At 71.6% G+C, this 115343-nt stretch carries 103 protein-coding genes (2 of these 103 running past the window's edge); 57 read left to right on the forward strand and 46 right to left on the reverse strand.

All coding sequences use genetic code 11. The annotated features are described in order from the left end of the window. The 3 genes from ACGFT2_RS12755 to ACGFT2_RS12765 form a co-directional block, all read right to left on the reverse strand. Positions 1-211, reverse strand: the 5' portion of a protein-coding gene (locus ACGFT2_RS12755) for a PadR family transcriptional regulator (protein ID WP_393276853.1). 314 nt of this gene lie to the left of the window's left edge; only the first 211 of its 525 coding nucleotides appear in the window; its start codon is at positions 209-211; its stop codon lies beyond the left edge, outside the window. A gap of 94 nt (positions 212-305) precedes the next feature. Next, positions 306-539, reverse strand: a complete 234-nt coding sequence (locus tag ACGFT2_RS12760) for a hypothetical protein (protein ID WP_393276856.1) — start codon at positions 537-539, stop codon at positions 306-308. After that, positions 536-1471, reverse strand: coding sequence for an SPFH domain-containing protein (locus ACGFT2_RS12765; protein WP_393276858.1), 936 nt, complete (start codon positions 1469-1471; stop codon positions 536-538). The genes ACGFT2_RS12760 and ACGFT2_RS12765 overlap by 4 nt, the downstream gene beginning before the upstream one ends. 230 nt (positions 1472-1701) lie before the next feature. Between ACGFT2_RS12765 and ACGFT2_RS12770 the strand changes: the two genes are divergently transcribed. After that, positions 1702-4092: a transglycosylase domain-containing protein gene (locus ACGFT2_RS12770; protein ID WP_393276861.1), complete on the forward strand. Its 2391-nt coding sequence runs from the start codon at positions 1702-1704 to the stop codon at positions 4090-4092. A 137-nt stretch (positions 4093-4229) separates the two neighbouring features. On the opposite strand, the gene ACGFT2_RS12775 is transcribed toward ACGFT2_RS12770, so the two are convergent. The 4 genes from ACGFT2_RS12775 to ACGFT2_RS12790 all read right to left on the reverse strand — a co-directional run bounded on the left by ACGFT2_RS12775 (position 4230) and on the right by ACGFT2_RS12790 (position 10750). Then, the gene (locus ACGFT2_RS12775) at positions 4230-6326 is read right to left on the reverse strand and encodes a SpoIIE family protein phosphatase (RefSeq protein ID WP_393276864.1); all 2097 of its coding nucleotides are present in this window, start codon (positions 6324-6326) and stop codon (positions 4230-4232) included. Between the two features lie 295 nt (positions 6327-6621). Further along, positions 6622-7311, reverse strand: a complete 690-nt coding sequence (locus ACGFT2_RS12780; RefSeq protein ID WP_393276866.1) for a DUF402 domain-containing protein — start codon at positions 7309-7311, stop codon at positions 6622-6624. 85 nt (positions 7312-7396) lie between these two features. After that, positions 7397-8794, reverse strand: coding sequence for a class II fumarate hydratase (locus ACGFT2_RS12785; protein WP_393276869.1), 1398 nt, complete (start codon positions 8792-8794; stop codon positions 7397-7399). Positions 8795-9079: 285 nt separating this feature from the next. Continuing rightward, positions 9080-10750, reverse strand: coding sequence for a fumarate hydratase (locus ACGFT2_RS12790; RefSeq protein WP_393276872.1), 1671 nt, complete (start codon positions 10748-10750; stop codon positions 9080-9082). Positions 10751-10917: 167 nt separating this feature from the next. Between ACGFT2_RS12790 and ACGFT2_RS12795 the strand changes: the two genes are divergently transcribed. Both ACGFT2_RS12795 and ACGFT2_RS12800 read left to right on the forward strand, forming a co-directional pair. Continuing rightward, the gene (locus ACGFT2_RS12795; RefSeq protein ID WP_393276875.1) at positions 10918-11619 is read left to right on the forward strand and encodes a DUF1707 domain-containing protein; all 702 of its coding nucleotides are present in this window, start codon (positions 10918-10920) and stop codon (positions 11617-11619) included. 174 nt (positions 11620-11793) lie between these two features. Further along, a complete protein-coding gene (locus tag ACGFT2_RS12800) occupies positions 11794-12171 on the forward strand; it encodes a WhiB family transcriptional regulator (RefSeq protein ID WP_393276878.1) in 378 nt (125 codons plus the stop codon). Between the two features lie 276 nt (positions 12172-12447). Here the strand turns inward: ACGFT2_RS12800 and glpX are convergent, their stop codons facing one another. Beyond that, the gene (gene glpX, locus ACGFT2_RS12805) at positions 12448-13482 is read right to left on the reverse strand and encodes a class II fructose-bisphosphatase (protein ID WP_393276881.1); all 1035 of its coding nucleotides are present in this window, start codon (positions 13480-13482) and stop codon (positions 12448-12450) included. A gap of 127 nt (positions 13483-13609) precedes the next feature. Here glpX and ACGFT2_RS12810 point away from each other — a divergent pair, with 127 nt between their 5' ends. Continuing rightward, positions 13610-14137, forward strand: coding sequence for a DUF4245 domain-containing protein (locus tag ACGFT2_RS12810; RefSeq protein WP_393276884.1), 528 nt, complete (start codon positions 13610-13612; stop codon positions 14135-14137). A gap of 80 nt (positions 14138-14217) precedes the next feature. Here the strand turns inward: ACGFT2_RS12810 and ACGFT2_RS12815 are convergent, their stop codons facing one another. From ACGFT2_RS12815 to ACGFT2_RS12830, 4 genes are all read right to left on the reverse strand, one after another. Next, positions 14218-14808: a malonic semialdehyde reductase gene (locus ACGFT2_RS12815; protein WP_393276887.1), complete on the reverse strand. Its 591-nt coding sequence runs from the start codon at positions 14806-14808 to the stop codon at positions 14218-14220. 135 nt (positions 14809-14943) lie between these two features. Further along, complete coding sequence (locus ACGFT2_RS12820; RefSeq protein WP_393276890.1) at positions 14944-15168, reverse strand: exodeoxyribonuclease VII small subunit; 225 nt, start codon at positions 15166-15168, stop codon at positions 14944-14946. A 119-nt stretch (positions 15169-15287) separates the two neighbouring features. Then, a complete protein-coding gene (xseA, locus tag ACGFT2_RS12825; RefSeq protein WP_393276893.1) occupies positions 15288-16496 on the reverse strand; it encodes an exodeoxyribonuclease VII large subunit in 1209 nt (402 codons plus the stop codon). Between the two features lie 492 nt (positions 16497-16988). Further along, positions 16989-18359, reverse strand: a complete 1371-nt coding sequence (locus ACGFT2_RS12830; protein WP_393276896.1) for an APC family permease — start codon at positions 18357-18359, stop codon at positions 16989-16991. 65 nt (positions 18360-18424) lie between these two features. Between ACGFT2_RS12830 and ACGFT2_RS12835 the strand changes: the two genes are divergently transcribed. Together ACGFT2_RS12835 and ppgK are read left to right on the forward strand one after the other, a co-directional pair. Next, entirely contained in the window at positions 18425-19450 is a 1026-nt protein-coding gene (locus tag ACGFT2_RS12835) for a 4-hydroxy-3-methylbut-2-enyl diphosphate reductase (RefSeq protein ID WP_393276898.1), read from the forward strand. 64 nt (positions 19451-19514) lie between these two features. Beyond that, the gene (gene ppgK / locus ACGFT2_RS12840) at positions 19515-20261 is read left to right on the forward strand and encodes a polyphosphate--glucose phosphotransferase (protein ID WP_393276901.1); all 747 of its coding nucleotides are present in this window, start codon (positions 19515-19517) and stop codon (positions 20259-20261) included. Between the two features lie 322 nt (positions 20262-20583). Here the strand turns inward: ppgK and ACGFT2_RS12845 are convergent, their stop codons facing one another. Beyond that, positions 20584-21138 (reverse strand): DUF6542 domain-containing protein, encoded by a 555-nt coding sequence (locus ACGFT2_RS12845; protein WP_393276904.1) that lies wholly within the window; start codon positions 21136-21138, stop codon positions 20584-20586. Between the two features lie 184 nt (positions 21139-21322). Between ACGFT2_RS12845 and ychF the strand changes: the two genes are divergently transcribed. Beyond that, positions 21323-22411, forward strand: a complete 1089-nt coding sequence (gene ychF, locus ACGFT2_RS12850; protein ID WP_393276907.1) for a redox-regulated ATPase YchF — start codon at positions 21323-21325, stop codon at positions 22409-22411. 69 nt (positions 22412-22480) lie between these two features. Here ychF and ACGFT2_RS12855 read toward each other — a convergent pair whose 3' ends face one another. Then, positions 22481-23719, reverse strand: coding sequence for a serpin family protein (locus ACGFT2_RS12855; protein WP_393276910.1), 1239 nt, complete (start codon positions 23717-23719; stop codon positions 22481-22483). A gap of 111 nt (positions 23720-23830) precedes the next feature. Here ACGFT2_RS12855 and ACGFT2_RS12860 point away from each other — a divergent pair, with 111 nt between their 5' ends. The 6 genes from ACGFT2_RS12860 to ACGFT2_RS12885 all read left to right on the forward strand — a co-directional run bounded on the left by ACGFT2_RS12860 (position 23831) and on the right by ACGFT2_RS12885 (position 31067). Further along, the gene (locus ACGFT2_RS12860; RefSeq protein ID WP_393276913.1) at positions 23831-25162 is read left to right on the forward strand and encodes a DUF4190 domain-containing protein; all 1332 of its coding nucleotides are present in this window, start codon (positions 23831-23833) and stop codon (positions 25160-25162) included. Positions 25163-25309: 147 nt separating this feature from the next. Beyond that, on the forward strand, positions 25310-26062 hold the full coding sequence (locus tag ACGFT2_RS12865; RefSeq protein WP_393276916.1) for a GntR family transcriptional regulator: 753 nt from the start codon (positions 25310-25312) through the stop codon (positions 26060-26062). Between the two features lie 573 nt (positions 26063-26635). Continuing rightward, a complete protein-coding gene (locus ACGFT2_RS12870) occupies positions 26636-26827 on the forward strand; it encodes an SPOR domain-containing protein (RefSeq protein ID WP_393276918.1) in 192 nt (63 codons plus the stop codon). A 199-nt stretch (positions 26828-27026) separates the two neighbouring features. Next, positions 27027-27437 (forward strand): (deoxy)nucleoside triphosphate pyrophosphohydrolase, encoded by a 411-nt coding sequence (locus ACGFT2_RS12875; protein ID WP_393276921.1) that lies wholly within the window; start codon positions 27027-27029, stop codon positions 27435-27437. 359 nt (positions 27438-27796) lie between these two features. Further along, positions 27797-28204, forward strand: coding sequence for an ATP-binding protein (locus tag ACGFT2_RS12880; RefSeq protein WP_393276924.1), 408 nt, complete (start codon positions 27797-27799; stop codon positions 28202-28204). Positions 28205-28481: 277 nt separating this feature from the next. Then, the gene (locus ACGFT2_RS12885; RefSeq protein WP_393276927.1) at positions 28482-31067 is read left to right on the forward strand and encodes a SpoIIE family protein phosphatase; all 2586 of its coding nucleotides are present in this window, start codon (positions 28482-28484) and stop codon (positions 31065-31067) included. Between the two features lie 371 nt (positions 31068-31438). Here ACGFT2_RS12885 and ACGFT2_RS12890 read toward each other — a convergent pair whose 3' ends face one another. Beyond that, on the reverse strand, positions 31439-33082 hold the full coding sequence (locus tag ACGFT2_RS12890; protein ID WP_393276930.1) for a hypothetical protein: 1644 nt from the start codon (positions 33080-33082) through the stop codon (positions 31439-31441). A gap of 413 nt (positions 33083-33495) precedes the next feature. Here ACGFT2_RS12890 and ACGFT2_RS12895 point away from each other — a divergent pair, with 413 nt between their 5' ends. Continuing rightward, on the forward strand, positions 33496-34593 hold the full coding sequence (locus tag ACGFT2_RS12895; RefSeq protein WP_393277678.1) for a hypothetical protein: 1098 nt from the start codon (positions 33496-33498) through the stop codon (positions 34591-34593). 76 nt (positions 34594-34669) lie between these two features. Here ACGFT2_RS12895 and ACGFT2_RS12900 read toward each other — a convergent pair whose 3' ends face one another. Genes ACGFT2_RS12900 through ACGFT2_RS12915 form a run of 4 tightly spaced genes read right to left on the reverse strand, consistent with a single transcriptional unit; the run spans position 34670 to position 38531 of the window. After that, complete coding sequence (locus tag ACGFT2_RS12900) at positions 34670-35440, reverse strand: succinate dehydrogenase/fumarate reductase iron-sulfur subunit (RefSeq protein ID WP_393276933.1); 771 nt, start codon at positions 35438-35440, stop codon at positions 34670-34672. After that, positions 35437-37368, reverse strand: coding sequence for a fumarate reductase/succinate dehydrogenase flavoprotein subunit (locus ACGFT2_RS12905; protein WP_393276936.1), 1932 nt, complete (start codon positions 37366-37368; stop codon positions 35437-35439). Before ACGFT2_RS12905 ends, ACGFT2_RS12900 begins: the two co-directional genes overlap by 4 nt. A gap of 22 nt (positions 37369-37390) precedes the next feature. Continuing rightward, a complete protein-coding gene (locus tag ACGFT2_RS12910) occupies positions 37391-38212 on the reverse strand; it encodes a hypothetical protein (protein WP_393276939.1) in 822 nt (273 codons plus the stop codon). Positions 38213-38240: 28 nt separating this feature from the next. Beyond that, positions 38241-38531 carry a hypothetical protein gene (locus tag ACGFT2_RS12915; protein WP_393276941.1) on the reverse strand — a complete coding sequence of 97 codons (291 nt, stop codon included), beginning with the start codon at positions 38529-38531 and terminating at the stop codon, positions 38241-38243. 315 nt (positions 38532-38846) lie between these two features. Here ACGFT2_RS12915 and ACGFT2_RS12920 point away from each other — a divergent pair, with 315 nt between their 5' ends. From ACGFT2_RS12920 to ACGFT2_RS12950, 7 genes are all read left to right on the forward strand, one after another. Next, the gene (locus ACGFT2_RS12920) at positions 38847-41042 is read left to right on the forward strand and encodes an ABC transporter family substrate-binding protein (RefSeq protein ID WP_393276944.1); all 2196 of its coding nucleotides are present in this window, start codon (positions 38847-38849) and stop codon (positions 41040-41042) included. Positions 41043-41182: 140 nt separating this feature from the next. Then, positions 41183-43099 carry a translational GTPase TypA gene (gene typA / locus ACGFT2_RS12925; RefSeq protein WP_393276947.1) on the forward strand — a complete coding sequence of 639 codons (1917 nt, stop codon included), beginning with the start codon at positions 41183-41185 and terminating at the stop codon, positions 43097-43099. Between the two features lie 579 nt (positions 43100-43678). Next, positions 43679-44713: an ABC transporter permease gene (locus tag ACGFT2_RS12930; protein ID WP_393276950.1), complete on the forward strand. Its 1035-nt coding sequence runs from the start codon at positions 43679-43681 to the stop codon at positions 44711-44713. Positions 44714-44837: 124 nt separating this feature from the next. Then, complete coding sequence (locus ACGFT2_RS12935; RefSeq protein ID WP_393276953.1) at positions 44838-46646, forward strand: ABC transporter substrate-binding protein; 1809 nt, start codon at positions 44838-44840, stop codon at positions 46644-46646. Positions 46647-46733: 87 nt separating this feature from the next. Continuing rightward, positions 46734-47714, forward strand: a complete 981-nt coding sequence (locus ACGFT2_RS12940; RefSeq protein ID WP_393276956.1) for an ABC transporter permease — start codon at positions 46734-46736, stop codon at positions 47712-47714. A gap of 10 nt (positions 47715-47724) precedes the next feature. Then, complete coding sequence (locus tag ACGFT2_RS12945) at positions 47725-48789, forward strand: ABC transporter ATP-binding protein (protein WP_393276959.1); 1065 nt, start codon at positions 47725-47727, stop codon at positions 48787-48789. A gap of 22 nt (positions 48790-48811) precedes the next feature. Then, positions 48812-49939, forward strand: coding sequence for an ABC transporter ATP-binding protein (locus ACGFT2_RS12950; protein WP_393276962.1), 1128 nt, complete (start codon positions 48812-48814; stop codon positions 49937-49939). 198 nt (positions 49940-50137) lie between these two features. Here ACGFT2_RS12950 and ACGFT2_RS12955 read toward each other — a convergent pair whose 3' ends face one another. The 6 genes from ACGFT2_RS12955 to ACGFT2_RS12980 form a co-directional block, all read right to left on the reverse strand. Further along, entirely contained in the window at positions 50138-50878 is a 741-nt protein-coding gene (locus ACGFT2_RS12955; RefSeq protein ID WP_393276964.1) for a class I SAM-dependent methyltransferase, read from the reverse strand. A 267-nt stretch (positions 50879-51145) separates the two neighbouring features. Beyond that, entirely contained in the window at positions 51146-52189 is a 1044-nt protein-coding gene (locus tag ACGFT2_RS12960) for an ABC transporter ATP-binding protein (protein ID WP_393276967.1), read from the reverse strand. 26 nt (positions 52190-52215) lie between these two features. Then, positions 52216-53253, reverse strand: coding sequence for an ABC transporter ATP-binding protein (locus ACGFT2_RS12965; RefSeq protein ID WP_393276970.1), 1038 nt, complete (start codon positions 53251-53253; stop codon positions 52216-52218). A 70-nt stretch (positions 53254-53323) separates the two neighbouring features. Further along, entirely contained in the window at positions 53324-54304 is a 981-nt protein-coding gene (locus ACGFT2_RS12970; protein WP_393276973.1) for an ABC transporter permease, read from the reverse strand. A 90-nt stretch (positions 54305-54394) separates the two neighbouring features. Then, positions 54395-56152 carry an ABC transporter substrate-binding protein gene (locus ACGFT2_RS12975; RefSeq protein ID WP_393276976.1) on the reverse strand — a complete coding sequence of 586 codons (1758 nt, stop codon included), beginning with the start codon at positions 56150-56152 and terminating at the stop codon, positions 54395-54397. Between the two features lie 78 nt (positions 56153-56230). Further along, positions 56231-57220, reverse strand: a complete 990-nt coding sequence (locus ACGFT2_RS12980; protein ID WP_393276979.1) for an ABC transporter permease — start codon at positions 57218-57220, stop codon at positions 56231-56233. Positions 57221-57860: 640 nt separating this feature from the next. Between ACGFT2_RS12980 and ACGFT2_RS12985 the strand changes: the two genes are divergently transcribed. From ACGFT2_RS12985 to ACGFT2_RS13005, 5 genes are read left to right on the forward strand one after another with little or no spacing between them, the layout of a single operon-like run. Beyond that, positions 57861-59480 (forward strand): ABC transporter substrate-binding protein, encoded by a 1620-nt coding sequence (locus ACGFT2_RS12985; RefSeq protein ID WP_393276982.1) that lies wholly within the window; start codon positions 57861-57863, stop codon positions 59478-59480. A 6-nt stretch (positions 59481-59486) separates the two neighbouring features. After that, entirely contained in the window at positions 59487-60407 is a 921-nt protein-coding gene (locus ACGFT2_RS12990; protein ID WP_393276985.1) for an ABC transporter permease, read from the forward strand. Next, positions 60400-61407: an ABC transporter permease gene (locus tag ACGFT2_RS12995; protein WP_393276987.1), complete on the forward strand. Its 1008-nt coding sequence runs from the start codon at positions 60400-60402 to the stop codon at positions 61405-61407. The genes ACGFT2_RS12990 and ACGFT2_RS12995 overlap by 8 nt, the downstream gene beginning before the upstream one ends. Positions 61408-61414: 7 nt before the next feature. Continuing rightward, entirely contained in the window at positions 61415-62398 is a 984-nt protein-coding gene (locus ACGFT2_RS13000; protein ID WP_393276990.1) for an ABC transporter ATP-binding protein, read from the forward strand. Continuing rightward, positions 62382-63473: an ABC transporter ATP-binding protein gene (locus tag ACGFT2_RS13005; RefSeq protein ID WP_393276993.1), complete on the forward strand. Its 1092-nt coding sequence runs from the start codon at positions 62382-62384 to the stop codon at positions 63471-63473. Before ACGFT2_RS13000 ends, ACGFT2_RS13005 begins: the two co-directional genes overlap by 17 nt. Positions 63474-63582: 109 nt before the next feature. Here the strand turns inward: ACGFT2_RS13005 and ACGFT2_RS13010 are convergent, their stop codons facing one another. Continuing rightward, positions 63583-65715, reverse strand: coding sequence for an alpha/beta fold hydrolase (locus tag ACGFT2_RS13010; protein WP_393276996.1), 2133 nt, complete (start codon positions 65713-65715; stop codon positions 63583-63585). 164 nt (positions 65716-65879) lie between these two features. On the opposite strand from ACGFT2_RS13010, the gene ACGFT2_RS13015 reads away from it, so the two are divergent. From ACGFT2_RS13015 to ACGFT2_RS13050, 8 genes are all read left to right on the forward strand, one after another. Further along, positions 65880-66074: a hypothetical protein gene (locus ACGFT2_RS13015; RefSeq protein WP_393276999.1), complete on the forward strand. Its 195-nt coding sequence runs from the start codon at positions 65880-65882 to the stop codon at positions 66072-66074. A gap of 86 nt (positions 66075-66160) precedes the next feature. Next, positions 66161-67021 (forward strand): N-acetyl-1-D-myo-inositol-2-amino-2-deoxy-alpha-D-glucopyranoside deacetylase, encoded by an 861-nt coding sequence (mshB, locus tag ACGFT2_RS13020; RefSeq protein ID WP_393277002.1) that lies wholly within the window; start codon positions 66161-66163, stop codon positions 67019-67021. Next, complete coding sequence (locus ACGFT2_RS13025) at positions 67018-67434, forward strand: DUF6113 family protein (RefSeq protein WP_393277005.1); 417 nt, start codon at positions 67018-67020, stop codon at positions 67432-67434. Before mshB ends, ACGFT2_RS13025 begins: the two co-directional genes overlap by 4 nt. Before the next feature lie 196 nt (positions 67435-67630). Further along, complete coding sequence (locus tag ACGFT2_RS13030; RefSeq protein WP_393277007.1) at positions 67631-70006, forward strand: hypothetical protein; 2376 nt, start codon at positions 67631-67633, stop codon at positions 70004-70006. A 178-nt stretch (positions 70007-70184) separates the two neighbouring features. Continuing rightward, positions 70185-71114, forward strand: coding sequence for an ABC transporter ATP-binding protein (locus ACGFT2_RS13035; protein ID WP_393277010.1), 930 nt, complete (start codon positions 70185-70187; stop codon positions 71112-71114). Next, a complete protein-coding gene (locus ACGFT2_RS13040; protein ID WP_393277012.1) occupies positions 71111-71851 on the forward strand; it encodes an ABC transporter permease in 741 nt (246 codons plus the stop codon). The genes ACGFT2_RS13035 and ACGFT2_RS13040 overlap by 4 nt, the downstream gene beginning before the upstream one ends. A gap of 5 nt (positions 71852-71856) precedes the next feature. After that, a complete protein-coding gene (locus ACGFT2_RS13045) occupies positions 71857-73038 on the forward strand; it encodes a sensor histidine kinase (protein WP_393277680.1) in 1182 nt (393 codons plus the stop codon). Next, entirely contained in the window at positions 73035-73649 is a 615-nt protein-coding gene (locus ACGFT2_RS13050) for a response regulator (protein WP_393277015.1), read from the forward strand. The genes ACGFT2_RS13045 and ACGFT2_RS13050 overlap by 4 nt, the downstream gene beginning before the upstream one ends. 4 nt (positions 73650-73653) lie before the next feature. Here the strand turns inward: ACGFT2_RS13050 and ACGFT2_RS13055 are convergent, their stop codons facing one another. Together ACGFT2_RS13055 and ACGFT2_RS13060 are read right to left on the reverse strand one after the other, a co-directional pair. Further along, positions 73654-74520 carry a tetratricopeptide repeat protein gene (locus tag ACGFT2_RS13055; RefSeq protein ID WP_393277017.1) on the reverse strand — a complete coding sequence of 289 codons (867 nt, stop codon included), beginning with the start codon at positions 74518-74520 and terminating at the stop codon, positions 73654-73656. Between the two features lie 29 nt (positions 74521-74549). After that, positions 74550-75701, reverse strand: coding sequence for a GNAT family N-acetyltransferase (locus tag ACGFT2_RS13060; RefSeq protein WP_393277020.1), 1152 nt, complete (start codon positions 75699-75701; stop codon positions 74550-74552). A 140-nt stretch (positions 75702-75841) separates the two neighbouring features. Between ACGFT2_RS13060 and fdxA the strand changes: the two genes are divergently transcribed. Both fdxA and ACGFT2_RS13070 read left to right on the forward strand, forming a co-directional pair. Beyond that, positions 75842-76162: a ferredoxin gene (gene fdxA, locus ACGFT2_RS13065; protein WP_121787075.1), complete on the forward strand. Its 321-nt coding sequence runs from the start codon at positions 75842-75844 to the stop codon at positions 76160-76162. Between the two features lie 149 nt (positions 76163-76311). Further along, entirely contained in the window at positions 76312-77409 is a 1098-nt protein-coding gene (locus ACGFT2_RS13070) for a bifunctional succinyldiaminopimelate transaminase/glutamate-prephenate aminotransferase (RefSeq protein ID WP_393277024.1), read from the forward strand. A 92-nt stretch (positions 77410-77501) separates the two neighbouring features. Here the strand turns inward: ACGFT2_RS13070 and ACGFT2_RS13075 are convergent, their stop codons facing one another. Continuing rightward, positions 77502-78029 (reverse strand): ATP-binding protein, encoded by a 528-nt coding sequence (locus tag ACGFT2_RS13075; RefSeq protein ID WP_393277027.1) that lies wholly within the window; start codon positions 78027-78029, stop codon positions 77502-77504. Positions 78030-78314: 285 nt separating this feature from the next. Then, positions 78315-79307, reverse strand: coding sequence for a heavy metal transporter (locus ACGFT2_RS13080; RefSeq protein ID WP_393277030.1), 993 nt, complete (start codon positions 79305-79307; stop codon positions 78315-78317). Positions 79308-79402: 95 nt separating this feature from the next. Here ACGFT2_RS13080 and dapE point away from each other — a divergent pair, with 95 nt between their 5' ends. Together dapE and ACGFT2_RS13090 are read left to right on the forward strand one after the other, a co-directional pair. Next, on the forward strand, positions 79403-80482 hold the full coding sequence (gene dapE, locus ACGFT2_RS13085) for a succinyl-diaminopimelate desuccinylase (RefSeq protein ID WP_393277033.1): 1080 nt from the start codon (positions 79403-79405) through the stop codon (positions 80480-80482). Positions 80483-80587: 105 nt separating this feature from the next. Next, complete coding sequence (locus ACGFT2_RS13090) at positions 80588-81346, forward strand: TIGR00730 family Rossman fold protein (protein WP_393277036.1); 759 nt, start codon at positions 80588-80590, stop codon at positions 81344-81346. Positions 81347-81734: 388 nt separating this feature from the next. On the opposite strand, the gene folP is transcribed toward ACGFT2_RS13090, so the two are convergent. After that, positions 81735-82595 (reverse strand): dihydropteroate synthase, encoded by an 861-nt coding sequence (gene folP, locus ACGFT2_RS13095; protein WP_393277039.1) that lies wholly within the window; start codon positions 82593-82595, stop codon positions 81735-81737. 138 nt (positions 82596-82733) lie between these two features. On the opposite strand from folP, the gene ACGFT2_RS13100 reads away from it, so the two are divergent. Together ACGFT2_RS13100 and ACGFT2_RS13105 are read left to right on the forward strand one after the other, a co-directional pair. After that, positions 82734-83096: a DivIVA domain-containing protein gene (locus ACGFT2_RS13100; RefSeq protein WP_393277042.1), complete on the forward strand. Its 363-nt coding sequence runs from the start codon at positions 82734-82736 to the stop codon at positions 83094-83096. Continuing rightward, positions 83093-83680, forward strand: coding sequence for a DNA-3-methyladenine glycosylase I (locus ACGFT2_RS13105; protein WP_393277045.1), 588 nt, complete (start codon positions 83093-83095; stop codon positions 83678-83680). Before ACGFT2_RS13100 ends, ACGFT2_RS13105 begins: the two co-directional genes overlap by 4 nt. 164 nt (positions 83681-83844) lie before the next feature. On the opposite strand, the gene ACGFT2_RS13110 is transcribed toward ACGFT2_RS13105, so the two are convergent. Next, entirely contained in the window at positions 83845-84648 is an 804-nt protein-coding gene (locus ACGFT2_RS13110; protein ID WP_393277048.1) for an enoyl-CoA hydratase/isomerase family protein, read from the reverse strand. A 372-nt stretch (positions 84649-85020) separates the two neighbouring features. On the opposite strand from ACGFT2_RS13110, the gene ACGFT2_RS13115 reads away from it, so the two are divergent. Next, a complete protein-coding gene (locus tag ACGFT2_RS13115; RefSeq protein ID WP_018544333.1) occupies positions 85021-85188 on the forward strand; it encodes a DUF3117 domain-containing protein in 168 nt (55 codons plus the stop codon). Positions 85189-85319: 131 nt separating this feature from the next. On the opposite strand, the gene ACGFT2_RS13120 is transcribed toward ACGFT2_RS13115, so the two are convergent. Continuing rightward, complete coding sequence (locus ACGFT2_RS13120) at positions 85320-86114, reverse strand: O-methyltransferase (RefSeq protein WP_393277051.1); 795 nt, start codon at positions 86112-86114, stop codon at positions 85320-85322. A 138-nt stretch (positions 86115-86252) separates the two neighbouring features. On the opposite strand from ACGFT2_RS13120, the gene sigE reads away from it, so the two are divergent. From sigE to ACGFT2_RS13145, 5 genes are all read left to right on the forward strand, one after another. Continuing rightward, a complete protein-coding gene (gene sigE, locus ACGFT2_RS13125) occupies positions 86253-86963 on the forward strand; it encodes an RNA polymerase sigma factor SigE (protein WP_393277682.1) in 711 nt (236 codons plus the stop codon). After that, positions 86960-87985 (forward strand): anti-sigma factor family protein, encoded by a 1026-nt coding sequence (locus tag ACGFT2_RS13130; RefSeq protein ID WP_393277054.1) that lies wholly within the window; start codon positions 86960-86962, stop codon positions 87983-87985. The genes sigE and ACGFT2_RS13130 overlap by 4 nt, the downstream gene beginning before the upstream one ends. Positions 87986-88118: 133 nt before the next feature. Then, complete coding sequence (locus ACGFT2_RS13135; protein WP_393277057.1) at positions 88119-90050, forward strand: trypsin-like peptidase domain-containing protein; 1932 nt, start codon at positions 88119-88121, stop codon at positions 90048-90050. An 83-nt stretch (positions 90051-90133) separates the two neighbouring features. Further along, on the forward strand, positions 90134-90586 hold the full coding sequence (locus tag ACGFT2_RS13140) for a sec-independent translocase (RefSeq protein WP_393277060.1): 453 nt from the start codon (positions 90134-90136) through the stop codon (positions 90584-90586). Positions 90587-90826: 240 nt separating this feature from the next. Continuing rightward, positions 90827-91489, forward strand: a complete 663-nt coding sequence (locus ACGFT2_RS13145) for a hypothetical protein (RefSeq protein WP_393277063.1) — start codon at positions 90827-90829, stop codon at positions 91487-91489. A gap of 139 nt (positions 91490-91628) precedes the next feature. On the opposite strand, the gene ACGFT2_RS13150 is transcribed toward ACGFT2_RS13145, so the two are convergent. Genes ACGFT2_RS13150 through ACGFT2_RS13160 form a run of 3 tightly spaced genes read right to left on the reverse strand, consistent with a single transcriptional unit; the run spans position 91629 to position 94690 of the window. After that, positions 91629-92762 (reverse strand): Mrp/NBP35 family ATP-binding protein, encoded by a 1134-nt coding sequence (locus tag ACGFT2_RS13150; RefSeq protein ID WP_393277066.1) that lies wholly within the window; start codon positions 92760-92762, stop codon positions 91629-91631. A 43-nt stretch (positions 92763-92805) separates the two neighbouring features. Further along, complete coding sequence (locus ACGFT2_RS13155; protein WP_393277069.1) at positions 92806-93405, reverse strand: DUF1003 domain-containing protein; 600 nt, start codon at positions 93403-93405, stop codon at positions 92806-92808. Continuing rightward, positions 93395-94690 carry a magnesium transporter MgtE N-terminal domain-containing protein gene (locus ACGFT2_RS13160; protein ID WP_393277072.1) on the reverse strand — a complete coding sequence of 432 codons (1296 nt, stop codon included), beginning with the start codon at positions 94688-94690 and terminating at the stop codon, positions 93395-93397. Before ACGFT2_RS13160 ends, ACGFT2_RS13155 begins: the two co-directional genes overlap by 11 nt. Positions 94691-94903: 213 nt before the next feature. Between ACGFT2_RS13160 and ACGFT2_RS13165 the strand changes: the two genes are divergently transcribed. After that, a complete protein-coding gene (locus tag ACGFT2_RS13165) occupies positions 94904-95647 on the forward strand; it encodes a hypothetical protein (protein ID WP_393277075.1) in 744 nt (247 codons plus the stop codon). Between the two features lie 177 nt (positions 95648-95824). Here the strand turns inward: ACGFT2_RS13165 and ACGFT2_RS13170 are convergent, their stop codons facing one another. Together ACGFT2_RS13170 and ACGFT2_RS13175 are read right to left on the reverse strand one after the other, a co-directional pair. Beyond that, entirely contained in the window at positions 95825-96337 is a 513-nt protein-coding gene (locus ACGFT2_RS13170; RefSeq protein WP_393277078.1) for a hypothetical protein, read from the reverse strand. A gap of 23 nt (positions 96338-96360) precedes the next feature. Continuing rightward, positions 96361-97485, reverse strand: a complete 1125-nt coding sequence (locus ACGFT2_RS13175) for a magnesium and cobalt transport protein CorA (protein ID WP_393277081.1) — start codon at positions 97483-97485, stop codon at positions 96361-96363. A 457-nt stretch (positions 97486-97942) separates the two neighbouring features. On the opposite strand from ACGFT2_RS13175, the gene ACGFT2_RS13180 reads away from it, so the two are divergent. Continuing rightward, the gene (locus tag ACGFT2_RS13180) at positions 97943-98527 is read left to right on the forward strand and encodes a suppressor of fused domain protein (RefSeq protein ID WP_393277084.1); all 585 of its coding nucleotides are present in this window, start codon (positions 97943-97945) and stop codon (positions 98525-98527) included. A gap of 41 nt (positions 98528-98568) precedes the next feature. Here the strand turns inward: ACGFT2_RS13180 and ACGFT2_RS13185 are convergent, their stop codons facing one another. Then, complete coding sequence (locus ACGFT2_RS13185) at positions 98569-99792, reverse strand: MFS transporter (RefSeq protein WP_393277087.1); 1224 nt, start codon at positions 99790-99792, stop codon at positions 98569-98571. A 159-nt stretch (positions 99793-99951) separates the two neighbouring features. Between ACGFT2_RS13185 and ACGFT2_RS13190 the strand changes: the two genes are divergently transcribed. The 3 genes from ACGFT2_RS13190 to ACGFT2_RS13200 all read left to right on the forward strand — a co-directional run bounded on the left by ACGFT2_RS13190 (position 99952) and on the right by ACGFT2_RS13200 (position 102308). Beyond that, on the forward strand, positions 99952-100593 hold the full coding sequence (locus ACGFT2_RS13190) for a DUF6758 family protein (RefSeq protein ID WP_393277090.1): 642 nt from the start codon (positions 99952-99954) through the stop codon (positions 100591-100593). 110 nt (positions 100594-100703) lie between these two features. Beyond that, positions 100704-101561, forward strand: a complete 858-nt coding sequence (locus ACGFT2_RS13195; RefSeq protein WP_393277093.1) for a PHP domain-containing protein — start codon at positions 100704-100706, stop codon at positions 101559-101561. A 141-nt stretch (positions 101562-101702) separates the two neighbouring features. After that, positions 101703-102308 (forward strand): MarC family protein, encoded by a 606-nt coding sequence (locus tag ACGFT2_RS13200; protein ID WP_356825843.1) that lies wholly within the window; start codon positions 101703-101705, stop codon positions 102306-102308. Positions 102309-102354: 46 nt separating this feature from the next. Here ACGFT2_RS13200 and ACGFT2_RS13205 read toward each other — a convergent pair whose 3' ends face one another. Next, positions 102355-102507, reverse strand: coding sequence for a hypothetical protein (locus ACGFT2_RS13205; protein ID WP_165955544.1), 153 nt, complete (start codon positions 102505-102507; stop codon positions 102355-102357). A 218-nt stretch (positions 102508-102725) separates the two neighbouring features. Here ACGFT2_RS13205 and ACGFT2_RS13210 point away from each other — a divergent pair, with 218 nt between their 5' ends. Beyond that, on the forward strand, positions 102726-103622 hold the full coding sequence (locus ACGFT2_RS13210; RefSeq protein WP_393277096.1) for an NYN domain-containing protein: 897 nt from the start codon (positions 102726-102728) through the stop codon (positions 103620-103622). Positions 103623-103737: 115 nt separating this feature from the next. Here ACGFT2_RS13210 and ACGFT2_RS13215 read toward each other — a convergent pair whose 3' ends face one another. Continuing rightward, positions 103738-104619, reverse strand: a complete 882-nt coding sequence (locus ACGFT2_RS13215; protein ID WP_393277099.1) for an alpha/beta fold hydrolase — start codon at positions 104617-104619, stop codon at positions 103738-103740. A 267-nt stretch (positions 104620-104886) separates the two neighbouring features. Then, positions 104887-107448, reverse strand: coding sequence for a DEAD/DEAH box helicase (locus tag ACGFT2_RS13220; RefSeq protein WP_393277102.1), 2562 nt, complete (start codon positions 107446-107448; stop codon positions 104887-104889). A 504-nt stretch (positions 107449-107952) separates the two neighbouring features. Between ACGFT2_RS13220 and ACGFT2_RS13225 the strand changes: the two genes are divergently transcribed. Further along, complete coding sequence (locus ACGFT2_RS13225) at positions 107953-108699, forward strand: ferritin-like fold-containing protein (protein ID WP_393277104.1); 747 nt, start codon at positions 107953-107955, stop codon at positions 108697-108699. A 200-nt stretch (positions 108700-108899) separates the two neighbouring features. On the opposite strand, the gene ACGFT2_RS13230 is transcribed toward ACGFT2_RS13225, so the two are convergent. From ACGFT2_RS13230 to ACGFT2_RS13245, 4 genes are all read right to left on the reverse strand, one after another. Then, on the reverse strand, positions 108900-109169 hold the full coding sequence (locus tag ACGFT2_RS13230; RefSeq protein WP_393277107.1) for a hypothetical protein: 270 nt from the start codon (positions 109167-109169) through the stop codon (positions 108900-108902). Positions 109170-109340: 171 nt separating this feature from the next. Next, positions 109341-109568 (reverse strand): DUF3107 domain-containing protein, encoded by a 228-nt coding sequence (locus tag ACGFT2_RS13235; protein WP_393277110.1) that lies wholly within the window; start codon positions 109566-109568, stop codon positions 109341-109343. 134 nt (positions 109569-109702) lie between these two features. Next, positions 109703-110344 (reverse strand): TetR/AcrR family transcriptional regulator, encoded by a 642-nt coding sequence (locus ACGFT2_RS13240; protein WP_393277113.1) that lies wholly within the window; start codon positions 110342-110344, stop codon positions 109703-109705. Positions 110345-110510: 166 nt separating this feature from the next. After that, positions 110511-110735 carry a hypothetical protein gene (locus ACGFT2_RS13245; RefSeq protein ID WP_393277116.1) on the reverse strand — a complete coding sequence of 75 codons (225 nt, stop codon included), beginning with the start codon at positions 110733-110735 and terminating at the stop codon, positions 110511-110513. 268 nt (positions 110736-111003) lie between these two features. On the opposite strand from ACGFT2_RS13245, the gene ACGFT2_RS13250 reads away from it, so the two are divergent. The 4 genes from ACGFT2_RS13250 to ACGFT2_RS13265 all read left to right on the forward strand — a co-directional run. Continuing rightward, entirely contained in the window at positions 111004-112059 is a 1056-nt protein-coding gene (locus ACGFT2_RS13250) for an alpha/beta fold hydrolase (RefSeq protein WP_393277119.1), read from the forward strand. Positions 112060-112067: 8 nt separating this feature from the next. After that, a complete protein-coding gene (locus ACGFT2_RS13255; protein WP_393277122.1) occupies positions 112068-113612 on the forward strand; it encodes a DUF3152 domain-containing protein in 1545 nt (514 codons plus the stop codon). A gap of 56 nt (positions 113613-113668) precedes the next feature. Next, a complete protein-coding gene (locus tag ACGFT2_RS13260; RefSeq protein ID WP_393277125.1) occupies positions 113669-113764 on the forward strand; it encodes an Ms4533A family Cys-rich leader peptide in 96 nt (31 codons plus the stop codon). A 176-nt stretch (positions 113765-113940) separates the two neighbouring features. Beyond that, positions 113941-115343, forward strand: the 5' portion of a protein-coding gene (locus ACGFT2_RS13265; RefSeq protein ID WP_393277128.1) for an ABC transporter substrate-binding protein. 316 nt of this gene lie beyond the right edge of the window; the window shows 1403 of its 1719 coding nt (coding positions 1-1403); the start codon lies at positions 113941-113943; its stop codon lies off the right edge, out of view.

Below are 115343 nucleotides of genomic sequence, written 5' to 3' on the forward strand. Positions count from 1 at the left end.
TGGCGTACCGCTTGCGCTCGGGCCCGCCGCCCGCCTCGATCCCGTCGACCTCCACCAGGCCGTGCTTCAGCAGCCGGGACATCGTGGAGTAGACCTGGCCGTAGTGCAGCGGCCGGTCGTGACCGAACTTCTCGTCGAAGGCCCGCTTCAGGTCGTAACCGTGGCGCGGGCCGGACTCAAGGAGCCCTAGGAGGGTGTGACCGATGGACATGAGAAGCACTCTACACACGGTGTATACGCGGGATGTATACGCGGAGTGTGCAGATCATGGCGGGGGGTGCGGCCCCGCAGGTGGGGGCCGATTGTCACGGTTCTGACACAGGGGGGCGCCCTCTGCGCGGCAGCGGGCCCGTCTCCTTCGGCAGGCGACCGGCGTCCGCCAGCGCCTTGCGCAGCAGGAACTCGATCTGCGCGTTGGCCGACCGCAGCTCGTCCCCGGCCCACCGGGCGAGCGCCTCGTACACCGACGGGTCCAGCCGCAGCAGCACCTGCTTGCGCTGCTGCGGCCGCCGCTTCGGGGTGTCCGAAGGGTCCGTCACTGGTAGAGCGTCCCGGTGTTGAGGACCGGCTGCGGGGCCCGGTCGCCGCACAGCACCACCATCAGGTTCGACACCATCGCCGCCTTGCGCTCCTCGTCCAGCTCCACGATGTCCCGCTCCGCGATCCGGGCGAGCGCCGCCTCGACCATCCCCACGGCGCCGTCCACGATCTGCCGCCGGGCCGCGACGACCGCGCCCGCCTGCTGCCGCTGCAGCATCGCCGAGGCGATCTCGGGGGCGTACGCGAGGTGCGTGAAGCGTGACTCGATGACCCGCACGCCTGCCGCCTCCACCCGTGCCTGCAGTTCGACGGCGAGCTTCTCGGTGATCTCCTCGGCATTGCCGCGCAGCGACAGGCCGTCCTCCTCGTGTGCGTCGTAGGGGTACTCGATCGCGATGTGGCGCACGGCCGTCTCGGTCTGCGTGGCGACGAACTCGGCGAAGTCGTCCACCTCGAAGGTGGCCTGGGCGGTGTCCTGGACCTTCCACACCACCACCGCCGCCAGTTCGATCGGGTTGCCGTAGGCGTCGTTGACCTTCAGCACGGCCGTCTCGTGATTGCGCACCCGGGTGGAGACACGGGTCCGCGAGGTGAAGGGGTTCACCCAGCGCAGGCCGTCCTGCCGGATGGTGCCCCGGTAGCGCCCGAAGAGCTGGACGACCCGCGCCTCGCCGGGCGCGACCGTGTTCAGGCCGCGCATCGCGATGACCGAGGCGAGGAAGACGAGGATGCCGGCGACGACGAGACCGGCCTTGGCGCCGGAGGCGGAGACCGCGGCGGCGCCGGCGAACAGCGCGGCGGCGCCCCCGAGCCCGAGCAGTCCGAGCAGCAGGGCGAGCCCGCCGCCGATGCTGTGGGCCGTGAACTCCCGCACCCGCGGGGCGGGCATCTCGGGTACGTCGGCGGTGGCGGCCGGATCGGATGTGGACATGGGAACCCCCCGTTCTCGGTGACGCTCGGACGTGACGCGTCTAGCCTTGTGCTAACTAAGTGATAGCACTTTATCGTGTCGAGCAACCTTTTGACGCTGTTACCCGTCGGTTTCTTCGGGGCGGGTGCTGATTGTCACGTCCGTAAAAGAGCGGATCGGACGCTCTTTGTCATATAGACGGGTGTTAGTTTTCGGAGCTGACCCCGAGACGGAAGCGAGCGTAGGGACTCATGGGACGAGCGGATGAGAGACGAGCGCGACAGCGCGGTGGCCACCGCGCGGCGCCCAAGCGCCGCCGTTCCACCCCCGCGGCGGGCCCCGCGGACACCGGTTCCGCAGGCAACCGGTCCGCGGGCACCGGCTCCCCGGCCGGCGGCAAGCCCGCCAAGAGCCTCATACGCAGGATGTTCACCTGGAAGAAGATCCTCGGCGCGTTCTTCGGGACGTGCCTGCTGATCATCGCGGCCTTCATCGGCCTCTACCTGTACGTGGACGTCCCCGAGGGCAACCCCGCCGCGCAGCAGCAGAGCAACGTCTACAAGTTCAGCGACGGCACGGTCCTGGCCCGCGACGGCAAGGTCAACCGCGAGATCGTCGACCTGTCCAAGGTGCCCCGCAAGGTCCAGCTGACCTTCGTCGCGGCGGAGAACAAGAGCTTCTACCACGACTCCGGCGTCGACTTCAAAGGCACGGCCCGCGGCATCCTCAACACCCTGGCCGGCAAGGGCAAGCAGGGTGGCTCGACGATCACCCAGCAGTACGTCAAGAACTTCTACCTCAACCAGGACCAGACCGTCTCGCGCAAGCTGAAGGAACTGGTCATCTCGCTGAAGGTGGACCGCGAGACGTCCAAGGACGACATCCTCGCCGGTTACATCAACACCAGCTACTACGGCCGCAACGCCTACGGCATCCAGGCCGCCGCCCAGGCCTACTACCACAGAGACGCCAAGGACCTCACGGTCGAGCAGGGCGCCTACCTCGCCTCCCTGCTGCAGGCACCCAGCCAGTACGACTGGTCCGCTGCCACGGAGACCGGCAAGCGGCTGGTCAAGGCCCGCTGGAACTACGTCCTGGACAACATGGTCGAGGAGGGCTGGCTGCCCAAGGCGGACCGCGACGGCATGACGTTCCCGGTCCCCAAGGAGCCCAAGGGCGCCCCGGGCCTCGACGGGCAGAAGGGCTACCTGGTCGAACTGGCCAACCAGCAGCTGGAGCGGCAGCTGATGACCCAGGACGGACTGAGCCCGGGCCAGGCGGAGAACGCGGTCATGTACAAGGGCTGGACCATCACCCTCAACGTCGACCGCAAGAAGCAGGCCGCGCTGGAGAAGGCCGTCAAGACCGAGCTGACGAGCAAGCTCGACACGAAGAAGCGCAAGGTCGACGCCGACGTCCAGGCCGGTGCCGTCTCGGTCGACCCCAGGACGGGCAAGATCGTCGCACTGTACGGCGGGCAGGACTACTACAAGCACTACTTCAGCAACGCCACCCGCACCGACTACCAGCCGGCCTCGACGTTCAAGCCGGTCATCCTCGCCGCCGCGCTGGAGGACAACGCCACCACGCAGGACGGCAAGCCGATCACCGCCAACACGGTCTACGACGGCACCAGCCGCCGGCAGGTCCTGGACCAGGGCGCCAAGGTCGGCTTCGCCCCGCCGAACGAGGACGACCACAACTACGGGAAGATCACCGTCCAGAACGCCATGAACGCGTCCGTCAACTCCGTCTTCGCGCAGATGGGCGTCGACGTGGGCATGGACAACGTCATGGGCACGGCGAAGAAGCTCGGCATGGACACCAAGGGCATGCAGGCCGTGCCCGCGCAGACGCTGGGCTCGATGGGCGCCAGCCCGCTGCAGATGGCCGGGATCTACGCCACTCTCGCCAACCACGGCGACAAGGTGACCCCGACCCTCGTCAAGTCCGCGGAGAAGACCGGCCGTTCGGTGCACATGCCGGACCCGGTCGGCGGGTCGGTGCTCAGCCGGACCGCCGCCGACTCGGTGACCTCCGTGCTCACCGGCGTGGTCGACGACGGCACGGCCAAGACCTCGGTGGCCAGCAACCCGCTGCGCAACGGCCGCCAGGTGGCCGGCAAGACGGGTACGTCCGACTGCAACCGCTCGGCCTGGTTCAACGGCTACACGCCCGGCCTGGTCACCTCGGTCGGCCTGTTCGGCGAAGCGGCCAAGACGGGTGGCACGGGGTGCGACGACCAGCCCGTCAAGAAGGGGGACCACGTCACCCTGAAGGGCGCCATGGGCGGCGGCCGCGTGAACGGCGGCGGGCCGCCGGCGAGGATCTGGGCCGCTTACACCTTCGGGGTCACGGACAAGACCAGGTTCGACCTGAACACCACCCAGGGCGCGGCCGTCGCGCCGACCCCCACCCTGTCGTGGAGCCAGACCCCGTCGCAGACGCCGTCCCAGACCCCGTCGCAGACGCCGTCCGGGACGCCGTCCCGCTCGCCGTCCCAGACCCCGTCGCAGACGCCGTCCCAGACCCCCTCGCAGACGCCGTCCCAGACCCCGAGCCAGACGCCGAGCACCGGGCCCCCGACGGAGCCCGGCACGGAGGACCCGCTCGACCCGAACGACGGCTTCGACCTGCACTAGCCGCGCACGACAAGGGGCGCCCGGAGTACTCCGGGCGCCCCTTCTCGCGCAGCCGTCACGCCGGGCGGATTCAGCTCCGGCCGTCGTGCGGCCGTCACGCCGGGCGGATTCAGCCCCGGCCGTCGCGCCGGGCGGATTCAGCCCCGGTTCAGCTCGAACCACACCACCTTGCCGGTGCTCAGCCGGGTCGCGCCCCAGCGCCGGGCCAGCTTGTTGACCAGGTACAGGCCGCGGCCGCCCTCGTCCGTGGCCCGGGCCTGCCGCAGGCGCGGCAGCTGGGGCACGTCGTCACCGACCTCGCAGCGCAGCACATGGGTGCGCAGCAGCCGCAGGGTCACCGGCCGGGACGCGTACCGCACGGCATTGGTGACCACCTCGCTGACCAGCAGCTCCACCGAGTCCGTCAGCTCCTCCAGACCCCAGCGCGCGAGCGCGCGCCGGGCCAGCCGGCGGGCCTGGCCGGGCGCGGAGTCCTCCGGCTCCAGCGTCCAGTACGCGACATCGCTCGGCGCGATCCCGTCGAAGCGGGCCGCGAGCAGGGCGATGTCGTCGTCCCGGTCGCCCGGGCCGAGCATGTCCAGCACCTCGTCGCAGAGCGCCTCCAGCGGCGGCGGGTGGTCGGGGCCGGTCAGCTGGGCGGTCGCGGCGAGCTTCTCCCGCAGCTGCTCTATGCCCGTCCACACGTCCCGCAGCCGGGACTCCACCAGGCCGTCGGTGTAGAGCAGCAGCGTGGCCCCCGCGGGCGCGTCCAGCTCGACCGCCTCGAAGTCGACCCCGCCGACGCCGATCGGCGCGCCCGGCGGCACCCGCAGCACCTCGGCCCGGCCGCCCAGATGCAGCAGCACCGGCGGCGGATGACCGGCGTTGGCGATGGTGATGCGGTGCGTGACCGGGTCGTAGACGGCGTACAGGCAGGTCGCCATGCGGTCGGTGCCCAGGCGCTGCGCCTGCTCGTCCAGATGGTGCAGCACCTCCTGCGGCGGCAGGTCGAGGCCGGCCAGGGTCTGCGCGGTGGTGCGCAGCTGGCCCATGATCGCCGCCGAGGTCATCGAGTGGCCCATCACGTCGCCGACCACCAGCGCGACCCGGCTGCCGGGCAGCGGGATCGCGTCGTACCAGTCGCCGCCCACCCGGGCGGTCTCCGCCGCCGGCAGATACCGGGAGGCCAGCCGCACACCGGTCGGCCGGGGCAGGGTCTCGGGCAGCATGGTGCGCTGCAGCTCGTCGGCGATGTAGGCCTCCCGGCCGTACAGCACCGCCTTGTCGATGCCGAGCGCGCTGTGCGTGGCCAGCTGTGCGGCCACCAGCAGGTCGTCGGCCTCGAACGCGAGCCGCTCCGGGCGGCGCAGGAACAGGGCCGCGCCGATCACCCGGCGCCGGCCGCGCAGCGGGGCGAGGATCGCGTGCTGCCCGCCCGGTACGACGGCCTCGCCGCCCTCGCCGAGCAGTTCGGGCAGCGCGGCCCGGGCGGCTGGCGTGTCGGCGAACACCGGCCGCACCCCGCGCAGCACCTCGTTCAGCGCGCCGCCCGGCCGCACCTCGCACAGCTCGGTGGTGAGCGACGACAGATCCGCCAGCGCGGACGGCTCCGGCTCCGGCTCGAAGGCCGGCGGCAGCAGGACCCCCTCGGTGTCCCGTTCCTCCGGTATGCGGTCGGTACGGCGCAGCCGCAGCACCACCGGTCCGGTGGGCCGCTCGTCGCCGACCGGCAGCGGGTCGCGCAGATAGACCAGGATGGCGTCCGAGAAGGTCGGCACGGTGGCCCGGCACAGCCCCATCACGATCTCGTCGAGGTCGAGCCCGCGGGCGATCCGCCGGGTGGCCGCGCCCACGAAGCGCAACCGGTCGCCGTCGCGCCGCATCGGCATGGGCCGGCCCGGCGGCAGACTCCGCCCGGTACGGCGTTCCTGGCCGCCCGGCGTCCGCTCCTGCTGGGCGCCGGGCTGCGGCGGAATGCCGTCGGGCGCCGGACGCGGGCGATGTGCGCCGGGGTCGGCGGCGGCGGGCTGGGAGTGCTCGGGGCCGTTGACTGGGGGCTCCTTCCCCTTGCCGTCCTTTCCCTTGCCGCGGGGCGCGGCCGTCCCGGGACCGGAGGACGGTGTCCCGTCGGCCCGGGCCTGCACCGGTAAGCCCTGGCTGCCGGGCGGCTTCGGGGTACGCAGGAGCGCCCCGCGGGCCTCCGCGGGGTCCACGCCCGACTGGGGGCGTTCGAAGGAGGTGGGCTGCTCCGTCACGCGTGTCGCATCCATCCGTCCGGGGCTGCGCGCCGGGCACGCAGTTGGTCCCGCAGAAATCCCGATACCCGCAATACGTGCCCCGGGAACGGGATTCCCGCGTGCTCAGAGTTTCTCGCCGTGCCACCGACGGGTCCGTGGCGGCCGGCGGTGCTGTTGCCCTGGTGCCCCTCGCTCACGTCCTGCCGCCCCTCGGTGACGATCGGTCAAGCCCGGCACATGCGCCGGGAGTTGCTTTTGCACGCCCTTGCGGAGGACGATCCTACGTTTATTGCCGGGGGGCGCATCAAGGGTCTCATGAGGACACGTGCGCGGGCGTACGGTCCCAGTCATCGGGAAGTGACGGTACCGCCCAGGCCGGATCCGGGCGCCAGCGCGGCCAGCCGTCCGAGAACGGCGGCCCCCACGCCTCGATCGCCGCCACCGCGTCCCGGCCGGCCGCCCGCACCCGCTCGGCGGTCTCGTCGTCCATCAGCCCGTCCCGCCGGGCCTGCGCGAACTCGTCCTCGTCCCGCCAGTGCCAGGTGCGGTCCGGCTGCACGGAGATGTCCAGAAAATAGTCCTCGGAGTCCACTCCGCCCGACCAACGGGTCAGCGGCCGCTCGAGGTTGACGTACCAGTTCTTGAACCGCCAGCCCGGCTCCCAGAACAGCCAGACCGACCAGGGCACGCCGGGCTGCGCGAGCTTGAGGACGCCCGTGCCGAACCACCGGTCCCGCTGGACCGTGCGCGGCTTGGTGTAGCGGGATTCCAGCGGCTCCAGGTGCACGGGCGTGCCGTCGGCCAGGACCGGCCGCACGCACTCCGTGCCGGGTGCCAGCCAGACCGCGAGCAGCTCCGCGTCGTCGCGCACGACGGTGACGGGCCGGGCGATGTGGAAGGCCTCGCCGGCGTTCTCCCGGTAGCGCCACAGGATCGGCGTGCCGGGCTTCCAGTACGTGGCAGGGCCCGCTTCCACTCGTGTCACCGCTCCGTCGTCCGTCATGCACAGATATTAGGTGCCGTAGGCATACGACGCTGCGGTGCGCGTCACGGTTGTACGGCGGTGGCCGGAAAAGGCTCGCCCGGCGTCACGGGCGGGTCATCCGCAGGACGTCCAGGGCCTCGTCGAGCTGTTCCCGGGTCAGGTCGCCGCGCTCGACGTAGCCGTTCTCCAGGACGACCTCACGGATCGTCCGGCGCTCGGCGAGAGCCTGCTTGGCGACCTTCGCGGCCTCCTCGTAGCCGATGTACTTGTTGAGCGGGGTGACCACCGAGGGGGAGGACTCGGCGTACTCGCGGGTGCGTTCGCGGTCGGCGGTGATGCCGTCGACGGTCCGGTCGGCCAGCAGCCGCGAGACGTTGGCCAGCAGCCGGACGGATTCGAGCACGTTCTTGGCGATCACCGGGAGCATCACGTTCAGCTCGAAGTTCCCCGCGGCACCGGCGGTGGCGATGGTGGCGTCGTTGCCGACGACCTGGGCCGCGACCATCAGGACGGCCTCGGGCACCACCGGGTTGACCTTCCCCGGCATGATCGAGGAGCCGGGCTGGAGATCGGGCAGCCGGATCTCGGCGAGGCCCGTGCGCGGCCCGGACGACATCCAGCGCAGATCGTTGGCGATCTTCGTCAGGCCGACCGCGATGGTGCGCAGCTGCCCGCTGGTCTCCACGATGCCGTCGCGGGCGCCCTGCGCCTCGAAGTGGTCGCGGGCCTCGGTGAGCGGCAGCCCGGTCACCCGGGCGACCTCCTCGATGACGGCGGCGGAGAACCCGGGCGGGGTGTTGATGCCGGTGCCGACCGCCGTGCCGCCGAGGGGCAGCTCCGCCAGCCGGGGCAGCGAGGCGCGCAGCCGCTCGACGCCGTAGCGCACCTGGGCCGCGTACCCGCCGAACTCCTGGCCCAGCGTCACCGGCGTCGCGTCCATCAGATGCGTCCGCCCGGACTTCACCACGTCCGCGAACTCCCCGGACTTGCGCTCCAGGGAGGCGGCGAGGTGTTCGAGGGCCGGGATCAGGTCATGGGTGACGGCGGCGGTGGCCGCGATGTGGATGGAGGACGGGAAGACGTCGTTCGACGACTGCGAGGCGTTGACGTGGTCGTTGGGATGCACGTCCCGGCCGAGCCGTTCGGTGGCGAGGGTCGCGATGACCTCGTTGGTGTTCATGTTGGACGAGGTCCCCGACCCCGTCTGGAACACGTCCACCGGGAAGTGCTCGTCCCACGTGCCCGCGGCGACCTCGCCGGCCGCCTCCTGGATCGCCTGCGCGACCTTCGCGTCCAGCACGCCCAGTTGGGCGTTCACCTTCGCCGCGGCCGCTTTGATGTGGGCCAGCGCCTCGATGTGGGCCCGCTCGATCCGCTGCCCGGAGACGGGGAAGTTCTCCACGGCCCGCTGGGTCTGCGCCCGCCACTTGGCGTGGGCCGGGACCCGGATCTCGCCCATGGAGTCGTGCTCGATCCGGTACTGCGGCTCTTCGGTCGTCATCGTCGTACCTCCGAGAGCGTGAGCGCTTGTCGCGGCATGCGTATTCCCCGTCTGACTGCCCACCAGTACACACCCCGGAGAACACGTGCTGCGGGAAGGCGTCGTGAAACGCGTCAGAGCCAGGATCGGCCGGACGGCCGTCGCCGTCGCGTCGGCCGCCACCGTGTTCGCGGCCTCCCGGCGCCCGCCGGCCACGCGGCCCCGTCCGCCGACCAGGCGGCCCCGCCCTGCCGTCCCGCTCCCGGACGGCAGGGCGCCCGGCGGCAGGGCGCCGGGCACCAGGCGCTAGGCCAGGCCCGGCCCCCGCACCGGAATCGACGTGAACGTCGGCGCGGGCGCCGGGTCCTGGAAGAAGTCGTTGCCCTTGTCGTCCACCACGATGAACGCCGGGAAGTCCTCGACCTCGATCTTCCAGACCGCCTCCATGCCCAGCTCCTCGTACTCCAGGACCTCGACCTTCTTGATGCAGTCCTGGGCGAGGCGGGCGGCGGGGCCGCCGATGGAGCCGAGGTAGAAGCCGCCGTGGGCGTCGCACGCGTCGGTGACCTGCTTGCTGCGGTTGCCCTTGGCGAGCATCACCTTCGAGCCGCCCGCCGCCTGGAACTGCTCCACGTAGGAGTCCATGCGGCCGGCCGTCGTCGGCCCGAAGGAGCCGGAGGCGTAGCCCTCGGGGGTCTTCGCCGGACCCGCGTAGTAGACCGGGTGGTCCTTCAGGTACTGCGGCATCTCCTCGCCCGCGTCCAGCCGCTCCTTGATCTTGGCGTGCGCGATGTCGCGGGCCACGACCAGCGGACCGGTCAGGGACAGCCGGGACTTGACCGGGTACTTGGTCAGCTCGGCGAGGATCGAGTCCATCGGCTGGTTCAGGTCGATCTTCACGACGTCGCCCGCCTCGTCGAGGTGGTCGTCCGTGGTCTCCGGCAGGAAGCGCGCCGGGTCGGTCTCCAGCTGCTCCAGGAAGACGCCCTCGGCGGTGATCTTGGCGACGGCCTGGCGGTCGGCCGAGCAGGAGACGGCGATGGCGACCGGGCAGGAGGCGCCGTGCCGCGGGAGGCGGATCACCCGGACGTCGTGGCAGAAGTACTTGCCGCCGAACTGCGCGCCGATGCCGATCTTCTGCGTCAGCTCGAAGACCTTCTCCTCCAGCTCCTTGTCACGGAAGCCGTGGCCGAGCGGCGAACCCTCGGCGGGCGCGTTGTCCAGGTAGTGCGCGGAGGCGTACTTGGCGGTCTTCAGCGCGTACTCGGCCGAGGTGCCGCCGACCACGATCGCCAGGTGGTACGGCGGGCAGGCGGCCGTACCCAGCGAACGGATCTTCTGCTCCAGGAACTTCATCATGGAGGCCTCGTTCAGGACGGCCTTCGTCTCCTGGTACAGGAACGACTTGTTGGCCGATCCGCCGCCCTTGGCCATGAAGAGGAACTTGTAGGCGCCGCCGTCGGTCGCGTACAGCTCGATCTGGGCCGGCAGGTTGGAGCCGGTGTTCTTCTCCTCCCACATGGTGAGCGGAGCCATCTGCGAGTAGCGCAGGTTCAGCTTGGTGTAGGCGTCGTAGATGCCGTGCGAGAGGTGCTTCTCGTCCGCGCCCTCGGTGAGCACGTTCTGTCCGCGCTTGCCCATCACGATCGCCGTGCCGGTGTCCTGGCACATCGGCAGCACGCCGGCCGCCGCGATGTTCGCGTTCTTCAGCAGGTCGAGCGCGACGAACTTGTCGTTGCCCGACGCCTCGGGGTCGTCGATGATGCGGCGCAGCTGGGCGAGGTGGGCCGGGCGCAGGTAGTGCTGGATGTCGTGGACGGCCTCCTCGGCCAGCTTGCGCAGCGCCTCCGGCTCCACCTTGAGGAACGTCCGCCCGTCCGGTCCCTCGACGGTGGAGACGCCCTCGGACGTCACCAGCCGGTAGGGGGTGGTGTCCTCTCCCTGGGGGAGCAGATCGGTGTACGCGAACTCAGGCATCGCAGCCCATTCCTCACTCTACGGACGGCTGCCCGCCGACGCTGGCGGGCCCGTCCAGCGTAGAACCTGCCGTCGGCACGGATCCTGTGAGGTAGGGCTCAGTTCGACACGCCCGGGGTTGTCCACACCCCTAGTCGCGATCTATCGCGTTTCGGTACGCTGCCGCCGTGGACCTTCAGAAGCCCGCCCCGATCCAGGACGCCGGACCGCGCGTCTCCGAACTGCGCGCCTCGGACGCCGACCGCGACCGAATCGCCGACATCCTCCGCGAGGCCCTCGCCGAGGGCCGGCTGACCGCCGACGAGCACGCCGAGCGCGTCGACGGGGTGCTCCAGGCCAAGACGGTGGGCGAGCTGGAGGTCTTCATCCGGGACCTGCCCGCCGCCCACCAGGAGCCGGTCGGCCCCGCCGGTGCGCCCGCGCCGCCCCGCCCGGCACCCGGCGCGATCCCGGCCGAGGCCGACGCCAGCGTCGTGGCCGTGTTCAGCAGCGCCATGCGCCGGGGCCGCTGGCGAGCGGGGCGCCGGCTGCACGCGTACGCGGTCTTCGGCTCGGTGGAGATCGACCTGAGCGAGGCGATCTTCGAGTACCAACAGGTCGTGATCAAGGCCGTCTCGGTGTTCGGCGACGTCCAGATCCGGGTCCCGGAGAACGTCTCGCTGCGCGGCACCGGCGGCGGAGTGCTGGGCAACTTCGAGGTGAGCCCGCTGGACTCGGCCGCGCCGGACGCCCCCGTCGTCTACGTCGACGGATGGGCCGTCCTGGGCAACGTGGAGGCGCGTCCCAGGCGCGGCAAGCTCGTGGCGGACATCCTGGAGCGCGTCCAGGACAAGGTGGACCGGAAGCTGCGCAAACACCTGGACCGTTGACGGCCGCGAAGCCTGCGGCCGCCGGAGGGGTCCGGTCCGCGCGCGGTACCGGCGCGGGGGCGCGAACGCGCCGCCGTGCGCCCGCCCCCGGGAACGCTGTGCATAGGCGCGCGCACAGCGGGTAGGCCTTGCTGCATCGTCTCTCGCTCGCGAAGCCGTCGTCAGGAGTAGACCGTGCTGCAACCGCCGCATTCGTCCCTGCAGGTCGCCGCCGTTCCGGCCCAGCGGGTGTCAGCGCGCGACAGGGACCAAGACGCTCCCTGGCACACCGAGGCGGTGTGCCGGCGCGACGAGGCAGGCCTGTTCTTCGCACCCTCGAAGGAACCGACCGCCGCGCGGCTGTCCCGCGAGGAGGCGGCCAAGCGTGTGTGCGCCCGCTGCCCCGTCATGGTCGAGTGCCGCGAACACGCCCTCCTCCAGCCCGAGCCCTACGGGGTCTGGGGCGGCCTCACGGCGGCCGAACGCCGGGTCGTCCTGGCGAGGCGCCGCCGCCGGGAGATGGAGCTGAAGAAGGCGGCGAGGGTGACGGCCGCCAACCGCATAGCCGGCTGACCGGACGACACGTGCCGGTCGAGCGTGGGCCCCTGCCCGTCGACCGTGGGGCCCTGCCGGTCGAGCGTGGGCCCCTGACCGTCGACCGTGGGCCCCTGACCGTCGACCGTGGGGCCCTGCCGGTCGAGCGTGGGCCCCTGACCGTCGAGCGTGGGCCCCTGACCGTCGACCGTGGGCCCCTGACCGTCGACCGTGGGGCCCTGCCGGTCGAGCGTGGGCCCCTGCCGGCCGGGGCGTGGGCTCTGTCCGCCGGCCGCGGGGCCCCGCGGCCGGGCGTTACTTGGCCCGGTCGAAGTCGACCGCGCTGTAGGCCCGCAGCTTGCGCAGCCGGTGCTCGGAGTCGATCCGGCGTACCGTCCCCGACTTCGACCGCATCACGATGGACTCGGTCAGCGCGGTGTCCGAGCGGTAGCGCACACCGCGCAGCAGCTCGCCGTCGGTGATGCCGGTCGCCACGAAGAAGACGTTCTCCCCGGACACCAGGTCGTCCGTGGTGAGGACCCGGTCCAGGTCGTGCCCGGCGTCGATCGCCCGCTGCCGCTCCTCGTCGTCCTTGGGCCACAGCTTGCCCTGGATCGTGCCGCCGAGGCACTTCACGGCGCAGGCCGAGATGATGCCCTCCGGGGTGCCTCCGACGCCGAGCAGCAGGTCGACGCCGGTGCCCTCGCGCAGCGCGTACACCGAGCCGGCGACGTCGCCGTCGGAGATCAGCTTGATGCGCGCGCCCGCCTCCCGGACCTGACGGATCAGGTTCTCGTGCCGCGGGCGGTCCAGGATGACGACGGTGACGTCCTCCGGGGTGGCCCGCTTGGCCTTGGCGATCCGGCGGATGTTCACCTCCACCGGCGCGTTGATGTCGACGAAGTCCGCCGCCTCGGGGCCGGTGACCAGCTTGTCCATGTAGAACACGGCGGACGGGTCGAACATGCCGCCGCGCTCGGCGGCGGCGAGGACGGCGATCGCGTTCGGCATGCCCTTGGCCGTCAGCGTGGTGCCGTCGATCGGGTCGACGGCGATGTCGACCTCGGGGCCGGTGCCGTCACCCACGTGCTCCCCGTTGAAGAGCATCGGGGCCTCGTCCTTCTCGCCCTCTCCGATGACGACGACGCCGTTCATCGAAACGGTGGAGACGAGGGTCCGCATGGCGCGCACCGCGGCGCCGTCGGCGCCGTTCTTGTCGCCGCGCCCCACCCAGCGGCCCGCTGCCATCGCGGCGGCTTCGGTAACCCGGACGAGTTCCAGGGCGAGGTTGCGATCGGGAGCCTCGGAGGGAACATCGAGTTCGGACGGCAGGTGATGATTTTCGGTCATCGGAGCGCACCTTTCTGATACGACGACGGCCGGATGAGGGTCTTGCTCACTGACTCTATCGTTAGGCAGACAAAATGAGCAGGGGACCCCACGGATGAGCGCCCGGGGTACCTGCGACGATAGGCACGTGGCAGCTTCGAACGGCAGACAGAAGACGGCCCGGGACATGATCCTCTCCCTGGCCCTCATCGGGATCGCGGCATTGGTCGTCTACTTCCTCGCCATCCCGCACGACGATGACGCTCCCGACCTCAAGCGGGTCGACTACCGGGTCGAGCTGCTCACGGCCCGGCGTGCGGTGAGCTACCCGGTGGCCGCCCCCGAGGGCCTGCCGAGCACCTGGAAGGCGACCTCCGTTCGCTTCCAGGGTGAGAACTCCGACCGCTGGCACCTGGGCTTCCAGACCCCGGACGGTCAGTACGTGCAGGTCGAGCAGTCCACGCAGAAGCCCGCCGACTTCATAGACGAGGCCGGCCAGGGCGCGTCGGCGACGAAGCGCACCGACCGGATCGGCGACCGGACCTGGACCCGCTACACCGGCGGCCGCTACGACGCCCTCGTCCTGCAGGACACGCCCGGCTCCACGACGGTGGTGGCCGGCACGGCGTCCTTCACCGAGCTGAAGAAGATGGCGGCGGCGCTGAAGATGCGGTGAGCGCCGCGCGGCACTGCGTGCCCGTGCATGACGAAGGCCCCCGGTGTACCGGGGGCCTTCGTCATGCAGGGTGCGGTGGCTCAGACGGTGGTGACGACGTCCTCGAACGTCAGCCGCGGCGAGCGCGGGAACCACGCGTCCGGGCCCGGCTTGCCGATGTTGACGATCATCAGCGGGGTGTGGTCGTCGTCCAGGAACTCCTTGCGGACGCCCTCGAAGTCGAAGCCGGTCATAGGGCCGGCGGCCAGGCCCGCGGCGCGGACGCCGATGATGAAGTACGCGGCCTGAAGGGCGGTGTTCAGCGCGGCGGCGTTCTCGCGGACCGGGCGCTCACCGAAGAACACGTCCTTGGCCTGCGGGAAGTGCGGGAACAGGGCCGGCAGTTCCTCGTGGAACTCGTTGTCCGCGGAGAGGATCGCGACCAGCGGCGCGGCGGCGGTCTTGGCCTGGTTGCCCTCGGCCAGGTGCTGCACCAGGCGCTCGCGGGCCTCGGCCGAGCGGACCAGGGTGATGCGCAGCGGGGACTGGTTGAAGGCGGTCGGGCCGTACTTGACCAGGTCGTAGATCGCCTGGACCTGCTCATCGGTCACCGGCTCGTCGGTGAAGGTGTTCGCGGTGCGGGCCTCGCGGAACAGCAGGTCCTGGGCGGCGGGGTCAAGAACGAGAGACATGCGTGACTTCCTAGCGGTGCGCGTCCGGTCCGGGGTGCGGGTCCGGCTTACGGGTACGAGCCTACGCGAAGGGAAGTTCAACCTTCAACAAAAAGCGGGGTGTGGTGATCCGCTTCACAGCCCCGGCCGGCGGCGCTACTCGGTGTCCTCGTCCCCGGTCTCCTCGGCCAGCGCCGCGTCCAGCCGGGCCCGCGCCCCCTCCAGCCAGCGCCGGCACAGCTTGGCCAGCTCCTCGCCGCGCTCCCACAGGGCGAGGGACTCCTCCAGCGTCGTACCGCCCGCCTCCAGGCGCCGTACGACCTCGATCAACTCGTCCCGCGCCTGCTCGTACGAGAGCGCCTCGTCCACCGTGCCGGTCATTCGCCCACCTTGATCGTTTCGCACACGTCGGTCATTCGCCCGCCCTTGGTCATTCGCTCGCCCGGCCGTTCGGCCGCCTTGGTGATTCGCCTGCCACGGTCATTCGTCCACCGTCACGGTCATTCGTCCACCGTCACCGAGAACTCGCCGTCGGCCACCCGGGCCCGCAGCGCCTCGCCCCGCCCGACCTCGTCCGGGTCGCGCACCACATGCCCGTCGCTGCGCTGCAGCACCGCGTAGCCACGCTTGAGGGTGGCCGCGGGGGAGAGGGCCACCACGCGTGCGTGGGTGTGCGTCAGCTCCGAGTCGGCACGGTCCAGCAGATGCCCGAGGGTCCGCCGGCTCCGCTCGACCAGGGACGCCGTGTGATCGGCCCGTTCGTCGAGCATCCGGTGCGGGTCCTCCATCGAGGGCCGGGCCAGCGCGTGCGCGAGGCCGCGCTCCTCGCGCTCCAGGAACGCGTTCATACAGCGCCGGGCGCGGTCCCGCAGCATCCGCACCCGCTCGAACTCCTCGCCCACGTCCGGTACGACCTTCTTCGCCGCGTCGGTCGGGGTGGACGCGCGCAGGTCGGCGACCAGGTCCAGGAGCGGGTTGTCCGGCTCGTGCCCGATGGCGGACACGACGGGCGTACGGCACCGCGCCACCGCCCGTACGAGCTGCTCGTCGGAGAAGGGCAGCAGGTCCTCCACGCTGCCGCCGCCGCGCGCGACGACGATGACGTCCACGTCGTCGATCTCGTCCAGCTCCTTCACCGCCTGCACGACCTGCGGGACGGCGTGCACGCCCTGTACGGGGACGTTGCGTACCTCGAAGCGGACGGCGGGCCAGCGGTGCCGGGCGTTCTCCAGCACGTCCCGCTCCGCGGCGGAGGCCCGCCCGCACACCAGACCGATCAGCTGCGGCAGGAACGGCAGCGGCTTCTTTCGCTCCGGCGCGAACAGCCCCTCGGCCGCCAGCGCCTTCTTCAGCCGCTCCAGCCGGGCCAGCAGTTCGCCGACGCCGACCGGCCTGATCTCGGCGGCTCTGAGCGACAGCTGGCCACGCGGGGCGTACCACTCGGGCTTCGCCAGGACGACCACGCGGGCGCCCTCGCCGACGACGTCCGCGACGGCGTCGAAGACCTGCCGGTAGCAGGTCACGCCGACGGAGATGTCGTGCGACGGATCTCGCAGGGTCAGGAACACGACCCCCGCGCCGGGGCGCCGCGACAGCTGCGTGATCTGTCCCTCGACCCAGACCGTCCCGAGCCGGTCGATCCAGCCTCCGATCAGCCGGGACACCTCGCCGACGGGGAGCGGCGAATCCGGGGACGTGTTGGCAGCCATGCGCCCGAGCGTAACGGCCGGTACCGACAGTGGGTGCGCGCCCGGTCTTCGCGGTCGGCGCCGTCCACCGGCCGCCGCTCCGTCTCGGCCGGCCGCGCCGGTCCCCGCGCCCCTCGGGGCGACCGGACGCATTCCGGCTGCGGGTTTCGTGGGTGGCCGGTCGCGCGGTTCCCAGTGCCCCGGGTGTGGCGCCGTCGGTGGACGCCGGTACGGACCCGCTTGCCCGCGCCCGCGCCCGCGCCCGCGGACTGCCACGCCACCGGCCCGGCCTCCCGCGGCTCCGGCGCCTCGACGGCCGACGGCTCTGCACCCCCGACGGCTCTGCACCTCCGGCGGCTCCGCACCCCCGACGGCTCCGCACCCCCGGCGGCTCCGCACCTCCGGCGGCTCTGCACACTCGGCGGCACGGGGCACCGCGCGGCCGGCCACGACACACCCGCGGCCGGCGAGCGGCCCGCGGCCACGGGCGGCCCGCGGCCACGGGCGGTGCGGTCACCCGGGTGTCTCGCCCCGGCCTCGCTGGGCCACGAGGATCAGCGCGCCGATCGCCAGCCACGCCGCTCCCACCACCTGTGCGGCCCCGGACGCCTCCACGATCACGGCGATCATGGTCGCCGCGCCCGTCGCAGGCACCAGCAGATGCCGCCACCAGCTCACCGGCCCCCCGGCGCGGCGCACCGCGAAATACCCCACCACGCTCGCGTGCAGCAGTGTGAACGCCGTCAGCGCGCCGATGTCGACCACCGAGACGAGCTTGTCGAGGCCGTCGTCGCGCCGCGCCGCCCAGCCCGCCGCGAACAGGGTGATCACCGCCGCGCACAGCAGGGCGACCCGCGGCACCCCGGCGTCCGTCCGGGACAGGGCACGGGGCAGCCGCCGGTCCCGGCCCATCGCGAACAGCAGCCGCCCGGCCGCCGCCTGCCCCGCCAGCGCCGCGAACGCCGCCCCGACCGCCTTGCTCGCGGCCACCAGATCGTGCAGCCAGGTGCCGACGGACACGTCCACGGCGTCGTAGAAGGCCGAACCCTGCCTGCCGGGATCGCGGGCCAGCCGCGCGGACGTCGTCGGTTCCAGCAGCGCCACCAGATACGTCTGCGCCACGAACAGCACCCCGGCCAGCGTCAGGCAGAACAGCAGCGCCCGGGCCACCTTCGCCGAGCCCCCGGTGACCTCCTCGGCGAACGTCGCGATCGCGTCGAAGCCCAGGTACGACAGCACCGCCACCGACACCGCGCCGATCACCGCGGACAGCGCGAAGGTGCCCTGCGTGCCGTCACCCGACAGCGGCGACAGCCACCCCCGCTCCGCCCCGTCCCGCACCAGCACCACGACCGCGGACACCACGAACACCAGCAGGACGACGATCTCCAGCGCCAGCACCAGGAACCCCACGCGCGCGGCGGCCCGTACGCCCCACAGGTTCAGCAGGGTCGTCAGGACGACGGCCAGTGCCGTCCACACCCAGCGGGACACCTCAGGGACCAGCGCGTTCATCGCGATCCCGGAGAAGAGGTACGCCACCGCCGGAATCAGCACGTAGTCGAGCATCGCCATCCAGCCCGCGACGAACCCGGCCGCCGGACCGAGCCCCGCGCGCGCGTAGGCGAACACCGACCCCGCCCGCGGTACGACCCGCACCATCTGCGCGTAACTGAACGCGGTGAATCCCATCGCGACCGTCGCCACCAGGTACACCAGAGCCACCGCGCCGTGCGACGTGGCGTCCAGCGTGCCGAAGACCCCGACCGGCGCCATCGGGGCGATGAAGAGCAGCCCGTAGACCACGAGGTCGCGGAAGCCGAGACTGCGCCGCAGCCGGTGCCGCGCGTCGACCGCGGAGGCTGTGGTTCCGGTGTCGGCCATGGGAACCAGTCTTCCCCGGGGGGCAGCGGGCACGCGATCTCTGCGCCGCCGAACGCGGCCTTACGATGGGACGCATGACCGCTTCGCCTGGCCGCCGTGTCCTGCTCGCCGCACCCCGAGGCTACTGCGCGGGTGTGGACCGCGCCGTGATCGCCGTCGAGAAGGCCCTCGAACAGTACGGGGCGCCGATCTACGTCCGCCACGAGATCGTCCACAACAAGTACGTCGTACAGACCCTGGAGAAGAAGGGCGCCGTCTTCGTGGAGCGGACGGAGGAGGTGCCGCCGGGCAACATCGTCATGTTCTCGGCCCACGGCGTCGCCCCCGTCGTGCACGAGGAGGCCGAGCGGGGCCGGCTCGCCACCATCGACGCCACCTGCCCCCTGGTGACCAAGGTCCACAAGGAAGCCGTCCGCTACGCCAAGGACGACTACGACATCCTCCTGATCGGTCACGAGGGCCACGAGGAGGTCATCGGCACCTCCGGCGAGGCCCCCGAGCACATCCAGCTCGTCGACGGCCCCGAGGACGTCGCCAAGGTCGAGGTCCGCGACCCCTCGAAGGTCGTGTGGCTGTCCCAGACCACCCTCTCGGTCGACGAGACGATGGAGACCGTCGACGCCCTGAAGACGAAGTTCCCGGGGCTCGTCTCCCCGCCCAGCGACGACATCTGCTACGCCACGCAGAACCGCCAGCTGGCCGTGAAGCAGATGGGCGCCGAGGCCGAGCTGGTCATCGTGGTCGGCTCGCGCAACTCCTCCAACTCCAAGCGGCTGGTCGAGGTCGCCAAGCTCGCCGGTTCCCGCGAGGCGTACCTGGTGGACTTCGCCGACGAGATCGACGAGGCCTGGCTGGCGGGCGTCACCACGGTCGGCGTCACCTCCGGCGCCTCCGTGCCCGAGGTGCTGGTCGAGCAGGTCCTGGAGTGGCTCGCCGAGCGCGGCTACGGGGACGTGGAGCTGGTCAGGGCGGCCGAGGAGTCCATCGTCTTCTCGCTGCCCAAGGAACTCCGCCGTGACCTGCGCGAAGAGGCGGCCACCCTGGCCGTCGAGCGCGGTGGTTCGGGGGCCTCGGACGCCGCGGCACGCTGACGGGCGGCCAGGCGTACGGCCACTCGCCGTAGTGACTGTCAGTGCGCCGTCGTAACGTGGTGGCATGCAGATCTTCGGCGTGGACATCGGCGGATCCGGGATCAAGGGCGCCCCTGTGGACCTGGACAGGGGCGACCTGGCCCAGGAGCGCTGCAAGGTGCTCACCCCGCATCCGGCGACGCCCGACGGCGTGGCCGAGGGGGTCAAGCAGGTGATCGACCACTTCGGATGGACCGGCCCGGTCGGGCTGACCTTCCCCGGAGTCGTCACCGGTGGCGCCATGGTCCGTACGGCGGCGAACGTCGACAAGAGCTGGATCGACACGGACGCCCGCGCGCTGTTCGGCGGGACGCTCGGCGGGCTCCCGGTGACCGTGGTCAACGACGCGGACGCGGCGGGCCTCGCGGAGATGCGGTTCGGCGCCGGACAGGGCAGACGCGGCACGGTCGTCCTGCTCACCTTCGGTACCGGCATCGGCAGCGCCGTCTTCGTGGACGGCGTCCTCGTGCCGAACACCGAGCTGGGCCACCTGGAGCTGCACGGCCACGACGCGGAGAAGCGTGCCTCCAGCAAGGCCAAGGACGACCACGAGCTGAGCTGGGAGCAGTGGGCCCACCGGGTCCAGAAGTACCTGGCCCATGTCGAGATGCTCTTCTCGCCCGAGCTGTTCGTGATCGGCGGCGGGGTCAGTCGCAAGTCCGGGAAGTTCCTGCGCTTCATCGACGGCATCAGGGCCGAGATCGTGCCCGCCCAGCTGCAGAACAACGCGGGGATCGTGGGAGCGGCGATGAGAGCCGCGCAGGAGGACTAGCGACCCGCCGCCGGCACCCCGGCCCACAGGCTCGGCCCCGCCGTCGCCGTCGCCGCCCCGGCCCATAGGCTCGGCCCCACCGTCACCGCCGGCGCCCCGGCCCACGGGCTCGGCTCTGCCGTCGCCGCCGGCACCCCACAGGCTCGGCCCCGCCGTCGCCGCCGGCACCCCATAGGCTCGGCCCCACCGTCACCGCCGGCACCCCACAGGCTCGGCCCCGCCGTCCATCCCGGCCCCGCGGCTGGGACCACCGGCTCGGTCGGCCCGCCGTCCCCCCTCCCGCGTACCGGGTGAGCCCCGCCGTCCCCGGGGACGTGCGGGTTCAGCCCCGCGACCGGCGCCGCCGCACCCACCGGACCCGGCGGACGAGGGCGATCGCGCCGGCGGCCAGCGTCCCGCCGTACAGCCAGCCGGCCTGAGTCGCGAGGCCGGTGACCAGCCCCATGAGCCGGCCGAGCAGCCCCCCGCTGCCGTCGGCGACGGGCAGCAGCCCCACGACGAAGCCGATCGGCACGACGACGGGCGCGGTCAGCAGGTCCCCCTCGCGCACCCACAGAGCGGTCAGGACGCACACCGGCAGGAAGAGCATCCCGTACACCGGCAGGGATCCGCCGAACAGGAACCGGTCCACAGCGCCGAGCAAGAACATCACCACCGTGCAGAACAGGCCGCCGCCGAGCCCGGTCAGCCGCGGATTCCGCAGCCCTTGGCCGGGCGGCACCGTCCTCGGGCCCCGGTCCTGCCGTAAGGCCCGCGGTGAGGCGGGTCCGGGCCTTCGGTCGCCGACGGGCCGGCGCCTGCCCTGTGAGGGCAAGGAGCCCTGCGGCGCGCCGCGTCGCCTTCCGCCGTTCGGGGGTCGTGTCCTGTGCTGCTCCACTGGACCAACTTAGGTCTGTTTATGTGGTGAATCGCTCCTCGGACACGCCGGTGAGAACAGCTTGGCCGGACGTCCTACGCTCCCGGGAGCCGCTCACGCGGGACGCCGTAGACTGGTGGATCGGCCAGTGTCTCTGGCCCGCCCCTGGCAGCCCCTGGCCCTCTCATCTACGGGAAGTCGCAAAGTGTCGCTCACGATCGGAATCGTCGGCCTGCCGAATGTCGGCAAGTCGACCCTGTTCAACGCCCTGACCAAGAACGACGTGCTGGCGGCCAACTACCCGTTCGCCACGATCGAGCCGAACGTCGGCGTGGTCGGCGTGCCCGACGCCCGGCTCGCCAAGCTGGCCTCGATCTTCACCTCGGAGCGCATCATTCCGGCCACTGTCGACTTCGTCGACATCGCCGGCATCGTCCGCGGCGCCTCGGAGGGCGAGGGCCTGGGCAACAAGTTCCTCGCGAACATCCGCGAGTCCGACGCGATCTGCCAGGTCATCCGCGCCTTCAAGGACGAGAACGTCGTGCACGTCGACGGCAAGGTCTCGCCGAAGGACGACATCGAGACGATCAACACCGAGCTGATCCTCGCCGACCTCCAGACCGTCGAGAAGGTCCTGCCGCGACTCCAGAAGGAGTCCCGGATCAAGAAGGACATCGCGCCCAAGGTCAAGGCGGTCGAGGAGGCCAAGGAGATCCTGGAGAAGGGCGACACGCTCTTCTCGCACGGCATCGTCCAGGGCACCGAGCGCAACGAGCTGCTGCACGACCTGCACCTGCTCACCACCAAGCCGTTCCTCTACGTCTTCAACGTCGACGAGGACGAGCTGACCGACGAGGACTTCAAGAACGAGCAGCGTGCCCTGGTCGCCCCGGCCGAGGCGATCTTCCTCAACGCCAAGCTCGAGGCCGACCTCGCCGAGCTGGACGAGGAGGAGGCCCTGGAGCTGCTGGAGTCCGTCGGCCAGCACGAGCCCGGCCTCGCCACGCTGGCCCGCGTCGGCTTCAACACCCTCGGCCTGCAGACCTACCTGACGGCCGGCCCCAAGGAGTCCCGCGCCTGGACCATCAAGAAGGGCGCCACGGCTCCCGAGGCGGCCGGTGTGATCCACACCGACTTCCAGAAGGGCTTCATCAAGGCCGAGGTCATCTCCTTCGCCGACCTGGTCGAGACCGGCTCGGTCACCGAGGCCCGCGCCAAGGGCAAGGCCCGCATGGAGGGCAAGGACTACGTCATGCAGGACGGCGACGTGGTGGAGTTCCGCTTCAACGTGTGATCGGATGCGCCGCCGTCGTCCTCGACGCACCAGTGGTGCGGGATGACGGCCTGCGCGCCGTCGTCGCGTTCACAGTGCGGGCAGTGCGCTGCCCGGGAACGGTGTGGCCGGGTGCGGGGCGGGGTCCGTCACCCAGCCCGCCACCAGGATCAGCCGGGACTCGCGGTCGACGGCGAGGAAACCGAAGGGGCGGTCGAAGGAGATGCGTACGGCCGTGGTCTCGTAGCGGAACTCGGGCGGCCCGCCGCCCGGTGCCGACATGACCGCGGTGACCGCCGCCGCGCGGAAGCCGAGCGCGCCGAACCGGGCCAGCGCCGACTGGCGTGCCGTCCCGATGGCCAGGGGGAAGGCGCTGACCCCGGGAAGGTGGCCGTACCGTGGGTCCGAGGCCGCCGACAGCCCGAACAGGCCCGCCGCAGCGAGCAGGTCGTGGTCGGCCCGCACCTCGTAGGCGACGGTCCGCGCGTCCAGCGTCCTCGGCTGCGGCTCGACCGCCGGCTGCTGCTCCACATGCAGACCCGGGCCGACGTGCCCGTGCGGCAGGGCGTCCCCGCCGGTGACCGTGCACGCGCGCTCCACGACGTCCACCCCGGCGGCCAGCACCTGCCCCGGTGTCATCCGCTCCTCGCCGAGCACCAGGTGGACGTCGATGCCGTTGTCGCCGGGCACGGTCAGGGCGGAGACGAATCCGGCCAAAGTGCCCGCCACGCCCACCCGGTCCGGCCGTACGCTCCGGCGGAACAGACCGCGCAGCGTACGGCCCTGCCAGGGCCCGGACTCCGGTCGCAGCGGCGCCTCCGTGAAGGGCTGACGCCAGGTGGTGTGCAGCCCGAGGGCGCAGGCCAGCACCAGGTGCGAGTCCCGGGTCAGCGTCACCGGCATCCGCTCGACCAGTCCGTCCGTCCGCTCCACCGCCCAGGCGTCGAGCCGTTCCTGCGCGGTGACGAGGTCGTCGCCGAACTCCCCGTGGGTCCCGGCCGGCAGCCCGGCCCGCCACTCCTCCCGCAGCGCGAGAGCGTGGTGCGTCCACAGACCGAGCGCCGCGTCCAGCCCCGGCACCGACCGCAGAGCCGACAGCAACTCGCGTGCGGCGGCCGCCGCCTGATCGGCCGGCAGCCCGAGGGCCCCGGCCAGTTCCGCCCGTGCCGGTCCCGCCGCACCGTCGGCCAGGAAGGCCAGCAGGGGCCAGACCCCGGCCGCCGAGAAGACCGTGCCGTCCCGCGCGGTCGCCGCCCATCGGGCGGTGAGTCCGTTCACCGCCCGGACGCCGTCGCCGCCCACCCGGCCCCTAGCCGGTGCCCCCGTCATACCGTCCCCCCGCTCGTGCCGCTTACGATGCGCCGAGTCGTACGTCAGTCCGGCCGGCGGGCAGGCCGCCGGTGCTGCGCTGCCGCCGCCCGATCCAGGAGCACGGTACCGGTGTCCATACCCCCGCCCCCGGGCCCCCACCAGCCGCAAGACCCTTGTCGGCCACCCGCGCCGGCCGGGCGGGGATCGCACGTGCCGCCGTACCCGGAGCAGGGGTCGCACGTGCCGCCGTACCCGGAGCAGGGGTCGCACGTGCCGCCGTCCCCCGAGCCGGGGTCGCACGTGCCGCCGTACCCGGAGCCGGGTGGAGCCTCGCCTCGGCCGGCCGGGCGGGGGCCGTACACGCAGCCTGGCGGCGCCCACGGACTGCCGCTGCCCTACCGGCCCTGGACCCAGGGCTACCGCCCCCACAACCTCCCGGCGCCGGTCAGCGGCCTCGCCATCGCCTCCCTCGTGCTCGGCGTGCTGTGCTTCCTGCCCGGCGTGGGGCTGGTGCTGGGGCTGGTCGCGCTGCACCGGATCCGCCGCCGCGGTGAGCGCGGTGAGGGCCTGGCCGTCGGCGGCGCGGTCCTCTCCGGCATCGGACTGCTGCTGTGGGCGCTGCTGTTCGCCACCGGAGGCGCCGCCGGGTTCTGGCAGGGCGTCAGGGACGGTGCGCGCGACCGCGCGAGCGTCTCGCCGGCCCGGGGCGAGTGCTTCGACGATCCCGGCGGTTCGCTGTCCGGCGAGACCTACGACCTCGACACGGTCCCCTGTGCCGGCGAGCACGACGGCGAGGTGTTCGCCTCCTTCGAGCTGACCGGCGGCCGCTACCCCGGAGAGGGCACGGTCACCCGCGTCGCCGACGAACGCTGCCGGGGCCTCCGGGACGGCTACGCGATGGACGCCTGGGCGGTCCCGGCCGATGTCGACGTCTACTACCTCACGCCGACCGCGCACAGCTGGGCGGCCGGGGACCACGAGGTCACCTGCGTGTTCGGCAGCACCACCGAGGGCGGCGACCTCACCGGTTCACTGCGCAACGACGAGACCGTCCTCGACGCCGATCAGGTCGCCTATCTGAAGGCCGCTCATCTCCTCAACGCCGCCCTGGACACCGTTCCCGACGCGGAGTACGAGGAGGACGACCTGCCGGGGCACAAGGCGTGGGCGGGTCGCGTGTCGGCCGCGCTGGCCGGGCAGGCCCGGACGCTGCGCGCGCACGAGTGGCCCGCCCGCGCCCGAGGTCCGGTCACCGCGCTGACCGCCCGCCTGGACAAGGCGCGGGCGCAGTGGGCGAGGGCCGCGGCGGCCGGGAACGCCGACGCCTTCTACGAGCGCTACGGCACCGCCGTGAAGCTCGTCGAGCCGCGCCAGGCGGTCACGGCGCGGAAGGCCCTGCGGCTCGTCACCGCTCCGCCCACGAGGGGTGACGACGGCGCCGATACGAGCATGCGGGTGTGAGCGCTCTTATACGGGGGAGAAAGCGCCTGGGTAAAGCCCTGCCCGCCTCCGTGTAATCACTTCGAGTGATTCTCTGGCCTTTGCTTGCATGGCACAACCCACGGTTGCCAGGCTGTTGCTGTCTGTACAATCTGATGGGAGCGGCCAGTGACTTTCGGTGAGCAGCCGGCGTACCTGCGTGTCGCAGGAGATCTCCGCAAGAAGATCGTCGACGGTGCGCTGCCGCCCCACACCCGACTCCCTTCCCAGGCCCGCATCCGCGAGGAGTACGGCGTCTCGGACACGGTCGCGCTCGAGGCCCGCAAGGTGCTGATGGCCGAGGGTCTGGTCGAGGGCCGCTCCGGCTCGGGCACGTACGTGCGCGAACGGCCCGTGCCCCGGCGGGTCGCCCGGTCCGGGTACCGCCCGGCGGGCGGCGCGACGCCCTTCCGGCAGGAGCAGGCCGACGCCTCGGTGCGCGGCACCTGGGAGTCCCGTACCGAACAGGCCGAGGCCGGAACCGCCATCGCCGAGCGGCTCGCGATCCAGGTCGGTGAGCGGGTCATGCGCACCAGATACCTGTTCCGGGAGAACGGCGAGCCGATGATGCTCTCCACCTCCTGGGAGCCCCTCGCCGTCACCGGCCGCACCCCGGTGATGCTGCCCGAGGAGGGACCGCTCGGCGGCATGGGCGTGGTCGAGCGGATGCGGGCCATCGACGTCATCGTGGACAACGTCACCGAGGAGGTCGGTGCCCGCCCCGGCCTCGCCGAGGAGCTGCACGTCCTCGGCGGTGTCCCCGGCCATGTCGTGCTGGTCGTCCAGCGCACGTACTTCGCCTCCGGGCGCCCGGTGGAGACCGCCGACGTGGTGATCCCGGCGGACCGCTACCGGGTCGCGTACCACCTGCCCGTGAAGTGACGCGCCCCTGAACTCCCGGCCGGGCGGCGTCCGCGGGGCAGCCTGCCGGGCGCGGTCGGGCGGCCCTCGGGTGAGGTCGCGCGGCCCTCGGGCGGGGACCGTACCGGGCCTCGGGCGATGCTCCGCGCACCCCTTCGGGCGGGGACCGTACCGGGCCTCGGGTGGTGCTCCGTGCGCCCCCCCGGGTGAGGTAGCGCACACCCTTGCCCACCGAAGGGGCGGACGCCCCGGCCGCCCGGCCGCGGCCGGGGGTCGCCAGGCCGCTGCAATCCGGCCTTTCCCCAGGTGACCCCCCTTCCCGCGGGCAGACGCCCGACCCGAGGTGGCGCCCTGTGCGGCGGCGCATTCGATCCCGCGCGCCCCCGGCGTTCTGGCTGGTTGCGTACCTCTTTGTGAAAAGGCGTATTCGCTGCGTAAAGGTTGGGCGTACGCTCGGGCATATGCGGATTGGGGTTTCCTTAGGCGGGGCGCGGCGGGGGCCCGGGACGGGACAGGGGTCCACCCGCGCCGGCGCGGCCGAATGTGGGGGAGGGTGGGGCGGTGCGAGAAGGCGCGACGCGGGCGGTGGGGGCCATGACTGAGGGCACGGTCTCGCTGCCCTGGATCGTCATACGGCAGGACGACAACGGCAATCGCTACCGCGTCGGCCGGTACGCGACCCGGGCCGAGGCCCAGAAGATCGCCGACAGCCTCGACGACCGGGGGCACAAGCAGCTCTACTGGGTCGAACGCGTCGGCCACAACGGGGACGGCGGACACAACTGACAGAGGCGGCAGACGCAGCTGACAGGGGCGGCAGACGCAGCTGGCAGGGGCGAGGGTCGCAGCCGACCGGGACGACGGTCGCCCGGGGCGGCGGCCACAGTCGACGCGGACGGCGGACGCGGCCGACCGGGGCGACGGCCGCAACTGACCAGGGCGGCGGCCCCAACTGACGGTCCCGTCCTCCCGTAGGCTCCGCCCCATGAAGTCCGACACGGAACGGATCGTGGTGGTGGGAGCCGCCCTGCTCGACGGCGGCCGGCTGCTCGCCGCGCGCCGCAGCGCGCCCGCCGAACTGGCCGGACGCTGGGAGTTGCCCGGCGGCAAGGTCGAGCCGGGTGAGCGGCCCGAGGACGCCCTGGTGCGCGAACTGCGCGAGGAACTCGGCATCGACGCCGAGCCGGTCGAGCGCGTGCCGGGCGAGTGGCCGCTGCGGGCGCCGTACGTCCTGCAGGTGTGGACCGCGCGACTGCTTCCCGGCTCTCCTGCCCCCGAACCCCTTCAGGACCATGACGAACTGCGCTGGCTGGCGTTGGCCGAGGTCTGGGACGTGGCATGGCTGGACCAGGACGTGGCGGCGGTGCGAGAGGTGGAATCCCTGACTCTCTTGTGACCGCCTCCGGTAGCCGCCTCCGGTAGCCCCTTTCCGCACCCCTTTCCTGTGGCCGCCTTCCCGTCGTCGGCCCGGTCCGCCCGGGGGCACCCGCCCGGGCCGCCCGTAGTCGCCGGCCCGCCCGCCTGCGGTGACCGGCTCGCTCCGCCCGCGCTCACCGGCCCGGTCCGCTGGTCGTCGACGGCCGGGTCGCGGGGCGCCCGAGGTGTCCCGGCGCTCGCGTCGGCCGGAGGCGGCGCCTGGTACGCCGTTCGCGCCACAGTGCGCCCTTCGGCACGGTACTGCCGGCTTGATATCGGGTATGTGCCCATTAACCCCACGAAACCGGACATGGGTGGGCTCGCTGGCTGGCCTGGGAAGTGATCGGCGTGATCGACACCGATGGCGACTGCGCCGAGTGGTCCTTTCCCGCGGAACCGGGTGCCGTGCGCACCGCCCGGGCCGCGGTACGCGGCAAGTTGCACGGCTGGAACCTCGACTGCCTCTCCGACTTGGCCGCGTTGCTGGTCAGCGAGCTGGTCACCAATTCGATGCGGCATGCCACCGGCCCCATCGGCGTACGGCTGGTGCGCCCCGCCGGGCTGGACGGCGCACTGCTGGTGGAGGTCTCCGACCCGCTCCCGGACCCGCCGCGCGAGCGCGTCGCCCGGCCCGAGGACGAGGGCGGCCGCGGCCTGCAGCTGGTGGCCGGCTCCTCGCGACGCTGGGGCACCCGGCCCGGCGGGGGAGGGAAGACCGTCTGGTTCGAACTGACGGTTCCCGGATGAGGGGGAAGTCCCTCCATCGAGTGATGGAGTGGTGTACATCCACCGGTGAGCCGTCCACGTCCCGTGTCCGTTCCCGCGACCGGTCCGGCCGTGCGGGATTCGCGGGCGTGTTCCCTGGTTAGAAGAGTGGAAGTGTTGTCACGGACCGGTCCGAAAAACGCCTGGACCGGGCTGTGATCGTGAACACCGTGTCGTGCGGCGCCGTAGTGCTGGATACTGCGGGCAGCCGCCTCCGGTGACCGGTACCGGACGCGGTGAGCTGGAGGGGACGGTTCGCGTGAGCGAGATACCAGCGAAGGCCACGGAGTCCGAGGACCCGTCGGACGGCGCGAGGAAACAGGCCGCGGGTGCCGCGGCCGCACCCGGCGACGCCATGTGGCAGAGCAGTCCGCCCGGTTCGATCTACGACTACATCAAGGTCGCCTCCTTCTCCATCGGCCCCGGTGGGCTGGTCGACCAGTGGAGCCTGCGCGCCGAGCAGCTCTTCGGCATTCCCGCCGAACGGGCCGTCGGGATGGACCCCATAGAGGCCTTCATCGACCCCGCGCTGCGCGAACGCGGCCAGCGCAAGATGGCCGAGATCCTCGACGGACGCGAATGGACCGGGGTGGTCCCCTTCCGCATGCCGGACACACCGGACGGCATACGCGGCGAGGAGGGCCTGGCCGAGGTGTACGTCATGCCCACCCGGACCGCCGAGAGCGACAGGGCCGCCGTGTGCATCGTCGTGGACGTCCGAATCCTGCGCAGCATGGAGACCGACCTCGCCGCCTCACAGGCGATTTTCGGCCAATCACCCTTCGGTTTCCTGCTGATCGACCCGGATCTGAGGGTCCGGCGGGCCAACAGGCGGTTCGCCTCCATCTTCGGTGGAGTCCCGGACGACCACCGGGGCAAGGGAGTTCACGACTATCTGCCGCGGGCCGAGGCCGATCGGGTTTCGGCCACCCTCCGACGGGTGCTGGAGTCGGGCGAGTCCATCACCGACATGCACGTCACCGGGTTCGTCCCCGGCTCCGAGGAACGCCGGCACTGGTCCGTCAACCTCTACCGCGTGCACGGCGGAAGCGGCCGGCCCATCGGCGTCGCCTGGCTCGGCACCGACATCACCGCCCGCCGCGCCGCCGCCCGCGAGGCCGCCGCGGCCCGCCGCAACCTCGCCCTGCTCAACGAGGCCGGCGCCCGCATAGGCAACTCGCTCGACCTGGAGACGACGGCCCGCGAACTCCTCGACGTGGTCGTCCCCGGCTTCTGCGACCTCGCCACCGTCGACCTGTACCAAGGCCTGCTGGCCGGCGACGAGGCCCCACCCGGGCTCGCCGACGGCAGCGCCGAACTGCGCCGTGTCGCCTTCGCCAGTGCCGTGTCCGACGAGCCCTTCACCGGCTCCGGCGAACCGGTCGCGGTCGGCGCGGTCCACCACTTCCCCTTCAACTCGCCCTGCGCCGACGCCCTGCGCACCGCACGCCCGCAGGCCGTGCCCGCGGAGGGCGGCCTGGTGCAGTCCACGCTGGCCGTGCCGATGGTCGCCCACGACACGGTCGTGGGCCTGGCCCAGTTCGCGCGGACCAAGGGCAGCGAGCCGTTCGGCGACCGGGACCGGGACCTCGCGGTGGAACTGGCCGCACGGGCCGCGGTCTGCATCGACAACGCGCGCCTGTACCGCCGCGAGCACGAGCGGGCGCTGATACTGCAGCGGTCCCTGCTGCCGCCCGGCGACCCGGAGGCCTCCGGGCTGGACATCGCCTGCCGCTATCTGCCCGGCAACGCGGCGACGGAGGTCGGAGGCGACTGGTTCGACGTCATCGAGCTTCCCGGGCACCGCACCGCGCTGGTCGTCGGTGACGTGATGGGGCGGGGCCTGCGGGCGGCCGTGGCCATGGGTGAACTCCGCACCGCGGTACGTACGCTGGCCCTGCTGGATCTCGAACCGGCCGAGGTCCTCTCGGCGCTGGACGAGATCGCGCGCGGTCTCGGCACCCCCGGCGGAGTCCAGCAGGCCACCCGGACGGCCCGGCAGCCCCGGGACGCCGACCTCTCCGAGGTGTACCTCGCGACCTGTGTGTACGCCGTCTACGACTCGGTGACCAGACGCTGCACCTTCGCCAACGCGGGCCATCTGCCGCCCGTCCTGGTCGAGCCGGGCGAGCCGGCCCTGATGCTCGACGTGCCGCCCGGCATGCCGCTCGGCGTGGGCGGCGAGCCGTTCGAGGAGGTGGAGGTCGAACTTCCCGAGGGCGCGCTGCTGGCGCTCTACACGGACGGACTGGTCGAGTCCCGCGACCATCCCCTGGACGAGGGGCTCCAGGCCTTCGTGGGCGCGCTCACGGATCCGGCCCGTCCGCTGGAGGACGTCTGCGACCACGTGCTCAGCACCCTCGACACGCACCACGGCGAGGACGACATCGCGTTGCTGATGGCCCGGGTGCAGGGGCTGCCCGCGGACTCCGTCGGCGACTGGACGCTGCCGCGCGAGCCGCGCAGCGTGGGCCGGGCCCGGGAGTACGCCCGCGCGCAATTGCAGAGCTGGGATCTGGAGCCGCTGGTCGACACCACGGAACTCCTGGTGAGCGAGCTGGTGACGAACGCGCTGCGGTACGGCGAGGGGGAGATCCGGCTCCGGCTGCTGCTGGACCGGACGCTGGTGTGCGAGGTGTGGGACTCCGGACTGGTCCAGCCCCGACGGCGCCGGGCCCGCGACACGGACGAGGGGGGCCGCGGGCTGCAGCTGGTCGGACTGCTGAGCGCGGCGTGGGGGTCGCGGCGGACGCCTCGCGGCAAGACGGTGTGGTTCGAGCTGCCGTTGCCCGGCGGCGAGAACGGCCTCACAGACCCGGCGGAAGCCCTGCTCAGCCTCTTCTGACCGGCCGGGCCCACCCGCCCGGCCGCGACGGGCCCGCGTGCCCGCCTGCCCGGCGGCCCCGTCTGCCCGCCTGCCCCGGCGGGCCCGTCTGCCCAGGTGCTTCGGCGGCCCCGTGTGCCCAGGTGCCCCGGCGGCCGTGGCCCTGTGTGCCCAGGTGCCCCGGCGGCCGTGGCCCCGTGTGCCCAGGTGCCCCGGCGGCCGTGTGCCCGAGTGCCCCGGGGGCCAGCGTGCAAGTCGCCCGGGCCGGTTCGTGTGCCCGCCTGTCCCGGCCGGTTCGTGTGCCCGCCTGCCCCGGCCGGTTCGCGTGGCCGCCCTCCCGGGCCGGTTCGCGTGCCCGTCGGGTCCCGGGCCGGCCCGGTCGGGGTGGACCGTCAAGTGGCCGGGCGGAAGCGGTGTCTGGCCCGGGTTCCGGGGCCGCCGAAGCTCGTCGGGGGTCCGCCGTCGGGGTCCTCGGCCAGCAGGATGCCGCCGAGGACCGCACCGGCCAGGTCCGCGGAGTCGCCGTCGGTGCCGGCGTACGGGTTGCCGTGCGTCCGCACATCCCGTTCGGCGAGTTCGCGGGCCTGCCGGGAGACGGTGTCGGCGTCCTCGGCGTCCTCCGCGGCGAGCGACCGCACCGCCTGCGCCAGCCGGGCCCGCGCCTCCGCGCCCACCGCACCCCGGTGCACCGACACGAACTCCTCTGCCGCGGTGACCGAACCCCCGGCCACGAGCAGCGCGGCGGTGTTCAGCACACCCGACCGCCCCGCCCCCAGCCGCGCCAGGGCCCGAGTGATCCGGCGCAGCGCGTCCAGCGGGTCGTACGGCCCTCCGGTCGTCTCCGCGCGCACGGCGGCCAGCACCACGTCCGCGTGAGCGAGCCGCGCGTGCAACTCGCCGGCGGCCGGTGAGGCCCACACCTGGCCTGCCGAGACGGCCACCTCCTCTTCACCCGGCTTGCTCTCCGGTGCCGTCTCCTCCGCCGGCCCCACCTCCGCGTGCCGTACCTTCCGGAGTCTCGCCTCGGCCTCCTTCAGCGCGGGCGGCACCAGGACGGCCGCCTGACGCAGCCGGTCCGCGAGCCGCTCCACCGCGTCCACCAGGGTGCCCGCCTGTGCGACGGCGCCCTCGGCCGCGCGCAGGTGACCCGCCGCCCGCTCCTCCTTGCCCGAGCCGTCCGCCTGGCGGGCCCGGTTGAGGTGGGCGGTGGCGAACACGAGCCGGTCCTTCGCCTGTTCGACGTACCCGGTGACGGACCCGCCGGCCAGGGGCGGATACCGCTCGTGCAGTGCCGAGAGCGTGCCCTGGGCGGCCGTCGCCCGAGCCGTCAGCTCCCGGAACCGTCCCTCGGCGACCTCCAGCGCGCCGCCCAGCCCTCGCTCCAGCCCGCGCAGTCCGTCCAGGGCCGGTGTCTCGGCGTCCAGGCGCCGTCCCGCCTCCGCGCACCGGCCGATCACCCCCACCAGCGCCTGCCGGCGGGCGTCCGGTTCCGCCGGTGTCCCCTCCTCGTACCGCCGCCAGATCGCGAACGCCGCCGACAGCTCGGTCTCGGCGGCCCGCACCGCATGCGTGAACGGTTCGGCCTCCTCCTCGCCGAACCGCTCGCGCACGAAGGACAGTTCCTCCCGGCTGGTGCGCACGCAGTCGTCGGCGAGCACCAGCGCGGCGCGGGCCTGGCGTTCGGAGTCGGCCGGTGCGGGCGTAGGCGGGCGTACGGAGACGATCCCCGGAGTCGTGCGGGAGCGGGCACGCCGGGTGCGCCGCAGGTAGCCGTATCCGGCGAGTGCGACGGCCGCGCCGCCGGCGACCAGCGGCAGCACCAGATCGGCGGTGGACGTCTCGTCCTGCTGCGCCGCGGCGGCGCTCGCGACCGGACCCGGCGCCGCCAGGGGAACCGCATCCCGGGCGCCGACCGTCATCACCGGCAACACCAGCCACCCGGACCCGACCACGGCCCCCAGCACGGCCTGCGCAACGCGCACCCGTATCCGGGCCTTGGCGTGCCGCGGCCGGCACCGGATCGGGGAGGTCGTCACATTTCGGAGCGTATGGGCAGGTGGGCGGCTCCGCGAGCGGGATGGATACGGGTGGGGGAAGAGGCGGACAGGGGGGCGGAATGGACGACGGAGAGTTGATCAGGCGGCCGGGCGCGGGGGAGCCCGTCGACACAACCGGCCGACCGGACCCACAGCACACCGGCAGCGAGGCAGGGGCGGCTTCGCAGCACACCGGCAGCGAGACGGAGGCGGCTTCGCGGGATTCCGGTGGGGTGGCGGAGGCGGCTTCGCGGGATTCCGGTGGGGTGGCGGAGGCGGGTGTGCGGGACTCCGGTGGTGAGGCGGAGGCGGGTGTGCGGGACTCCGGTGGTGAGGCGGAGGCGGGCGTGCGGGACTCCGGCAGCGAGGCGGAGGCGGGCGTGCGGGACTCCGGCAGCGAGGCGGAGGCGGGTGTGCGGGATTCCGGTGAGGCGGCGGAGGCGGCTTCGCGGGACTCCGCTGGTGAGGCGGAGGCGGAGGCGGAGGCGGGGCGGCCGGGCGGAGGGCGCAGGCGGCGGCGCGTTCTGCGCTGGGCTCTCGGCGGCCTCGTACTGCTTCTCCTGCCCCTGCTCACCGCCGAGACCGCCCTGCGGCTCAACTACACCGGTGATCCGGCCCCCGGTACCCGCACGCGCCACCAGGACGCCCTCTGGCTGGGCCATGCCTGGGTGGACGGACGCAAGGGGGACAAGGACGTCGAAGCGCTCGCCCGGCGGCTGCGCGGCACCGGCATACGTGATCTGTACGTCCACTCGGGGCCGCTGGAACACGACGGCACCCTGCCGGGCTCCGCGTATCCGAAGGCCCGCCGGCTGATCGCGGCCGTCCACCGTGAGCTGCCCGGCGTCCGCGTCCAGGCCTGGCTCGGCGACAAGCTGGCCAGCGAGGGCCCCGACGGCCTGCGGCTGGAGCGGCCCGCGACCCGCGCCGCGATCCTCGCCTCCACCCGCCGTATCCTCGCCACCGGCTTCGCGGGCGCCCACTTCGACCTGGAGCCGCTGCACTCCGGCGACCGTGACTACCTCAGCCTGCTCGACGACCTGCGCACCCTCACCCGCGCCCGGCACGCGCTGCTCTCCGTCGCCGCCCACCAGATCGACCCGCTGCCCGCGTTCCACTCCTTCTGGGGCGCGACCACCGGGCACCCCAAGTGGTGGTCGCAGGCCTACTTCGGGCAGGTGGCCCGCCGGGTCGACCAGATCGCCGTGATGTCCTACGACACCACGCAGCCGCTGCAGAGCCTGTACGGCGGCTACGTGGCCCAGCAGACCAGCCTCGCCCTGGAGGTCACCCCGGACACCACCGACCTCCTCATGGGCCTGCCCTTCTACCACGAGAACCGCTTCGGCCACTGGGCGCACGCCGAGACCGTCCCGGCCGCCGTACGGGGAGTGCGCCTCGGGCTGTCCCGCACCGATGCCGACCGCGCCCGTTTCGGTGTCGCCCTGTACGTCGATTTCGCGGCGACGGAGGCGGACTGGCGGGCGTACCGCGAGGACTGGGCCGGGTGAGTTCCGGGCGGCGCCGGCCCGGCGTCGCTAGGACCGCCCGGCGTCGCTAGGACCGCCCGGCCACAGGACCACCCCGCTACGAGGACCGCCTCCTGATCTTCGAGCCCAGCCACACCAGCGGGTCGTACCGGCGGTCGACGGCCCGTTCCTTCAGGGGGATCAGCGCATTGTCCGTGATCTTGATGCCCTCGGGGCAGACCTCCGTGCAGCACTTGGTGATGTTGCAGTAGCCGAGGCCGTGTTCGTCCTGGGCCGCGCGCCCCCGGTCCAGGCCCTTCTCGGCGGCCGCGTCCAGCGGGTGCATGTCCAGCTCGGCGACGCGCATCAGGAAGCGCGGGCCGGCGAACGCGGTCTTGTTCTCCTCGTGGTCGCGGACCACATGGCAGGTGTCCTGGCACAGGAAGCACTCGATGCACTTGCGGAACTCCTGCGAGCGGTCCACGTCCTCCTGCATCATCCGGTATTCGCCGGGCGCCAGTCCGGCCGGCGGCACGAACGCCGGGATCTCCCTGGCCTTCCGGTAGTTGAAGCCGACGTCGGTCACCAGGTCGCGGATCACCGGGAACGCACGCAGGGGTGTGACGGTGATCGTCTCGTCGCGGCCGAACACCGACATGCGGGTCATGCACAACAGCCGCGGGCGGCCGTTGATCTCCGCGGAGCACGAACCGCACTTGCCCGCCTTGCAGTTCCAGCGCACGGCGAGGTCGGGCGCCTGGGTGGCCTGGAGCCGGTGGATGATGTCGAGCACCACCTCGCCGTCGTTGGCCTCGACCGCGAAGTCCGCCAGGCCGCCGCCCCGCACATCGCCCCGCCACACCTTGAAGCGGGCCTCGTAGCTGCTCATTCGTACAGCTCCTCCTCGGCGAGGTACTTGACCAGCTCCTCCTTCTCGAAGAGGGCGAGCAGGTCGGGGCGGATGGGGTCGGTGGTCTCGCGGCTGAGGCGGATCTGGCCACGGGCGGGGTCGGCCGCCGCGAGGCCGCCGGTGGGGTCGGCGAGGGCGCACACCAGGTTCACGTTGCGCCAGTCGCGGTCCATCTCCGGGTGGTCCTCACGGGTGTGGCCCCCGCGCGACTCGGTGCGCTCCAGGGCGGCCCGCGCCACGCACTCGCTGACCAGCAGCATGTTCCTGAGGTCCAGGGCGAGGTGCCAGCCGGGGTTGAACTGGCGGTGCCCCTCGACACCGGCCCGCCGGGCCCGTACCCGCAGCTCGGCGAGCCTGTGCAGGGCCTGCTCCATCTCGCCCTCGCGGCGGATGATGCCGACCAGGTCGTTCATGGTCTGCTGGAGTTCCTGATGGAGGGTGTAGGGGTTCTCCGGTGGGCCGGCCTCGCCCTCGGTCTCCGCGGAGAAGGGCCGCAGGGCCTCCGCGGCGGACGTGTTCACCTGGGCGTCGTCGACCCGGGGCCGCCGCTCCGCGTCCCCGAGCGCGTACTCGGCCGCGTGCCGGCCCGCCCGGCGCCCGAAGACCAGCAGATCGGACAGGGAGTTGCCGCCCAGGCGATTGGAGCCGTGCATGCCGCCGGCCACCTCACCGGCCGCGAACAGGCCCGGCACCCCGCGCGCGGCAGCCGTGTCCGACTCGACGGCGATGCCGCCCATGACGTAGTGGCAGGTCGGGCCGACCTCCATCGCCTCGGCGGTGATGTCGACGTCCGCCAGCTCCTTGAACTGGTGGTACATGGAGGGCAGCCGGCGCCGGACGACCTCCGCCGGCATGCGCGTCGAGACGTCCAGGAAGACCCCGCCGTGCGGCGAGCCGCGGCCCGCCTTCACCTCGGCGTTGATCGCGCGGGCCACCTCGTCGCGGGGGAGCAGCTCCGGGGGACGGCGGTTGTCCTCCGGTTCCTCGTACCACCGGTCGGCCTCCTCCTCCGACTCGGCGTACTTCTCCTTGAACACGTCCGGGACGTAGTCGAACATGAACCGCTTGCCCTCCGAGTTCCGGAGCACCCCGCCGTCGCCGCGCACCGACTCGGTGACGAGGATGCCCTTCACCGACGGCGGCCAGACCATGCCCGTCGGGTGGAACTGCACGAACTCCATGTTCAGCAGCGGTGCGCCGGCGAGCAGCGCGAGTGCGTGGCCGTCGCCGGTGTACTCCCACGAGTTCGACGTGACCTTGAAGGACTTGCCGATGCCGCCGGTCGCCACGACCACCGCGGGGGCCTCCAGGACGAAGAACCGGCCGGTCTCGCGGTCGTAGGCGAAGACCCCGGACACCCGGTCCCCGTCCTTCAGGATCCTGGTGACCGTGCACTCCTGGAAGACCTTCAGCCGGGACTCGTAGTCCCCGGTCTCCTCGAAGTCCTCCTGCTGCAGCGAGACGATCTTCTGCTGCAGGGTCCGGATCAGTTCCAGGCCCGTGCGGTCGCCGACGTGTGCGAGACGCGGGTACTCGTGGCCCCCGAAGTTGCGCTGGGAGATGCGGCCGTCCTTCGTCCGGTCGAACAGCGCCCCCCAGGTCTCCAGCTCCCACACCCGGTCCGGGGCCTCCCGCGCGTGCAGCTCGGCCATCCGCCACTGGTTGAGGAACTTGCCGCCGCGCATGGTGTCGCGGAAGTGCACCTGCCAGGTGTCGTGCTCGTTGGCGTTGGCCATGGCCGCCGCGATGCCGCCCTCGGCCATCACCGTGTGCGCCTTGCCGAACAGGGACTTGCAGATCACCGCCGTACGGGCGCCGCGCTCGCGCGCCTCGATAGCGGCCCGCAGTCCGGCGCCGCCCGCGCCGACCACGACGACGTCCCACTCCTGCCGGTCCACCACGGACATCAGTCGGTCCTCAACTCATTCTCTAGAAGAAGCGCGGATCGTCGAAGACACCGGAGGCGACCAGATAGACGTAGAGGTCGGCGAGCGACACGCTCACCAGCGACGTCCAGGCCAGCAGCATGTGCCGGGCGTTGAGCCTGCCGATGAACTGCCAGGTCCGGTAGCGCACGGGGTGCTTGGAGAAGTGCTTGAGCTTGCCGCCGACGATGTGCCGGCAGGAGTGGCAGGAGAGGGTGTACGTCCAGATCAGCGCGACGTTGACCAGGAACACCAGGGTGCCCAGACCCATGTGTCCCCACCGGTAGTCCGGGTCCCGGAAGGCCAGCACCGTGTCGTAGGTCAGCACGCCGGCGACCAGTACGGCCGCGTAGAAGAAGTACCGGTGGACGTTCTGCAGGACCAGCGGGAAGCGGGTCTCACCGGTGTATCTGCGGTGCGGCTCGGCCACCGCGCAGGCCGGCGGGGACGCCCAGAAGCTGCGGTAGTACGCCTTGCGGTAGTAGTAGCAGGTCAGCCGGAAGCCGAGCGGGAAGACCAGGATGATGATCGCCGGTGAGATGGCCCACCAGCTGCCGAACACGTCGGCGTTCGGCCCGCCGTGCATCGTCGCGCAGTTCCGTGCCAGACAGGGCGAGTAGAGGGGCGACACGTAGGGCGCCGCGTAGTAGTCCGCGTTCGCGAAGGCACGCCAGGTGGAGTAGACGACGAAGGCGATCAGCCCGGCCGCGGTGGTGGCGGGCGCCAGCCACCAGCGGTCGGTCCGCAGGTGCGGGGCGGCGATCGCGGCGCGGGTGCCGCTGCGTACGCCGCCGCTGTTCTGTCGGGGTTCCGTACCAGTAGCCAAGGGGGACTCCGGTCGGTGCGGGGGGATGTCAGGGGGCGTGGCGGTCGCGGGCGCCCAGGCCCTCGTCGTCCGAGTCCGTCCACAGGCTGATGTCGTAGGGCGTGTCGGAGATGGTGACGAGGTCGGGGCGGAGAGCGGCGTCCGGGGCGGCCGCCGCCGCACGCAGCAGCGCCACGCTCTCGCGCAGGTGGTCGGCGTCCAGCCGGACCCGGCGCATCTCCAGGCCGCCGCGGCCGAGGTGGTCCTCCAGGCGTCCCAACGACCGGTGCAGATCGTCGAGCGAGCGCTGGACCGAGGTGATGTCGTCGTGCACGGTCATGACTTGCCCCTCACTTCCATGGATCCGGCGGAACCAGGGCGGCGACGTTCATGCGCCTTGGAGTGTTGCGCGCCACACGTGCCCATGTGAAGGCGTGTGCAGCGATTGGCGCAGGCGCACCGGTGCATCACCGGATGGGTTGCGCCGCACGGGTGGGGTTACCGCCTGTCGTCGCCGTGTCGCCCGCTGTGGCCGGATCCTTTCCACTTCAGTGGCCGCATAGATCTGATCAGCTCCATATACCGCCAAAAGTGATCAGCTCCATATACCTACAAAAGTGAGCATAAAGCCCGCGGCTTCCCGGAGGTAGCAGAGATGTCCCACGACGGCGTCGGCCTGCGCGCGGTCATGCGCTCGGTCGCCTTCCTCACCGCGGGCGCGCTCGCGGTGCCGCTCCTTGCCGGCTGCAGCTCCGACGAGGAGGTCGGCAGCCCCCTCGCGCCGCAGGACATCGCTCTCGTCGCCCGCGACCAGGTCGCCGACGGCGGGACCCTGAAGTGGGCCGTGGACGCCGTACCGGAGACGCTGAACACCTTCCAGGCCGACGCGGACGCGGGCACCACCCGTATCGCGCAGGCCGTGCTGCCGTCGATGTTCCGGCTCGACGCGAACGGCCGGCCGGTGGCGAACCCGGCCTATCTGGAGTCGGCCAAGGTCATCGAGACCGAGCCGCGCCAGGTCGTGCTGTACAAACTGAACCAGCAGGCCGTCTGGAGCAACGGCCGGGAGATCGGCGCCGCCGACTTCGCCGCCCAGTGGCGCGCCCTGTCCGGCAAGGACGCCGCCTACTGGACCGCCCGCAACGCGGGCTACGACCGCATCGCCAAGATCGAGCGCGGGGCCAACGACCTCCAGGTCCGGGTCACCTTCTCCCGCCCCTACGCCGACTGGAGATCGCTGTTCTCCCCGCTGTACCCGAAGGACGTCATGGGCACCCCGGACGCCTTCAACGACGGCGCGCGCCGCAAGCTCACGGTCACCGCCGGCCCCTTCAGGGTGGAGAAGGTCGACACCGCCGGGAAGGACGTCGTCCTCACCCGCAACCCGCGCTGGTGGGGCGCGCCCGCGAAGCTCAACGAGATCGTGCTGCACGCCGTGACCCGCGACAAGCGGGCCACCGCGCTCGCCGACGGCACGGTGGACCTCGCCGAGATCGACGCCGCCGAGGCCCAGCGGATCGGCCTCGCCACCGGCAAGAAGGGCTCCGGTTCCCCCCTCCAGGGCGGCGGCAAGACCTCCGTGGCCAAGCTGCGGTCCTGGGCGCTCGCGCACGGCTTCGACTCCGACGAGGTCAAGGGCGGCAGGAAGAAGCTGGCCAAGGCCGTCTCGGAGTATCTGGAGCAGCAGCAGGCCCTAGGCGGCTTCGCCGTCCGCAAATCCCTGGAGCCCGCCTACACCCAGCTCGCCCTCAACGGCTCCGCGGGCCCCCTCACCGACGAACGGGTCCGGCGGGCCGTCGCCCGCGCGCTGGACCGCACGGAGCTGGCCAAGCTGGTCCTGACCCCCCTGGGCCTGCCCGCCGTCCCGGTGGGCAGCCATCTCGCCCTGTCCGGCCAGCCCGCATACGCCGACAACAGCGCTGCCGTCGGCGGCCCGGACGAAAAGGAGGCGCAGGCGCTGCTCGCCGACGCCGGCTGGGTGGCCGGAGGCCCGATCAAGGAGCCGAAGAAGGCGGGGAAGGCGGCCGGGGCCGAGAGCGGGAAGAGCAAGAAGGAGGAGGAGGGGTCCGAGGGCGGCGAGGACGGCGAGTACATCGTCGGCGAGGACGACAAGGGCCACGAGGAGGAGCAGGCCAAGGGCAAGCACCACGAGTCGGCCGAGGGCACGCGCGAGCACGGCGAGGAAAGCGGCCGGCACCTCGCGCAGGAGGGCAAGCACGGGGGCGCGCCGGGCGCGTACGCCCCGCGGGGCACGGCCGCCCCGGCCGCCGCGCCGGCCGGGCTGCTCGCCAAGGACGGCAAGCCACTGGCCCTCGACTTCGTCCTGCCCTCCGGCCCCGGCTCGGAGACCCTGAACACGGTCGCCGAGCGGATCAGGTCGATGCTGGAGCGGGTCGGCATCCAGGCCGCGATCACCAAGGTCTCGGACGAGAGCTACTTCAAGGACCACATCGCCTCCGGCGACTACGACCTCGCCCTGTACTCCTGGCCCGCCTCCGCCTTCCCCGCGACCGACGCCCGGCCTGTCTACGCCAAGCCGGTGCCCGCCGCCGACGGGTCGGTGAACGTCGAGCAGAACTACACACGGGTCGGTACCGACCAGGTCGACCAGCTCTTCGACGAGGCGGCGGCGACGCTGGACGAGGACGAGGAGCGTTCGCTGATCCGCAAGGCCGACTCGCGGATCTGGGCGGCGGCCGGATCCATTCCGCTGTACCAGCGGCCGCAGCTGGTGGGAGTGCGTAAGGACCTGGTCAACGCGGGTGCCTTCGGTTTCCAGACACCCGTCTACGAGGACATGGGCTACCTCAGGAAGGGGGCGAAGGGAGCCCCCCGTCCGTCGAGCAGCTGAGGCCTGAGGGCCCCGGGGAGGCCGACTCCCCCGGGGCCACGTAACATGGGGTGAGGCCGTGGCATGTCATGCCCGGCAGGGCCCGCGTCATACGGACGTACGCAGAGGGCCTTCCTCACACTCCGGGAGTACGTCGCAATATGGCTGTGTCCACGACACGTCACGACATCCGCAATGTCGCCATCGTCGCCCACGTCGACCACGGCAAGACCACCATCGTCGACGGCATGCTGAAGCAGGCCGGCGCGTTCGCCGCCCACCAGCTCGAGGGCGTCGACGACCGCATGATGGACTCGAACGACCTGGAGCGTGAGAAGGGCATCACGATCCTCGCCAAGAACACGGCGGTGAAGTACCACCCCAAGGACGGCGGGGACCCGATCACGATCAACATCATCGACACCCCCGGCCACGCCGACTTCGGCGGCGAGGTCGAGCGCGGTCTGTCGATGGTCGACGGTGTCGTGCTGCTGGTGGACGCCTCCGAGGGCCCGCTGCCGCAGACCCGGTTCGTGCTCCGCAAGGCCCTCCAGCAGCGCCTGCCCGTCATCCTGTGCATCAACAAGACGGACCGCCCGGACTCCCGGATCGACGAGGTCGTCAACGAGACCTACGACCTCTTCCTCGACCTGGACGCGGACGAGGAGCAGATCGAGTTCCCGATCGTCTACGCCTGCGGCCGTGACGGCATCGCCTCGCTGACCAAGCCGGACAACGGCACGGTCCCGGCCGACTCCACGAGCCTGGAGCCGTTCTTCTCCACCATCCTGGAGCACATCCCGGCCCCGACGTACGACGAGGAAGCGCCGCTCCAGGCCCACGTCACCAACCTCGACGCCGACAACTTCCTCGGCCGTATCGCGCTGCTCCGCGTCGAGCAGGGCGAGCTGCGCAAGGGCCAGACGGTCGCCTGGATCAAGCGCGACGGCTCGATCGGCAACGTCCGCATCAGCGAGCTGATGATGACCGAGGCGCTCACCCGCAAGCCCGCCGAGAAGGCCGGCCCGGGTGACATCTGCGCGGTCGCCGGTATCCCGGACATCATGATCGGCGAGACCCTCGCCGACCCCGAGAACCCGATCGCGCTGCCGCTGATCACGGTCGACGAGCCCGCGATCTCGATGACCATCGGCACGAACACCTCGCCGCTGGTCGGCCGTGGCGGCACCGGCAAGGGCGCCGACGCGAAGGCGGCCGTGAAGGACCGCAAGGTCACCGCCCGCCAGGTCAAGGACCGCCTGGACCGCGAGCTGATCGGTAACGTCTCGCTGCGCGTCCTGGACACCGAGCGTCCGGACGCCTGGGAGGTCCAGGGCCGTGGTGAGCTGGCGCTCGCCATCCTGGTCGAGCAGATGCGCCGCGAGGGCTACGAGCTGACCGTCGGCAAGCCGCAGGTCGTCACCAAGGACGTCGACGGCAAGACCTACGAGCCGGTCGAGCGCATGACGATCGACGTGCCCGAGGAGCACATGGGCGCCGTCACCCAGCTCATGGGCGTCCGCAAGGGCCGCATGGACAACATGTCGAACCACGGCTCCGGCTGGGTCCGCATGGAGTTCGTCGTCCCCTCCCGCGGTCTCATCGGCTTCCGTACCGAGTTCCTGACCCAGACCCGCGGCACGGGCATCGGCCACTCCATCCACGAGGGCTTCGAGCCCTGGTTCGGCAACCTGACGACCCGCAACAACGGCTCGCTGGTCGCCGACCGCTCCGGTGCCGTCACCGCCTTCGCGATGACGAACCTGCAGGAGCGCGGCGTGCTGTTCGTGGAGCCGGGCACCGAGGTGTACGAGGGCATGATCGTCGGTGAGAACTCCCGCTCCGACGACATGGACGTCAACATCACCAAGGAGAAAAAGCTCACCAACATGCGGTCTTCCTCGGCCGACTCGTTCGAGGCGATCGTCCCGCCGCGGAAGCTGTCGCTGGAGCAGTCGCTGGAGTTCTGCCGCGACGACGAGTGCGTCGAGGTGACCCCGGAGGCCGTTCGCATCCGCAAGGTGAACCTGGACGCCCGCGAGCGGGCCCGCGCCGCGAGCCGCGCCAAGCACGGCTGATCCGAAGGCACTTGAGCCCGGGTCCCCCCAAGGATGGGGGGACCCGGGCTTTTTGCAACCCGTTTTACGGCGACCGGCGAACCTCCGGGCCGGGATCGTGTCCGTAATGCGGAGATCGTCGACCGATAGCCATGTAACACGTCCGTTTCGCGGCCTTCTCGACGCGAACAGTTTGTCCAGTTTTTGGAAGTTCTACACGGCAGCTGTGACTGAATTGAGATTTAAAGACAGTGGTCGCCACCTGGCTCATGGCAGATAGTTAGCCGCGTAGCGCTCGGGTCAATGGGTCTCGCGCTGTGGGGACAGCGCCGCGACTCACGAGCACCAGGGGGTGTCTGACCTTCCGTCAGGGGTGTCGGAAGGAAGACGGTAACCCTCTCCTGTTGGTGAACACGTGAAGTCATGAGGAGGAACCCCCATGCGCGGTGTCACAAACACCAAGCGGGTCAGTTCGTCACTTCCAGCAGTGTGATTCGGCTGTAGAACTACGCGCGTCCGACTGCGGCTTCGCCCGCGGTTCGACGCGTCCTCGGAGTACCCGGGCACCTCTCACACTCATATCTGTGAAACGGACGAACCGTGACAAGTCCTATCGACATTGAGGACGGCGGGACTTCGGTCGTCGTCGACGGCGAACCAGGGCCGGAGGCGAAGAGCGAAGCCGTCAAGCTCGAAGGCCGGTCCCCCGGCCAGCTGATGTGGATGCGCTTCAAGCGCGACCGCACCGGTGTGATCTCGGCCTGCGTCGTGGGCTTCTTCTTCCTGATCGGCCTGTTCGCCCCGCTGATCTCCAAGGTGTACGGCAAGAACCCGTACACGGTCTACGCGGACGAGCGCCCGGAGCTCTTCGACAGCGCCGGCGTGCCGGTGCAGCCCAACGGCGGCATCAGCGGTGAGTTCTGGTTCGGCCTCGAACCCGGCAACGGCTACGACGTCTTCACCAAGCTGATCTACGGCATCCGCACCTCGCTGATGATCTCGGTCGCCGTCACCGTCGCGGTCGTCGTGACCGGCATCCTGCTCGGCGTCACCGCCGGCTACATCGGCGGCAAGGTCGACTACTTCATCGGCCGGATCATCGACTTCCTGCTCGCCTTCCCGGCACAGCTGTTCTTCATCGCGAGCATGCCGGTCGTGGTCTCCCTGTTCGTCAGCCCGCGCGACGAGACGCCCACCTACGTCCGGGTGGTGGCACTGATCAGCGTGCAGTGGTTCCTGGGCTGGATGGGGCTCGGCCGCATCCTGCGGGGCACCGCACTCGCCCTGCGCGAACGGGAGTTCATCGAAGCCGCCAAGGTCAGCGGGGCCTCGCCGTGGCGGATCATCCGCAAGGAGATCCTGCCGAACATCGTCACCCCGCTGCTCGTGCAGGCGACGTACCTGCTGCCCGGTTTCGTGACCGCCGAAGCCGGCCTGTCCTACCTCGGCGTGGGCATCGTCGAACCGACGCCCGACTGGGGGCAGATGTTCTCCAAGGCGTCCACCGAACTGGTGATGCAGAACGACATCACCTACATGTTCTTCCCCGGCATCTCGATGATCATCTTCGTGGTCTCGTTCAACCTGCTCGGGGACTCGGTCAGAGACGCCTTCGATCCCAAGACCGCGCGCTGACCTCGGCACCGCAATCCCACGGAACGTCAGTTCCGTTGCACAGCACTGCACTTCCAGCAGTTCTTTTCGCACTGGTGACACTCAGAACGCACTGGTGACACACAGATGGGTGGGAATCTTCGTGATGAGTAGGGGCGGACGCCACGCATACGGCGCACTCTCCGTGCTCGCGGCCGGAGCTCTTGTGCTCACCGGTTGCAGCAAGGGCGGCAGCGATGACAACGACGGCGGCAAGAAGCAGGAGGAGAACGCCAAACGCCAGCAGGCGTCCATCAAGTTCGGTGATGCGGCGGCCTCCAACGGCCCGGCCGCCGACGTGCCCGGCGCCAAGCCCGGCGGCACGATGGAGGTGCTGCAGCGCGACAGCTACGCCCACCTCGATCCGGCGCAGATCTACGTCTCCGACGAGGGCTCGCTCGCCTCGCTGCTGCACCGCGGCCTGACCGGCTACAAGGCCACCAGCAACGACGGCAGCAAGCACGAGGTGGTCGGCGACCTCGCCACCGACTCCGGCACCACGTCGGACGGCGGCAAGACCTGGAAGTACACGCTCAAGGACGGCATCAAGTTCCAGGACGGTTCCCCGATCACGTCCAAGGACGTCCGCCACTCCGTCGAGCGGCTCTTCGCCTCGTTCATCAACCAGGGCCCCACCTACCTCCAGCAGTGGCTGGCCGACAAGCCGGGCACCGAGTACCGCTCCCTCCTCAAGGACGGACCGTACAAGGGCAAGCACCTCCCCGGCTCCGTCCTCGAGACGCCGGATGACAAGACGGTCGTCTTCCACTTCAAGACCCCGCACCCCGACCTGCCCTACGCCCTGGCGATGGCGGGCTACGCGGTGGTCTCGGAGAAGGGCGACACCAAGGAGAAGTACGACAAGGCACCGGTGGTGACCGGCCCGTACAAGATCCAGTCGTTCAAGTCCGGCAAGTCGATGGTGCTGGTCAAGAACACCAACTGGGACCCGAAGACGGACCCGATCCGCCACCAGTACGTGGACCGGTTCAACATCACGTTCAACCAGCAGTACGAGACCTCGACCAAGGCCCTGCTCGCCGACACCGGCGCGGACCAGACCGGCGTCAGCTTCAACAACCAGGTGGACGCGGGCAACCTGTCCCAGGTGCTGCGCGACCCGAAGATGAAGGGCCGCACGGTCTCCGGCTACCAGCCGTACGTGGGCCAGATGAACATCAACATGAGCCACCCGGCCATGAAGGACAAGACGATCCGCCAGGCCATCGCCTACGCCCTGCCGATCACCCCGTTCGTGCGCGCCTACGGCGGCACCGACGCCATGGAGGTCGCCGGCGGCCTGATCTCCCCGACCGTCTCCGGCTACGACGCGACGTTCGACCCGTACGGCAAGAAGAAGAAGCCGGCCGGTGACCCGGAGAAGGCCAAGGAGCTGCTGAAGAAGGCCGGCAAGCTCAACATGAAGCTGACCTTCGGCTACATCAACACCCCCGAGGGCCAGCAGTACTCCACCGCCATGGCGGCGGGCCTGAAGAAGGCCGGCTTCAACGTCCAGCGCCAGGAGATCCCGGCCGAGACCTACTACGACCAGGTCTCCAAGCTGAACAACAACTACGACATCTTCCACACCGCGTGGGGCGCCGACTGGCCGTCCGCCTCGACCGTGATCCCGCCGCTGTACGACGGCCGCGTGATCGCCGACGGTGCGCAGAACTACTCGCAGGTCAACGACCCGAAGATCAACAGCGAGATCGACCGGATCAACAAGATCACCGACCCGGTCAAGTCCGCGGCCGCGTGGGAGAAGCTGGACCAGTACATCGTGAAGGACAGCCTCAACGTCGTCCCGACCGCGTACTACAAGCAGACCCAGATCGCCGGCTCCAAGGTCGGCGGCCTCGTCTACGACGACGTGCTCGGCGGTCTCGACCCGCGTCGCCTCTACATCAAGTAACCGTCCCCTCCGGTACCCGGCGCGCCCGCACGGAAAGGGGTGCGCCGGGTACCGCCCGGACCGCCGACGTCTGAGAGCTGCCCTGTCATGCTGCGCTTCCTCGTCCGCCGGATCATCGGTGCCGTCGTCATTCTGTTCCTGCTGAGCATCGTCGCGTTCGTGCTGTTCTTCGGGGTGCCCCGGGACCCGGCGCTGCTGATGTGCGGCAAGACCTGCAACCCGGACAGCATCGCGAACATCCACCATGTGCTCGGCCTGGACAAGTCCATCCCCGAGCAGTACTGGATCTTCCTGCACAACCTCGTCCTGGGCAGCGACCAGTTCGCCCAGGGCCCGTGCCCGGCCCCCTGCTTCGGCTACTCGTACCACACCAACGAGCAGGTCTGGGGCACGCTGATGGACCGCCTGCCCACCACCGTCTCGCTCACCCTGGGCGCCTCCGTGTGCTTCCTGATCGCCGGCCTGGGCACCGGGCTGCTCGCCGCCTGGCGGCGCGGCACGCTGGTCGACAAGACGGCCACCGCGGGCGCCATGGTCCTCAGTTCGATGCAGATCTACTTCCTCGGCCCGCTGGCCCTGGCGATCCTCGTCTACCAGACACACTGGTTCGACAAGCCCGCCTACAACGAGTTCACCCGGGACCCGCTCACCTGGTTCACCGGCCTGATCATCCCCTGGGTGGTCCTCTCCACGATCTTCGCGGCGCAGTACACCCGTATGTCACGCTCCTCGATGATCGAGCAGCTCCAGGAGGAACACGTCCGCACCGCCCGCGCCAAGGGCATGTCCCGCCGGTACGTCTTCTTCCGGTACGCCTGGCGCGGCTCGCTGATCCCGATCGTCACCATCTTCGGCATCGACCTCGGCGCGCTGCTCGGCGGCGCGATCATCACCGAGGTCACCTTCAGCCTGCCGGGCATCGGGCAACTCGCCGTCCAGTCCGTCTTCTTCAGCGATCTGCCGCTGCTGCTCGGCGTGATGCTGTTCTCCGCCAGCATGATCCTGCTGTTCAACATCATCGTCGACGCCGCGTACGCCTTCATCGACCCGCGCGTGCGGCTGTCCTAGGAGCACTGTCGTGACCACTCTGACCAAGGAAGCCGGCGCCCCGAACCCGGCCGGCACCGGGCCCCTGCTCTCGGTACGGGACCTGCACGTCAGCTTCAAGACCGAGGACGGCGTCGTACGGGCCGTGGACGGCCTCTCCTTCGACGTGGAGCGCGGCAGGACGCTCGGCATCGTGGGGGAGTCCGGCTCGGGCAAGTCGGTGACGAACCTGACCATTCTCGGCCTGCACAACCCCATGTTCACGACGGTCGAGGGCGAGATCCTGCTGGACGGGCAGGAACTGACGACGGCCCGTGAGCCGGAGCTGGAGAAGCTGCGCGGCAACAAGGTCGCCATGATCTTCCAGGACCCGCTCACCGCACTCTCTCCCTACTACACCGTCGGCCGCCAGATCGCCGAGCCGTTCATGAAGCACACCGGAGCCTCCAAGAAGGATGCCTGGGACCGCGCGGTGGGCATGCTCGGCAAGGTCGGCATCCCGAACCCCAAGGAGCGGGCGAAGGACTACCCGCACCAGTTCTCCGGCGGCATGCGCCAGCGCGCGATGATCGCGATGGCGCTGGTGTGCGACCCCGACCTGCTGATCGCCGACGAACCGACGACAGCCCTGGACGTGACGGTCCAGGCGCAGATCCTGGACCTGCTCAAGGACCTGCAGCAGGAGTTCGGCTCCGGCATCGTCTTCATCACCCACGACCTGGGGGTGATCGCCGACATGGCCGACGACATCATGGTGATGTACGCGGGCGGCGCGGTGGAGCGGGGCACGACCGGCGAGGTGCTGCGCTCGCCCCAGCACCCGTACACCTGGGGTCTGCTGAACTCGATGCCGCGGCTGGACTCCGACCTCGGCGCCCAGCTGTCACCGATCCCCGGCACCCCGCCCTCGCTGCTCACGCCGCCGTCCGGCTGCCGCTTCCATCCCCGCTGCACCTTCCAGGACCGGGTGGCGGGAGCGGGCCGCTGTGTGAACGAGCGCCCGCTGCTCGCCCCCGACCGGGCATCGGCCTGCCATCTCACCGCCGACCAGAAGCGGACCATCTTCATCGAGGAGATCAAGCCCCGACTGGGCTAGGTCGACATAGGAGGACACCGTCATGAAAGAGGACCTGGTCCTCCCGGTCCCGCGCGAGAAGAGCGCCGGCGCGGGCGGGGAGCCGCTGCTGGAGGTCTCGGGGCTGACCAAGCACTTCCCGGTGAAGGGCGGCTTCCCGATCCGCCGCACCGTCGGCGCGGTGCAGGCCGTGGACGGCATCGACCTGACCGTGCAAGCCGGTGAGAGTTTCGGGCTGGTCGGTGAGTCCGGCTGCGGCAAGTCGACCACGGGCCGGCTGATCACCCGGCTGATGGAGCCGACCAGCGGCACGATCACCTACCGCGGTCAGGACATCAGCCACGCCTCACGGGGGCAGCTGGCGCCGATCCGCTCCGAGATCCAGATGATCTTCCAGGACCCGTACTCGTCGCTGAACCCGCGGCAGACGGTCGGCAAGATCATCGCGGGTCCGATGGAGATCAACGACATCGCCCCGCCCGGTGGCCGCGAGAAGCGCGTCCGCGAACTCCTCGAGACCGTCGGCCTCAACCCCGAGCACTACAACCGCTTCCCGCACGAGTTCTCCGGCGGCCAGCGCCAGCGCATCGGGGTGGCCCGCGCCCTGGCCCTGGAACCGAAGCTGATCGTCGCCGACGAGCCGGTCTCCGCCCTGGACGTCTCCATCCAGGCCCAGGTCGTCAACCTGCTGCAGAAGGTGCAGAACGAACTCGGCATCGCCTTCCTCTTCATCGCGCACGACCTGGCGGTGGTACGGCACTTCTCGCAGCGCGTCGCGGTCATGTACCTCGGCAAGATCATCGAGGTGGGGGACCGCGACTCCATCTACACCCGCCCGCGCCACCCGTACACCCACGCCCTGCTGTCCGCCGTCCCCGAGGTCAGCCTGGAGGAGGACGGTGCGCCGGCCCGGGAGCGCATCCGCCTGGCCGGTGACGTGCCGTCGCCGATCAACCCGCCCTCGGGCTGCCGCTTCCGCACCCGCTGCTGGAAGGCACAGGAGAAGTGCGCGACCGAGGAGCCGCCGCTGATCCAGATCGCCGGGAACCGCAGCGGTCATCTGACGGCCTGCCACTTCCCGGAGGAGCCGACCATCGAGGGCCGGGACGAGGACATCGTGCTGGACCCGGCGCTGGCGGCGCTGGAGGAGGGCGCGGCGGACCAGCCGTAGACGACGGCCCGGCGGACCGGCCGTGGACCGTGGCCCGGCGGAGAAGCGGTGGACGACGGCCCGGATCGGCCGTGGACCGTGGGCCGGCGGAGAAGCGGTGGACGACGGCCCGGATCGGCCGTGGAGCGTGGTCCGGAGGAGCAGCGGTGGACGACGGCCCGGCGGGTTAGCCGTGGAGCGTGGTCCGGCGGACCGTTCCTAGGCCCGCCGGGCCACGGTGATGATCTCGGGGGAGGACGGGGCGAGCGGGCCCCGTCCCCAGTCCCCGTACTGCTCGACGACGGCCAGACCGGCCTCCGCGAGGAAACCCGCCAGCGCCCGCGGGTCGAGGAAGCGCAGGACGCTGTGGCTGACCCGCGGGGCGGGCCAGCCGTCGGCCTCGAAGTTCTCCGTGAAGCGCACGCGACCGGCGTGCGGTTGGCCGTCGCGCACCTCGTGCCACACCCGCACCGGCGTACCATCGGCGGCAGTGATCTCGTGCACCCGCTCCGGCGTCCATCGCTCCCAGGCACGGGCCCGCGGATTGCGGGTCTCGAAGACGAACCGCCCCTGCTTCCCGAGGGCCGCGCGGACCGCCCGCAGGCAGCCGCGGATCTCCTCGTCACCGACCAGCTCCTGAAAGGCGTGCCCGGTCATCACGACGAGCTCGAACTCCCCGTCCCACCGACGCACCCGGGTGTCCCCGAGCACCCACTCGACGTCCGGGCGGTCCCGGCGGCCCTGTACGAGCATGGCGGCGGCCGGGTCGAGCCCCATCAGCCGGCCCCGGTGCCCCTCCGCCCGGGCCCGGCGCAGCAGCCGTCCGGTACCGCAACCGATGTCGAGCACCGAGCGGGACTCCCTCACCAGGCCGAGGTAGAAGTCGTCACCCGGCCCCCAGGGGTTGAGTTCGTCGTACAGCGAGGCGAGCGAGAGATCGGCGAACGAGTGATCTACCACCGCGGCAGTCTGACACACGTTGCTGAACGGTGTGTCAGTTTCCGGGGCGGTTCCCGAGTGGCTCTCGACTGCGTGTCGACAGAGGGGTTCTCCGTCCGCCGGGCGGTACCCGAGGGCGGACGGGGCGCCGCGGGCCGCCCGGACGGAGAGAAGGCCCGCGTCGACTGGACGCGGGCCTTCGATCCCCTGGACCGGACGTTCATGGGCTCGGGTCAATGGGCCGGGAAAGTCCGTTCCGCAAGGGGGCGGCTGACGAAAAGGGGTGTGTCAGACCGCCGCCTCGGGGTCCTTGGAGAGGCGCGGAGCCGGGACGGTGTCCGCCGTCTCCGGGTAGTGGCACGCCGTCAGGTGCCCGGGCTTGTTGCCCTCCACCTGGACCAGCGGCGGAGCCTCCGTAGCGCACTTCTCCGTCGCCTTCCAGCAGCGGGTGCGGAAGCGGCAGCCCGAGGGCGGGTTGATCGGCGACGGCACGTCACCGATCAGCCGGATACGTTCACGCGGCTCCTCGTCCACCGTGGCCTCGGGCACGGCGGACAGCAGGGCCCGCGTGTAGGGGTGGCGCGGGTTGTCGTACAGGTCTTCGCGGTCGGCGATCTCAACGATCTTGCCAAGGTACATGACAGCCACGCGCTGCGAGAAGTGCCGCACGATGGCCAGGTCGTGGGCGATGAACACGAACGCGATGCCGAGTTCCCGCTGCACCTTCTGCAGCAGGTTGACGACCTGGGCCTGGATGGAGACGTCCAGGGCGGAGACCGGCTCGTCGGCGACGATCAGCTTCGGCTCCAGGGCCAGGGCGCGGGCCACCCCGATGCGCTGGCGCTGGCCGCCGGAGAACTCGTGCGGGAAGCGGTTGTAGTGCTCGGGGTTGAGGCCGACGATCTCCAGCAGCTCGCGGACCCGCTTCTCGCGGCCGCCCACCGGGTTGACGTCGTTGATCTCCATCGGACCCGCGATGATCTTGCCGACCGTCTGCCGCGGGTTCAGCGAGGCGTAGGGGTCCTGGAAGATCATCTGGATCTCGGAGCGGATGGGCGCCAGCTGCCTGCGGCCCGCGTGCGTGATGTCCTGACCGCGGTAGGTGATCGTGCCGCTGGTCGGCTCCATCAGCCGGGTGATCAGCCGGCCCGTGGTCGACTTGCCGCAGCCGGACTCACCGACGAGGCCCAGGCTCTCACCCTCGGCGACCTGGAAGTCCAGCCCGTCCACGGCCTGCACGGCGCCGACGGTGCGGCGGATCGGGAAGCCACCCTTGATCGGGAAGTGCTTGGTCAGCCCGGAGACGTCCAGGAGGGGGTTGGTGTTGCTCATGGTCGTGAAGTCCCGTCTCGTGTCCGTCAGTTGTGCCGGGTTGCGGCGAAGTCGGCGAAGAGTTCCCGCTTCTGCTCAGGGGTGAGGTGGCAGGCGGAGCCGCGGCCATCGACGACTTCCAGCAGCGGACGCTCGGTGGAGCACCGGCCGCCGGCGACCTTCTCGGCGAAGGCACACCGCGGGTGGAAACGGCAGCCGGCCGGCGGGTTCAGCAGCGAGGGCGGCGAACCGGGGATGGGCGTCAGCGGCACGTCCACCGGCCCGGTCAGGCTCGGCATCGAATTGAGCAGGCCCACGGTGTAGGGGTGCTGCGGGTCGCGCAGCACCTCCTCCTTCGTGCCTCGCTCCACACACCGGCCGCCGTACATCACCAGCACGTCGTCCGCGATGTCGGCGATGACGCCGAGGTCGTGGGTGATGAAGATGATGGCGGTGCCGAACTCCTGCTGGAGGTCCTTGAGCAGGTCCATGATCTGGGCCTGCACGGTCACGTCCAGGGCGGTCGTCGGTTCGTCCGCGACCAGCAGCTCGGGGTCGCACACCAGCGCCATCGCGATCATCGCGCGCTGGCGCATGCCGCCGGAGAACTGGTGCGGGTAGTCGTCGACCCGCATGTCCGGCTGCGGGATGCCGACCCGGCGCAGCATTTCGATGGCCCGCTTGCGGGCCACGGACTTGGAGCAGCCCGTGTGCTTGCGGTAGGTCTCGCCGATCTGCGCACCGATGGTGTGGTACGGCGACAGTGAGGCCAGCGCGTCCTGGAAGATCATGGACATCTTGTTGCCGCGCAGCCGCTCCAGCTCCCGCTCGGTGGCGGTGAGCAGCTCCTTGCCGTCGAGGAGGATCTCGCCCTCGATCGCCGTCCGGTCACGGTCGTGCAGGCCCAGGATCGTCAGGTTGGTGACGGACTTGCCGGAGCCCGACTCGCCCACGATGCCCAGCGTCTGGCCCTTGGCCAGATCGAAGCTGAGCCCGTCGACGGCCTTGACGATGCCGTCCTCGGTGGAGAAATGGACCTTGAGGTCCTTGATGGAGAGGAACGGCTGCTGATCGGTGCTCGTCACGGGGACGCTCCTGGGGGGTGATGCGAGGGTCGCCGGGTGGGGCGGTGGGAAGGAAACGGCGGGGCGGAGGTCAGGCGAGCCGGATCCGCGGGTCGATGAGGGCGTAGACGGCGTCCACGATGATGTTGACGAAGACGATGGCGCCGGCTGCCAGCAGGGTGACACCGAGCACCATGGGCAGGTCGGCCTGCTCCACGGACCTCAGGGCGAGCTGGCCCACACCCTGGAGGCTGAAGACGGACTCCGTGATGATCGCGCCGCCGACGAGTGTGGCGAGGTCGATGCCGAAGATGGTCACGATCGGCCCCATCGCGCCACGCCAGGCGAACCGGAAGAACACGTTGCGGCGCGACAGGCCCTTGGCCCGGGCGGTGCGGACGTAGTCCTCGCTGAGCGTCTCCACCAGCTGGGAGCGCGTCATTCGGGTGTAGTTGGCGGTCCAGATCAGGGCCAGCACCAGCCAGGGCAGCAGCAGACCGGAGATCCAGGCGCCCGGGTCCTCGGTGAGGGGCGTGTAGGAGGGGTTGTCGAGGATGTCGAGCTTCCCGACGAGGAAGTACATCGCGATGTACCCGACGAAGTAGATCTGCATCGAGGACGCGACCAGCGAGGCCGAACTGGCCGTCTTGTCCTGCCACCTGCCCTGCTTGACGGCGGCGATCATGCCCGCGCCGACACCGAAGATCAGGAAGACGACGGCGGAGCCGAAGGCCAGCGAGAGGGTGAGCGGCAGCCGGTCCAGGATGGTGCCGAGGACGGGCTCGCGGTTGGCGAAGGAGTAGCCGAGGCAGGGTGCGTTGCACTGCCCGAAGCTCCCGTAGTCCCGCCCGACGAAGAGGCCCTTGATCCAGTACCAGTACTGGACCGGCACGGGGTGGTCGATGCCCAGGTTGTGCCGCACCTGTTCGAGCATGGGCTTGGTGCAGTTCTTGCCGCAGGACATCATGGCGGGGTCACGCGGGATGGCGTAGAAGAGCCAGAAGGTGACAGCGCTGATGATCAACAGAATGACCAGCGCGCCGAAGGTTCGGCGGACAAGGAAGCGGAACATGGGGCGTGACTTTCCGGACGGGGCGCCGTCGCCGGGGTGAGGGGGCGGAGGGGGCGGCCAGGTCGTGACCGCCCCCGTGGTCGAGCGTGGTTACTTCTTCGCGTACAGCTTGCAGAGCGCGATGCAGGTGTTGGCGCTGTCGTACACCACGTGGCCGACCTTCGAGCCGTACATCCAGTTGCGGATGGGGTGGTAGTCCGGGACGCAGGCCGCCAGCTCCATGATCTGCCGGTCGATGTCGCCCCAGGCCTTGTTGGCCTTGTCCGGGTCGGCGATCTTCGAGGCCGCGGCGACCGCCTTGTTCACGCTGGTGTTGTCCAGCTGCGACCAGTTGGTGCCGCCGTCCATGACCTGGCTGCCCTCCCAGCACGGGAAGAACACCGAGTAACCGGCCGGCCAGTCCGGGCTCCAGCCGGCGGCGAACATGTCGTAGCCGTTGTCGAGCTTGCTGATCTGGCTGTAGAAGGTCGACTTGTCGACCTGCTTGTTGACCACCTTGAAGCCGGCGGCCTCCAGCGCGTTCTTGATCGCGACGGCCTGCTTCACCGAGTTGTCCGACTGCTGGTAGGCGATGACCAGCTTCTGGCCGAGCTTGCCGGCCTCCTTCAGCAGGGCCTTGGCCTTGACGGGGTCGCCGCCACCCTTCTGCAGCTTCCCGTACAGGTCGAACTTGTGGTAGCCGGGGGTCACCGGGCTGAAGATCGTGGTGGCGATCTCGCTGCTGGCCGCGCCGCCACGGATGGTCTGCAGCTGCTGCACCGGCCAGGCGAAGTTGATGGCCTGGCGGACCTTCGGGTCCGTGATCCGCTTGGTGTTGATCGGCCAGTAGTAGGTGGCCGTGTCGACCTGGGTGAGGATGCGCGGCTTGTACTTCGCGTTGGTGAGGACCTGCGCGACCCGCTCGGGGGCGACCTCGTTGAAGATCGACATCGCGTACTGGTCGTTGCCCCGGTCCGAGATGTAGCGGTCGGTGGACGCCAGGTTCTGGAAGCCGAACTGGAAGACGAACTTGTCCGGGTAGGCGTTGCGGATCGAGTCCGTCTTCGGGTCCCAGTGCTCGTTGCGCACGTAGGTCATCGACTTGCCGATCTTACGGCTGTCGATCTTGTACGGGCCGCTGGAGAAGGGGTGCTTGTCGTACTTCTCCTTGGTGTCGTGCTTCTTGTTCACCAGGGCGTAGCCACGCATGGCGACGGTGAAGTTGAAGTCACCGCGCGGCTCGTTGAGGTGGAAGGTGACGGTCTTGCCGGAGACCTCGATGGAGTCCAGGTGCTTGCCCTCGTAGGGGCCCTTGTAGCCCTTGCCGCCCACCAGCCAGTTCTGGAGGTAGCGGGGGCCCTCGGTGATGAAGGAGGCGAAGAGGCGCTCGAAGGTGTGGCGGACGTCGTCCATGCTGATCTCGGACCCGTCCTCCCACTTGACGCCGTCCTTCAGGGTGAAGGACCAGGTCTTGCCGCCGTCCTTCATGGTGCCGGCGTCCGTGGCGAGGTCGCCGACGAGGACGGCGCCGCCCTTGTCGTCGATCTTGTAGCCGGTCAGACCGCGCAGGATCGGGACGGTGATGGCCGCCTCGGTCGAGTTGTAGATCTGCGCCGGGTCCATGTGGTCCATGTCGAACTGGTCGAGCGACCAGATCGTCCCGCCCTTGACGGCACCGGTGACCTCGGTGGCCGGCCCGGTCGAGTCGGCCTTGGTGCCGACGTCGATCTTGACGGTCTTGCTGCCGCTGACCGTGGGGACCTTGCCCGACTTGCCGCTGCCGTCGCCGCTGCTGCAGGCACTCAGCACAGAGGTCGAGGCCGCCGCCACGCCGGTGGCGATCAGGAAGTTTCTACGGGAAAAGGACATGCTGAGCCTGCCTCTAGTCGATCGGAACAGACGGGACCAGCCGGTCGTCGCCGAACCGGGCCGGGGGTGGGGTGCGGATTACCGCTTGGACTTCGGGTCGAGCGCGTCGCGCACCGAGTCACCGAGGAGATTGAAGGCGAGGACGAAGATCACCATCGCCAGGCCCGGGAAGAGCATGAACGTGATGTCCTCGGTGTAGAACTGGGCGCCGCGGGCGATCATCACACCCCAGTCAGGGGTCGGGTCGATCATGCCGACACCGAGGAACGCGAGGCCTGCCTCCGTCGTCACGAGGGCCGGGAGCAGCAGGGTGGACTGGATGAGGATCGGCGTCCACAGGTTGGGCAGCAGCTCCTTGAAGACGATGCGCATCGGGGACGCGCCCGTCACCTTCGCCGCCTCGACGAACTCGCGCTCGCGCAGGCTGAGTACCTGACCGCGCAGCAGTCGCGCGATGGAGGCCCAGCCGAAGAAGGTCAGCACGACGATCAGGGCGGTGGCGCGCAGCGAGGTCGGGATGTCCTCGTCGGCGGCGACGAAGAGGCCGTAGACGACGGGCATGAAGGCGATGAAGAACAGCGTGGAGGGGAACGACAGCAGGATGTCGATGACCCGGCCGACGAAGTAGTCGACCTTGCCGCCCAGGTAGCCCGCGGTGACGCCGATCACGACGCCCAGGAAGACGGTGCACAGGGTGGCCGCCACGGCGATGCCCAGCGAGTTGCGGATGGAGTACAGCAGGAACGTGAAGACGTCCCGGCCCAGCTGCGGCTCGATGCCGAACCAGAAGTCCGAGCTCATGCCGCCGTTGGGGCCCGCGGGGTACGAGAACGCGTTGAGCAGGCCCGGGTCCTGGTTCGCGTAGGTGGTGTAGGGGTCCTTGCCGTACAGCTTCGCAATCAGCGGTGCCGCGATCGCGATCACGAAGAAGAAGATCACGATGTAGGCGGATATGACGCCCGTCTTGTCACGCTTGAAGCGTTTCCAAGCAAGCCGTCCCGGAGAGCGGCCTTCGCTGCCCTTCGAGACGTCCGAAGTGATCGACTTCGTGACGGTCTCGTCGGTCACCTCAAGCGGGGCAGCCGCAGATGGAGTTGGGGGGGTCATGGTGCTCCTGGCCCAAGGGAGGGTCTGATGACTCCGCAGGGCGCTCCCCTACGGGCTACGCCGGACTTTTTCAACGCAATTCATTCAAGGTCAATAAATTCTCGGTCGCCTTGGTTGTCTATTTACCTTCTTTACTCGGGCTTGACTGTTCCGTAGCTACGCGGGTAGCACGCCGTAATCAATCCGTGCTTCACATCGGACCAACTGGACCATTCGGGCAACCAGTTCGATATGCGGACGCTGGTGTGTCGAAATGTGTACAACGGAACGTCGGAATCCAACGTTTCGGCATCGTTGAGTGAAGATCTATTGCGCTTCGGACCAAGATCCACCACCGGGGGACCCGTGTACCCCCGCGGGGCGGCGTGAAACGAAGAGGAACGCGCAATAACAGCCCGGCATTCGAGCGCTCGATGTCTGGAATTCCAATGATTCCCAGGATGCCGGACCATTTGGGCATGGATTGCTCGACGGAGCCATGCGGGGTGGGTGCGCGTGCATACGGCTGACTGTCCGCGCGTCCGGTTCAGGCTCGGGTATCGCACCCATAAGTTCATGATATCGACCGTTTATGGGGAAATGTCCACGGAGGAGGCACGTCATGCGTGGAGTCATGCGCGCCCGCTGGGCCGCCGCCGGGGTGGCGGTCGTCCTCGCGGCCACGGGCTGCGGCTCGGGCGGCGGCGGCAACGGCGGCGCGGTGCTCAGCTCTTCCTGGGGCGACCCGCAGAACCCGCTGGAGCCGGCCAACACCAACGAGGTACAGGGCGGCAAGGTCCTCGACATGATCTTCCGCGGCCTGAAGAAGTACGACCCGAGGACCGGCCAGGCCCAGAACTGGCTGGCCGCGTCCATCGACACCGACGACTCGCGGAACTTCACCGTCAGGATCAAGGACGGCTGGACCTTCTCCAACGGCGAGAAGGTGACCGCCCGCTCCTTCGTGGACGCCTGGAACTACGGGGCGAGCCTGCGGAACAACCAGAAGAACGCCTACTTCTTCGGCTACATCGACGGGTACGACGAGGTCCATCCCTCCAGCGGGGCGCAGCGCGCCGACACGCTGTCCGGACTGAAGGTGGTGGACGACCACACCTTCACCGTCAGGCTCAACCAGAAGTTCTCCGGCTTCCCCGACACCCTCGGGTACGCGGCCTTCGCCCCGCTGCCCCGAACCTTCTTCACCGACCACGCGGCCTGGGTGGACAAGCCGGTCGGCAACGGCCCGTACACGATCGAGTCCTACACGAAGGGCTCGCAGATGTACCTCAGGAAGCGGGACGACTATCCCGGCCCGGACAAGGCGCGCAACGACGGCGTGACCCTCATGGTGTACACCGACAGCAACACCGCCTACACCGACCTCCTGGCCGGCAACCTGGACCTCGCCGACGACATCCCCGCGGCGCAGCTGAAGAACGTCAAGGGCGACCTGGGCGACCGCTACATCAACACCCCCGCGGGCATCATCCAGACCCTCGCCTTCCCCTACTACGACAAGGCCTGGAACAAGCCCGGCTCCGAGAAGGTCCGCACCGGCCTGTCCATGGCGATCAACCGCAGGCAGATCACCGACACGATCTTCCGCAGGACCCGGACCCCGGCCACCGACTGGACCTCCCCGGTGCTCGGCGCGGACGGCGGGTTCAAGGCCGGCCTGTGCGGCCGGGCCTGCGACTACGACCCCGCCCGGGCGAAGGAGCTGATCAAGGAGGGCGGCGGGATCCCCGGCGGCCGGGTCAGGATCACGTACAACGCGGACACGGGGTCGCACAAGGAGTGGGTCGACGCGGTGTGCCACTCCATCGACAACGCGCTCGGCGACGACAAGGCCTGTGCCGGCAACCCGGTGGGCACCTTCGCCGACTACCGCAACCAGATCTCCCAGCACAGGATGCCCGGTCCCTTCCGGGCCGGCTGGCAGATGGACTACCCGCTCATCCAGAACTTCCTGCAGCCGCTCTACTACACGGGCGCCTCCTCCAACGACGGCAAGTGGTCCGACAAGGACTTCGACCGGCTCGTGAACCGGGCCAACGCCGAGACGGACACCACCAGGGCGGTCGCCGCCTTCCAGCAGGCCGAGGAGGTCGTACGGGACAAGATGGCCGCCATCCCGCTCTGGTACCAGAACGGCAGCGCCGGCTTCTCCGAGCGGCTGTCCGACGTGGCGCTGAACCCCTTCAGCGTTCCGGTCTACAACGAGATCAAGGTCGGCTGACCCGCCATGGGCCGCTACGTCGTCCGGCGCCTCATCCAGATGATCCCCGTGTTCGTCGGCGCCACGCTGCTGATCTTCCTGATGGTGAACGTGATGGGCGATCCCGTCGCCGGCCTGTGCGGGGAGCGGGCCTGCGACCCGGCGACCGCAGCCCAGCTGAAGAAGGAGTTCGGCCTCGACAAGCCGCTGTGGCAGCAGTACCTGACCTACATGGGGAACGTCTTCACCGGTGACTTCGGTACGGCGTTCAACGGGCAGCCGGTCACCGAGCTGATGGCGACGGCGTTCCCGGTCACCATCCGGCTGACCGTCGTGGCCATCCTCTTCGAGGTCGTCATCGGCATCACGCTCGGGGTGGTGACCGGGCTCCGGCGCGGCCGGCCCGTCGACACCGGCGTGCTCCTGGCCACCCTGGTCGTGATCTCCGTCCCGACCTTCGTCACCGGCCTGCTGCTGCAACTGCTGCTCGGCATCAAGTGGCAGTGGATCCGGCCCTCGGTCCGCACCGGCTCCTTCGACGAACTGATCGTCCCCGGCCTGGTCCTCGCCTCGGTCTCGCTGGCCTACGTCACCCGGCTGACCCGGACCTCCATCGCCGAGAACAAGCGCTCCGACTACGTCCGCACGGCGATCGCCAAGGGCCTGCCCCGGCGCCGGGTCGTCACCCGGCATCTGCTGCGCAACTCCCTGATCCCCGTGGTCACCTTCATCGGCACCGACATCGGCGCGCTGATGGGCGGCGCGATCGTCACCGAGCGGATCTTCAACATCCACGGCGTCGGCTACCAGCTCTACCAGGGCATCCTGCGCCAGAACACCCAGACGGTCGTCGGCTTCGTGACCGTCCTGGTGCTGGTCTTCCTGGTCGCCAACCTGCTCGTGGACCTGCTCTACGCCGTACTCGACCCGAGGATCCGCTATGCCTGAACAGCCGTACGAGCCCGAGCGCGCCATCGCCGGCACCGGCATGGGCGGCGCGATGGACCTCGCGGCGAGCGAGGCGACCACCCTGGAGGAGCAGTCGCCGGCCGCCTCCGGCGGAGGGCCCGCGGGCGGGCGGAAGGGTGCCGGCCCCGCGGACAAGCCGCGCTCGCTGTGGTCCGACGCCTGGCGGGACCTGCGCCGCAACCCGGTCTTCCTCCTCTCCGCGCTGGTCATCCTCTTTCTGGCCTTCATCTCCCTGTGGCCCGCGGCGATCGCCGCCGGCAGCCCCCTGACCTGCGACCTGGCCAAGGCCCAGGACGGCCCCGGGCCGGGGGCCCCGTTCGGGTACGACGGCCAGGGCTGCAACGTCTACACCCGGACCGTCTACGGCGCCCGTACGTCCGTCACGGTCGGCCTGTGCGCCACGCTCGGCGTGGCCCTGTTCGGTTCGGTCCTCGGCGGGCTCGCGGGCTACTTCGGCGGGATCTGGGACGCGGTCCTCTCCCGCGTCACCGACATCTTCTTCGCCATCCCGGTCGTCCTCGGCGGCCTCGTCCTCCTCTCCGTGGTGACCAGCAATACGGTCTGGCCGGTCATCGGGTTCATGGTGCTGCTCGGCTGGCCGCAGATCTCCCGGATCGCGCGCGGCTCGGTCATCACCGCCAAGCACCACGACTACGTCCAGGCGGCCCGTGCCCTGGGGGCCTCCGACGCCCGCATCATGCTCCGGCACATCGCCCCGAACGCCGTGGCGCCCGTGATCGTCGTGGCGACCATCGCGCTGGGCACCTACATCGCCCTGGAGGCGACCCTGTCCTACCTCGGCGTCGGCCTCAAACCACCCAGCGTCTCCTGGGGCATCGACATCTCCGCGGCCTCGCCCTACATCCGCAACGCCCCGCACGCCCTGCTGTGGCCCTCGGGAGCGCTGGCGATCACCGTGCTGGCCTTCATCATGCTCGGCGACGCGGTGCGCGACGCCCTCGACCCGAAGCTGAGGTGAGGGCGCCGTGCTCCTCGAAGTCCAGGACCTGCACGTGGAGTTCCGCACCCGGGACGGGGTCGCCCGCGCCGTCAACGGGGTGAGCTACGCGGTCGACGCGGGGGAGACGCTGGCCGTGCTCGGCGAGTCCGGTTCCGGCAAGTCGGTGACCGCGCAGGCGGTGATGGGGATCCTGGACACGCCTCCGGGGCGGATCACCGGCGGCCGGATCCTCTTCCGGGGGCAGGACCTGCTCACGCTGAAGGGGGAGGAGCGGCGGAAGATCCGGGGCGCCGGGATGGCGATGATCTTCCAGGACGCCCTGTCGGCCCTCAACCCCGTGCTCTCGGTCGGCGACCAGCTCGGCGAGATGTTCGTCGTGCACCGCGGGATGTCGCGGAAGGACGCGCGGGCCAGGGCCGTCGAACTGATGGACCGGGTGCGCATCCCGGGGGCCGCCCAGCGGGTGCGGGACTACCCGCACCAGTTCTCCGGCGGTATGCGCCAGCGCATCATGATCGCCATGGCGCTGGCCCTGGAGCCCGCACTGATCATCGCCGACGAGCCCACGACCGCCCTGGACGTCACCGTGCAGGCCCAGGTGATGGAACTCCTCGCGGAGCTGCGGCGCGAGTACCGCATGGGGCTGATCCTGATCACCCACGACCTGGGTGTGGTCGCGGACGTCGCCGACCGGATCTCGGTGATGTACGCGGGCAGGATCGTCGAGTCCGCGCCCGTGCACGACGTCTACAAGGCCCCCGCCCACCCGTACACCCGCGGCCTGCTGGACTCCATCCCGCGCCTGGACCAGAAGGGGCGGGAGCTGTACGCCATCAAGGGCCAGCCGCCGAACCTGACGCACATCCCGCCGGGTTGCTCCTTCCACCCGCGCTGCCCGATGGCCCGGGACGTCTGCCGCACGGACGAGCCGGCGCTGTTCGCGGTGTCCGGGGAGCGGGGCAGCGCCTGCCACTTCTGGAGGGAGTGCCTGCATGGCCACGACCACTGAACCGATCCTGGAGGTCAGCGGCCTCGTGAAGCACTACCCGCTGACGCGGGGCATCCTGTTCAAGAAGCGGATCGGCGCGGTGAAGGCGGTCGACGGCGTCGACTTCACGCTCGGCCGCGGCGAAACCCTCGGGATCGTCGGCGAATCGGGCTGCGGCAAGTCGACGGTGGCGAAGCTGCTCTGCAACCTGGAGCGCCCCACGGCGGGCTCGATCCGGTTCAAGGGCGAGGACATCACCAGGCTGTCCGGCCGGGCCCTGAAGGCCGTGCGCCGCAACATCCAGATGGTCTTCCAGGATCCGTACACCTCCCTCAATCCCCGGATGACGGTCGGCGACATCGTCGGCGAGCCCTACGACATCCATCCCGAGGTCGCGCCCAAGGGTGACCGGCGACGCCGGGTGCGGGAACTGCTGGACGTGGTGGGCCTCGATCCGGAGTACGTGAACCGCTACCCGCACCAGTTCTCCGGCGGGCAGCGCCAGCGCATCGGCATCGCCCGGGGGCTGGCGCTGCGCCCCGAGATCATCGTCGCCGACGAGCCGGTGTCCGCCCTGGACGTCTCGGTCCAGGCCCAGGTGATCAACCTGCTGGACCGGCTCCAGTCGGAGTTCGAGCTGTCGTACGTCTTCATCGCGCACGACCTGTCGATCGTCCGGCACATCTCGGACCGGGTCGGGGTGATGTACCTGGGCCGGATCGTGGAGACGGGGCGGGACGCCGAGATCTACGACCATCCCACGCACCCCTACACCCAGGCGCTGCTGTCGGCCGTCCCGGTCCCCGACCCAGCGGCCCGCGAGGACCGCGAGCGGATCGTCCTCACCGGTGACGTGCCGTCCCCGACGAACATCCCCTCCGGCTGCCGCTTCCGCACCCGCTGCTGGAAGGCCCGGGAGCGCTGCGCCCTCGAGGTACCGGTCCTCGCCGTCCCCACCGCGTTCCGGGACACCGGCGGACCCGCGGCCCACGACTCGGCCTGCCACTTCGCCGAGGAGACCGCGCCGGCCGGGCACCGCGTGCCGGGGGCCGCCGTGCCGGAGGAGCCGCAGCGGCACGGCGACGGGCCGGGATGACATGCGCACCCCGGCCCGTACACGGCACCCGCACGGCCGTACGCCGTTCAGCCTTCCGCGTCCGTATATCGGTACCGCTTCCGCGAAGTTGCCTGTGCGTTAACGCCGTTCAGGCGGATGCGCCCCGTCCCGCCAGGGCGCGCCGCAGGAAGTCCACCTGGAGCAGCAGCAGGTTCTCGGCGACCGTCTCCTGCGGGGTCATGTGGGTCACCCCGGACAGCGGCAGCACCTCGTGCGGGCGGCCCGCGGCGAGCAGGGCGGAGGACAGGCGCAGGGAGTGGGCGACCACCACGTTGTCGTCCGCCAGGCCGTGGATGATCATCATCGGGCGGTGCGGCCCGGCCGGGTCGACCAGGCCGTCGTCGTCGATCACCGAGTTGCGGCGGTAGACCGCCGGCTGCTCGTCCGGCAGGCCCAGGTAGCGCTCCTGGTAGTGGGTGTCGTACAGCCGCAGGTCGGTGACGGGCGCACCGACCACCGCCGCGTGGAAGACGTCCGGGCGGCGCAGCGCCGCCAGCGCGGCCAGATAGCCGCCGAAGGACCAGCCCCGGACGGCGACCCGGTCCAGATCCAGGGGGTACCGCTCGGCGAGGGCGTGCAGTGCGTCGACCTGGTCCTGGAGCACGACGGCCGCCATGTCGTCCCGGATCTCCTTCTCCCAGGCGGGCGAACGGCCAGGGGTGCCCCGGCCGTCGGCGACGATCACCGCGAAGCCCTGGTCGGCGAACCACTGCGAGGTCAGATGGGCGTTGTGCGCGGCGACGACCCGCTGACCGTGCGGACCGCCGTAGGGGTCCATGAGCACCGGCAGGGGAGTGTCGCCGTGGTAGTCCCGTGGCATAAGCACGGCGCACGGAATTCGGCGTGCGCCCCCCTCGGTGAGCGTGACCCGGGGGGACATACCGGGATCTTCGGCGTACGACCGGACAGTGGCCGCCGGTTTTCCGTCACGCAGCACCTGGACACGGGCGCCCGGCCTGTCCAGCGCGGCGGACACGAGTACGGTCACGTCACCGGCCCGAACCGCCGTGTGCACCCCGGGCTCCTGCGACAAGCGCTCCACGCCCAGTTCGTTCACCCGGTACACATGGACCTCGCCGATCTCCGGCGTCTGGGCCTCCTCGCCCGCCGAGGCGGAAACCAGTACGTCGTCGGCACCCACGTCCAGGACTGCACGGACGTGCAACTGCCCCCTGGTCAAGGGGCGTTCGCCGACCGCCAGGACCCGGGCGCCGCCCTCGTCCGCGATCCGCACCAGATGCCCGGACGGGCTCCAGCAGGGCACGCCGGGGAAAAGTTCCAGCCATGTTGGATCTTCGTCGGCGTGCACCATGCGCGTCGCGCCCGTGTCCGGGTCCACCGCGAGGAACAGCTGGCTGCGCTGGTCCCGGGCCTGCACGAGCAGCAGCGGCGCACCCGCCTGTGACCAGTGCACACGGGCCAGATAGGGATAGCGGGACCGGTCCCACGCGACCTCCGTGCGCTCCCCGTCGAGGCCGCACACGAACAGCCGGACGTCGGCGTTGGGTGTGCCCGCCGCGGGGTACGCGACCTCGTTCGGCTCCCGCCCGGGGTTGGCCGGGTCCGCGATCCACCACCGCCGCACCGGCGTGTCGTCCACCCGCGCCACGAGCAGCCGGTCCGAGTCCGGAGCCCACCAGAATCCCCGCGCCCGCCCCATCTCCTCGGCCGCGACGAACTCCGCGAGGCCGTAGGTCACGTTCCCGGACTCCGGTTCCGCGAGCGCCCGGTCGCCGGAGCCCTCGGCGTCCACCACCCGCAGCGCACCCCGCGCGACATACGCGACGTGCCGGCCGTCGGGTGCCGGACGCGGGTCGATCACCGGCCCCGGGACGCGGAGTTCGCGCGTGCCCCCCGCTCGCAGCCCCGCCGTGAAAAGCCGCCCTGACAAGGCGAAAGACGCCAACTCCACAGCGGCGTCGGTGGCGTATCCGACGATGCCGGCACCGCCCTCCCGGCTGCGCTCCCGGCGCGCCCGCTCCTCGGCCGAGAGCTCCTCGGCGGCGCCCTCCAGCAGGGCGCCCGGCCCGGCCGCCAGGCGCTCCCCGCCGTCCGGCAGATCCAGCACCCACAGGGAATTGGCCCGGTCGTCGCCGGAGCCCGAACGCAGGAAAGCGACACGTGAACCGTCGGGCGCCACGGTGAACGCACGCGGCGCGCCGAGCGTGAACCGCTGGGTCCGGGCGTGCCGGCGGGGGAAGGAGTCTGCCTCGGTCGTCATACCCCGACCATATTGGCCATGCGCCCCCTTGTGCGGCCGTGCGCCGAGCGATGCGCGAGTACGGATAGTTATGATCACTACCGCTGCGTGGGTATGAACCTGCCGGTGACCGCTTGGAATTGCTCAACTGATCTGGATCTCGCGATCTTTGGAGGTGAGCCGCCGTGGCACTCTCGATTTCGGCGGTGGTGCTGCTGGCGATCATCGTCTTCCTGCTGATCAAGAAGTCAGGGCTGAAGGGCGGCCACGCGATCGTCTGCACGCTGCTCGGCTTCTATCTCGCTTCCTCGACCGTCGCCCCCACGATCAACGAGCTGACGACGAACGTCGCCAGCATGATCGGCAGCATCAAGTTCTGACGGCCGTGTCCGGGCCGGGTCAGGGGCCCGGCTGCGGCCACCTCGCCGCAGCGGCCCGCCGGCCCGCGACCTCGTAGGGTGGTCCCATGACGGAACTGCCCTCCCGGCGTCTGCTGCTGGTGCACGCGCACCCCGACGACGAGTCGATCAACAACGGCGCGACCATGGCCAGGTACGCGGCCGAAGGTGCCCACGTGACCCTGGTCACCTGCACCCTCGGCGAACGCGGCGAGGTCATCCCGCCGGAGCTGCGGCAGCTGACCGGACCCGCGCTGGGTGCGCACCGGCGCGGCGAGCTGGCCGCCGCCCTGCGCGAGCTGGGTGTGAGCGACGCCCGGCTGCTCGGCGGCGCGGGCCGGTACGGCGACTCCGGGATGATGGGCATCCCCGACAACGACGACCCCGGCTGCTTCTGGCAGGCCGACGTGGACGAGGCCGCCGGCCACCTCGCCGAGGTGATCCTGGAGGTCCGCCCCCAGGTCCTCGTCACCTACGACGACAACGGCGGCTACGGCCACCCCGACCACGTCCAGGCCCACCGGGTCGCCATGCGCGCCGTCGACCTCGCCGCCGAGCGGGGCCACCGGATCGCCAAGGTCTACTGGAACCGCGTCCCGCGCTCCGTCGCCGAGGCCGCCTTCGCCCGCCTCCAGGACGAGCTGCCCGCACTGCCGTTCGACAAGAGCGCGGCCCTGGACGAGGTGCCGGGCGTCGTGGACGACGAGCGGATCAGCACCGCGATCGACGGCGCCGCCCACGGCTCGGCCAAGGCCGCGGCGATGCGCGCCCACGCCACCCAGATCGAGGTGGCCGAGCCGTACTTCGCGCTCTCCAACGCACTCGCCCAGCCGCTGTTCACCACCGAGTACTACGAGTTGGTGCGCGGGCCGGGACGGCCCGGGGAGACCGACCTGTTCGCCGGGCTCGACACGGAGGAGGGCGCATGAACGACGCCCGACCGGGCTCGCTGCTCGCCCAGCCGTTGCAGCGACCCTCCGCCGGGCGGGCGGCCGCCTGCATCGGCCTCTTCCTGCTCGGCGCGGTCGTGGGACTCGCCGGGACCCTCGTGCAGCCCGCCTGGTTCCCCGGCGGGCTGCTGCTCGCCCTCGCGGGCGCGGCCGGGCTGTTCCTCGGCGGGGCGCACGCCACCGGCGGACGGGCCGGGGCGGTGGCGCCGGCGGCCGGCTGGATCGTCGCCGTCGTCCTCCTCACCACCGCACGCCCCGAAGGGGACTTCCTCTTCGGCGCCGGAGGCGGCTCCTATCTCTTCCTCCTCGGCGGCATGGCCCTCGCTGTGATCTGCGCCACCCTTGGTTCGGGGAGGCAACCCGGCGGCGGCTCTGCCCGACTTGACAAGTGACGTACCACTTCGCCGTGCTGCGCACGTGGGAGTCCGGTGTGGGTTTCCTCGGCGGTCATGGGATAAGCGCCAGAAGTGGCCAGTATGGTGGTGCGCGCCGCCGAGCCTCCCCCAAGCACTCGATTTCGCTCGAGTCGGGGGGACCCCAGAGAGTTGAGGTCGTAACGGGCGGTGGAGCCAACTGGGAGAACCTGCCTTGAGTCGTGAAACTGACACTCCGTCCTCCGGGCCCGACGGGCGCGGCGGAGCCGCATACCCCTCCGGCACGCCGCCGTACGGGACCCCCATGGCTTCCGAAGACGGTGCGGACGCGGGCCGTTCGGGCGCGCGGCCGCAGGAGAAGAAGACCGAGACCACGCTGACGACCCGGATCAGGATCAACATCCCCGGATCGCGGCCCATCCCGCCGGTCGTCGTGCGCCAGCCCGTCGCGGACACCGACGGCAGCGGGGACGAGACGCCCGCCGCCGACACGCGGCCCGCACCCGATCGGACGCCGGCCCCCACCGCAGAGGCCCCCGCCGAGAGCGCGCCGCAGGCCGAGGACAAGACCAGCGACTGGTTCGCGCCTCGCAAATCCGGCGGCGGCAAGGCCGGTCCGGGCGGCGGCGGCACGAACGGGGCCGGTGCCCCGGGCGGTTCCGCACCCGCCGGCACTCCGGGCGCCCGTCCGGGTGGCGCGGGAGCATCCGGTGCGGCCGGTACCACCGGCGCACGCGGCGGCGCACGTCCCGGCGGTGTGGTCGGCTCCATGAGCGTGCCGGGCGCCTCCCGCGCCGGGGCCACGAACGGCAAGGGCCTGCCCGGTGCCACCGGCGGCCCCGTCGCCCCCGGCCACGGTGGTGGAACCGGCTCCTTCGACGTGACCGAGGCACTGGCCACGGGCCCCCGCGGCGGCTCCCGCCCCGGTGCGAAGGGCGGCGGCGAACAGCGCCGCGACGACCTGCCGTACTTCGCGGAGAACGGCGGCGGCCAGGACGGCTTCGGCGGCACAAGCGGGAGTGGCGGCGACTACGCCGGCGGCCCGGGTGCGAGCGGCCCCGGCGGCTTCAACGGGCAGGGCGGCCCGGGCGGCTTCAACGGACCGGGTGGTACGAGCGGTTTCAACGGGCCCGGCGGCCGGCAGGGACCGGCCGGCCCCACCGGTGGCCCGGTCACCGGCGACGGCACCCTGGTCCCGCCGGCCGGCGGCCACGGCCCGGACGCCGGTGAGGCCTTCGACGGCCCAGGCGGGCCGGCCGGCCCGCTCGGCGCGGGCGGTTACGGCGCCCCCGGCGGGCAGAGCGGCCCGCCCGCCCGCAGCGCCCTCGCCGACCTCGACGGCCCCGGCGTGCCCGGTGGCCCCGGCGTCCCGGGTGCCGGTCCCGCGGGGCGCGGACCCGGCGGCGGACTCAGCGACGACACCGCGATCCTCACCCCGCAGAAGCCGGCCGACCCGGGCACGCCCGGCTACCGGTCCCCGGCCGCCGACAACGTCTCGGGACACACCGTCACCAGCGGCATCCCGGTCGTCCCCGGCACCGGAACCGCCCCGTTCGGCTCCGCCGGGCACCCCGGAGGACCGGCGGCGCAGACGGCGCCCAGGCCCGAGCCGGCCGCCGCGCCCAAGCCGGCGGCCAGGCCGAAGAAGAAGGGCCGCAGCAAGCTGGTGCTGCTCGCCGTCGCCGTGTTCGTCGCCGCGGGCGGTGCCTACGGCGCCGGGCTGCTGATGAACCGCACCGACGTACCCAAGGGCACCACCGTGCTCGGTGTCGACATCGGCGGCGGCACCCGTGACGACGCCGTCAAGAAGCTCGACGACGCCTTCGGCAAGCGGGTGAACAAGCCGCTGAAGCTGGCCGTCGGCGGCCGGACGGTCGCCCTCACGCCGGAGAACGCCGGGCTGCAGTTCGACTTCCAGGCCACGGTGAGCCAGGCCGCGAAGAGCGACTACAACCCGGTCCACGTCATCGGATCCCTCTTCGGTGAGAAGCGCGTGGTCGAGCCGGTCATGCCGGTCGACGAGGAGAAGCTGCAGGCCGCCCTCCAGCACGCCGGCGGCGGCTCCGGCTCGGTCACGGACGGCACCGTCAGTTTCCAGGCCGGCAAAGCCGTCGCCGTCTACGGCAAGGCCGGCAAGGCCATCGACGCCGCCCGGTCCGCCCAGGCCGTCGAAGCGGCCTACCGCACGCTGGTGGAGACGGACACGGCCGCCCCGGTCACCGTCCCGACGACCAGCAGCCGGCCGACGGTGCCCGACGCCGAGGTCGACCGCGAGATGCGGGACTTCGCGAAGCCCGCGATGTCGGGGAAGGTCACGGTGATGACCGACGCGACGCACTCGGTGCTGATGAGCCCGCAGAAGTCGCTGTGGAAGTTCCTGAGGGTGACGTCCGTCGACGGCAAGCTGGTCGACAAGCCCGACCTGGCCGCCCTGAAGCAGCTCTACGGCGGGGCGTTCGACGGGGTCCTCATCACCCGTGGCAACGGCAAGAAGACGCCCGTCACGCCCGAGGACGTCTACGGCGCCCTCCGCCCGGCGCTGATGAGCAGGACCAACCGGGTCGCGGTCATCGAGACCGACCCGAGCTGATCCGCCGTACCGGGTCGCGGTCACCGAGACCCGGCCCGGGCCCGTCCGACGTACCGGGGGGCGTCCATGAGACGCCCCCCTGCCGTGCCCGTCACCCGATCCGCATGACATCTGTCATCCGGCAGTCGGGACCGGCGGCACTGCCGGGGCGGGGGCCCTTCCGGCCAGCATGGACGTCATGACAACGACAGCGGCGCCGGCCACCACCACCACGGTGGTCGGCTTCGACCAGGTGACCAAGACGTACGGCAGCACCCGGGCGGTCGACGGGCTCTCGCTCCGGCTGCACCCCGGCGAGACCGTCGCCCTCCTCGGCCCGAACGGGGCGGGCAAGTCCACCACGCTCGACCTGCTCCTCGGGCTCAAGCAGCCCGACAGCGGCACGGTGAGCGTGTTCGGCACCAGCCCGCGCGAGGCCATCGTCGCCGGCCGGGTCGGGGCCATGCTGCAGAGCGGCGGCCTGATGGACGAGGTCACCGTGGCCGAACTGGTGAAGCTGGCCTGCTCCCTGCACCCCAAGCCGTACAAGGCCACGGACGTGCTGGCCCGTGCGGGCATCACGCAGATCGCCGACCGCAAGGTGAACAAGCTCTCCGGCGGCCAGGCCCAGCGCGTCCGCTTCGCCCTCGCCACCGCCGGCGACAGCGACCTGATCATCCTGGACGAGCCCACCACCGGCATGGACGTCTCCGCCCGCCAGTCCTTCTGGGCCACCATGCGCGAGCAGGCCGACCAGGGCCGCACGGTCCTGTTCGCCACCCACTACCTCGAGGAGGCCGACGCCATCGCCGACCGGGTCCTGGTGCTGCACCGCGGCCGGCTGCTCGCCGACGGCACGGCCGCCGAGATCAAGGCCAAGGCGGGGGCCCGACGGGTCTCCTTCGACCTGGAGGGCGCCGTCGACGACGGCGCCCTGCGCACCCTGCCGTTCCTCACCTCGTTCGACGTGTCCGGGCAGACCGTCCGCATCCAGTCCACCGACGCCGACGCGACCGTGCACGCCCTGTACGGCCTCGGTGTCTACCCCCGCAACCTCGAAGTCGCCGGCCTCGGCCTGGAGCAGGCCTTCGTCGCCATCACGGAGGCCGAGGAGGCCAAGCAGTCGTGAACGCGCTCATCAAGCTGGAACTGACCCGCGCCCTGCGCAACAAGAAGTTCCTGTTCTTCTCGGTGCTCTATCCCTCGATCATCTACCTGATCTTCTCCAGCAGCGGCGGCACCGGCGAGAAGGTCGACGGCACCCGCCTGACCGTCGCCACCTACCTGATGGTGTCCATGGCCTCCTTCGGCGCCCTCACCGCCGTCCTGATGGGCAACAGCGAGCGGATCGCCAAGGAACGCGAGAGCGGCTGGGTGCGCCAGCTGCGGCTGACCCCGCTGCCCGGACGCGGCTACGTGCTCGCCAAGACCGCCAGTGCGGCGGTGGTGAGCCTGCCCTCCATCGTCGTGGTGTTCCTCGTCGCCGCCGCCGTCAAGCACGTGCGCCTCGACGCCTGGCAGTGGCTCGCGCTCACCGGCGTCATCTGGGCCGGCAGCCTCGTCTTCGCCGCGCTCGGCGTCGCCATCGGATACCTCGCGTCCGGTGACGCGGTCCGCCCGATCACGATGATCGTCTACTTCGCCCTGTCGCTCCTGGGCGGCCTGTGGATGCCGTCGACGGCCTTCCCCCAGGTCATGCAGGACATCGCCGAGTGGCTGCCCACGCACGCGTACGCTGCCCTGGGACGGGCCGTCGAACAGAGCCAGGCCCCGCACACCGCTGACATCGCCGTCCTCGCCGTCTACTTCGTCCTCTTCGCGGGCGGTGCGGCCTGGCTGTACCGGAAGGACACGCTGAAGGCGTGAGCACGATGACGGAGGACCGGACGGGGATGCCGAGACGCACGCCCCTGGGCTGGCCGCCCGGCAACCGGCGCGAGCTGCTCGTCAAGTCGCTGTGGATCGGGGTCTGGCTGATCTTCCTCAGCTCCCCGGTCGACGATCTGGTGGGCGGCGGCCACACCACCGGCGCCACCGTGGCCGGCGCGGTCGGCCTCGCCGTCTTCGTCGGGGTCTATCTGACGCTGGTCTACCGCAACATGGGCCGGCCGTTCGCCCCGCGCGTCGTGCTCGGTCTGGGCGGGATCCTCGGAGTGCTCGCCTGCGTGCTGGCCTACAGCCTGGGCAGCGCCTGGCTGGGCCTCTTCGTCTACCTGTCGGTCGCCTGGGGGGCCACCCTGCCGCTGCGGGCGGCCTACTGGGCCATCCCGGCCTCCGGGGCGGCGATGTACCTGATCGGCCTGCGCTTCGACGAGAAGGAGGCGCGGGGCCTGCTCCTGCTGGTCGTCCTCATCGGGTTCGCGATGACCGGCGTCGGCCAGCTGGTGCGCACCACCATCGAGCTGCGCAAGGCCCGGGCCACCGTCGCCCAGCTCGCCGCCAACGAGGAGCGGCTCCGCCTCGCCCGTGACCTGCACGACCTGCTCGGCCACTCGCTCTCCCTGATCACGCTGAAGAGCGAGCTGGCCGGCCGGATGCTGCCCGGCCACCCCGACAAGGCGGCCCAGCAGGTCGCCGACATCGAACAGGTCAGCCGGCAGGCCCTGGTCGACGTCCGGGAGGCCGTCACCGGCTACCGGCGCCCCCGGCTGGCCGCCGAACTCGCCGGCGTGCAGGTCGCCCTGACCGCCGCCGGGGTGGTGGCCGAGGTGCCCGCCGAACCCGAACTCTCCGGAGTGCCCGAGGAGTCCGAGTCGGCCCTCGCCTGGGCGCTGCGCGAGGCGATCACCAACGTGGTCCGGCACAGCGGCGCCGAGCGGTGCGTCGTACAGCTGCTGCGCCGGCAGACCCTGGACGGGCCGATGCTCGAACTCTGTGTCGAGGACAACGGATCCGGCGGTTCGGGCAGTGGCCCCGGCAACGGCCTGACCGGTCTGACCGAGCGGCTGGAGAAGGCCGGCGGGACTCTGGAGGCGGGCCGGATCAAGCACGGGTTCCGGCTGGTCGCCCGCGTGCCCACGGCCCCCACGGGGGACGTAGGATCCGGGGCATGACGAGCACGATCAAGGTCTTGCTGGCCGAGGACCAGTCGATGGTCCGCGAGGCGCTGGCCGCGCTGCTCGGCCTGGAGGACGACATCGAGGTCGTCGCCCAGGTGGCGCGCGGGGACGAGGTGCTGGCGGCCGTCGCCGCGCACGGCGTGGACGTGGCGCTGCTCGACATCGAGATGCCGGGCTGCACCGGCATCGAGGCGGCCGCCCAGGTGCACCGCGCGCACCCCGGGGTCAAGCTCGTCGTCCTCACCACCTTCGGCCGGCCCGGCTATCTGCGCAGCGCCATGGAGGCCGGCGCCGACGCCTTCCTCGTCAAGGACGCGCCGGCCGCCCAGCTCGCCGCGGCGATCCGCAAGGTGCTGTCCGGTGAGCGGGTCATCGACCCCACGCTCGCCGCCGCCGCGCTCGCCGAAGGCGCCAACCCGCTCACCGAGCGCGAGCGCGAGGTGCTCCGCGCCGCGGCCGACGGCTCCACCAACGCCGAACTGGCCAAGGCCCTCCACCTCTCCCAGGGCACGGTGCGCAACTACCTGTCCACCGCGATCCAGAAGCTGGCGGTGCGCAACCGGGCCGAGGCGGTGCGGACGGCGCGGGAGAAGGGCTGGCTCTGAGGGGTCAGTTGAGCATCGCCCGGGCGATGTGGGCCTGCTGCCGCACCTTCTGGGCGGCCGGTTCGTCGACGACCTCGATCAGGTCCGCGTAGGAGTCCAGTTCCTCGGCCCCCGCAACGAACTCACCCCGCTGGACGAGGAGTTGCCCGCGCTCGTAGCGCAGCCGCGCCGGATGCGAGGGCACCAGCAGCGCCAGCTCCACGGCGCGCAGCGCCACGTCCGACCTCTCCGGCCGGGCGGCGGCCCAGGCCCGGATGTTGTTCAGGATGCGCTGGACGACCTCCAGCGGCGGCGCGGGCCCCAGCATCGACTCGTCCAGCGGCGCCCCGGTGGCACCCGCCACCAGCAACCCGGCGTCGTCACCGGTCAGTACGCGTCCGCCCTCGAACGGATCGGCCAGCACCCGCTCCTCGGCCGTCCCGAACCCGACCACGAAGTGCCCCGGCAGCGCGACCCCGTACACCGGGGCCCCGGCCCTGCGGGCGACCTCCATCCACACCGCCGACAGCAGGATCGGCAGTCCGCGTCTGCGCCGCAGCACCTCGTGCAGCAGCGAGGACTCCAGCCGCTGGTAGTCGGCCGGGGTGCCGTGGAACCCGTACCTCGCGCCGAGCAGCCGCCGCGCGGCCTCGGCCCAGGCGCGCGGCCCGCCGGGGCGGTACGGCAGCTCGCCCGCCAGCCGGTCCAGCTCGAGCTGCGCGGCGTCGATGCCGGCGTCGTCCAGCGAGCCGTCCGCCTCGGCGCCGATCAGCAGGCACAGCGCCGACAGGTCCGGGCGCTCGCAGCGGGCCTCCTCGGCGAAGCGCCGCCGCAGCTCGGCCGACCGCTCCGGCGGGGGCGGGTACGGCGGCGGCAGATACCGGTGATCCATGACAGGCTCTCGTCCTTCCCCGACGCTCGCTACGACGCCCCGGCGCCGCAGCCTTCCGGCCCCGGCCGATCCGGCAGGCCACCCGGTGCCGGCCGCCCCGCCCCGCCATCCGGTGCCGGCGCCGGCACCGGTGCCGGTGTCGACGGCGGCGTCGGATCCGGTGCCGTCGCCGGCCGGTCGGCCGGGTCCTGCGGGGCCCGGTAATGGTGGTACGCGTGATGCGGCGTGAAACCCAGCGCGGCGTACAGCCCACGCGCGCCCTCGTTGTCCGTCTCGACCTGCAGCCACGCAGCCGACGCGCCCTCGTCCTGCGCGCGCCGGGCCAGCGCCGCCATCACCTCCGTGGCGAGCCCCTGCCGCCGCCGGCCCGGGTCGACCTCGACCGCGGCGAACCCGGCCCACCGCCCGTCCACGACGCACCGCCCGATCGCCGCGGGCGGCTCACCCCGGGCTCCGGCCACGGACGCGAACCACACCGACGGACCCTCGCAGAGCACCCGCAGGGCCACCTCGCCCACTCCCTTGCGCCGGTACCGCGCGAGCCACGACTCGTCCGCCCGGCGGGACAGGACCACGCCCGCGCCCTCCGCCCGGTCCGCGACCGGAGCCAGGGCACCGGTCCACACCTCGGCGGTCACCTCGCGCACCCAGCCGCGGCGCTCCAGCTCCGCGCACAGCAGCTCCTGCGTGCCCTCGGCGCCGGTGGCGGTCTGCACGTACGCGGGCAGGCCGCGCTCGCCGTACCAGCGTCGTACGGCCGCCAGGGCCGCGTCGAGCGGAAGGCCGGGGTCACCGAGCGGCAGCACGCTGTTGGCCCGCCGCGTGAACCCGCCGGCCGCGCGCAGTTCCCACTCGCCGAGCCGCCCGCTCTCCAGCGGCCGCCAGCCGCGGGAGGTGATCCGCGCGAGTTCCGGGTAGTTCGCCGCGGGGCCCCGGCGGCGCGCCGGGGCGGCCGGCACCACCTTGCCCGCCACCAGCGCGGATTCCGGGATCCGGACACGTCGTCCGTCCCGTCGTGTGATCATGAGCACGGCATCGTCCCATGATGTGAGAACACCCACCGTGTCAGTGAACTTCTCCTGCGACGCTCCGGGTTCGCTCAAGCGCCGCACCGACACTCGTTTGCCCACGTCAGCAGGGGTGATTCGGACTTCCAGGCGTCCTGTCGCCGAGATTTCCACTGGTCAGTTCACCCCTCCTGTTCGGATCATGCTCCGGAACGGAGATACTAGGGGCGGGCATCGACGACGCCGCGCTCCCGCGCGCCAGGCGGCGGAGCCTGAGGAGGCCCGCCGGCGCCCTATCGAGGAGGAACGACAGCGTGACCTACGTCATCGCGCAGCCTTGTGTCGACGTCAAGGACAAGGCGTGCATCGAGGAGTGCCCGGTCGACTGCATCTACGAGGGCCAGCGGTCCTTGTACATCCACCCGGACGAATGCGTCGACTGTGGTGCCTGTGAGCCGGTCTGCCCGGTCGAGGCGATCTTCTACGAGGACGACACTCCGGAGGAGTGGAAGGACTACTACAAGGCGAACGTCGAGTTCTTCGACGATCTGGGCTCTCCCGGCGGCGCCAGCAAGCTGGGGCTGATCGAGCGCGACCACCCCTTCGTCGCCGCGCTGCCGCCGCAGGGCGAGTGACCGTTTAAGCGCCAAGCGGCCCGCTTCCCCCGGTCACCGGCTCCGACCGGGCCGGGGGACGCCCACCGCCGCCTCGGTCCCGTACGGCCTGATCGCCGCCGTACGGGGCCGAGGCGTTTGCCGCATCAGACGAAAGTGAGCCACAGACCGTGTCCGCAGTCTCGAACCGCCTGCCCGCCTTCCCCTGGGACAAGCTGGACCCGTACAAGAAGACCGCCGCGGCCCACCCCGACGGCATCGTCGACCTCTCCGTCGGTACCCCGGTCGACCCGGTCCCCGAGCTGATCCAGAAGGCCCTCGTCGACGCGGCCGACTCGCCGGGCTACCCGACCGTGTGGGGCACGCCGGCCCTGCGTGACGCGATCACCGGCTGGCTGGAGCGCCGGCTGGGCGCCCGGGACGTCACCCACCGCCACGTCCTGCCGGTCGTCGGCTCCAAGGAACTGGTGGCCTGGCTGCCGACCCAGCTGGGCCTCGGTCCCGGCGACAAGGTGGCCTACCCGCGCCTGGCCTACCCGACCTACGAGGTCGGCGCCCGCCTGGCCCGCGCCGAGTACGAGGTCTACGACGACCCGCGTGACGTGGACCCGGCCGGTCTGAAGCTCCTCTGGCTCAACTCTCCGTCCAACCCCACCGGAAAGGTCCTGTCCAAGGAGGACCTGACCGCGATCGTCGCCTGGGCCCGCGAGCACGGCGTGCTGCTCGTCTCCGACGAGTGCTACCTCGAGCTGGGCTGGGAGGCCGAGCCGGTCTCGGTCCTGCACCCGGACGTCAACGGCGGCTCCTACGACGGCGTCGTCGCCGTCCACTCGCTCTCCAAGCGCTCCAACCTGGCGGGCTACCGCGCGGCCTTCATCGCCGGTGACCCGGCCGTCCTCGGCCCCCTGCTGGAGATCCGCAAGCACGGCGGCATGATGACCTCCGCGCCGACCCAGGCGGCCGTCGTGGCGGCCCTCGGCGACGACGAGCACGTCCGCGTCCAGCGCGAGCGCTACGCGGCCCGCCGCGACCTGCTCCGGACGGCCCTGCTCGGCCACGGCTTCCGTATCGAGCACAGCGAGGCCAGCCTCTACCTGTGGGCCACCCGCGACGAGTCCTGCTGGGACACGGTCGCCCACCTGGCGGGCCTCGGCATCCTGGTGGCTCCCGGCGACTTCTACGGCGAGGCGGGCGAGCGGTTCGTACGCGTGGCCCTGACGGCCACGGACGAACGGGTCCGGGCGGCGGTGGCCCGGCTGTCGGCCTGAGCCCCGGCGGCCGGCGACGCGCTGCCGGCCACACAGGCGAACGGGGCCCGGGGAAGTCCCCGGGCCCCGTTCGCCGTCAGGCCGAGCCGGCCTCAGCCGCCCAGCGGCAGACCGTGCGTCGGCAGGGACGACGTGGGCAGCGACGACGTGGGCAGAGACGACGTGGGCAGCGACGAGGTGGGCAGTCCACCCTTCGCCAGGGCGCCCGTGGGCAGCCCGCCCTTCGCCAGGGCGCCCGTGGGCAGCCCGCCCTTCGTCGCGGTCGCCGCGGTGCTCCCCAGGACGCTCCCGGCGGCCCCGGCCGCGTCCCCGGCGACCTTCTGCGCCACGGGCGCCGCCTTCTTCACGGCGCCGCCGCCGGTCTTGCCCGCGGCGGGCACCGCCTGCCTGACCGCCTTGCCGCCCGCGTCGCCCGCGAGAGAGGTGGCGTTCTGCGCGGCACCGTCGACGGTGTTGCCGACGTGGGCGCCGTCCAGGGCGGTCAGACCGCCCAGGTCGGGGGTGGCCGCCGGCAGATTCGTGGCCGCACCGGCGGAGCCGGCCGCACCGACCCCGGCTGCCGCTCCCGCTGCGACGAGCAGCGCGGCACGGGCGATCCGGCGGGTCAGGGGGAGGGACATGATGCTCCATTCGACGGGAGAAAACGGTGTGTGTCCGGGCTCGTGTCCGGGCTCGGACGCCGTGACTACCGCTCGAAGCCCGCGAAGGTTGCGGACGCCTCAGGTAAAGAATGGATAACGCATCGCATTATCAGGTGTGGATAAAAACGGGCAAAGAACATGTGTCCGCAACCCCGCAGAATCCTTACGTCTCTTGATTTCCAAGGGATCCCAGGGGTGGGGGGCGGCTCGCCCGGACGGCCGGGCGAGCCGGAGCCGCACAACCCGCCGGAGTGAAGGCCCGTACTACTGTCCGGTCACGATCCGGACGGCCTCCGCGGAGCTCTCCGCACCGCCGGTCCCGTCGGAACGCGCCGACCGCCACTGGTCGCTGGTACTGCCGACGGTCCACTCCCGGCCGGCGTACGACACCCGCGCGATGTGCAGCGCCGAGGAGTTGGCCACCGCCCACTGCGCCAGCTGCCAGCCCCGCTCGCGTTCCGGACGCCCGGCCGCGTCCTGCTTCGCGCCCTCGGGCACCGGAACGGTCACGGTCCGCCCGTGCGCGGTCGCGGTCACGCTCGGCGAGGGAGACGGCGACGGCACGGGCGCACCGCCCACCTCCGCGCCGGTCTCCTGCAGCGCGTCCCGCCCGAAGTCGCGTACCAGCGCGTCCCGTACCGCCTGCGGACCGGTCGCCGAGGCCGCGTGCTCCGGACGTCCGTCACAGGTCAGCGTGGCCGCCGCGTACCCGGTCAGCGCCGCGGCCAGCAGCGTGGCGTCCGGCTCGTGCTTGGCGTACGCCTCCGGGTAGCCACTGCGCTGCACCCGCTGCGCGGCCACCGTGAGCGGCAGCTCCGGGTAGTCGGGGACCTTGGCCAGGTGCGCGTAGAACATGCCCGCCGCGTACGCCGGGTCCATGATCTGCCGCTCGGTGCCCCAGCCCTGCGAGGGCCGCTGCTGGAACAGGCCCAGTGAGTCCCGGTCGCCGTGCTCGATGTTGCGCAGGCCCGACTCCTGCAGGGAGGTCGCGAGCGCGATGGCGACCGCCCGCCGGGGCATCCCGCGGCCGGTGCCGACGGCGGCGATCGTCGCCGCGTTCTGCGCCTGCTCGGGCGTGAACGCGAACGCCGACCCGCGGCCCGAGGCCGAGACCACCTTGCAGCCGCGCGCGCCGCCGCCTCCGGTGATGTACTGCACCACGAGATAGGCGGCCACGCCGCACAGGGCCAACAGGGCCGCGGCGAAACGGATGAGGCGGCCGCGGCGCTTGGGACGGGTGGGGGACGGCTCTGACACGCGTACAAGGTACTGGAGCCGGGTGCGGTCCTCACGGGGGGTCCGCCCGGCGCCGCGCCCCCGGCCCCGGCAGGGGCCGCGCTAGGGTCGTGAGCATGGCCGACACCACGCTTGACCTCACGCTCGACGCCGCCGCGCTCACCGCGCGACTCGTGGACTTTCCCTCCGAGAGCGGCACCGAGAAGCCGCTGGCGGACGCGATCGAGACCGCCCTGCGCGCCCTGCCGCACCTGACGGTCGACCGCCACGGCAACAACGTGATCGCCCGCACGAACCTGGGCCACGCCGAGCGTGTGATCCTGGCCGGCCACATCGACACCGTCCCGATCGCGGACAACGTGCCCTCCCGCCTCGACGAGGACGGCGTGCTGTGGGGCTGCGGCACCTGCGACATGAAGTCCGGCGTGGCGGTACAGCTGCGCATCGCGGCCACGGTCCCGGCCCCCAATCGCGACCTGACCTTCGTCTTCTACGACAACGAGGAGGTCGCCGCCGAGCTGAACGGCCTCCGGCACGTCGCCGAGGCGCACCCGGACTGGCTGGCGGGCGACTTCGCGATCCTGCTGGAGCCCTCCGACGGCGAGGTCGAGGGCGGCTGCCAGGGCACCCTGCGGGTGCTGCTGCGGACCAAGGGGGAGCGGGCCCACTCCGCGCGGGGCTGGATGGGCTCCAACGCCATCCACGCGGCGGCACCGATCCTGGCCCGGCTGGCGTCCTACGTGCCACGCCACCCGGTGATCGACGGCCTGGAGTACCGCGAGGGCCTGAACGCGGTGGGCATCGGGGGCGGGGTCGCGGGCAACGTCATCCCCGACGAGTGCGTGGTCACCGTCAACTTCCGCTATGCCCCCGACCGCACGGAGGAGGAGGCGGTCGCGCACGTCCGCGAGGTGTTCGCGGACTGCGGGGTCGAGGAGTTCGTGATCGACGACCACAGCGGCGCCGCGCTGCCCGGTCTCTCCCACCCGGCCGCGGCGGCCTTCATCGACGCGGTGGGCGGTGTCCCGCGGCCCAAGTTCGGCTGGACCGACGTCTCCCGCTTCTCCGCGCTCGGTGTTCCGGCGGTCAACTACGGCCCGGGCAACCCGCACTTGGCGCACAAGCGGGACGAGCGCGTGGCGACCGCGAAGATCCTGACCGGCGAGGAGCGGCTGCGCGGCTGGCTCACCGCCTAGGGGTGTGCCGGGCGCCGCTGCACGCCGGACATGCCGACGTCCCCCCTCCGTAACCCGCGTAGATCTAGGCTGAGGTGGAACTACCGGCAAGCGGAGGGAGCGCACATGGCTACCGGAAACCCCGAGGGGAAGAAGCAGCCGCCGGACGAGCAGCGGCTCGGGCCGGTCCTCCGGCGGCGGTCCCAGGTGACGCCCAGCACGACCGACCAGCGGCTGCTGGACGAGCGGGCGCCCTCGGACTGGGTCCACACCGACCCCTGGCGGGTCCTGCGCATCCAGTCCGAGTTCATCGAGGGCTTCGGCACCCTGGCGGAACTCCCGCCCGCGATCAGTGTGTTCGGTTCGGCGCGTACGCAGGTGGACTCGCCGGAGTACGACGCGGGCGTGCGGCTCGGACGGGGGCTGGTGGAGGCCGGCTTCGCGGTGATCACCGGTGGCGGCCCGGGTGCGATGGAGGCGGCCAACAAGGGCGCGTCCGAGGCGGGCGGCACCTCGGTGGGGCTCGGCATCGAACTGCCCTTCGAGCAGGGGCTGAACCCGTACGTCGACATCGGGCTGAACTTCCGCTACTTCTTCGTCCGCAAGATGATGTTCGTGAAGTACGCGCAGGGATTCGTGGTGCTGCCGGGTGGTCTCGGCACGCTGGACGAACTCTTCGAGGCGCTGACCCTGGTCCAGACCCAGAAGGTCACCCGCTTCCCGATCGTCCTCTTCGGCACCGAGTACTGGGGCGGTCTGGTGGCCTGGATCAAGAACACGCTGGTCGCGCAGGGCAAGGCGGCGGAGAAGGACCTGCTGCTCTTCCATGTGACGGACGAGGTGGAAGAGGCGGTGGCCCTGGTCTCCAAGGAGGCGGGCCGCTGACACCCCCCGTCTCCGAGGAGGCGGGCCGCTGGCACCCCTCGTCTCCGAGGAGGCGGGCCGCTGACACCCCCCGTCTCCGAGGAGGCGGGCCGCTGACACCCCTCGTCTTCGAGGAGGCGGCCCGCTGGCACCCCTCGTCTTCGAGGAGGCGGGCCGCTGGCACCCACTCCGACGCCCCCGGAGCCACCCCCAGCCCCGGGGGCTCCGCCCTCGGCCCCGTCCACCCCCCACCCGACGAGGTCGGATCAGGGGTGGGGCGCCCGGCCGGGGCTCCCGCCCCGAACCCCCACCCCGCCCATCCACCACCTGACTCGGTCGGCCGAAGGGTGAGGCGGGGTGGGTGCGTAGGGGTGAGGGCCGGGGTTCAGGGGGGTGGAGCGTGCCGGGGTCAGGCCAGGCCGCGGCGGGCGACCGCAGGGGGCCGGTGTCCGGCGATCGACGCCACCATCTCCACCACCTGGCGGGTCTCGGCCACCTCATGGACCCGGTACACCTGCGCCCCGAGCCACGCGGACACCGCCGTCGTCGCGAGCGTGCCGATCAAACGCTCCTTCACCGGCCGGTCCAGGGACTCGCCGACGAAGTCCTTGTTGGACAGGGACACCAGCACCGGCCAGCCCGTGTCGACCATCTCGTCCAGCCGCCGCGTCGCCTCCAGACTGTGCCGCGTGTTCTTCCCGAAGTCGTGCCCGGGATCGATCAGCACGGACTCACGCGGCACGCCCAGCGCCACCGCCCGCTCGGCCAGCCCCACGGTCACGTCCAGGATGTCGGCCACGACGTCGTCGTAGGCGATCCGGTGCGGCCGGGTCCGCGGCTGCACGCCACCCGCGTGCGTGCACACCAGCCCCACCCCGTACCGCGCCGCGACCTCCGCGAGGCCCGGGTCGACCCCGCCCCACGCGTCGTTCAGCAGATCCGCGCCCGCCTCGCACACCGCCTCGCCGACCTCGGCCCGCCAGGTGTCCACGCTGATGATCACATCGGGGAAGCGGCGCCGTACCTCCGCCACGAAGCCGACCGTGCGCCGCGCCTCCTCCTCGGCCGTGACCTCTTCACCGGGGCCGGCCTTGACCCCGCCGATGTCGACGATCGCGGCGCCCTCGGCCACGGCCTGCTCGACGCGCGCGAGGGCCGGCTCGTCGCGGAAGGTGGCCCCCTGGTCGTAGAAGGAGTCCGGCGTCCGGTTCACGATCGCCATGATCACCGGCTCGTGGGGCCCGAATTCCCGCCTGCCCAGCCTGAGCATCCGCTGTGACCTCTCCTAGTACGTCGTGCAGTACAGCCGCCTGCGACCCTAACTGTCAGACTCGCATGGCACGATCGGACCCTGACAGATTCAGCGTCCGGGCGCAGCGTCCGGTACCGAGCGTGGGGACCCCTGGCGATGGTGATGTTCTTGTTCCTGGTCGTCGCGCTGGCCGTCGTGGTCGCCGCGGTGACGCTCGCCGTGGTGGGCGGTGGTGAGAGCGGCCCGCTGCCCGAGGTGGCACCGGAGCGGCTGCGGGACCCGCTGCCCGAGGACCGGCCGGTGGACCGCGCGGACCTGGAGAGCCTGCGCTTCCCGGTCGCCCCGCGCGGCTACCGGATGGCGGACGTCGACGACGCGCTCGGCCGGGTGGCCGCCGAACTCGCCGAGCGGGACGCCCGGATCGCCGATCTGGAGTCCGCGCTGGCCGGAGCCCGGGCCGCCGCCGCGCCCACCGTGCCCGCCCGCCCGGACGAGCCCGGGCAGGAGGGCCGGCGATGACCGCCGGGGCCGCTCTCGCCGGGCCGGACGGCGCCCTGCGCTGCCCCTGGGCCCTGTCCACCGACGACTACGTGTCGTACCACGACGAGGAGTGGGGCCGTCCGGTCCACGGCGACGACGCCCTCTTCGAGCGGATCAGCCTGGAGGCCTTCCAGTCGGGCCTGTCCTGGATCACGATCCTGCGCCGCCGCCCCACTTTCCGTGCGGCCTTCGCCGGCTTCCGCATCGAGAAGGTCGCCGCCTTCACCGACGGGGACCGCGAGCGCCTGCTGGCCGACCCCGGCATCATCCGCAACCGCGCCAAGGTCGACGCGACCCTGGCCAACGCGCGCGTGCTCGCCGACTGGCCGCAGGGCGAGCTGGACGAACTGATCTGGTCCCACGCGCCCGACCCGGCGGGCCGGCCCGCCCCGAAGACCCTCGCGGACGTCCCGGCGGTCACCCCGGAGTCGACGGCCCTGTCGAAGGACCTGAAGAAGCGGGGCCTGAGATTCGTGGGCCCGACGACGGCGTACGCCCTGATGCAGGCGTGCGGACTGGTCGACGACCACCTGGAGACCTGCGTCGCGAGAAGCGCCCGGTAGGGGGGCGCCGGGCGGCAGCGGGGTGCGAGTTCGCCGCGTGGGCGGGAGAACCCGTCGGCCGTGTGGGCGGGAGAACCTGTCGGCCGCGTGGGCGGGAGAACCCGGCTGCCGCCTGGGCGGGAGAACGCGCCGCCCTCCCGCTCCCGCCCTCCCCGCGGAGCGCGCTACCGCCCCAGGTACCTCGGCTTCTCCTTGTTCACGAACGCCTGCACCGCGATCGCATGGTCCTCGGACCGCCCCGCCCGCGTCTGCAGCTCGTCCTCCTTGTCCAGTGTCTCGTCGAGGGAGTGCGACAGGCCGTAGGCCACCGCCTCCTTGATCGCCGCGTACGCCACCGTCGGCCCCTCGGCCAGCGCGCGGGCCACCTTCTCCGCCTCGGCGCGCAGTTCGGCCGCCGGGACGACCCGGTTGGCGATGCCCAGCTCCAGCGCGTCCTGGGCGCTGATGCTGCGCGGGAACAGCAGCAGGTCGGCGGCGCGGCTCGGGCCGATCACCCGGGGCAGGGTCCAGGAGATGCCGGAGTCGGCGGTCAGGGCCACGCCCGCGAACGACGTGTTGAAGGAGGCGCTGTCGGCCACGACGCGGTGGTCGGCGGCGAGCGCGAAGCCGAGGCCGGCGCCGGCGGCGACTCCGTTCACCGCGGCGATCACCGGCTTCGGTGCCCCGGCGAGGGCCCGCACGATCGGGTTGTAGTGCTCCTTGACCGTGCTCATGGTCTGCCCGGACCCGCTCTCCCGGTCCCCGGCGAGCAGTCCGATGTGTTCCTTGAGGTCCTGGCCCACGCAGAACGCACGGTCCCCGGCGGCGGTCAGCAGGATCGCCCGTACGGCCGTGTCCGCGGACGCGGATTCCGCCGCCTCCCGAAGGGCCACCTTGGTCGCGATGTTCAGCGCGTTCATCGCCTCGGGGCGGTTCAGCGTGATCGTCGCGAGTCCGTCGCTCACCTCGTAGAGCACGGTGTCGGCCATGGCGCATCCCCTCCGGTGTCACGGCTGGCGACGTACCGGTCGGTACGCCCCTGTCAGGGGACAGCATGGCGGAGATCGCCGTCCAGGGGCCGGAGCGGACGTGTGACCTGCGTCAAAGAAAACCGGGGCCGAGTCGGGCGGTGGATCTCCGTGTGGTGGCGAAGTATCGCAGCCACCTCCCCGAATTGAGTGGTTTTGCTCGCGTGCGTTGCCCAAGCGATGCCGACTGATGTTGGTCATCGGGTCCTGCGATGCGGGATAATGGCTTGGAAGCAATGTGTTCGATGCCGGTGACGTGTGTCCGCTCCGGGCGGCGAGGCCCTCCCTGGGCCGTCGGCAGACGATGAGCTGGTTTCAGGAAGGGGAACGAGCATGGCGGCCATGAAGCCGCGGACGGGTGATGGCCCGCTCGAGGTGACCAAGGAGGGGCGGGGCATCGTCATGCGCGTTCCGCTCGAAGGCGGCGGTCGACTCGTCGTCGAGCTGACCCCTGACGAGGCCGAGGCGCTTGGCGACGCCCTGAAGAAGGTCGTCGTCTGATCGTCCCAGCGATCCTGTCCTCGTGACTGCCCCGGCATCGTACGCGGTGCCGGGGCAGCCACGTTCGAGGGCTCGCGCGGCCGGGTGCGGAGGGACGCGCAGCCTCGTTCAGCGGGTCGGCGGGGACGCGGTCACCGTTTGACGGCGCACAGCAGGCCGTCGCCCACCGGCAGCAGCGACGGCACCAGCTCCTGGCTCTCGCGCACCGTGCGCAGCAGCTCCCGCAGCCTCAGCACCTCCGTGGGCTGCGGACCGGAGTCGACCGTGCGGCCGCCCGCCAGGACCCCCTCGAAGACCACCAGACCGCCCGGACGCAGCAGGCGCAACGATTCAGCTAGATAGTCCAGGTACTCCAGCCGGTCCCCGTCGCAGAACATGAGGTCGTAACCGGCGTCCGCGAGCCGGGGCAGCACATCCAGGGCGGGGCCGGGGATGAACCGGGCCCGGTTGCTGGCGAAACCGCAGGCGCGAAAGGCCTGGCGGGCGAACTGCTGGTGGTCCGGCTCGGGGTCGACCGTGGTGAGCACCCCGTCCGGGCGCATGCCGTGCAGCAGATGGATTCCGGACACTCCGCAGCCGGTGCCGATCTCGGCGACCGCCTTCGCGTCCACGGAGGCGGCGAGCAGTCGCAGCGCGGCGCCCGTGCCGGGCGACACCGAGCGCAGCCCTGCGTCGCGGGCCCGGTCACGGGCCCAGCGCAGCGCTTCGTCCTCGGCGACAAAGGCGTCGGCGAACGCCCAGCTCGTCTGCCGGTTGGCGGTAATGACCCTCTCCCGTCCCCGTGGTTGCCTGGGCGTGACTGTATCCGTTGGCGTCGGGAACCCGCAGATGAGGCCGGGCGTTAAAAGGGGAGAGCCGGTGGCCCGGGACGGGGCGGGGGGTAAGAGGTGCATCAGGACGCCGAGCAACTGCTGACGGGGCCGCATGAGCCGTATCAGCGTGTATCAAATTCTCGTAAAACCGCTTATCCGGAGCTAACGGGCGAGGTGGCTATGGTAGGGGCTCCACTGGACACCACCAGAGCCGACAGGGGAGGTGCGGCTGCACCCGTGGATCGGGGCGGAGTGCTGCGGCGCTTCCTCGGGTCGGCGGGCAGGCCGAAATCCGTGACCGACACCGCTGCTGACAGCCACGCCGCCACCGCCGCCGGCGACGCCCAGACCGCGACCTTCTCCACCGACGCGGACGGGCAGGCGTGGACTCCGCCCACGTGGGACGAGATCGTCAGCACACACAGCGCCCGGGTCTACCGCCTGGCCTACCGCCTGACGGGAAACCAGCACGACGCCGAGGACCTCACCCAGGAAGTCTTCGTCCGTGTCTTCCGCTCGCTGTCGACGTACTCGCCGGGCACCTTCGAAGGCTGGCTGCACCGCATCACCACGAACCTCTTCCTGGACATGGTCCGGCGCAAGCAGCGCATCCGATTCGACGCCCTCGGCGACGACGCGGCCGAGCGCCTGCCCAGCCGTGAGCCCACCCCTCAGCAGCTGTTCCACGACGCCCACTTCGACGCGGACGTCCAGCAGGCCCTCGACACGCTGGCGCCGGAGTTCCGCGCCGCCGTCGTCCTGTGCGACATCGAGGGGCTGTCGTACGAGGAGATCGCCGCGACCCTGGGCGTGAAGCTCGGCACGGTCCGTTCCCGTATCCACCGCGGCCGCTCCCAGCTCCGCAAGGCCCTCGCGCACCGCTCCCCGGAGGCCCGCGCGGCCGAGCGGCGCTCCTTCATGACCCGTGTCCCCGCTCTGGGGGGAGGGGGCGCGACCGCGTGAGTGGATCTCGACCGAATCCTGCCGAGAAGGCGCTTCTCGCAGAACAGCATCTGGGAGACCGGCTCTCCGCCCTGGTGGACGGAGAGCTCGGTCATGAGACGCGTGAGCGCGTCCTCGCGCACCTGGCCACCTGCGCCCGCTGCAAGGCGGAGGCGGACGCCCAGCGCGCGCTGAAGAACGTCTTCGCGGAGGCCGCCCCGCCGCCGCCCTCGGAAAGCTTTCTGGCCCGTCTTCAGGGCCTCCCCGGGGGAGGTGACCTGGACGGCGACGGCACGCCGCCGCCCGGGGGAGGGTTCCTCGGCCGCGGACCGGATGCCGGGACCACCGGAGTCTTCGGAGTGAGGCGCGGCGAGCGCTTCGCTTTCGGCTACGTCCCGGCCCCCGCGCACCACGTCGCCCCGGTCCCCGAGGAGCGCGGTTTCCGCATCCATCCCGTCGGCCGCCCGGACGACGGCCGCTCCGCCTCGCGCGGACTGCGCTTCGCGTTCGCCGCCGCCGGTGCGGTGTCACTCGCCGCGGTCGCCCTCGGCGGCGTGACCACCGCGCTCCCCGGCGACCTGGCCGGCGAGGCCCGCGGCTCCGGCAGCGGCAGCAACGTGACCCCGGCGCGCACCGCCGGCACCGGCACGGGTGGTGGCGCCGGGGCGGTGACGCCGGACACCCAGCGCCGGCGCCCGGTCGGACCGCTGCTCGCCTCGGGCGCCTCGGGTGAGGCACTCCTCGGCCAGACGCCGGTGGCGCCGACGGCGCTGTCCGCGCCGCTGCTGCCCGGAGCGCCGGCCGCCGACCCCGGTCAGTCCCGGGACGCGCTCATGCGGGGGCTGACGGCGCCGGTGACGGCAGGCGCGGCCGCCCTGTCCCCGCTCATACGTCCGCTGGACCAGGCGGTGGACCTCCCGCTCGCCGGCCGGTCCGCCCTACCCGAAGTCACCGGCTCCGATCTGCCGTCCGCCCCCGTCCCCGACACCGCCGCCGCTCCGACGGCGTCCTCCCTGCCGCGCCGCCCGGCATCGGCCCCCTGACCGGCCGCTTCGCCACGGCCCGCGAACCTGGTTGAATCCGGTGAGGGCCGTGCCCGCGGCGATGCCCGGGTGCCAAGTCGACGTTTCGCGGCCGCCGCCCGAGCGGGCGGCCGCGGTCAGCCGTGGGGAGAGCATGAACGAGGGGAACCGTGTCCCGCCGGAGCAGGATCCGGAGGGAGCGGCGGGGGCGGCACCGGCCGGCGCGTCCCCGGCCGCCGTGCCGGACGAAACCCGGGCCGACCGGCCCCCGTCCGCCTCCGCCCCGGCCCACCCGGCGCCGGACGGCCGGCGCACCCCGGGCACGGACTTCGAACTGGCCGACCCGTCCCCGCCGCCCGCGGCCACGCACCCCACCGCCCAGGGGGGAGTGCCGGAGACCGGGACCGCCGGAGCCGGAGCCGGGGGCACGGCCGGGGCCGGGGACACCGCCTGGACGGCCCCCCTCGAGCGGCCGAAGCCGTTGCACGACCCCGACCCCTACAGCACGCCGCCGTACGGCGAACCCGGCCCCTGGGCACCCGCACCGCCCGTGCAGCACCCGGCGACGACCCCGGCGCAGGGCACCCCTGTGCCCGCACTCGGTACGACCGCCACGGCGTCCACCGCCCCCATGCCCACGGCGTCCACCGCCCCCATGCCCACGCAGTCCGCCCCCATGCCCACGCCGTCCGTCCCCGTACTCGCGACGACCACTCCCGAACCTCCGGCCACCACGCCCGCAGCCCCCACCCCCACCCTCGGAACGATCACCCCCGTACCCGAGTCTCCTGCCGCCGTCCCTGCCGCCGTCCCCGCCGTTGTCCCCGCAGCCCTCCCGGGGCCGTCGGTGTCGGCGGAGGCCGGTGCCGGGGGGCGGGGGCGTTATGACCCCTGGGGGGCCGGCAAGGCGCAGATGTTCGGGTACGGGCCGCTGCAGCAGACCGGGTCCGCCGTGCCGACCGAGGAGCGGCGCGGCAGGCGGGCCAAGCGGCTGGCGCTGGTGTGGACCCTGTTGGTCGCCGTCGTCTCCGCGGGTATCGGCGGAGCCGTGGGTGCGTACGTGGAGCGCACGGGACTGGGCGACGACGTGCGCCTGCCCCAGGCCGGAGGCGTGCCGGCCGGCCGGGCGCCCGACAGCGTGGCCGGGATCGCCGCCCGCGCGCTGCCCAGCGTCGTCACCCTGCACGTCAGCGGGGCCGACGAGGCCGGTACCGGCACCGGCTTCGTGCTCGACGCTCAGGGGCACATCCTCACCAACAACCACGTCGTCGAGCCCGCCGGGTCGGGCGGCCGGATATCCGTGACCTTCAGCAGCGGCGAAACCGTCAAGGCCGAGGTCGTCGGCCGGGACAGCGGATACGACCTCGCCGTCGTCCAGGTGCACGGCGTTCACGGACTCACCCCGCTCCCCCTCGGCAACTCCGACGACGTCGAGGTCGGTGACCCCGTCGTCGCCATCGGCGCCCCCTTCGACCTGGCCAACACCGTCACCTCGGGCATCATCAGCGCCAAGGAACGGCCCATCACCGCCGGTGGCGAGAAGGGCGACGGCAGCGACGTCAGCTATGTCGACGCGCTGCAGACCGACGCACCCATCAACCCGGGCAACTCCGGCGGGCCCCTGCTCGACTCCCGGGCCGAGGTCATCGGCATCAACTCCGCGATCCGCTCGGCGGGCAGCGGCTCCGAGCCGAAGGGCGGCCAGTCCGGATCCATCGGCCTCGGCTTCGCCATCCCCGTCAACCAGGCCAAGCGCGTGGCGGAGGAACTGATCAACGACGGCCGCGCCACCCATCCCGTGATCGGCGTCACCCTCGACATGGGCTACACCGGCGACGGAGCCCGGGTCGACGGCAAGAGCGCGGGCGGCGGTCCCGCCGTCGCCACGGGCGGGCCCGGCGCACGGGCCGGCCTCGAGGCGGGCGACGTCATCACCGAGGTCGACTCGGAGCACGTCCACAGCGGCGAGGAACTGATCGTCAAGATCCGCGCCCACCGCCCCGGCGACCGGCTGCGCCTGTCCGTCGAACGCGACGGGGCAGAGCGGGAGGTCTCACTCGTGCTGGGCGCCTCGGAGCAGAACTGACAGAAGTCTCACCTTGGGACGGTACCGGTCGGACCAGAACGCCGGGTACCGTTGGGCGACCGAGGACTCGCGAGGAGCGTCAGGTGTTCAATGACATAGGGCCACTGGAGCTGGTGACCATCATCGTGCTCGCCGTGCTCGTCTTCGGTCCGGACAAGCTCCCGAAGGTCATCCAGGACGTGACGCGGACGATCCGGAAGATCCGCGAGTTCTCGGAGAGCGCCAAGCAGGACATCCGCCAGGAACTGGGCCCGGAGTTCAAGGACTTCGAGTTCGAGGACCTCAACCCCAAGGCGTTCATCCGCAAGCAGCTGGACAACGACGACCTGGGGCTGAAGGAGATCCGCAACGGCTTCGACCTGAAGAAGGAGATGGCCGAGGTCACCGACGCGGTCAACAGCCGCGACACCGACACGTCGGGTCCCTCCTCTTCCTCCGCCGCCCTCTCGTCGGGTGGCCGCGTCGACATGACCAAGCAGCCCGAGGACGGCCCCGGCAAGGACGACCGGCCGCCCTTCGACGCGGACGCCACCTAGGCACCTCCTTCCCCGACACGCGGGCGCGGGCACGTGGTGCGCACGTGACGCACGTCATAGCTCGCGCCGGTCGCACACGGCCTGAACAGGCGGTTCGCGCGACCCACGGGTCCAGCGCCTGCCCAGCCGCTCTCAGCGGTGTGGATATGCTGCCGAGTTGTTGTGCGGACCGGACGAGTACGCCCGAAGGGGGGCGGGCCGCCGCCCCGGTCCGACGAGAGCGAGGAGGCGTCCGGGCAGATGGAGACGACGAGTCGGGTGGGCGCGCAGCCGCCGGCGGAGGGCGGACAGCAGCTCCCCTCCGCCCGGCGAACGGTCGACGGTTACCTGCAGGCGCCCTTCCCTTGGTACGGCCTCGACGAGGCCTTCACGGGGCCGCGCTGGCTGATGCAGGTCGGGACCGCGGCGGACGGCGCCGTCGAGCACGGTTCGATCGGGCACGGCGACGAGCCCTCCGTACGCGCCGACGCCGGCTCGGCCGGTGAGCCGCGGGAGAAGTTCGCGGTCGTGGTCACCGTGGCCGCGCAGCCGTCGCGCCGGAGCGCGGACGGCACGGGGCTGCTGGAGGCGACGTCGGTCGCTTCGGCGGCATGGCTGGCCGGTGTGGGGCTGCTGTCCTTCACCTGGCCGAGCCAGATGGACCACAGCCTGCGGGACGACTGGCTGGACCAGCAGACGGAGACGGCGTGGGCGCTGGCCGACGACCTCGACGGGGCGGAGTGGTCCAGGCTCTCGCTTCCGGTGGACGGGGTGGCCATGCCGTTCCACTACCGGGAGTCGGAGTTCGGCTGGGTGCTGGCCGGCAGCACCGAGGCGGGCGTCCACCTGGGCGCGTACGGCCGGGGGATGAGCGCGTACGGCCTGGGCTTCGCCGCGGTCAAGGACGTCGCCGCGTACGCGTGACGAGCGCGGTGTACGCGTGACGCGTACGCGGTGGCACGGGGACGAATCCCCGCGCGTCCCGTGACGAGTCCCGGCGTACGCACGACGAAAGGGGCGCCGGTCTCCCCGGCGCCCCTTGTCCCACGCGGTCGGACAGCTCTCAGAACTTGTTCTTCGGCGTGATGCCCAGCGACAGGCCCGACAGGCCTCGCTGACGGCCCCCCAGCTTTCCGGCGATCGACCGCAGCGCGGAGCCCGCCGGGGAGTCCGGGTCGGTCAGGACCACCGGCTTGCCCTCGTCGCCGCCCTCGCGCAGGCGCACGTCGATCGGGATCGAGCCGAGGACGGGGACGGACGCGCCGGTCGTGCGCGTCAGGCCGTCGGCGACCGTCTGGCCGCCGCCCGTGCCGAAGACGTCCACCATCTCGCCGCAGTGCGGGCAGGGCAGGCCGGACATGTTCTCGACCACGCCGACGATCTTCTGGTGGGTCTGGACCGCGATGGAGCCCGCGCGCTCGGCCACCTCCGCCGCCGCCTGCTGCGGGGTCGTCACGACCAGGATCTCGGCGTTCGGGACCAGCTGGGCCACGGAGATCGCGATGTCGCCGGTGCCGGGCGGCAGGTCCAGGAGCAGGACGTCCAGGTCGCCCCAGTACACGTCCGCGAGGAACTGCTGCAGCGCGCGGTGCAGCATCGGGCCGCGCCACACGACCGGGGCGTTGCCCGGGGTGAACATGCCGATGGAGATGACCTTCACGCCGTTCGCCGACGGCGGCATGATCATGTTCTCGACCTGGGTGGGCCGGCCGTCGGCGCCCAGCATGCGCGGCACCGAGTGGCCGTAGATGTCGGCGTCCACGACACCGACCTTGAGGCCGTCGGCGGCCATCGCCGCCGCGAGGTTCACGGTCACCGAGGACTTGCCGACGCCGCCCTTGCCGGAGGCGACCGCGTAGACCCGGGTGAGGCTGCCCGGCTTGGCGAACGGGACCTCGCGCTCGGCCTGGCCGCCGCGCAGGGCGTTCGCCAGCTCCTTGCGCTGCTCGTCGCTCATCACGTCCAGCGTGACGCCGACACCGGTGACGCCCTCGACCCGGGAGACCGCGTCCGTGACACGCTGGGTGATGGTGTCGCGCATGGGACAGCCGGAGACCGTCAGGTACACGGTGACCGCGACCGCTCCGTCCGCGCCGATCTCCACCGATTTGACCATCCCGAGTTCGGTGATCGGGCGGTTGATCTCGGGGTCGTTCACCGTCGCCAGTGCCTCGCGCACCGCGTCTTCCGTAACCATAAGGACGATGGTACGGCGCTCCGAGGGGCCTGCGGGTAGCCCGTCAGCGGTCTTCTGCGTCACGTCCCGGCGGTCGTTCCGTCCCCTCTGCCGGGAATACGACGTGCCCGTCGTGCCGCCTCCGCCCCTCCAGCTCCTTGACCAGGTCCTGCAGCTCCGAACGGATCCAGTCGCGGGTGGCCACTTCACCGAGACCCATGCGCAGCGCGGCGATCTCTCTGGTGAGGTACTCGGTGTCGGCGATGGACCGCTCGTTCTGCTTGCGGTCCTGCTCCAGATTGACCCGGTCGCGGTCGTCCTGCCTGTTCTGCGCGAGCAGGATCAGCGGGGCCGCGTAGGAGGCCTGGAGGGACAGCATCAGGGTCAGGAAGATGAACGGGTAGGAGTCGAAGCGCAGATGGCCGGGTGCGGCGATGTTCCACACCACCCACGCGATGATGACGACGGTCATCCAGACGATGAAGCGTCCCGTGCCGAGGAACCGGGCGATCTTCTCCGAGAGCCGGCCGAAGGCCTCGGGGTCCCACTCGGGCAGGATCCGGCGCCGGGGCGGGCGCGGCTGGTCCAGGCGGGCACGGGGCCGGGAGGTGGCCGTGGCGCCCGCCGGGGTGCGCTCGCGGGTGCTCTCGCGCTCAGGAGCCATGGGCGGCCACCCCCTGTCCCTCGTCCTCGTCCAGGTGGAACTCCGTCTCCCGCCAGTCGTCGGGCAGCATGTGGTCCAGTACGTCGTCCACGGTGACCGCGCCGAGCAGCGCCCCGGACTCGTCGACCACGGGCGCTGCGACCATGTCGTACGTGGCGAAGAACCCGGCGATGACGGGCAGCGTGTCGTCCGGGGCCAGGGGCTGCAGGTCGTCGTCGAGGAGCGAGCTGACCAGGGTGTACGGCGGGTCGCGCAGCAGCCGCTGGAAGTGCACGGTGCCCAGGTACTTGCCGGTCGGGGTCTCGTCGGGTGGACGGCAGACGTAGACCTGGGCGGCGAGCGCGGGGGAGAGGTCCTGGTTGCGGACCCGGGCGAGCGCGTCGGCGACGGTGGCGTCCGGACGCAGCACGATCGGCTCGGTGGTCATCAGACCGCCCGCCGTGTGCTCCTCGTACGACATCAGGCGCCGCATCTCGGCCGCGTCGGCGGGCTGCATCAGGCTCAGCAGCCGCTCCTTGTCCTCCTCCGGCAGATCGGAGAGCAGGTCGGCCGCGTCGTCGGGGTCCATGGCCTCCAGGACGTCCGCCGCGCGCTCCTCCTTCAGCTTGCCGAGGATCTCGATCTGGTCGTCCTCCGGCAGCTCCTCGAGGACGTCGGCGAGCCGGTCGTCGTCGAGGGCGGCGGCGACCTCGGCACGCCGCTTGGGGGAGAGGTGGTGCAGGACGTTGGCGAGGTCGGCCGGGCGCAGCTGCTCGAAGGTCGCGAGCAGGCTCTCGGCGCCCTGCCCGTGCTCCTCCAGGGAGAACCCGGTGACGGCCGACCACTCCACGGTCAGCGTCTCGCCCTTGGCCCGCCGGAAGGCGCCGCCCCTCCTGCCCTTGCGGACGAAGACGCGGTCGATCTCCCAGTCCCGCCGCGCGGGCAGCTGCTGCACGGAGAGGTCGAGAACCGTGACCTCCTCGCCGGTCTCCACCAGGGTCACCCGCCGGTCCAGCAGCTCACCGAAGACCAGCCGCTCGGTCGGCCGCTGCTCGAAGCGGCGCACGTTGACCACCCCGGTGGTGATGACCTGGCCGGACTCGATACCGGTCACCCTGGTCATGGGCAGGAAGATGCGGCGCCGGGTGGACAGTTCGACGACCAGTCCGAGGACGCGCGGGGGCCGTCGCCCGACGCGCAGCACGACGACCAGTTCGCGTACGCGGCCCACCTGGTCGCCGGCCGGATCGAAGACGGGGACCCCGGCGAGGTGCGAGACGAAGATCCGGGGGACGCCGGCTGCCATGGCTGTGCTTCCTTTGCCTGGGAATCGCTGTGGGGCTGGTGTGCGGTGCGAGTGGTCTGCTCGCGTTTGCCTGCTCGGGTGCGCTTCAGGCTAGCCCGTACCGGTCGGATACGCCCTGGTGGGAAGTCCGGACGGACCGGCTCCGCCGGGTGGGCGGGGCACCGGTACGCTGCGGTACGCCGCTCAGGAACCGTCAGAAAGGCAGCTCCACCTGTGACTGCGATCTCCCAGGGCCGTACCCGCCGGACCGCGCTGGTGACCGCGACCTGCGCACTGGCCGTCACGGGAGCGATGCTGCTGTCCGGGTGCGGCGGCGGTGACGATCCGGACGCGGGGACCAACGGTGTGGGCAAGCTGCCCGCCGGGAAGATCCAGTCGCGGACCCGGGCGGCGGCGGAGGCGGCACCGGCGGTACGGCTGTCCGGGACCGTGGCCACCAGCGGCCGTACGTACCGGCTGGACATGCGGCTGAAGGCCGACGGCGGTAGCGGGTCGGTGACCTCGCAGGGGTCCACCTTCAAGCTGCTGCGGGTCGGCCGGCAGCTGTATCTCAAGGCCGACGCGGGCTTCTGGAACCACGCCGACGGCAGCGACGGCGCCACGGGCAAGCTGGACGGCAAGTACGTGAAGGTGCCGCAAGGGGATCCCGCGTACAAGAAGTTCAGCGGTTTCACGGACAAGGCGGTCCTCCTCGACGGTCTGCTGACACTGCACGGCACGCTGGCGACGGACGGCCACCACGATCAGTCGGGTACCCGCACGATCCGCATCACCGGCGACAAGGGCTCCGGCGGCACCCTGGACGTCTCCCTGGAGGGCGAGCCGTACCCACTGCGCCTGGTGCGCGCCGGCGACGCGGGCACGCTCGCCTTCTCGGACTGGGGGAAGGACTTCACCGTGACGGCACCGGCCGGCTCCGAGACCGTGGACTACGGAAAGCAACTGCCGACGTCATAGCGAAGGCCGAGCCGCCCCGCCGACCACCCTCCGGCGGCCACCGCGCCCACCGGCCACGACGCCCGTCTCCAGGGCTCGCCCCGGGCCGGCCGCTCGCCGGGCCAGGGCTCGCCCCGGGCCGCCGCTCGCCGGGTTCGTCTCCAGCGGTTCGGCGCTCCGCTCCTCAGCGGGACGGGGTCACTTCCGTCGGCGGCGGGTCAGCAGCTTGAGAAGGCCCGCCGGCATCGGCTCGCGGGTCGTCGCCGGGGACGCCACCGGCCGCTCGGCCAGGCTGCCGGAGGGCAACGGCTCCACGGCACCGGTCGGCACCAGGCGGAGCACCCGGCACTCCCGGGCCCAGCGGCCCGGCATCTCCTCGCCGTCCGGGGCGTTCAGCCGCTTGCCCTTCAGCTCGGCGACCGCCGTCTCCCACTCCGGCGACCCGGAGGCCGGCTCGGACACGGTCGCCCGGAACGTCACCAGCCGGCCGCCCTTGTCCTTGCTGCGGACGGTCACCTCGGCGGCGCCCCCGTCCGTGAGCGCCGGCAGCGGCTGCTCACCCGGCCCGTCGCCGACCAGGCACACCGCACCCTCGTGCCACACGTGCCACAGGGCGCGCGCCTCGGCGGCACCGGCGCCCCTGACCCAGATGAGGCCGGACTTCTTCACGGCCTCCTCGATGAGGGCGCGGTCGAGCAGCTCGCTTGTCATGCGCCCAGCCTAACCAGGCCGGCTCACAGCCAGCCGTTGCGCTTCAGCGTGCGGTGGATGCCCAGACACAGGGCCACCGTGACCCCCATGATCACCGGGTAGCCGTACTTCCAGTGCAGCTCGGGCATGTGGTCGAAGTTCATGCCGTACACCCCGCACACCATCGTCGGTACGGCGATGATGGCCGCCCAGGCGGTGATCTTGCGCATGTCCTCGTTCTGCGCGACGGACGCCTGCGCCAGGTTCGCCTGGAGGATGGAGTTGAGCAGCTCGTCGAAGCCCATGACCTGCTCCTGGACCCGAGCGAGGTGGTCGGCCACGTCCCGGAAGTACTTCTGGATGTCCGGGTCGATCAGCCGCATCGGCCGCTCGCTCAGCAGCTGCATGGGCCGCAGCAGGGGAGCCACCGCCCGCTTGAACTCCAGCACCTCACGCTTGAGCTGGTAGATCCGCGCCGAGTCCACACCCCGCGAGACGCCACCCTTGCGGCCCGGTGAGAAGACCTCGGTCTCCACCTCGTCGATGTCGTCCTGAACAGCGTCGGCGACCGCGATGTAGCCGTCCACCACATGGTCTGCGATGGCGTGCAGCACCGCAGAGGGGCCCTTCGCGAGCAGCTCGGGGTCGTCCTGCAGGCGGTGCCGCAGCGCCCTGAGCGATCCCTGGCCGCCGTGCCGGACGGTGATGAAGAAGTCCCGTCCGGTGAAGCACATGACCTCGCCGGTCTCGACGACCTCGCTGTTGGCGGTGAGCCGGTCGTGCTCGACGTAGTGGATGGTCTTGAAGACGGTGAACAGCGAATCGTCGTAACGCTCCAGCTTCGGCCGCTGGTGCGCCTGCACCGCGTCCTCCACGGCCAGCGGGTGCAGCCCGAACTCGCTCGCGATACCGGCGAACTCCGCCTCGGTCGGCTCGTGCAGGCCGATCCAGACGAACCCGCCGTCACGGCGCACCAGCCGCATCGCCTCGTGCGGGGTCAGCGGCTTGCCGTGCTCCACGCGGGCGCCGTCGCGGTAGACGGCGCAGTCGACGACGGCCGAGGGCGTCGCGGGATCGCGCGTGGTGTCGTACGGGGCGCCGGTGTCCTTGCGCAGCGAGACGCGGGACGACGGGCGGACCACGGCACGCAGGTCGCGGATCATCGACATGGGCAGGCTCCTTCGCGGGCAGGCAGCGAAAGCGCGCGGCAACGGGTGGAACTACCCGGAATGGGGACGTCCTGACTGCGGATGTTTGGTACGTCCACAAAGCGGGGAGCACCGCATCGTCGCGGTGGCGACTTCGCTACTGATGCAGAACTGATGGAGATCAGGCAGATCAGGCAGAGCGAGACGAAGTGCTCTTCCGAACGACGAAGCGAACGTGAGGCGGCAGCCAGCCGGAAACTACATCAGCAGCCGGAAGAGCGAGTGGTACTACCAGGTCGACTTCGATCCATGACAGCCCCACCTCCTCCGGCCGGTCCCTCGTAAGGGAGTGTCGTCGGCGCCGGGACTCGATAGCGACGCTTCTGCGTGCTGCCCCGAACCACCGGCTCAGAGTACCAGCCGCCCATACTGTCAAGGCGCCGCTTTGCCCGCTGCTGACGAGTTCTATGCTCACCGCATGGTTGATGTTCTTCCTCTGGTCGAGGCTCGGTTGAACACCGCGCTGGGCGAACCGGACGCGCGCGCCGCGGTCACCTTCCTCGGCACGGACCGCATCGAGGTGCTCCGCTTCCGGCAGGCAGACGTCGTCCGGTACGCCACCCTCGGCATGTCCGACCGCCCCATGACGGACCCGACGGCGGTGCTCGCCGACCCGGTCCAGGGGCCGCGCGCCGAGCTGGTCCTGTCCGTCCGCGCGGGCGTCGCCGACACCGACAAGGTGCTCCGGCCGCTCGCCGTCCTCGCCGCGTCGCCCCAGGTGGAGGGTCTCGTGGTGACGCCCGGAGCCTCCTTGGACGTCGGCGGCCCGCTGTGGCCCGGCGCCCCCTTCACCTCGGTGCTGGTGGGCGAGCCCGGCGGGCTGGTGGAGGATCTGGAGCTGGACGCCCCGCTGGATCCCGTACGGTTCCTGCCGTTGCTGCCGATGACCCCGAACGAGGCCGCCTGGAAGCGGGTGCACGGCGCCCAGGCCCTCCAGGAGCGCTGGCTGGCGAACGGGACGGATCTGCGGGATCCCACCCGCACAGCCGTCCCGCTCGACTGACCCGGCGGTGACCGATCTCACCAACGCCTGGCCCGGAAGGGTCAGTTGGCGAACACGGTGACGCCGTCCTCGGTGGCGTGCGCCGTCTGAAGCTCCTCGGCCTCGTGGGTGAGCGCCTTGCGCCGTACGGCGACCACCACCGCGCCCAGCGCCGCGGTGACCGCCGCGACCACGAACGGGATGTGGACGTCGGTCCACTCCTCGATCTTCGGCGCGAAGTACGGTGCCGCGGCGGCGGCGAACCAGCGGACGAAGTTGTAGCCCGCGCTCGCCACCGGGCGCGGCGCGTCCGAGACGCCGAGGGCCAGCTCGGTGTAGACGGTGTTGTTCACGCCGATGAAGGCGCCGGACAGGACCGTGCAGACGACGGCCGCGGTGTGGTCGCCGTAGCCGAGCACGAGCACGTCCACGGCGAGCAGCACCAGGGAGCCGCCGAGCACCTGCAGCGAGCCGAACCGGGCCTGCAGGCGCGGGGCCACGATCACCGAGAAGACGGCGAGCAGCAGACCCCAGGCGAAGAACACCGCGCCCGAGCGGTACGGCGTCATGTCCAGCACGAACGGGGTGAAGGCCAGCACGGTGAAGAACGTGTAGTTGTAGAAGAACGCCGAGACCGCCGCCGAGGCCAGGCCGCCGTGGCCGAGTGCCTTGAGCGGGTCCAGGATCGACGTCTTCCGCGCGGGCCTCGGCTGCTCCTTCAGGAACGCCGTGATGCACAGGAAGCCGATCGCCATCAGGCTGGCGGTGCCGAAGAACGGGTAGCGCCAGCTGGCGTTGCCGAGGACCGCTCCGAGCAGCGGGCCGCAGGCCATTCCGAGGCCGAGTGCGGACTCGTACAGCAGGATCGCAGCCGCGCTGCCGCCGGCCGCGGCGCCGACGATCACCGCGAGGGCGGTGGAGACGAACAGCGCGTTGCCGAGCCCCCAGCCGGCCCGGAACCCGACCAGCTCACCGACCGAGCCGGACGTGCCGGCCAGGCCCGCGAAGACGACCACCAGGGCGAGGCCGAGCAGCAGGGTCCTGCGGCCGCCGACGCGGCTGGAGACGAAGCCGGTCAGCAGCATGGCGACCGCGGTGATCAGGAAGTACGAGGTGAAGAGCAGGGACACCTGGCTGGTGGTGGCGTGCAGGCCCTGCGCGATGGACGGCAGGATCGGGTCGACCAGGCCGATGCCCATGAAGGCGACGACGGAGGCGCCGGCCGTGGCCCAGACCGCCTTGGGCTGTCGCAGGATGCCTCCGGCTCCCGCGTCGAGGGGGTCCATGTGCTTCTCCCGTTCCGGGGTAGGTAGTTGGTGTATGCACACAGTAAGTTAGCGCGACTAATTAATGCAAGCTACATCTAATTTCGGCTGGTCAGGTGTTCCCCCCGGACGGGTGATCGTCCTTGACGTGGCGCGGCAGGGGTAGGAGCGTGGAGCCCTATGAGGGGCGAACCCAGTTGCCCGAGGTGCGGTGGCCGGGTCAGGGCTCCCGGTCTCTTCGCCGATGCGTGGCAGTGCGACGTGCACGGGACCGTGTATCCGCTGCAGCCCGTGATCCCGCCCAGCGTCGAGGCGCTCAACGTGGTGGTGCACCGCACGCAGGTGCCCGTGTGGATGCCGTGGCCGCTGCCGGTCGGGTGGCTGTTCACCGGCGTGACCTATGCGGGCGACGACCGCAGCGGCGGCCGCGCGACCGCCGTGGCCTGTTCGGGCCCCGGTCCGCTCGGTGGCCCGGGCGAGCTGATCCTGATCGCCGAGGAACTCGGTGTCGGGCTGGGCGCGCGGTACGCGGGCATCGACGGCCCGGACCCGGGGTCGTACATGAACGTCGAGAAGCCGCCGCAGGCCAAGGTCCTGGCCGCCGGCCGCCCGACCCCGCTCTGGCACGTGTACCGCGTCCCCGACGACCGCGCCGTCTTCGCCGGTGAGGCGCTCGGGATGTGGCTGTGGGCGGTGATGTGGCCCGAGCAGGCGGGGCTGCTCATGTACGACGAGCTGGTGCTGACGGACCTGCGGGACGCGGGAGCGGAGCTGGACCTGGTGCCGTGCGGGGCGCTGTCACCGCGCCTGCTCCGGCCCTAGCGACCGCGGAGTCGTAGGGGGCGCTCCCCGGGCGCGGGTGTGACAGGACGGGTCGAAATCCCGGCTATCCTTGGGTGTCCCCTTCCGTAGCGTCCTCGTCTGGAGTCACCGTGCGCATCGATCTGCACTGTCACTCCACGGCCTCCGACGGTACGGACACCCCGGCCGAGCTGGTGCGCAACGCCGGCGCCGCCGGACTGGACGTCGTCGCGCTGACCGACCACGACACCACCCGTGGGTACGCCGAGGCGATGGCCGCGCTGCCCGAAGGGCTCACCCTGGTCACCGGCGCCGAGCTGTCGTGCCGTGTCGACGGCATCTCCATGCACATGCTCGCCTACCTCTTCGACCCCGCGGAGCCCGCCCTGCTCGCCGAGCGCGAGCTGGTCCGGGACGACCGGGTGCCGCGGGCGCAGGGCATGGTCGCCAAGCTGAACGCGCTGGGTGTGCCGGTCACCTGGGAACAGGTCGAGCGGATCGCCGCCGGTGGCTCCGTGGGGCGTCCGCATGTCGCCTCCGCGCTGGTCGAGCTGGACGTCGTCCCGACCGTGGGCGACGCGTTCACCGAGCAGTGGCTGGCCGACGGCGGCCGGGCCTACACGCCGAAGCACGAGACCGATCCCTTCGAGGCGATCCGGCTGGTCAAGGGCGCGGGCGGCGTGACCGTCTTCGCGCACCCGGCCGCGGCCAAGCGCGGCCGTACGGTCCCCGAGTCCGCGATCGCCGAGATGGCCGCGGCGGGTCTCGACGGCATCGAGGTCGACCACATGGACCACGACCCGGACGCCCGGGCCCGGCTGCGCGGTCTCGCGAAGGAACTGGGCCTTCTGGTCACGGGCTCCTCGGACTACCACGGCAGCCGCAAGTCCGTGGCGCTGGGCGCGTACACGACCGACCCCGAGGTGTACGGCGAGATCACGCGGCGGTCGACCGGCGCGTTCCCCGTCCCGGGGGCCGGCGGAGTCTGACGGTCGGCCTCCGGCGTCCGCCGGCCGAGCGACTCATCCCAGCCCTCCTCCCACCCTTCCTCCCGCACGTCCGCCGTGCGCCCGCGCCCGCTCTGCCGGGCGGGGCGGCGCCGGTGGTGGCTCCGTCCTGCAAGGCTCACCATGTTCGACATCGCCGTCTTCGGCTCTCTGTTCCTGACCCTCTTCGTCATCATGGATCCCCCCGGGATCACCCCGATCTTCCTCGCCCTGACCGCCGGACGCCCGGCCAAGGTGCAGAAGCGGATGGCCTTCCAGGCCGTCTGCGTGGCGGGCGGGGTCATCGCCGTCTTCGGCGTCCTGGGCCATCAGATCCTGAACTACCTGCACGTCTCCGTCCCGGCGCTGATGATCGCGGGCGGTCTGCTGCTCCTGCTGATCGCGCTGGACCTGCTCACCGGCAAGACCGACGAGCCGAAGCAGACCAAGGACGTGAACGTGGCGCTCGTGCCGCTGGGCATGCCGCTGCTGGCGGGTCCCGGCGCCATCGTGTCCGTGATCCTGGCCGTCCAGAAGGCCGGCAGTGTCGCCACACAGGTCTCGGTGTGGTCCGCGATCCTCGCGATCCACGTCGTGCTGTGGCTGGTGATGCGCTACTCGCTGCTGATCATCCGGGTCATCAAGGACGGCGGTGTCGTCCTCGTGACGCGGCTCGCGGGCATGATGCTCTCCGCGATCGCCGTGCAGCAGATCATCAACGGGGTCACTCAGGTGATCCGGGGGAGCTGAGCACGTCGTCTCGGCTCCCCCGGAAAGCTTGAGTGGCGTATCCCCGTTATGAGGCCGGGGTCTCGGCCGGGCGGATCCACAGGCGCTGCCCGATGGCGGCGGCCTGCTGAACGATCCGATTGACGGAGGCGGCGTCCACGACGGTGCTGTCAACGGTGGAGCCGTCGACCTCGTCGAGTCGCATGATTTCGAAGCGCATGGGCTTCTCCCTTCGTCTGGTCATCCTCCTGCGGAGAACTACTTGAGGTGCACCGGATATGTATCCCGTGTCGTACGTAGTCAACGTGCTGCTTGTTACGAACATTCCCTACGCTAAGGAAATTTTTCGAACGGCTAATTACTGACCGGTAAGCGGCATGTGGCGGACTGACCGGGAGCGGTTGTGTTCGCAGCGTGACCGACGGGACAATGGTGCCGATGAACGACGACCTGGCCCGCCTCGGCGCCCACATCGACCGCACGAACGAGCTGCTGGAACGCATGCTCGCCGAGGTGGCGAAGACGCCCTCGACCCACGCGATCTTCGTCGACGCGGGCTACCTCTACGCAGCCGCGGGCCGGCTCGTCGCCGGCACCGAGGACCGCCGGGCCTTCGACCTCGACGCCGAGGGCCTGATCGACGCGCTGATCGACAAGGCCCGCTCGATCTTCGCGGACAGCCGCCTGCTGCGCGTCTACTGGTACGACGGCGCCCGCCGCCGCATCCACACCGCCGAGCAGCAGTCCATCGCGGAACTCCCCGACGTCAAGGTCCGCCTCGGCAACCTCAACGCCAACAACCAGCAGAAGGGCGTCGACTCCCTCATCCGCTCCGACCTGGAGTCCCTCGCCCGGCACCGCGCGATCAGCGACGCGGCCCTGCTCGGGGGTGACGAGGACCTGGTCTCGGCGGTCGAGGCGGCCCAAGGGTACGGCGCCCGCGTCCACCTGTGGGGCATCGAGGCTCCCGACGGCCGCAACCAGGCCGAGCCGCTGCTCTGGGAGGTCGACAGCCAGCGCACCTTCGACCTGGAGTTCTTCAAGCCGTACGTCAGCCGGCGCACGGCCGCCGCCTACGAGGCCACCACCGGCACCCGCCCCAGCCGCGACGACGTCCGCTTCGTCGGCGCCCAGATCGCGGCGAAGTGGCTGGCCTCCCGGGGCCGCGAGGCACTCGTCGAACTGCTCCCCGGTCACCCCTACCTACCCGGCTCCGTCGACCAGGACCTGCTGGTCGAGGCCGAGGGCCTGCTGCAGTACTCGCTGCGTGGCCAGGCTGACCTGCGCCGCTCCCTGAGGGACGGCTTCTGGGACCACCTGCAGGCGCAGTACTAGGCCGGCCCGCTCACGGGTCGGGCACCGGGACGGCCGGCCGGGCTGTCGGCGCCGTGGTCCGGGATGTGGTCGCCGGCCCGGCCGGTCACGGCCCGGCCGGTCACGGCCCGGCCGGTCACGTCCCTGCCGTGCCGTCGTCCCAGAAGCCGGCGAGCGCGCGGGCCGTGGCGAGCGGGCGGTCGGTGTTGGGGGAATGCTCGGCACCTTCGACGACGGTCCGCCGTGCCTTCAGCCGGAGCGCCATGTCGTCGAGCAGGGGGAGCGGCCAGGTGTCGTCCAGGGAGCCCGACAGGACGTGGAACGGCAGCGGTACGGCGGCCAGTTCGGCGACCCGGTCCGGTTCCGTGCACAACTGGCGTCCGGTGGCCAGGAGCTGAGCGGGCTTGGTGAGCAGCCAGCGGCGCCGTAGATCGTCCCGGGCGTCCAGCCCGCCGTCGAGCGAGGGCGTGTCGGTCTCCTCTGGCGTCTCCATCGCCTGGATCGCGTCCCACACCTCGGGCATGCCCATCACCGCGAGAGCGTCCCGCAGCAGCTTCACCCGCTCCTGCTGGGACGCCGAGATCTGCGCCGGACCGGAGGACATGAGGGTGAGCGACCGGAAGGGCGCGTGGTCGATGAGCACCGCCGCGCGTGAGATCTGGCCGCCGAGGGAGTGCCCCAGCAGATGCACCGGCTGCCCGACCGCCTCCGCCTGCGCGAGCACGTCCCGTGCCAACTCCTCCTGCGTGTAGGCGGATTCGTCGTCCGGGGGGCCGTCCGACTCGTACTGTCCCCGCCCGTCCACCGCCACGGTCCGGTAACCGCGTTCCGCGAGCGGCAGGTGCAGCGGGTTGAAGTCCTCCTTGCTCCCGGTGAACCCGGGCAGCAGCAGCGCGGTGCCCCTTGGCTCGACCCCGGCGGCCACGGGAGCATCGACGACGGCGAACTCACCGCGGGCCGTGCGCAACGAGTACGCACGGGCACCGGGGGGCGGGACGAAGGTGGCGGGCCTGCTCATGGAGAGAGGTTATCGGGGGCGCGGGGAGGGGGCTGAGCGAGGCCGGAGCAGGGACGGGCGCCGAAGATGGGGGTGGGGCGCACTGACGGACGCGGGGAGGTGGGGATGCGGGGCGCGGGTGGGACGCCGGGGTGCGGCGGGACGCGCCGGGGGCGCGGGTGCCACGTCGGGTGCGGCGGCGGGTGTGCGAAACGCCGGTGGCCCGGTCCACGGGAAGTGAACCGGGCCACCGGCGTGTGACGGTGCCGCCCCTGCGGGGCCGCGGGGTCAGGCCTCGGGGGCCTCCACGGCCGCCGCGGTCTTCCGCACCCGGCGACGGGGCTTGACCTCCGGCTCCTCGGTCGCCTGCGCCGGAATCTCCGGAGCGGACGCCGCCGCGACGGCCTTGCGCGTCCGCCGCGCCTTCGGAGCGGCCGGCTCGGTCCCGTCGACCGCCTCCACCGCGGCTGCGGCGGTCTTGCGGGTGCGGCGGGGCTTGGCCTCGGTCGCTTCGGCGGTGTCCAGCATGGTCTCCGCCGTCGCCGCGGCCTTGCGGGTGCGGCGGGGCTTGGTCGCCGGGGCGGCTTCGGCCTCGGGGGCGTCGGCTGCCGGGGCGGCTGCGGCGGTCTTGCGGGTGCGGCGGGGCTTGGCCTCGGTGGCCTCGGCGGTGTCCAGCGCGGCCTCGGCGGTCGCGGTGGTCTTGCGCGTGCGGCGGGGCTTGGCCTCGGTCGCTTCGGCGGTGTCCAGCGCGGTCTCCGCCGTCGCCGCGGCCTTGCGGGTGCGGCGCGGCTTGGTCGCCGGGGTGGCTTCCTCGGTGACCGTGGCCGGGGCCTCGATCACCGTGGCCGGGGCCTCGGTCTCGGCGATCGGCTCCGCCGCCTTGCGGCTGCGGCGGCGCGGCTTGGCCTCAGTGGCCTCCGCCGTGTCCAGCGCGGCCTCCGCCGTGTCCAGCGCGGTCTCCGCCGTCGCCGCGGCCTTGCGGGTGCGGCGCGGCTTGGTCGCCGGGGTGGCTTCCTCGGTGACCGTGGCCGGGGCCTCGATCACCGTGGCCGGGGCCTCGGTCTCGGTGACCGGCTCCGCCGCCTTGCGGGTGCGGCGGCGCGGCTTGGCCTCGGTGGCCTCCGCCGTGTCCAGCGCGGCCGGAGCGGCAGCGGCCGCGGGCTCGGTCGCCGGGGCGTCGGCCGCCACGACCGGCTCGGTGGCCAGGCGCTCCGCGGACTTGCGGGTACGGCGGCGACGCGGCTTCTCCGAGGTCTCCGGCGCTGCCGGACCCTCGACACCCTCGACACCCTCGACCGTGGCCACCGTCTCGACGGCGGCCTCGGCCGCCTCGGCGATCACGGGTGACGCGGAGGCCGACACGGCCTCCGCCGGCGCTCCGCCGCGCATGCGGCGACGACGGCGCGGGGTACGCGTCGCCTGCGACTCCTCGGTGCCGGACTCGGTTGCCGGTGCCGGTGCCGGCGTCGTCGTGGCGGCGGCGGTGTCGAGCGGGGCGCCGCTTCGGGTGCGGCGGCGACGGCGCGGCGGACCGGCCGGACGCTCGCGGTCGGCGGACTCGGTACGGCCCGCGCGGTCACCCCGGCCCGTACGGTCACCCCGGTCGGAACGGTCACCGCGGTCGGGGCGGCCGCCTCGACCGCGCGCACCGCGGCCACCGGTCTCGCCCAGGTCCTCCAGCTCCTCCGCGCCCAGGCCGGCACGGGTGCGCTCCGAGCGCGGCAGGGTGCCCTTGGTGCCGGCGGGGATGCCGAGGTCCGAGAACAGGTGCGGGGAGCTCGAATACGTCTCCACCGGGTCGTTGAAGTCCAGCTCCAGCGCCTTGTTGATCAGCTGCCAGCGCGGGATGTCGTCCCAGTCGACGAACGTGATCGCCGTACCCTTGTTGCCCGCGCGGCCGGTACGGCCGACCCGGTGCAGGTACGTCTTCTCGTCCTCGGGGGACTGGTAGTTGATGACGTGGGTCACGCCCTCGACGTCGATACCGCGCGCGGCGACGTCGGTGCAGACGAGGACGTCGACCTTGCCGTTGCGGAAGGCGCGCAGCGCCTGCTCGCGGGCGCCCTGGCCGAGGTCGCCGTGGACCGCGCCGGAGGCGAAACCGCGGCGCTCCAGCTGCTCGGCGATGTCGGCGGCCGTGCGCTTGGTCCGGCAGAAGATCATCGCCAGTCCGCGGCCGTCGGCCTGCAGGATGCGGGAGACCATCTCCGGCTTGTCCATGTTGTGCGCGCGGTAGACGAACTGCTTGATGTTCGCGACCGTGACGCCCTCGTCGTCCGGCGCGGTGGCGCGGATGTGCGTCGGGCGGGACATGTAGCGGCGCGCCAGGCCGATGACGGCACCCGGCATGGTGGCCGAGAACAGCATGGTCTGCCGCTTGACCGGCAGCATGTTGATGATCTTCTCGACGTCGGGCAGGAAGCCCAGGTCGAGCATCTCGTCGGCCTCGTCGAGCACCAGGCACTTGACGTGCTTCAGGTCCAGCTTCTTCTGGCCCGCGAGGTCCAGCAGCCGGCCCGGGGTGCCGACGATCACGTCGACACCCTTCTTCAGGGCCTCGACCTGGGGCTCGTAGGCGCGGCCGCCGTAGATCGCCAGCACGCGTACGTTGCGGGCCTTGCCGGCCGTCAGCAGGTCGTTGGTGACCTGCGTGCACAGCTCGCGCGTGGGTACGACGACGAGCGCCTGCGGGGCGTCGGTGAGGGCGTCGGGGGTGGCGCGTCCGGCCTCGACGTCGGCGGGGACGGTGACGCGCTCCAGGAGCGGGAGGCCGAAGCCCAGCGTCTTGCCGGTGCCGGTCTTGGCCTGGCCGATGACGTCCGTGCCGGAAAGGGCGACGGGGAGCGTCATCTCCTGGATGGGGAAGGGGTTGATGATGCCGACGGCTTCCAGTGCCTCGGCCGTCTCGGGAAGGATTCCGAGATCTCGAAACGTCGTAGTCAGGGTTATGCCTCTTCTGTGTGGCGCGGTGCGAGGCGAGCGCGGGGGTCTTTGAGAGACCGTGCCGGGACGTCGGCTGCCGTACGGGCGAACCACTCGGGCCGGCCGTAAAGCACGGGACCTCTGCCGACGCTCTAGCGCTCGTACCGCTGAGGGTGTCCCTCCGGTCGTCGTACGGAACGAATCGCACGATCGGGGAGGGCTGTCGGGTCGGAGCCGATCGGGCCACCGACCGGGCATCCTCATGCGTGCACCCCGCCGGAACACGTCGAACACCGTCGACGCACTCAGCAGGCGCATTACCACCATACCCCGGAATCGCGCACATGTGATGGCCGAATCGGTCACGTCGTCGGGGTCACAGTGGTTGACCAGGGGCTTCCGAGGGGCGGCGAGCGGGCTATTGTGCGCCTCATGACTAGCTCTGACAAGCCTGAGAACGCGTCCGCCGCCTCTGCCGAACCGACCGGTGTCGCCGCCCAGGACTGGGCGCGGGCGTCCGCCGAACCGCAGTACCGCGCCGCTGTCGTGGACCTGCTCGGAGCACTCGCGTACGGGGAGCTGGCCGCGTTCGAGCGCCTGGCGGAGGACGCGAAGCTGGCTCCCACGCTCGGGGACAAGGCGGAGCTGGCGAAGATGGCCTCGGCGGAGTTCCACCACTTCGAGCGGCTGCGGGACCGGCTGACCGAGATCGGCGAGGAGCCTACGGCCGCCATGGACCCGTTCGTCGCCGCGCTCGACGGCTTCCACCGGCAGACGGCGCCCTCCGACTGGCTGGAGGGCCTGGTCAAGGCGTACGTCGGCGACTCGATCGCGAGTGACTTCTACCGGGAGGTCGCCGCACGTCTGGACGCCGACACCCGCGAGCTGGTGCTCGCCGTGCTCGACGACACCGGGCACGCCGAATTCGCGGTGGAGAAGGTGCGGGCGGCGATCGACGCGGACCCGCGCGTGGGCGGCCGGCTGGCGCTGTGGGCACGGCGGCTGATGGGCGAGGCACTGTCGCAGTCCCAGCGGGTCGTGGCCGACCGGGACGCGCTGTCCACGATGCTCGTGGGCGGGGTCGCCGACGGGTTCGATCTCGCGGAGGTCGGCAAGATGTTCTCGCGGATCACCGAGGCGCACACCAAGCGGATGGCCGCGCTGGGCCTGGCCGCGTAGCGCTGCGCCGGGCTTGGCCGTTGGCGTGCCGGGTGCCGGGTGCCGGGTGCCGGGTGCCGGGTGCCGGGTGCCGGGTGCCGGGTGCCGGGTGCCGGGCCTCGTGCGGGCGCGGGTGCGTGGTGGCTTCGTCGTGGTTGCTCGCGCGGTTCCCCGCGCCCCTTCCGGGGCGTGGCCCCCGCGCCTCTTCGGTGCCGCGCGGGCTACGCCGTCGCTGATCGGCGGAGGCGGCGGCGGGCGGGGCGCAGGAGCAGGGAGAGGGACGCCGCGGAGACGATCGCGGCGCCCAGGATGCTCGGCAGGGCGCTACCGGGGCCCAGGGCGCTGTGGGTGACGAAGTCGCCGAACAGGGCTCCGGCGAGGCCCGTGGAGTACACCAGCGGGCGGGCCGGCAACCGGTGCGGCAGACGGTGGGCCGCCGCCCACGCCAGCACGAGACCGAGCACAGCGGCGCCGAGTGCTTCCAGGATCATCGCGAGGTCCCTCCCACGGCCGGTCTGGCCTTGTCGGTCGTAGCCCGTCATACCCGTGACCTGCGGATTGCAATCATCCGCTGTGGAGAAGTTGTGCTCCATCCGTGCGTGGCCCCGCAAGCGGAAGGGCCCGGCGGCACGCGGCCGCCGGGCCCTTCTCACGACTTCGGCCTACAGCGTGCCGAAACCGACCTTGCGCACGGTCGGCTCGCCGATCTCCACGTATGCCAGGCGTTCCGTCGGCACCAGGACCTTGCGGCCCTTCTCGTCCTGGAGGCTCAGCAGCTGCGTCTTGCCGGACAGGGCCTCGGACACCAGACGCTCGACCTCCTCGACGCTCTGACCGCTCTCCAGAACGATCTCGCGGGGCGCGTGCTGCACGCCGATCTTGACCTCCACGGCTATGTCCCTCCGACGGTCAGTGATGTGCGCGATCTTCCGCGCCGTACGCAGCACACATTAGCCCGGTGAGGGGACGCGCACGCCGTGGGCCGGAACGCCGTCAGCGAACAGCGGCCGCGGACGAACGGCCGTCAGTGGTGTTCGCTGCCGTGCAACGGGAAACCGGCGATGCCCCGCCAGGCCAGCGAGGTCAGCAGCTGGACCGCCTGATCGCGCGGGACGCTGCGGTCGCTGTGCAGCCAGGAACGGGCCACGACCTGGGCCAGGCCGCCGAGGCCGGAGGCGAGCAGCATCGACTCCGCACGGGACAGGCCCGTGTCCTCGGCGATGACGTCGCAGATCGCCTCGGCGCACTCGGTGGTCACCTTGTCGACGCGCTCGCGCACCGCCGGCTCGTTCGTCAGGTCCGACTCGAAGACCAGCCGGAAGGCGCCGCCGTCGTCCTCGACGTACGCGAAGTAGGCGTCCATCGTCGCCCGCACGCGCTGCTTGTTGTCGGTCGTCGAGGCGAGTGCGCTGCGCACCGACTGGATCAGAGACTCGCAGTGCTGGTCCAGCAGGGCGAGGTAGAGGTCGAGCTTGCCGGGAAAGTGCTGGTAGAGCACCGGCTTGCTGACGCCTGCCCGCTCGGCGATGTCGTCCATCGCCGCAGCGTGGTAGCCCTGAGCGACGAAGACCTCCTGGGCGGCTCCCAGCAGCTGGTTCCGTCGGGCTCGGCGTGGCAGACGCGTGCCACGCGGGCGTGCTGCCTCTGTTTGCTCGATGGCTGTCACGCCGCCTCCCAAAGTCGTCCACATGCGGTGTCGACCGCGCGGCCATCGTACTTTTCGGTAACCCCGGTGTGCGCGGTGCGAGCGCAGAATTTCACGTACCGGACGGCCGCGAAAGCCGCGGAGCGGTCCTCGCGCCGCCGGCCGCCGCCGGAACCGTCCCGCGAGGTCAGCGGTAGTCGTCCTCGTCCAGCGAGACGACGCGCGCCTGTTCGACCAGGTCGGCGACGTTCGCGCGGTCCGGGTCCACCCCCGTCAGGGGGTCGTCACGATCGGGGGCGACGTCCGCGTGCTGCTCGGCGGCGTCCGCCTCGGGGGCCTCGACGTCGATGTCCTGGGCCGCGTCGGCCGCCAGGTCCTCGACCGCGTCGGGCTCGGTGGGGTCATAGGCCATGGTGGGGCTCCCTTCCTACGAACGTCCCTGAAGCAGCAGGGGCCACACGCGGGTGCCCTCTGTACGAGCCTAGGAGACGGCTGATCCGGACGCCATGCCATTCGTCCGTTCGCTGTCCGGTTCACCAGTTGCTCGCGGTTCACACGCCGTCCGGCTCACTCGGCGCGTCCGATCCGGGCGTCGCCGTCTGCGCGCGGCGCCGGCCTGCGGAGCGCCTGTGACGGCGAACACACGAATCTTGACGTGATCACCTCGTAACATTGCCCGCATGTCTTCGACCGAATCACCGTCCGTGTCGGCCGCCAGTGTGCTTCCCAGGGTGGCGCCCGTCCGGGTCGGTGAGGGCGAGCGGCTGCGGTCCGTCGGCCTTCCCGGGGTCACCCTGTCGATCCGGTCCCGGCCCCCCGCGCGCGAGGGCCTGCCGCCCGCGCTGTACGTCCACGGGCTCGGCGGTTCCTCGCAGAACTGGTCGGCGCTGATGGCCGAACTGGACGGCGTCGTCGACGGTGAGGCCGTCGACCTGCCGGGCTTCGGCGACTCCCCGCCACCGGACGACGGCGACTACTCCGTCACCGGGCACGCGCGTGCGGTGATCCGCTGTCTCGACGCGTCCGAGCGCGGCCCGGTCCACCTCTTCGGCAACTCGCTCGGCGGCGCGGTCGCCACGCGCGTGGCCGCCGTACGCCCCGACCTCGTCCGCACGCTCACGCTCGTCTCGCCCGCGCTGCCCGAACTGCGCATCCAGCGCTCGGCGGTGCCGACGGGACTGCTCGGTGTGCCCGGTGTCGCCGCCCTGTTCACCCGGTTCACGCAGGAGTGGACGGCCGAGCAGCGGGTGCGCGGCGTCACGGCGCTCTGCTACGGCGATCCCGGACGGGTGTCGCCGGAGGCGTTCGAGTACGCCGTCGAGGAGCTGGAACGGCGGCTGCAGCTCCCGTACTTCTGGGACGCGATGACGCGTTCCGCGCGCGGGATCGTCAACGCGTACACGCTCGGCGGCCAGCACGGGCTGTGGCGCCAGGCGGAACGCGTCCTCGCGCCGACCCTGCTCGTCTACGGCGGCCGCGACCAGCTGGTCGGCTTCCGGATGGCCCGCAAGGCCGCCCGCGCCTTCCGCGACTCCCGGCTGCTGACCCTGCCGGACGCCGGGCACGTGGCGATGATGGAGTACCCGGAGGTGGTGGCCGGCGCGTTCCGGGAACTGCTGGCGGAGGCCGGCGACGCGAGCGGGCGCGACGAGGCCCGACGTACGCCCGCTGGGGCCAGGGGCCCGGGCCCGCGCGGCGCCGCCGCGGACGCCACCGCCACGGGCGCGGGGAGCTGAGGGCCGGGGTGGGACGTCACAGCCGCCGCGGACCGGCTCCGAAGGACGACTCCGCGGACATAACCGCACGCCAGGCCCGGCAGCGCGGCGCTCGCTCCGGCGACCGCCCGGACACGCCGGGCCGGAACGGTGGACCGGCGACCGCGTCGCCACGCCCGGAAGGCGCCGCCCCGGACACTCCGAGGGCCTCGCGAGTTCCCGGCGCTCCGGGTGTTCCGGCCGCTCCGGCCACTTCGCGCCCTTCGCAGGCGGCGTACCCGGGTGCGCCGAGGCTCCCGGACGGCACGCCCGCGCGTGGCGTGCCGCTCGTCGACGGCACGCCCACTCGTGGCGTGCCCCGTGCCCAGGACGGCACGCCCGCGCACGGTCTGCCCCGTCTTCCCGACGCCGGTGCCGCCCGTGGCGGGCATCCCGAGCAGCGTGAGGCGGGCGGCGGCTGGGGGGCGTTCGGCGGGCCGGCCGACGCCGGTGCGGGGACGGGTGTGACGCTTCCCCGGCAGCGGCGGGCGGGACCGGACGGCGGTCCGGGACCGCGGCCCGGCCCCCGGCAGGAGTACCTGGAGGCCTTCGGCACCACGAACGGCGGCAACGCGAACACCTCGAACAGCGCGAACAGCGCGGACACCGAGGACACCGGGAGCGCCGGCGTCCCCGCACCCCGTCCGGGACGGGTGCGCCGGGCCGAGGAGTCGCCGGACGCCGAACGGAGGGACGGCGCTCTCGCGGCGGACGGCGCCGGCGCCCCCGCACAGCGCGGGGGCGGCAAGGGGCGGGCCTTCGCCGGTATCGCGGCGGCTGCCGTCACCACCGTGCTCGCCGTGGTCGTCGCCGGGCAGGTGGCCGACGGCCGGGGCGGCGACGCCGCGCAGGCACAGTCCGACGCCGGCGCCGGTCAGGCCCAGGGCGCGCACGCGCCGGGAGTGGCACCCTCCGTCTCGCCGGGCGCGGTGACGCTGACGTACGGGCAGAAGATGGGCAAGACGTACCCGCTCGGCGCCGAGTTGAAGGGCTCCGGGAAGTTCGACGCGGTGCCCGGTTTCGACAAGGCCCCCGGCAAGGGGCAGAAGTACCGGTATCGGGTGGACGTCGAGCAGGGGCTGCGACTGGACGGGGCGCTGTTCGCCGAGGCCGTGCAGAAGACCCTGAACGACGACCGCAGCTGGAGCCACGACGGCGCCCGTACCTTCGAGCGCGTCTCCTCCGGCAAGCCCGACTTCGTGATCACGCTGGCCAGCCCCGGGACCACCGCCACGTGGTGCGCCAAGTCCGACCTGGACACCACGGAGGACAACGTCTCCTGCGACTCGGCCGCCACCGAGCGCGTGATGATCAACGCCTACCGATGGGCTCAGGGCAGCGAGACGTACGGGGACAAGATCTACCCGTACCGGCAGATGCTCATCAACCACGAGGTCGGTCACCGGCTCGGCCACGGTCACGTGTCGTGCCAGAAGGACGGTGAGCTGGCTCCGGTCATGCAGCAGCAGACCAAGTTCCTCGACCACGACGGAGTCCACTGCCTGCCCAACCCGTGGCCCTATCCCCGGAGTTGACCGGCGCCGCTCATGTCACATTGACACGACTCGCAAGTTCGTTCATATTTCTGCCCATGTGGTCCCGTCACGCCGTCTCCGACAGCGCCGCCATCGAGCTGGCGCTCATCGGCGTGACCTCGATCTGCGTGGCCGACATTCTCTGTCGCTGACGCCGCCTTCCGGCGTACGCGTCGCGACCTTCTTCCCCCTTCGTCCGTGGCCTTGCCGCGGACGCTTCGACGACCCGGCGCCGGGGCCGACGTCTGTCCGCAGCCGTCTCACTCCTCGTCCATGTGTCTCACTTTTCGAGAAGTCTCGATCAGTTCCCCGAGAGGTCGTCATTCCGATGCGTCAATCGTCCGTCACAGCGCGCCGCGTGGCAGCGGCATCCGTCAGCCTGATCGTGGCAGCGGGCGCCGCCGCCTGCGGTCCGAAGGACAACGATGCCAAGGGGTCCGGTGGCGCCTCCGCGCCCCGAAAGGGCGGCACGCTCACGGTGCTGAACTCCGAGCCGCAGACCGATTTCGACCCGGCCCGCCTCTACACCTCCGGCGGAGGGAACGTCCCGTCGCTCGTCTTCCGCACCCTCACCACCCGCAACCGCGAGAACGGCGAGGCCGGCGCCGAGGTCGTCCCGGACCTCGCCACCGACACGGGGCGGCCCGGCAAGAACGCCACCGTGTGGACGTACACCCTGAAGAAGGGCCTTGCGTACGAGGACGGCACCCCGATCACCTCGGCCGACGTCAAGTACGGCATCGAGCGCTCCTTCGCCCCCGAACTCTCCGGAGGCGCGCCGTACTTGAGGGACTGGCTGGTCGGCGCCGCCGACTACCAGGGTCCGTACAAGGACAAGAAGGGGCTGTCCGCGATCGAGACGCCGGACGCCCGGACCATCGTCTTCCACCTGAACAAGCCCGAGGGCGAGTTCCCGTACCTCGCCACCCAGACGCAGTTCGCGCCCGTTCCCAAGAGCAAGGACACGGGCACCGAGTACGAGACCCACCCGGTCTCGTCCGGGCCGTACAAGGTCGTCAGGAACGAGAACGACGGCGAGCACCTGGTCCTGGAGCGCAACCCGCACTGGTCGGCCGCCACCGACGCCGAGCGCAAGGCCTACCCGGACACCATCGACGTCCGCTCCGGCCTCGACTCCTCGGTGATCAACCAGCGGCTGTCCGCGTCCCAGGGAGCGGACGCCGCCGCGGTCACCACGGACACCAACCTCGGCCCCGCCGAGCTGGCCAAGGTCACCGACGACAAGAAGCTGGCCGCGCGCGTGGGCACCGGCCACTTCGGCTACACCGACTACCTCGCGTTCAACCCGAGCGTGAAGCCGTTCGACGACCCCCGGGTCCGGCAGGCGATCGCCTACGCCATCGACCGGTCCTCGGTGGTGAACGCGGCCGGCGGCAGCGCGCTCGCCGAGCCCGCCACCACCTTCCTGCCCGACCAGAAGTCCTTCGGCCACACGCCCTACGACCCGTTCCCGGCGGGCGGCTCCGGCAACGCGGCCAAGGCCAGGGAACTGCTCGCCCGCGCGGGCCACGAGAACGGGCTCGGCATCACGCTGACCCACTCCAACAACAAGGACTTCGAGACCAGCCCCGAGATCGCCACCGCCGTCCAGGACGCGCTCAAGAAGGCCGGCATCACGGTCAAGCTGCAGGGCCTCGAGGACAACGACTACCGGGACAAGATCCACAATGTGAAGACCGAGCCCGGCTTCTTCCTCGCCCACTGGGGCGC

Source organism: Streptomyces sp. NPDC048514 (genome assembly GCF_043199955.1).
Classification (GTDB): domain Bacteria; phylum Actinomycetota; class Actinomycetes; order Streptomycetales; family Streptomycetaceae; genus Streptomyces.

Bases quoted from the DNA above. Each gene is read 5' to 3' on its own strand.
- ACGFT2_RS12765 (WP_393276858.1), bottom strand. From the start codon at position 1,471: ATGTCCACATCCGATCCGGCCGCCACCGCCGACGTACCCGAGATGCCC.
- ACGFT2_RS12770 (WP_393276861.1), top strand. From the start codon at position 1,702: ATGGGACGAGCGGATGAGAGACGAGCGCGACAGCGCGGTGGCCACCGC.
- ACGFT2_RS12780 (WP_393276866.1), bottom strand. From the start codon at position 7,311: ATGACGGACGACGGAGCGGTGACACGAGTGGAAGCGGGCCCTGCCACG.
- ACGFT2_RS12785 (WP_393276869.1), bottom strand. From the start codon at position 8,794: ATGACGACCGAAGAGCCGCAGTACCGGATCGAGCACGACTCCATGGGC.
- ACGFT2_RS12790 (WP_393276872.1), bottom strand. From the start codon at position 10,750: ATGCCTGAGTTCGCGTACACCGATCTGCTCCCCCAGGGAGAGGACACC.
- glpX (WP_393276881.1), bottom strand. From the start codon at position 13,482: ATGACCGAAAATCATCACCTGCCGTCCGAACTCGATGTTCCCTCCGAG.
- ACGFT2_RS12815 (WP_393276887.1), bottom strand. From the start codon at position 14,808: ATGTCTCTCGTTCTTGACCCCGCCGCCCAGGACCTGCTGTTCCGCGAG.
- ACGFT2_RS12820 (WP_393276890.1), bottom strand. From the start codon at position 15,168: ATGACCGGCACGGTGGACGAGGCGCTCTCGTACGAGCAGGCGCGGGAC.
- xseA (WP_393276893.1), bottom strand. From the start codon at position 16,496: ATGGCTGCCAACACGTCCCCGGATTCGCCGCTCCCCGTCGGCGAGGTG.
- ACGFT2_RS12830 (WP_393276896.1), bottom strand. From the start codon at position 18,359: ATGGCCGACACCGGAACCACAGCCTCCGCGGTCGACGCGCGGCACCGG.
- ACGFT2_RS12835 (WP_393276898.1), top strand. From the start codon at position 18,425: ATGGGACGCATGACCGCTTCGCCTGGCCGCCGTGTCCTGCTCGCCGCA.
- ppgK (WP_393276901.1), top strand. From the start codon at position 19,515: ATGCAGATCTTCGGCGTGGACATCGGCGGATCCGGGATCAAGGGCGCC.
- ACGFT2_RS12855 (WP_393276910.1), bottom strand. From the start codon at position 23,719: ATGACGGGGGCACCGGCTAGGGGCCGGGTGGGCGGCGACGGCGTCCGG.
- ACGFT2_RS12870 (WP_393276918.1), top strand. From the start codon at position 26,636: ATGACTGAGGGCACGGTCTCGCTGCCCTGGATCGTCATACGGCAGGAC.
- ACGFT2_RS12875 (WP_393276921.1), top strand. From the start codon at position 27,027: ATGAAGTCCGACACGGAACGGATCGTGGTGGTGGGAGCCGCCCTGCTC.
- ACGFT2_RS12900 (WP_393276933.1), bottom strand. From the start codon at position 35,440: ATGAGCAGCTACGAGGCCCGCTTCAAGGTGTGGCGGGGCGATGTGCGG.
- ACGFT2_RS12905 (WP_393276936.1), bottom strand. From the start codon at position 37,368: ATGTCCGTGGTGGACCGGCAGGAGTGGGACGTCGTCGTGGTCGGCGCG.
- ACGFT2_RS12915 (WP_393276941.1), bottom strand. From the start codon at position 38,531: ATGACCGTGCACGACGACATCACCTCGGTCCAGCGCTCGCTCGACGAT.
- ACGFT2_RS12920 (WP_393276944.1), top strand. From the start codon at position 38,847: ATGTCCCACGACGGCGTCGGCCTGCGCGCGGTCATGCGCTCGGTCGCC.
- typA (WP_393276947.1), top strand. From the start codon at position 41,183: ATGGCTGTGTCCACGACACGTCACGACATCCGCAATGTCGCCATCGTC.
- ACGFT2_RS12935 (WP_393276953.1), top strand. From the start codon at position 44,838: ATGAGTAGGGGCGGACGCCACGCATACGGCGCACTCTCCGTGCTCGCG.
- ACGFT2_RS12940 (WP_393276956.1), top strand. From the start codon at position 46,734: ATGCTGCGCTTCCTCGTCCGCCGGATCATCGGTGCCGTCGTCATTCTG.
- ACGFT2_RS12950 (WP_393276962.1), top strand. From the start codon at position 48,812: ATGAAAGAGGACCTGGTCCTCCCGGTCCCGCGCGAGAAGAGCGCCGGC.
- ACGFT2_RS12960 (WP_393276967.1), bottom strand. From the start codon at position 52,189: ATGAGCAACACCAACCCCCTCCTGGACGTCTCCGGGCTGACCAAGCAC.
- ACGFT2_RS12970 (WP_393276973.1), bottom strand. From the start codon at position 54,304: ATGTTCCGCTTCCTTGTCCGCCGAACCTTCGGCGCGCTGGTCATTCTG.
- ACGFT2_RS12975 (WP_393276976.1), bottom strand. From the start codon at position 56,152: ATGTCCTTTTCCCGTAGAAACTTCCTGATCGCCACCGGCGTGGCGGCG.
- ACGFT2_RS12985 (WP_393276982.1), top strand. From the start codon at position 57,861: ATGCGTGGAGTCATGCGCGCCCGCTGGGCCGCCGCCGGGGTGGCGGTC.
- ACGFT2_RS12990 (WP_393276985.1), top strand. From the start codon at position 59,487: ATGGGCCGCTACGTCGTCCGGCGCCTCATCCAGATGATCCCCGTGTTC.
- ACGFT2_RS12995 (WP_393276987.1), top strand. From the start codon at position 60,400: ATGCCTGAACAGCCGTACGAGCCCGAGCGCGCCATCGCCGGCACCGGC.
- ACGFT2_RS13005 (WP_393276993.1), top strand. From the start codon at position 62,382: ATGGCCACGACCACTGAACCGATCCTGGAGGTCAGCGGCCTCGTGAAG.
- ACGFT2_RS13010 (WP_393276996.1), bottom strand. From the start codon at position 65,715: ATGACGACCGAGGCAGACTCCTTCCCCCGCCGGCACGCCCGGACCCAG.
- mshB (WP_393277002.1), top strand. From the start codon at position 66,161: ATGACGGAACTGCCCTCCCGGCGTCTGCTGCTGGTGCACGCGCACCCC.
- ACGFT2_RS13025 (WP_393277005.1), top strand. From the start codon at position 67,018: ATGAACGACGCCCGACCGGGCTCGCTGCTCGCCCAGCCGTTGCAGCGA.
- ACGFT2_RS13035 (WP_393277010.1), top strand. From the start codon at position 70,185: ATGACAACGACAGCGGCGCCGGCCACCACCACCACGGTGGTCGGCTTC.
- ACGFT2_RS13045 (WP_393277680.1), top strand. From the start codon at position 71,857: ATGACGGAGGACCGGACGGGGATGCCGAGACGCACGCCCCTGGGCTGG.
- ACGFT2_RS13050 (WP_393277015.1), top strand. From the start codon at position 73,035: ATGACGAGCACGATCAAGGTCTTGCTGGCCGAGGACCAGTCGATGGTC.
- ACGFT2_RS13055 (WP_393277017.1), bottom strand. From the start codon at position 74,520: ATGGATCACCGGTATCTGCCGCCGCCGTACCCGCCCCCGCCGGAGCGG.
- ACGFT2_RS13075 (WP_393277027.1), bottom strand. From the start codon at position 78,029: ATGTCCCTCCCCCTGACCCGCCGGATCGCCCGTGCCGCGCTGCTCGTC.
- dapE (WP_393277033.1), top strand. From the start codon at position 79,403: ATGGCCGACACCACGCTTGACCTCACGCTCGACGCCGCCGCGCTCACC.
- ACGFT2_RS13090 (WP_393277036.1), top strand. From the start codon at position 80,588: ATGGCTACCGGAAACCCCGAGGGGAAGAAGCAGCCGCCGGACGAGCAG.
- folP (WP_393277039.1), bottom strand. From the start codon at position 82,595: ATGCTCAGGCTGGGCAGGCGGGAATTCGGGCCCCACGAGCCGGTGATC.
- ACGFT2_RS13100 (WP_393277042.1), top strand. From the start codon at position 82,734: ATGGTGATGTTCTTGTTCCTGGTCGTCGCGCTGGCCGTCGTGGTCGCC.
- ACGFT2_RS13105 (WP_393277045.1), top strand. From the start codon at position 83,093: ATGACCGCCGGGGCCGCTCTCGCCGGGCCGGACGGCGCCCTGCGCTGC.
- ACGFT2_RS13110 (WP_393277048.1), bottom strand. From the start codon at position 84,648: ATGGCCGACACCGTGCTCTACGAGGTGAGCGACGGACTCGCGACGATC.
- ACGFT2_RS13115 (WP_018544333.1), top strand. From the start codon at position 85,021: ATGGCGGCCATGAAGCCGCGGACGGGTGATGGCCCGCTCGAGGTGACC.
- ACGFT2_RS13120 (WP_393277051.1), bottom strand. From the start codon at position 86,114: ATGCGGCCCCGTCAGCAGTTGCTCGGCGTCCTGATGCACCTCTTACCC.
- ACGFT2_RS13135 (WP_393277057.1), top strand. From the start codon at position 88,119: ATGAACGAGGGGAACCGTGTCCCGCCGGAGCAGGATCCGGAGGGAGCG.
- ACGFT2_RS13145 (WP_393277063.1), top strand. From the start codon at position 90,827: ATGGAGACGACGAGTCGGGTGGGCGCGCAGCCGCCGGCGGAGGGCGGA.
- ACGFT2_RS13150 (WP_393277066.1), bottom strand. From the start codon at position 92,762: ATGGTTACGGAAGACGCGGTGCGCGAGGCACTGGCGACGGTGAACGAC.
- ACGFT2_RS13155 (WP_393277069.1), bottom strand. From the start codon at position 93,405: ATGGCTCCTGAGCGCGAGAGCACCCGCGAGCGCACCCCGGCGGGCGCC.
- ACGFT2_RS13160 (WP_393277072.1), bottom strand. From the start codon at position 94,690: ATGGCAGCCGGCGTCCCCCGGATCTTCGTCTCGCACCTCGCCGGGGTC.
- ACGFT2_RS13170 (WP_393277078.1), bottom strand. From the start codon at position 96,337: ATGACAAGCGAGCTGCTCGACCGCGCCCTCATCGAGGAGGCCGTGAAG.
- ACGFT2_RS13175 (WP_393277081.1), bottom strand. From the start codon at position 97,485: ATGTCGATGATCCGCGACCTGCGTGCCGTGGTCCGCCCGTCGTCCCGC.
- ACGFT2_RS13180 (WP_393277084.1), top strand. From the start codon at position 97,943: ATGGTTGATGTTCTTCCTCTGGTCGAGGCTCGGTTGAACACCGCGCTG.
- ACGFT2_RS13185 (WP_393277087.1), bottom strand. From the start codon at position 99,792: ATGGACCCCCTCGACGCGGGAGCCGGAGGCATCCTGCGACAGCCCAAG.
- ACGFT2_RS13190 (WP_393277090.1), top strand. From the start codon at position 99,952: ATGAGGGGCGAACCCAGTTGCCCGAGGTGCGGTGGCCGGGTCAGGGCT.
- ACGFT2_RS13200 (WP_356825843.1), top strand. From the start codon at position 101,703: ATGTTCGACATCGCCGTCTTCGGCTCTCTGTTCCTGACCCTCTTCGTC.
- ACGFT2_RS13205 (WP_165955544.1), bottom strand. From the start codon at position 102,507: ATGCGCTTCGAAATCATGCGACTCGACGAGGTCGACGGCTCCACCGTT.
- ACGFT2_RS13210 (WP_393277096.1), top strand. From the start codon at position 102,726: ATGAACGACGACCTGGCCCGCCTCGGCGCCCACATCGACCGCACGAAC.
- ACGFT2_RS13215 (WP_393277099.1), bottom strand. From the start codon at position 104,619: ATGAGCAGGCCCGCCACCTTCGTCCCGCCCCCCGGTGCCCGTGCGTAC.
- ACGFT2_RS13220 (WP_393277102.1), bottom strand. From the start codon at position 107,448: ATGACGCTCCCCGTCGCCCTTTCCGGCACGGACGTCATCGGCCAGGCC.
- ACGFT2_RS13225 (WP_393277104.1), top strand. From the start codon at position 107,953: ATGACTAGCTCTGACAAGCCTGAGAACGCGTCCGCCGCCTCTGCCGAA.
- ACGFT2_RS13230 (WP_393277107.1), bottom strand. From the start codon at position 109,169: ATGATCCTGGAAGCACTCGGCGCCGCTGTGCTCGGTCTCGTGCTGGCG.
- ACGFT2_RS13245 (WP_393277116.1), bottom strand. From the start codon at position 110,735: ATGGCCTATGACCCCACCGAGCCCGACGCGGTCGAGGACCTGGCGGCC.
- ACGFT2_RS13250 (WP_393277119.1), top strand. From the start codon at position 111,004: ATGTCTTCGACCGAATCACCGTCCGTGTCGGCCGCCAGTGTGCTTCCC.
- ACGFT2_RS13260 (WP_393277125.1), top strand. From the start codon at position 113,669: ATGTGGTCCCGTCACGCCGTCTCCGACAGCGCCGCCATCGAGCTGGCG.